Below are 112,943 nucleotides of genomic sequence, written 5' to 3'. Positions count from 1 at the left end.
TTGAGGAACGCCATCTGCTGGAAGCGCGCCCGCAGCGTCTCAAAATCGAACTCGGTGGTCTCGAAGATGGTGCCGTCCGGGTAGAACGTCTGCGACGTGCCTGTTTCCTCGGTGGCCTCACCCTTGACCAGTTCGCCCTGGGGCTTGCCGCCGTCGGCGAAGGACATACGCCAGACGTGGCCTTGGCGGCGCACTTCCGTCTCCACGCGCCGGGACAGCGCGTTGACCACGGAAATACCCACGCCGTGAAGGCCGCCGGAAACGGCGTACCCGCCACCACCGAACTTGCCGCCGGCGTGCAGGATGGTCATGACCACCTCAACCGTGGGCTTGCCTTCCGTGGGGTGGATGTCCACGGGGATGCCACGGCCATCATCCACAACCTTGACGCCGCCATCGGCTTGGAGGGTAACTTCAATGTGGCTGCAGAAGCCGGCCAGGGCCTCATCGACAGAGTTGTCCACAACTTCATAGACCAAGTGGTGCAAGCCCCTCGGTCCCGTGGAGCCGATGTACATGCCGGGGCGCTTGCGTACGGCTTCGAGCCCTTCCAGCACGGTGATGTCGCTGGCGCCATATTCCCTGGGTGCTTCCGCCGCGGCTGGCGTGGAAGCTGCCTCCCCCGCGGGCTCTACTGCCAAGGTCTCTGCATTGTCGTTAGCCACAGGCGCTTTCGACTCCTCTGTGATAGATGACGGCCGCGCCGCATCAGGCCCCGGCATGCGCGGAACCTTCAAAGGCACGTGACTGATTGCGCCGATTACTCCAACGAAGGGGGTCCTGGATCCACCACAGTGGATCCCGAACCCCTGACGGTGTTTCACCGGCGCTCAGTATCTAGGTCAATTCTATCGTGGAAAAGCCCGAATCCCTGCAAATACGAGGGCAGCCGAGAGCTGAATATGCCGATGGGAGGCCACTGGCCCCCTCTGGAACGGCCCTGTGGAGGTCCCGATGGGGGCCTATACGGCCCGGGGGCGTTGAATCGCCCTGCACGCCGTTCAGCCGTATGTGTCCCGTGGGCCCCGACCGTTCACGCTGCGCCCGCCTTTTCGCCAGTTGGGCGCCGACGGACCGAGGACCTGGATGCTCGTGACAACGCCGTCGCCCAGCTCTTTCCGGAACATCTCCAGCAAGCTGGTGCTCAGCAAACGGAGCTGGGTGGCCCATGCCGTCGAATCGCAACGGACCTGGAGGGTAGTGTCGGTGAAGCTCTCCGGTGTGCAGTGGGCCGCGATGTCCGGTCCTACCAGTGCATCCCATTCGGCCATGACGGATCCCACGGCAACCGGCGACGTCCAGCCGCGTTCGGCAACCAGGCGGCCCACCACTTTTCCCAGGCCCAACGGATCGCGGCCGCTTCCGTGGAACTGCGAAAATCCCTTGGTGTCGCGCAGGCCGGTCCGTTTGGGAGTGGATCCGGGGCGGGGAGCGCGTTGACGCACTTCACCGCGCGCGGCCGCGGCTTCGCGCATGCGGTTCAAAGCGGCCTGGGCTGCGTCGATTTCGTCAGGATCCCGGCCGGGTTGACGTCCGTCGGCGCTATCCCTCGCCATCGATGCCTCCCGGAACAACGGTTATGCGCCGTCCGGCCAGCTCCTCCGGGATGTCGGCGTCGACGGCGGCGGTCACCAGCACCTGTTCGGCACCGGCCACGATTGCTGCCAGTTTACGCCGCCGCTGGACGTCGAGTTCAGCGAAGACATCGTCCAGGATCAGGATCGGTGCCGTGCCACCGGTTTGGGCGTCGTCGAGCATCACGTAATACGACGCCAACCGCAGGGAGAGGCACATGGACCACGTTTCGCCGTGCGAGGCGTAGCCTTTGGCGGGTGCCTGGCCCAGGACCAGTTCGAGTTCGTCCCGGTGCGGACCCACCAAGGAAATTCCGCGTTCCAGTTCCTTTTTCCTGCTTGCCGCAAAGGCCTGGATGTACCGCTCGGTGAGCTCGTCCACGGACAGCAGCCGGAGGTCCTCGGCCGACGCCGGAGGTTCCGTTGACGGGGCGCCTGCACCGCCGTCGTCGTCAAGGATGCCCTGGATGGTTGAGCGGTAAACCGCACCGGCGTCCTTGGAACCGTCCGTCAATTGTGCATAGGCGCTGTTCAAGTGCGGACGCAGACGTTCCACCAGCTCGAGCCGGGCGTGCAGGAGTTGGGCGCCGGCGCGTGCCATGTGCTGGTCCCAGACATCCAGGGTTGCCTCGTGCCCTGCGGTGAACTTTCCGGTTCGGGCGGATTTCAGGAGCGCGTTCCGCTGCTTCAAGACACGGTCATAGTCGCTGCGGGTCGCCGCGTGCCGAGGAACCAGGCTCACCAGCAGTTCGTCCAGGAAGCGCCGGCGGTTGGATGGATCCCCCTTGACCAAGGCGAGGTCCTCCGGAGCGAACAACACGGTTTGGCAAATGCCCAGGATGTCCCTGGCCCGCACCGGGTTTCTGCGGTTGATGCGTCCACGGTTGGCACGGCCGGCGTTGATCTCCAGCTCGATGATGCTGGACTGTTCGCCACGCACCAGCCGTGCGCGGATCAGGGCACGTTCGGTTCCGAACCGGAGCAGCGGGGCATCTGAACTGACGCGGTGTGAGCTCAGCGTCGCCAGATAGCCGATGGCTTCCATCAGGTTCGTCTTGCCGATCCCGTTGGAACCCACCAGGACAGTCACGCCCGGGCCAAGCTTCAGGTCAACCTGGGCATAGCTCCGGAAGTCGGTCAGCGAGAGATGTTCGAGGTACACGCCGTTTGCTGGACTCCTGCGGCCTTAGTTGGCCGGGCGGGTAGCGTGTCCGCCGAACTGGTGGCGCAACGCGGAAACCATCTTCATTGCGGGTGAAGTGTCCTCGCGAGAAGCGAAGCGGGCGAACAGCGCAGCCGTGATGGCTGGAGCGGGCACGGCATTGGCGATTGCTTCCTCAACCGTCCAGCGGCCCTCACCGGAGTCTTCCACGTAGTCGTCGATCGAGGCCAGGCCCGGATCTTCGTCGAGTGCCTTGACCATGAGGTCCAGGAGCCAAGAACGGACTACGGTTCCCTTCTGCCACGCCCGGAACGTCCCCGGCAAATCCTTCACGATGTCCTTGGCAGCCAGCAGTTCGTAGCCTTCGGCGTACGCCTGCATCAGGCCGTATTCGATTCCGTTATGGACCATCTTGGCGTAGTGGCCGGCGCCGACTCCGCCAACGTGGACGAAGCTGTCGGCGCGGTCGCCTTCCGGACGGAGGGCATCGAACACCGGCATGGCCAGCTCAATGTCTTCCTCGGAGCCGCCGGCCATGAGTCCGTAACCGTTCTGCAGGCCCCACACACCGCCGGAAACGCCGCAGTCGGCGAAGCGAATGCCCTTCTCGGCCAAGGCTGCGGCGTGCTTTTGGTCTTCGGTGAAGCGTGAGTTTCCGCCGTCGATCACCATGTCACCGGGGCTCAGTTTCCCGCCAAGCTCCGTGACTACGGCATCGGTGATGGCGCCAGAAGGAACCATGACCCAGACCAGCCTCGGAGTGGGCAGTGCGGCAATAAGGTCATCGACCGTTGCTACGTCGGTGACCTCCGGATTCCGGTCGAAACCAGTTACCTCAATGCCACCGTTCCGCATGCGCTCACGCATGTTGAAACCCATTTTTCCAAGACCGATCAGTCCAATGTGCACAGTGCGACTCTTTTCTGCGGAGGGTGGCGTGAAGTTCCAGGCCGTGTCATGTGGTGATGATCCGGGCAGCGGACCATCAACGATTGGCGGCTAGTTGGGCAGGCGGACCGGCATCACCAGGTATCGGTAGTCGTCCTGGTCTTCGCCGTCAGCTTCGGCCTGGGCCGTGATCATGGCCGGCTTGGGAGCTGTCGTGAACGAGAACCGGACAAACTTGGTTTCAATGACGCTCAAGCCTTCAACCAGGTAATGCGGGTTGAAGGCAACGGTGATGTCATCGCCGGAAAGCTGGGCTTCGAGTTCTTCCGAAGCCTGGGCATCTTCGCCGGTGCCTGCGTCGAGGTTGAGCAGCCCCTGGCTGAAGGCGAGGCGAACAGGAGTGTTGCGCTCAGCCACGAGTGACACACGCCGAACGGCTTCAACCAGTTCCTGGGTTTGGACGGTTGCGTGGATGGGCGTGGAATCCGGGAAAAGTGACCGGATCTTCGGGTAGTCGCCATCCACCAGCAGCGAAGTGGTGGTGCGTCCGCCGCTTTCGAAGCCAATGAGGCGGCTGTCGTCATCGGCAAGGGCAACGTTGATGTCACCACTTCCGCCGAGGGTCTTTGCAACCTCGTTGAGGGTCTTGGATTTGACCAGAGCGCTGGTGGAAATGCCCGGAGTGACGGGCTTCCACGGAACTTCCCGCATGGCCAGGCGGTACCTGTCCGTGGCGAGGAGGGTGATCATGTCATCCTCGATCTCCATGCGGACACCGGTGAGGATGGGCAGGGTGTCGTCCTTGCTGGCAGCAATGATCACCTGGGAAACGGCCTGGGCGAACGAATCGCCCGGCAGCGTGCCGCTGATGGCTGGAAGGGCAGGCAAAGCCGGGTACTCGGATTCGGGCATAGTTGCCAGATGGAAGCTGCTTCGGCGGCACGTGAGGGTGACTTTGCTTCCATCGGTTTCAACTTCCACGGGAGCGGAAGGCAAGCTTCGGCAGATATCGGCCAGGAGTCGCCCGGAGACCAGGATGGTGCCCTCGGTGGTGATGTCTGCGGGGATTTCCAGACGTGCCGAGGTCTCGTAGTCAAAGCTCGAAAGGCTAACGGTTCCAGCCTCGGCTTTGAGGAGGAGGCCGGAAAGCACAGGTACGGGCGGCCGCGGAGACAACGACCGCGCGGTCCACGTGACGGCTTCTGCCAGGACGTCGCGGTCGACTCTGAACTTCACGGAGGGGTGCCGCCTTTCATTGCTGCTGCCAGGTAGTAGCTGCGGATTCCTGCCTGGAACCCACCAAAAATCCGCGTTCCGGCACCGGGAGCTGCATGGTCCGCGCTTAACGAACTACAAAACATACCCAGGGATGGGAGCGCTGCTGACAGCTTAGCCGGAACATCTGGGATTAACCCATCCCCGTTTGCCCGGACTCGCCCTATGTGGACAGCCTCGGCTGTCCGTTGGTCCGTTCCCCTGGGGCAGGCGGTGTGTGGGAGAGGGTGATTGTTATTTGAGGGATTTCGATTTTTTGGGATTCGTAGTGTTAATAACTGTTGTGGAAACTGTGGATAAGTGCTTCCTGCCGCGCGGATCCGCGGTTAAGCCCTGTTCACGGAGTGTGCGTTAACTGGGTTTTAAACAGGGTGTGGATGGGGACAACTCGAGAGGCACTTTTTAACGATCCACAGATGGCTTAAGGGTTTTAAGCCCATTAACCGCGCTTGTCCCCTTAACAATCCACAGGGTTATCCACATGCACCTGTTAATAAGGTATGTAGTGCGCGGTGCGATGTGGATTCAGGAGTCCCGCTGCTGTTGCTTGATGCGGTTGGTGAGTTCGGTGACCTGGTTGTAAATCACACGACGCTCAGCCATCAGCTCCCGGATCTTCCGGTCGGCGTGGATGACAGTGGTGTGGTCGCGGCCGCCCAGCTCCTGCCCGATCTTCGGCAGGGACATGTCCGTCAGCTCCCGGCAGAGGTACATCGCGATTTGCCGGGCAGTCACCAGGGTGCGCGTACGCGACTTGCTGCAGAGTTCTTCCATGCTGAGCTTGAAGTAGTCCGCGGTCTGGTCGAGGATCTGCTTTGCCGTGATCTCCTGCGCACCGTCGTCGGTGATCAGGTCCTTGAGGACCATCTCCGCAAGGGCCACGTCCACGGGCTGGCGGTTGAGGCTGGCGAACGCCGTGACCCGGATGAGGGCGCCCTCAAGTTCGCGGATGTTGCTGGAAATCTTCGAGGCGATGTACTCCAAAGCATCGTCCGGGGCGGACAGGCCTTCGCTGAGGCCCTTCTTGCGGAGGATGGCGATGCGGGTTTCAAGTTCGGGCGGCTGGATGTCCGTCAGGAGTCCCCACTCGAATCGCGAAGTCATGCGGTCCTCGAAGCCGGCAAGCATCTTGGGCGGCTGGTCGGACGTGATGACAACCTGCTTGTTGGCGTTGTGCAGGGCGTTGAACGTGTGGAAGAACTCCTCCTGTGTCCGGTCCTTGCCTGCCAGGAACTGGATGTCGTCGATCAGGAGCACGTCCACGTTGCGGTACGTGGTTTTGAAGCTGGTGCCCTCGTCGTCGCGGATGGAGTTGATGAAGTCGTTGGTGAATTCTTCGGAGTTCACGTAGCGGACGCGGATACCGCTGTAGAGGCGCCGGGCGTAATGGCCAATGGCGTGCAGGAGGTGGGTTTTGCCCAGTCCGGAGTCGCCATAGATGAACAACGGGTTGTACGCCTTGGCCGGCGCCTCGGCCACGGCCACTGCCGCAGCGTGGGCGAAGCGGTTGGAGGAACCGATCACGAAGGTATCGAAGATGTACTTCGGGTTCAGCCGGCCAAATTCGTGCGAAGTGCTGGGTGGCGTGGGCTGCGGCTTCGGTTCCATTGCGAGGTCCGGGGCAGCGGAAAGCTCGACGACGGGTTCCGGCTCCGCGTGGACGGGAACCAGTTCGGTGTCCACGTCGATGGCGCAACGGATGTCATCGGAGAAGACGCTGCGAAGGGCATCGTCCAAGGCATCTTTGACCTGCGTTTGCAGGACTTCCCTGGTGAGCTCATTGGGCACGGCAACCAAGAGGGTGGAACCGATGAGGCCCTGTGCCTGGGCGAGGATGACGAAACCGCGCTGACGGGGTGAAACCCGGTCGTCTTGTTCCAGGAGGCTCAGCACCCTGCGCCAGGAACTTCCGACAGTATTGGCGTGGTTGGCTTCGTCTACTGTCATCAATGTGTTCCTAAATACTTGCTTGCCGGCGTTGCTGGCAGCCGAAAAGCCTCCGGCAGGCAGTGGTTCCGGGGATTAATCCACAGACTTATGCACAGCGGGTGGACAATGGGCTACTGAGCCACTCTAGGGGATGATTTCCCCAGAAGATAGCTGGGAAGTTGCTTGTGGATAATTACACCGTTGTTGTTCTTGATCGAGCCCTGTGAGCCAGTTCATCCACAGGCTGTATCCCCTGGTTTGCCACAGTTGTGGACAGTTTCCCGGGTGGCTCCCGGTTTGACTGGGGGTCCCTTTTTGCCCTAACGTTGTGAAGTCCTTTGTGTCCGCTTTTGCGATCAGTTGCACCCCGGTACGTTCACCGTGCTGGAGGCAACGGCGGCAGGCACATACAAAACTTAGCGTCGGCCAGTTCTTCCCCTTTTGATCGGGTGGGCGCACCTTTGATCCACTGGAGTAACTAACGTGAGCAAGCGGACTTTTCAGCCGAATAACCGCCGTCGGGCCAAGAAGCACGGCTTCCGCCTTCGTATGCGTACCCGTGCCGGCCGCGCCATCCTGGCTGCCCGTCGCGGCAAGGGCCGCGTCGAGCTGTCGGCCTAAATAACTGACTTGTCGGTCAGGGTCCTTTCGGGGGTTCGTCGGTGCTAGCCACCCCAAACCGTCTCCGGACGTCTACCGACTTTTCAACAACTGTACGTTCCGGCGTCCGCAATGGACGCCGGAACTTAGTGTTATATACGGCTCCTATCGGGGCCGCGGAGCCGAGTCGAATCGGCTTCATTGTCTCCAAAGCCGTCGGGAACGCCGTGACCAGGAACCTCGTTAAGAGGAGACTGAGAGAAGCAGGCGCGTTGTCTTTGCAACAGCATGGAACGGGCCTGGCGGTGGTAGTCCGAGCATTGCCTGCAGCTGCATCAGCCAGTTGGGATCAATTGCTCGCGGACTACAACGCCGCATTGGCAGTGACGACGAAGCGACTGGGTGGCTCAGCTCCACGCAACACTTCGCCGGGCAGCAACGGCACCACAACGGAAGGGACACCGCGTGCATAACCATAGTGCCGCCGTCGTTCCTTCCTTTGGTGACCCCGCTGACGAGGTTCCTTCCCAAAGCTGGCCCGCCGTGATCGGCAGGTTCGTCTGGGACCTGCCCAGGAACGTGTTGATCCTCCTGTTGAAGGCCTACCGCAAAGTGGTCTCGCCCCTGTACGGCCAGGTTTGCCGATTCTTTCCGTCCTGCTCGGCGTATGCGCTCGAGGCTGTCACGGTGCATGGCGCCGTCAAGGGCACTTGGCTCGCAGCCAGAAGGCTCGCCAAATGCCACCCCTGGAATGCCGGCGGTGTGGACCACGTCCCCGCAGGGCATCGTCATTGGCCTGAAGGCCGGACGCCCACAATTGTTGTACTGAACAACCCGGACCTGTTCCTGGCTGCTCAGGCTGATGAAGAAGGCCGCCCTGCGGCCTGACGAATAGGGATATCGTATGGACTTCTTTGAAACAATCATGTTTCCGTTCAAGTGGTTGGTGTCAATCATCATGGTTGGCTTCCACGAGGGGCTGAGCTTCATTGGGCTCCCTGCCGCCAACGGCTGGACCTGGACGCTGTCCATCATTGGCCTGGTGCTGGTGATCCGTGCTGCCCTCATTCCTGTCTTCGTCAAGCAGATCAAGGCCCAGCGAGGCATGCAGCTGCTGCAGCCTGACCTGAAGAAGCTGCAGACCAAGTACAAGGGCAAGACCGATCAGCTCTCCCGCCAGGCCATGGCGCAGGAGCAGATGGCTCTGTACAAGAAGCACGGCACCAACCCGTTCTCGGCCTGCTTGCCGATGCTGATCCAGATGCCGTTCTTCTTTGCGCTGTTCCAGGTGCTGTCGGGTATCTCGAACGCCAAGAATGCCGGCAACGGTATTGGTGCCATGAGCGCCCAGCAGGTAGTCCAGTTCGATGAGTCAAGCATCTTCGGTGCGCCCTTGTCGGCTTCGCTGCTGCACGGTGGTGCCGGTGGTAACGAGGTAGCTGTCTGGGTGCTCTCGATCATCATGATCCTCGCCATGACTGCCTCGCAGTTCATCACGCAGAAGCAGATCATGGCCAAGAACATGTCCGAGGAAGCCCTCGCCAGCCCGTTCATGCGCCAGCAGAAGATGATGCTCTACATCCTGCCGCTCGTGTTCGGTATTGGTGGCATCAACTTCCCGATCGGTGTCCTCATCTACTGGACCACAACCAACCTCTGGACCATGGGTCAGCAGTTCTTCGTTATCCGCCGTATGCCCACTCCGGGTTCCCCTGCCGCCAAGGCGCTCGAGGAGCGTCGGGCCGCCAAGGGTTTGCCGCCGCTGCTGGGTGGCAAGAAGAATGACGACGCCGAGGCTGCCGCTGCCGCCGCTGCTGCTGAAGTCAGGGCGCAGCGCGTCCAGCCGCAACGTAAGAACAGGAAGAAGAAGTAATGTCTGCTGAGAGCACCGAGGAAGTAACCGCCGCCGTGACTGAAGACCAGGACGACGCCCAGGAAGAGACGCTGTCCAAGACGGCAAGCCGCCTGGAAGAGGAAGGCGACATTGCCGCCGATTACCTCGAAGAGCTCCTTGATATCGCAGACATCGACGGCGACATCGACATCGAGGTCCGCAACGGTCGGACCTACATTTCCATTGCAGCCGAAGAAGAGTCAGCCGCCCTGGAGAGCCTGGTGGGCCGTGACGGCGAAGTCCTGGAAGCACTGCAGGAACTGGCCCGGCTTTCCGTTCTTTCCGCAACGGAGAACCGCTCCCGCCTGGTGCTGGACATCAATGGCTACCGCAAGGACCGTGCCGGTGTTCTCCAGCAGATCGCTGAAGATGCCGTGGCCAAGGTCAAAGCCAACAGCGGGACGGTTGCCCTGGAACCCATGAGCGCCTACGAACGCAAGATTGTTCACGATGCCGTGGCCGATCTTGGTTTTGTCTCTGAATCCGAGGGTGAAGGCGCAGGCCGGCACATCGTGGTTTCGGCTGACTAGCGGCTCATGGTTGAGATTTCCGCTACTGAACTGCAGGCAGCTGAGAAAATTTTTGGGGCACGCTTGGACCTTGCCAAGCGCTACGTTGAGCACCTGGCAACGTCCGGTATTGAACGCGGACTTATTGGTCCCCGCGAGGTTCCCCGCTTGTGGGGCCGGCATGTCCTGAACTGTGCCGTCATCGAATCCGCCATTGCCAAGGACAAGCATGTGGCCGACGTTGGATCCGGAGCCGGATTGCCGGGCCTGTGCCTGGCGATTGCCCGTCCCGACCTGGAACTGACACTTATCGAGCCGCTGGAGCGCCGCGTGATCTGGCTTCAGGAAGTGGTGGACGACCTTGGGCTGGACAACGTGACCGTCATGCGGACGCGTGCAGAACTGGCCGTAGGCCTCGTGGATGCCGACGTTGTGACCGCCCGCGCGGTCTCCGCGCTGACCAACTTGGCCGGACTGACCATTCCGCTGCTTAACGGCAAGGGTGAGGTAGTTGCCATCAAGGGTCGGAGCGCAGCGGAGGAAATCGAGAAAGCAAAGAAGGTCATCCGTAAGCTCGGCGGCGTCGAAACGTCCGTTGTGGTTTGCGGACAGGAGCTTTTGGAGGAACCCACCACCGTGGTGAGGATCATCGTCAACAAGCCCGGAAAGACGGCTTAGGCAGGGCTTGGTTTCCCGCGTGTCGGCGGCGGAGCGGTTAGGCTAGAGAACGGCAGCAAGCGCCGAATGAGAGTGAGAGTGTGACCAGTGGGCAGTAGCGAAACCTCCACGCAGCGGATCCCCCCATTTATGTCTTTGGGGTCTGCGCGGTCCATGGCCACACCCTCAGCATCTCTGCAGTCCGCGATTGTGCGTACCGAATCGGTTGAAAATGCCGTTTCACGTGAAACCCTCACCGACGATGGGCCTAACCTCATGGACTCCATGGACGATTCAAGCCCCATTGCCCGCGAACTCGCGCACGAGACCCGGCGTCGCGAGCGGCTGATCGGCCGCCAGCTCCCGAAGCCTGAGAAGACACGAATCTTCACAGTGTCCAACCAGAAGGGTGGCGTCGGTAAGACCACCACCACGGTCAACATCGCGGCCGCGCTGGCATCCGCGGGGCTCAATGTTCTCGTCATAGACATTGATCCGCAGGGCAACGCCTCCACCGCGCTCGGCATCGAGCATCACGCAGACGTAGACAGCATCTACGACGTCCTCATTAACGACCTTCCTTTGAACGACGTTGTTGCGCCGTGCCCGGATATCCCCAACCTTTTCTGCGCGCCGGCAACCATTCACCTGGCCGGCGCCGAGATTGAGCTCGTTTCCCTCGTTGCCCGCGAGCAGCGGCTACGACGAGCGATCGACGTCTACGCCAAGGAGCGTGAGAAGGCGGGTGAGGGCCGGCTCGACTACATCTTCATCGATTGCCCGCCGAGCCTCGGCCTCCTGACAGTCAATGCTTTCTGCGCTGCCAGTGAGGTGCTGATCCCCATCCAGTGCGAGTACTACGCGCTGGAGGGGCTCAGCCAACTCCTTAAGAACATCGAGATGATCCAGAAGCACCTCAATGCGGATCTGGAGGTTTCGACCATTCTCCTGACGATGTACGACGGCCGGACGAACCTGGCGGCCCAGGTGGCTTCGGAAGTTCGTCAACACTTCCCCCAGCAAGTTCTCAGTGCCGTGGTGCCGCGTTCGGTGCGTATCTCCGAAGCGCCCAGCTACCAGCAAACGGTCATGACGTATGATCCCTCATCGAGCGGCGCGTTGTCCTACATGGAAGCCGCCGCTGAAATCGCTGAACGCTAGAATTCTTGAAACACTGCAACAGCCTGAGTCGCTCCGCGCTCGGCTATCCATCGGAGGGATGAATCAATGAGCGAAAAGCGAAGAGGCCTTGGCAGGGGTCTTGGGGCTCTCATCCCCAGCTCCGCCGCCGTAGGGTCCGCAGGGAATGGCGCGTCGCCTTCGCGTCCGGTGGACTTGTTCTTCCCCGACGCACGCAAAGCGACCGAACCGGTTACTGAGGCACCCACCGCGGATGCTGCCGTTGTAGAGTCACCTTCCGAGTCCAAGGGCTCTGGTTCCAAGACCGCGAGTGGTGCACGTTCCACTTCCACGGAAAAGGCTCCTGCAAAGACCGCGGCGAAGACGCCGGCAGCCAAGGCTCCGGCTGCCAAGCGTTCCGCTGCCACCTCTGTGAAGGCCCCTTCTGAAGACCGTACGACGTCGGCCTCCTCACCTGCTGCGGCTGCACCTGTACCTGCAGCATCGGATGTTGAGCTGGTGGAGGTACCCGGCGCCAGGTTTGCCGAAATTCCCGTCACGGACATCCACCCCAACCGCAAGCAACCGCGTAGTGTCTTCGATGAAGACGATATGGCGGAGCTGGTGCACTCGGTCAGGGAAATCGGCGTTCTCCAGCCAATTGTTGTACGTACTTCAACTGAAAAGGGTGGAGAACCGTACGAGCTTGTTATGGGCGAGCGTCGCTGGAGGGCTGTACAGGCCGCTGGCCTCGACACCATCCCCGCGATCGTCCGCGACACCACGGATGACGACCTCCTCAGGGATGCACTGCTTGAGAACCTTCACCGCAGCCAACTGAACCCGTTGGAAGAGGCAGCCGCCTACCAGCAGCTCCTTGAGGACTTTGGCACCACGCATGAGCAGCTCGCCGATCGTATTGGGCGTTCCCGACCGCAGGTGTCCAACACGCTCCGGCTGCTGAAGCTCCCACCGCTGGTCCAGCGCCGTGTAGCCGCCAACGTTCTTTCGGCGGGACACGCTCGCGCTTTGCTGTCACTGCCCGACGCTGCCGCCATGGAGCGCCTGGCACAGAAGATCGTGGCTGAAGGCATGTCTGTACGGGCCACCGAGGAAGCTGTGGCCCTGTACCAGGATCCCACGACGCCGCCTAAGAACAGCATCCCCAAGCCCAATGCTCGCCACGAGCGCTTGGACTACTTGGCCTCTTCGCTGTCCGATCGTCTGGACACCAATGTGAAGATCACCCTGGGTGCCCGCAAGGGACGCGTCAGCATTGAGTTTGCCAGCGTCGAGGACCTCAACCGTATTATGGATGTCCTTAGTCCCGGTGCAGAGGGCTAGTTCTCCTTCATCAATTCAATGGGGTTCACTTCCAACGGAGTGGGCCCCATTATTGTTGGGAGACGTGTGTGCAGGCCGTCCTGCAGCGTCCACAAAATGTGCCCTCCCCGGACATGGGTAGGCCAGTGTTGCTGCGGTCATTCGTCGCTGCGTTTGTCTGGCTATTAGAAGGATGCCTGGGCGCCCGAACCGATAGGGCCACTCTGGCATTTCGTGTTCGCCGAGCGACCGCTGGGCAGGCCCTCCCCGCGTCTCCGAAGTCCCGCGATACGCAACCGGGTATCTACGGGTTCAGCTCCCTGTACCCCGCTCAGCAGGCATTCGGCCGCCCCGGACCTGATACGCGGCAGCAAAGGGTATTTGTGGGTTCGTTCCCGCAGATTCGTGCCTATCACCGCTGAGCAGGCAGAATGCCCCTCCTGAGCCAGCTATGCGGGCGAAAGAGTCTGTCCAGATAGTGCTGGCCTGCTCTGGATCCGTTCGATTTGTGCAACTTACGAGCTGTTGTGGGGCAGGCCTACCGTCTTACCAACACGTAACTGGCCGTAAACAGACCGGTGGGTTTGCACCGCCGACTCAGTGGTCCAAGGGCGGGTTGCTTTAGCAGCTTTGGTCTAGGGTGAGAAGCTCCCGCGGTTCCTGTATCGCCGAGGGCGGATGTTTCACGTGAAACAGAACTTCCTAGGTCAGATCGCCGGACATACGGCGATGCTCGCCTCTGAGGGCTGTCTATGCTTCATTTCTGCTCGTCTGCGCATGGAGTCGTGACGTTCTGATGGGGTTGTGGTCTCCTTTCGAGCCTGCTGAGCCAGTTGAGGAACTCACCGATGAATCTGGCTCTAACCGCGACCTAGAACGAGATTTCAGAAGCGGAAGCATTGGCATGAGCGTCGTGTATGACCGTTGTTCCTTGGTTTCACGTGAAACAGTGCATGTTGACGTTCAGCAACTCGACGAAGTGCAGTGTTGCATGGGACGCAAAGGATCCCTCTGACCTGCAGGGGCCGAACCCAGGATGGGGGGTTAACGGACAGTTCTCGCCATTCTGAGTGAATAGGTGCGAAATGAATAGGCCCAACGATCCTCTGATTCGTTCGGAGGTTGCGGCGAACGGTGTGAATCTCGACTTTCTGTGGCTCTGGAAGCGGAGAAGGAGGTAGCTGGACTGGCGCGCGCGGCTTCGGATCTGGTGTTTCACGTGAAACATTGTGTTTCGTTGCCGGAACAGATGGGTCGTACCACAGTGCGATCAGGCGGTGTCAAAGTCCATGGAAGGGTGGAAATCCCCTAGGCCGTGGGTCTTCGGGATGTCCGTGCGACCGAACTTCGGTTGAAGGTAAGGGGCGACAGTGCGCTGGCGTGGACACTCGCCGCTCGGCTGCGGCACTGTTTCACGTGAAACACCGCTTGCTCAACTGGGTTTGAGTAGAAGAGGAACGTCTCCCCAAACCTCAGCAATCAAACCAAACTCGTCCCATTCTGGTTGGTGATGCGGCATTGGTGATCACTCAGAGGGGTGGCAACGGGACTCTTGTCCCAGACTCTATGCGGTACGGTGCCCCATGAGCCTTGATATCAGCGGCGCGGTGCGGACTACGGATGTGGAGCTGACTGGCTGGCTGAGCCTTGGGAATGAGGACTCCCAATGGTGTCTGTCGGCCGAGTAACATCTTTGCTGGTAGCTGGTAGCTGGTAGCTGGTAGCTGGTAGCTGGTAGCTGGTAGCTGGTAGCTGGTAGCTGGTAGAGCTGGTAGCTGGTAGAGCTGGTAGCTGGTGCCTGGTCCTAACCTGGATGCTGAGTACTCGTCTGCCGCGCGTCTTGTTCCCTAATGCATTGACGTTGCATGACGATTCGAAGGCCCTACGACTGCACTGTTGGTATCGACTACAGTCTTCGTGCGCTGGCGACCCCTGAGTGACTGAGTACGGGATGTCATCTGTCTGGCATGGCTGACGAAGCTATTTAGACGAAGCAGTCTCAGCCGGGAGAGTCGGCTGACGCGCACCAGAGATGATGCACACTCCCCTGCGACCCGCTACCCCCCGGGTCTCGATGGCGCCGGCTTTGGTCGACGGCAAAGCGGAGCATGTGCCGTCGTGGTTCTCCATCCTAGACTGAGGCAACTTAGGGTACTTATCACTGGGAACACCAAGTCCAGCTGTGATGGCGACTAATCAGCGGGCACAGTGTATGTCTTCTCCTGCGGCCAGTAGGTGCACTCTTGCACGCCAACGCACCAGAAGAGTCAAGGAGCGACAGGGAGAGAACTCGCGTCTGGTCAGATGCGCCTCACATCCTTCTGGCAGATGCCACGTGGTTCGTCGGAGATGCTCTTCCGCGAAGTCCTGCGCGCAGCGTAAGGCGGTCTGAACCACCCATCCATTGCGGAGCGTAAGCCGGTCTGAACCACCCATCCACCATCCATGCGTCCGTCAGTACTCGACTGTTCTTCGATGCACGACATTCCACTGACCCCGTTCTCCTTGTCACATGGCGGGCCGCCCTCTCCTCCTCTCTGTGGCCAGCCTTGCTGTAGAAGTCGGGTGCCGTCTCGCTGACTTGATTGTGGGTACGAAGTGCCGAGTGCCAAGCCTCGGCAGGGCGCCGTGGATCCATGAGCAGCGAGTGTTCTTGTCCACTGTGTGCTTGGGGCCGTCGGTGAACTCTGGAGACCGCAAGTCATGAGCCTTGGTCGATCATGGGCTTCCTCCGAGCCTCCATGTGCCTCGCTGGCCTGGTGAAACTAAGCATGGAATAGCAGCCTTACGTGCCGGGCTACAGGGGGTTAGGTGTGGACGACAAGTAAATAGCTGAGCCGCCAGGACACGATCACTGTCGCTGCATATCGTGGGTGCAGTTGGGCCGGAAGCTTGCATCCCCGCAGCTACGCTGGGAGATGGGTCACAAGAGATCTGATGTTGTACGTATCAAAGCTCATCCGCTCGAGACAGCCAATTGAACTACCACGCTCTTCGAGTCGCTTGACCTGCTGCGAGATTGCCCAGTTCAAGGCCTGCGATCCGGAGGGCACCTTTGTGCGGACTAGCAGACGCAGATTCTGCATCTCGTGTTTCACGTGAAACAAGGACTCGACGGCCGGCACGAGCAAGTCTCCGACGACGAGTTCCCGCATGTGACCCCAGATGTGGACAGTAGAAAGTCCGGTGGATATCCCTGTGGATAACTTTGGGGATAACGCTGGTCGTACTGAGTGTGTCGGCCACTCCTGAGTGACCGCACTTAAGCACCTCCTGTGCACGCCAGGGATTCGAACGAAAGAAACCAGGCATGGGCGCCAGCAGATCTACGCGGTGCAGTGAGATTATTGTCATATCTCCCGCAAATTCGTTGATTTGATGCCAATTCCGGTGAGTACACCGCCGTGGGACCGGAGCATGTCAGGCGTATGGACAACTTAGCGGGACTACTAAGCTTTCGAGCTCACGCTCCTCTGTCGGAAGATCGTCCGACGTGGGTGTGGAGGGCAGTGGAAAAGCCTGTGGATAACTTTGTGAATAAGTCTTGCGCTGTGTATTGTTTTCGCTCGTCGTCGCTCCGCCCTATCTGACCAATTGGCGGGCGGCCACTCATAGTCAATCCCGGATATCTATCGGACATGGACCAGTTGCGGCCAGGGCCTTGACCTCTAGCCTGGTCGCGCATCCAGCCACCCAAGGCTAATCCCAGGCTGTAACTGGGGTGCTGGATGGAATCGCGAAGGGCCTATGGGATGGCTTTCGGGCTGTAGCTAACGAACAGCGTCCGTGGCTGTCACGGAGGGTCGTTTCATCGGATGTCTCTTGCCGAATGAGCGGTCGCATGGAGGAAGCCCGATTGCCCGACGAGGCGCTTCCAGTGCATTGGCGCGACGGCCGCGGCGACCCCCCCGATTCCAACGCAAGACGTAGGTGGCTGAGTCTGACTGTCGAGTGCCGGCCTCCAGTGGACTATCGGCCGCCTTCTACCTCCGAGCCGGGAGTGACAGCACCCAAGTGCTCATGATCATCGTTGCTGTTTCACGTGAAACATTAATCCCTCCATCGTCCAGCGGGTGCGCGATCCGTTGCCTGCCGATGCTTGGTTTGCTCGTCAGGATGCCCGACATTCGAAATCCTCGATTGAGACAGAGCCGTGCAGATGGGAAGCCGACAACAAGCCCACGGCCAAAGAAGCGCGTGCAGTTTATGTTTCACGTGAAACGAGCCCTACCTTGACTGCGAACTCCCCCGAAGAGCTGCCGGGCTATTCAGGCGGAAAGGCTGCACTCTGCGGTGTCGAAGCGGAGCACCCCACTCTGGGCCAGTTCGCAGCAAGGACCAGCCATGAGCTGCACGGGCATGGAGAATACGGGAGCGGAGCGGTTAACGGACTGCAGCGTGATTATTAGGCACGGTAGGAGCGTGCGCGTGCCGCAGGGTAGCAGTGGGCGTAGCGGTGGTTGGGGTCGCAGATGTATAGGCTCCCGTGGATACGGTCGGGCGTAGATTGGGCCTGCCAATTGACCTGCAATCATCATCAATCGACTGGATTCCGCATGGAAACCCCTGATCAGCAGACGTAGTTTGCCTGGCATTGGATAACGCGAAGGGCCAACGAGTACGACTGATGGTGTGTGTCGACGGCCGCGGAACGCCCCTTCCGGCCCCGTCTAGGCGGGGTCCGCTCTAGCTTGGCTAGAGAGCCAAGGACTTGGTCTACGTACCTATGTGCGTCTTCCTGTTGCAACGTTGCCTATTCACCGTGGCATTACGGGTTATATCGGCGGCTAATTGGACTGATCAGTTCTGAGTGTTGCCGTAGCCTAGGCTAGAAGCCGTGTGTGTTTGCGCGTGATGTCGTCTAGGCTCCATGGTGTCATTTGACGGGCTTTCCAGACATTTCGGGGTTGCGATGTCGCCTGCCAGAATGTGCCGGGTGTTCGATTTGCAGTTCGCCAGCGAGTAGCGTGAAGAGCCTGCGGAGCCGCGAACTTTCCCTTTAAGTGGGACAGTGCGCCCCAGGCCGCGAGGGCGGCCCTTGGCGGCCGGACGCGCGTCCAGGGCCGCGAGGTGGGTTGTTGATCGCCGGATACGACGCCAGGGCCACGAGGTGGGTTGTTGATGGCCGGACGCGCGTTCAGGGCCGCGAGGTAGGCCATTAGTACTCCGGCGCCACGTGCGCTGTAACGGCGGGAGGATCGCTTTGTGGTCCGAGGTGTCCATAGTGCAGCGGAATCGGCTCTCCCCCAGCTGCGCTCCTAGGGCCACGAGATTGGGTGGTAGGCAGCGGTGGTCTGGCTATAGCTGGCGGGTCGACCGGGCTCCTTTCTGTCACGGATCGATGGGTTCGGGTGGCGCGAGTGCTCCCCCGGGGCTTGCCATTCGGGAGGTACTCGGCAGTGTGGATGATCCTTGTTTCACGTGAAACGTTGATCTCCCAGTAGCTCGGAGTCAGCGGTGCCCTGAGCAAGTACGTGAATAAGTTGCAGTAAGGAGCGGAAGATCTAGTGGCTGGGAGCAGACCAGACGCCAAAGCGGAGTAAGTGAACTGAGTAGGTGGAGCGTAAGCTGGATCGGTTCAGCGTCCTTACATCGCGACTGCAATTGGGTGGTTCAAGCACAGCAGAAAGGTGGCGAACGCACGCTCCCCCTTGTTCTGGAGCCCATGCTATTCGAGCGTGGTCACAGCGGAAAGTTCACGGTCGCGCCAGGATGTCCGGGCCTATGCGCGACAAGGCTTCACGCCTTGCTGTGATGGTCGGCTGAAACTATGGCCCACCCTCACACAGCAGGAGTTCGCCGTTGTGGGTGTTTCACGTGAAACGTCCAGCACGTCAGGGGGTTGGTTCAGCTAGCCTCCATCCCAGACGGCCCAGCTCTCGAAGAGTTGGGTTCAGTCCGCGGCCCGCTTCTCTCCTGAGGCCTGTTTCCAAAGGGCAGATGATTCAGGAGGTCACCCCACGCCGCGGGGCGTTATCCTACGTGCCGCCGCAGGGAGTGTACCTCAGAGCCGCCTCTGGGAGGCTACTCCAGCCTCTGGGAGCCTACTCCGGGTAAGCCAGGCCGAGTCTCCCCAACTGGCGCAATGCAGGGTCCTCTGGTCAAGATTCCTCCAAAACGAAACCGTTGGAGATCTATTTCCAAAAAAAAGCCGGCGGTTCCTTGTCCCAAAGGGACATTGTCCCCAGGGGGCAGGAGCCGCCGGCTTCCGTCGATGGATCAGGAACTAGGACAGGACGTCCGAGAATTCCTTTTCAAAGAACTGCTTGGGCTTGGCGCCGATGACGGTGCTCTTCACTTCTCCCCCGCTGAAGAGGTACACAGCCGGGATGGAAGTGATGCCGTACTGGGCTGCGATGGCGGGGTTGTCATCGACGTTCAGCTTAACGACGTCCACCTTTTCGCTGTACTCGACCGAGATTTCGTCGAGGATGGGACCGAGCTTGCGGCAAGGACCGCACCACTCTGCCCAGAAGTCCACGATGACCGGCTTCTCGGAAGCCAGGACATCCGTGCTGAAGCTTGCGTCAGTTACGTCTTTGGCGTTGCTCATAACTTTTCCCTTCGTATGGTTGCTGGATGCAGCTTAGGAGTGCAGGTCTGCCAGGTAGTGCTCTACGTCAAGGGCCGCCACACAACCGGAGCCCGAGGCCGTGATGGCCTGGCGGTACGTGGGGTCGATGACGTCGCCAGCGGCGAACACGCCCTTGATGTTGGTACGCGAGCTGCGGCCCTCGACGGCGATGGTTCCTTCGACGGTGAGGTCCACCTTGCCCTTGACCAGATCGGTCCGGGGATCGTTGCCAATGGCCACGAAGACGCCGGTCACGTCGATTTCGGACGCAGTGCCGTCCACGAGGTTCTTGAGCTTCAAGCCCGTGACCTTGTCGCCACCCAAAACGTCCTCAACGGCCGTGTTCCAGACAAAGTTGATCTTCTCGTGGGCCTGGGCACGGTCACCCATGATCTTGGAAGCCTTCAGGGTGTCGCGGCGGTGCACCACGGTAACGGACTTGGCGAACTTGGTGAGGAACAGCGCCTCTTCCATGGCAGAGTCGCCACCGCCGATCACGGCAATGTCCTGGTCCTTGAAGAAGAAACCATCACAGGTTGCACACCAGCTGACGCCGTGGCCTGAGAGGCGCTTCTCGTTCTCCAACCCAAGCTCGCGGTAGGCGGAACCGGTGGAAAGGATAATGGCCTTGGCCTGGAACTTCTCCCCCGTGCCGATGGTGACCGTCTTGATGTCGCCGTCGAGCTCCAGTTCGGTGACATCCTCGAAGAGGATTTCGGTGCCGAAACGGGCAGCCTGCTTCTCGAAGTTCTCCATGAGGTCAGGTCCCATGATGCCTTCGGGGAACCCGGGGTAGTTTTCTACGTCCGTGGTGTTCATGAGTTCGCCACCAGCGGTGACGGAACCAGCAATGAGCAGCGGCTTCATGTTGGCGCGAGCGGTGTAAACGGCGGCAGTGTAGCCGGCCGGGCCGGAGCCGACGATGATGACGTCACGCACCTGCGATGCGCTGTTTTCTGCAATGCTCACGTGGCGTGAACCTCTTCCTTGATCGATGCTGCGGCTTTCGGGGCAGCCACCTGACTCAACCCCCGTACGGCTCCAAATATTCCGTTGGAGTTTGGGGACAGGGAAGCACCCTGAAATCCACCACTATTCAGGGTACCGGGTGCAGGCGTGCCGAATCGAAGCGGTGACGCCAAGGTAAGTAGCAGTAAGGGCCGTTCTGACGAGTCAAAACGGCCCCTACTGCTACTTAGTTGGGTGGACTACTGGATGGTGACCTCGGCCAGGCGGAGTCCGTAACCGAACCGGGTCTTCGGCGCTGCCAGCTTGGGCAGGGACTTGATCACCACAATGACGTACTGGGTCTGCGCAGGAGCGGCCAGCGGCATGGTCAGCTCCGGCGAGGTGAAGCTGTTGGTGCCCACCAGCTTGGCTCCGTCCATGGCAGGACGATCGTTCGTGTAGACGCTGATGCTGCCGCCGGAACCACCAAGCTGGTTCAAGACCACGGACTTAACCTCTGCAGGTTCCTTGAGCTTGACCACCAGAGGCATCTCACCCGAGAGTCCGCCCCAGTCGGGAGTTGCGAACTCCATGTCCGACCAATAGCTGGCTGCGTTGCCGTCGAATGCCTTTACAAGGTCCTTGTCGAACGACGCGGCGAATTCGAAGTTACCCAACCGGGTGATTTCCTGGATGGCCGGCGGAGCAGCCGGGGGCGCAGTTTCGGACGGGGTGGGTTCGGCGGATTCCGAGCCGGACGCCTGCGGTGCAGTGGTGTTCTGGGTAGCTGCCGGCTTGGAACTGGGCAACAGGCTGCCGAGGTTGGTGACAGCGAGGACCAAGCCCACAACCAGTACCGCGGCGAGCAATCCGCCAACCAACCAGCGCAGGGAACGAGGTTCGCGCTGGGGCGCCTCGTCCTCGTAAACCTCGTCGTCGTCATAGTCATCGACTGCGGCCGCCGATGCCGGGAAGCTGCTGGCCGCACGGTCGTAACCAGAACCGGAACCACCGGAAGCTGCTTCTCCGCTAAAGCCGTAGTCCTCCTGGGACCAAAGCGAAACCTTGGGTTCCGTGGATGGCTGTGGCGAAGGAGTCGGAGCCGCCGGTTGGGCGGATACCGCCTGCGTGGGCGGCTGTGGCGAAGAAGCCGGAGCGGCCGGCGGGGCGGATACCGCCTGGGTGGGCGGTTGTGCCGGTGCGCTCGGAAGGTCCGACCCTGAGGAGCCAGCGGCAGCACCGGCGTCGTTCGTCTTGGAACCGGCGTTTTTCAGTGCTGCTGCGGCAGCGGCACCAGCCGCACCGGCGCCTGCAGCTGCGGCAGCGATCTTGGCGCCGAACCCCTTGCCCGCGGCGGGTGTCGCTTCGGGCTTGGGGGGCACGTTGCCCGCGGGCGTAGCAGGGGCCTCGGCTGCAGTCTCGTTATGGATGGGGTAGCCGTCGTTGTCGTACTGGATGTACTCGGCCTCGTGCTCGTCGTCCTCGTACAGGCCGTCGTACGTTTCGGGCTCGTAGGTACGTGACTGGCCGAAGATCTCGGTGCCGAGGGCCTCCGTGAAGAACGGCTCCACATACGGCGGGTTGGTGGCGACCACCAGGTCCAGCAGGTCCGGCGCGGTGCTGTGATTGGTAATCAGGTACGTGGTATTGTCGCTGACTCCGAGATCCAGGATCTGGACGTGGCCCGGGCGCTCCCCCGTGGCGACTTCGCGGGCGCTCTGGGCTACCTGCTCGGCATTACCGGGCCCGGCAACGAGGATGCTCACGGGACGGTTGAGGACTTGGTCCACGCCGTCGAGCACCAGATCTTGGTCATGCGAGGTCAATACGGTGGCCGTGACCTTGTAGCGGCCGCCAAGTACTGATCCGACGTCGATCGGGTGGGACACGTGTTCCTCCTAGGCTGTCCGGGAGCTGCGGGTCCTGCAGGCGGGCACCCGCTGAGCCGGGAAAACCGCTTTTGCAACTACCTATATTCGTTTCTAGCCTAGCCGATAGCGGCCCTGCGCCCACGTTGGCGCCGCCGCTTTACCTCTTCCTGTTGTCCTCCACAGGGAAGTAGGGATTCCGTCCGGCCTCGCCCTGGTAGGTCCGGCGTCCGGGCAGTGGCACCTGGGGACGGAACTTCCCGCCCATGGCCGTGCTGGGCACATCTTCGTCTGGAATGTACTCGGCGGCGCCAACCACATCAGGGTGGCGTTCGACGGCGGGTTCCGGCTCGAGTGCCGGGCCGGCCCTGAAGGAGGCGGCGTCGAATTCGCCCGAGATGCGCGGAATCAGGCCGGTGTCGTCCGAAACCGTGGCGCGTGCCGCCGTCGTGGGTTCTGCAGCGGCGCCCGCGCCGGCGGGGACCGGTACGCCCCGGCCCAGGCGGCCCAGCAACGGTCGCAGCAGGTCGCGCAGTTCGGTGACGCGGAAAACCCGCAGCAACAGCAGGTAGGCGACCAACATGACAGGCCCGACGACGATCACGGTCACCAGGGCGGCGGGCCGGCTGCTCCAGGCGAATCCGTCGGCGCGATAGCTGCCGAGCAACCACAGGGCCAGGGCCCCGGCAATGGCCGAGCCAAGGCCCGCGTAGCCCATGCGGATATAAGAGTTGGCGATGCGTGGACCGTCGAGGTGGCCCAGCAAGCGGCGAAGGAACACCACGCTGATCACCACGGAAAGGATGTTGCCCAAGGTGTACAGGACTGCGATCGCATAAATGATCTGTCCCACGGGCAGGAACTGGATGATGAACGCGCCCACCACATAAACAACGGCCAGCAGCAGCTGAACGTAGAGGGGCGTGCGGGCGTCCTCGTTGGCATAGAAGACGCGGGACATCATGAAGTTGGCGCTCATGAACGGGGTGCTGAGGGCAAGGATGGTCAAAGTCTGCGCCAGCATGACGCCATCCTGTGGCTGGCCGCCGGAGAAGAACATGCCCAAGGGGCCGGCGAGGGCGAACAGTGCCAAGGCACCGAACACGGTGGCGACGGCCATGGTCCGGAGGCCGTGCGACAGGGCATCGCGAAGTTCTGCCTTGTTGCCGTCCTGCGACGCGCGGGTCATGCGGTTAAAGAGGACGGTGGCCAAGGACAGGGCAATGATCGAGTGGGGCAGGAGATACAACTGGCTCGCGACCTCGAGGACCGCGTTGCCGGGAAGCGTCAAGGCCGCGGTGGTCTCCCCCGCGTTGCTCAGCCGAAGCCGCTCGGCGCCCGGAATCGTAGCGATCCTCATGACATAAAGGAACGCCAACTGCCCGACGGCGGCAGTCGCCAGCGTCCATACGCTCAGCTTCGCTGCCTGGCCCAGTCCAACGCCCCGCCAACCGAAGCGCGGACGGAGGCCGAGCTTCAGCCTCAGGACGGGTATGAGCAGGATTGCCGTCTGGGCCACGACGCCGATGGTGGAGAACCCGGCCACGAAGAAGGTCTGTACCGGTCCCCAGTTATCCAGCGTGTGCGGATTGGTGATGTTGGCGCCAAGGATCCAGATGAACATCCCCAGGCCCGCAATGGCCACGAGGTTGTTCAGGATGGGAGCCCACATGGCAGGCCCGAACGCGCCGTGGGCGTTGAGGACCTGGGTTAGAAGGGCATATAGACCGTAGAAGAAGATCTGTGGGAGGCACCAGAACGCGAAAGTGACCGCGAGGGCCTTCTGTTGTTCAGAGTAGTCCTGCGTTGTGAGGTCGATGACGAGCGGCGCAGCCAACGTTACGATCGCGGTCAGGGCCAGGAGCACCAGGACTGCGAGGGTCAGGAGCCGGCTGAGGTAATCCGCCCCGCGGTCCTCTGCCTTGCTAGCCTTAATGATCTGGGGCACCAGGACGGCGTTAAACACGCCGCCGGCAACCAGGAGGAAGATCAGGTTGGGCAGGTTATTCGCGTTAATAAAGGTGTCAGTGACCGTGGAACCCAGGCCCAGGGCGGCACCGAGCATCCACGTTTTAGCGAAGCCAAGGAACCGGGAAACCAACGTTCCCGCGGCCATGATGGCGCTGGAACGTGCTTCTCCGGATTGAACGGACTGGGTTGTTTTGGCTTCAGACATCGCCTTTATCGTCCCATGTACCCGGCTCAGAGGTGTTCCGGCAGCACTTCCCGTGCCAAATCGGCGATGCGGCGTTCATTCGGGAAGGAGAGCTTCCGGGCCAATTCCTGGATGGGAACCCACGCAGCGTCCACGGCTTCCTGGTCCGGATCGTTCTCGATGGTCAGTTCGCCGCCGGTGGCCTGCAGCAGGAAATGGTGGACCGTCTTGTGCACCCGGTGGCCGCTGACGGTGAACCAATAATCGATGCTGCCCAACGGGGCCAGGATGCTTCCCTCGATGCCAGTTTCTTCCGCGATCTCGCGAACGGCAGCTTCCTCGTTGTTTTCGCGGCCTTCCGGGTGTCCCTTGGGCAGGCACCACTCAAGCCGGCCACCCCTGTTAAGGCGGGCGATGATCGCAACCCGGAGTTCGCCGTCGGACGTGTCCACCACGACGCCCCCCGCCGAAACTTCCTCGACAGTGGGAAGCGAGGCCTGGACCGGGTGCTGCGGGGCAGGCGCGACGTGCGCACCGATTGCCGACGGCAACGGTGCGTTTGTCCTCCTGCCGGGAGCGCTCGGTACGGGATTGGCCATGAAGTCCACTCTAACGACTCTTGCCCTCGAGTGATGACCGGGACATGGCCGCAAGGTGGACTGCAAAAGACAGCCGTTCCGCAACGCTGCGTATTTGCTGCCTTCCGTGGCCCAACGCTGCCCAAAAATCTGCCAAGCTTAAGGGACTATGGCGCACGTATTGGACAGCTCTTCTGTTAACTTCACCATCGACCCGGTGGTGCTCGACCTCGGGCAGCGCTTTGTCGATGCCGGATTCGAGCTGTCGCTGGTTGGCGGTCCCGTACGCGATCTTTTCCTTGGCCGGACCTCCCCGGACCTCGATTTCACCACCGACGCCACACCGGACCAGACCATCTCCGTTATCAAGAAATGGGCGGACAACTTCTGGGAGATCGGTCGCGCCTTCGGCACCATAGGGATGCGCAAAGACGGCTTCCAGATTGAAATCACCACGTACCGCGCCGAAGCCTACGATGCCGACTCGCGCAAACCGGTAGTGGCGTTCGGAAACTCCCTCACGGACGACCTCCTGCGCCGCGATTTCACCATCAACGCCATGGCACTCAAGCTGCCCAGCCTGGAACTGGTTGATCCCTTCGGTGGCGTCCGCGATCTGCACGCGTCCGAACTCGCCACGCCGGGAGCACCCGAGGCCTCTTTCTCCGACGATCCGCTGCGCATGATGCGGGCAGCCCGTTTCGCCTCGCAGCTTGGTGTCTCCGTCCATGACGACGTCCGGCTGGCCATGTCCCAAATGGCCGATCGCATCAAGATCATCTCCGCGGAGCGTGTCCGCGACGAACTCATCAAACTCATCAACGGAGCGCACCCCCGCGTTGGGATCGACCTGCTGGTGGACACGGGGTTGGCCGAGTACGTCCTCCCTGAAGTTTCCGCGCTCCGCCTCGAATCCGATGAGCACCACCGGCACAAGGACGTGTACCAGCACTCGCTGCAGGTCCTGGAACAGGCCGCGGACCTGGAAACGGGTCTGGACGGTGCGGTCCCGGGTCCCGACTTTGTGCTGCGGTTTGCAGCCTTGATGCACGACGTCGGCAAGCCGGCTACGCGCCGGTTCGAACCGGGCGGCGCGGTCAGCTTCCGGCACCACGACGTGGTGGGTGCGAAGCTGACGGCGAAACGCATGAAAGCCCTGCGCTTCGACAACGACACCATCAAGGCTGTGGCACGCCTGGTTGAGCTGCACATGCGTTTCTACGGTTACGGCGATGCCGGCTGGACGGATTCCGCGGTTCGCCGCTACGTGACCGATGCCGGGCCCCTCCTGGAACGGCTGCACCGGCTCACCCGCTCGGACGTCACCACACGCAACCAGCGCAAGGCCGACCGCCTGTCCTTCGCCTACGATGACCTTGAACAACGCATTGCCACCTTGCTGGAACAGGAATCGCTGGCAGCCGTTCGGCCGGACCTGGATGGCGCGCAGATCATGGCGCTGCTGGGACTTAAGCCGGGACCCGTCGTCGGACGCGCTTACAAGTTCCTCCTGGAAGAGCGTATGGAACACGGACCGCTCTCCCCTGAGGAAGCCGAGTCCAAACTCCTGGCGTGGTGGGAAGACCAACCCGAGTCCGCCGTCGTCGATCCTGAAACCGAAACAGAGGAGCCTTAATTGAACGCCGCGACCTCCCCGCGCCCGCAACTCTGGATCCTTCGCCACGGCGAGACGGAGTGGTCCAAGAGCGGCCAGTACACGGGACTTACCGACCTTCCGCTGACCGTGGAGGGTGAACAGCAAGCCGTTGAGGCGCGGAAGGTGCTGGAAGGCATCGACTTCGACCTCGTGCTGACTTCCCCGCTGCGCCGCGCCCGCCGCACTGCCGAACTGGCAGGCTTCCCGGACGCCGTGCATGAGCCGCTCGCCGTGGAATGGAATTACGGGGACTACGAGGGCATCAGCTCGGACCTCATCCGCAAGGACAACCCGGACTACCTCATCTGGACCGACGGTGTGCCCAACGGCGAAACCCTGGACGAAGTTGCGGCACGGGCAGACAAGATCATCGGCCGCGTCCTGGAGTCCGGAATGGACAACGTCCTGGTAGTGGCACACGGGCATTTCTCCCGGATCCTCACTGCCCGGTGGCTTGAAATGGATGCCACGCAAGGCCGTCATTTCCTGTTGGGCACAGCAAAGGTATGCACCCTCGGCTGGGACAAACGAACCCCCACGATTATCCGCTGGGGACTCTGAAACAAGACTTTTCACATTATTTTGGCGAATTTGCGATTTTCGCTGGCCAAATACGCTAATTGTGCTGTACCTTAAATCTTGTTCCCAGAGCGTCTTGCCGGGAACGAAGCGTGCATTCCCCGGTTAGTCTGCCGGGTTGATTGCCTTGGCGGGCTGTTACGGCCAGAGAAGGAGGTTGGGAAAATGATTACTTTGACTAGCGGACGGAAGATGACTTTCACTGCTGCCCCGGCCTCTGCTGCTGACGCGCGCCATTTTTGGAGCCACTGACCACTCGGGTTTCACCGGCCGGGCCTTGACGCCCGGGGTGTTCCAGATCCAGGGGTGGACCCTGATCTGTATGAGTGCTCAGTTGTGCAAGCGGACCGCAGTACGTCGCGGGTACGCAGTTTCCCCATAGTTCGGAACCAGCTTCTTGTTGGGTTAATTGCCCGTATTCTTCTTGCGGACAATTCGTGTTCCACTGTTCCGGTCTGCTCACTCGTCCATTAATTCCGGCTATTTGTGTCTTTTGGCCCTTGCATTTATGGGGTCTATTTATTGTGCCCAAATTCCGGCCACTCACCCAGGAAAGGAGGTGAACCGTGCCCAGGAACCTCAAGGAACTGCGCTTCTTCAAGAGCACCGATGCTCCCAAGGACCGCACCCTGTTCAACGGCCAGCTGCTCGACCAGCGCCGTGAAGACGTTTACGTCGTCCTGCACCAGATGGGACTCATCCGCTGATGCCTCCCCCACTCAAAGGAGTCACCGGTGCCGCATGGACACGCTGAACCCTTGGAAGCCCGCGCGGCTACGCGTGGGCTTCCCCCTTTTAAAGCGAACCACCATGGCTCGGGGGACCGCCTGCCGGAATGTAAGCTCGACTCATGCAGGAGACGAAGCCGCACCGGCAGCGAGAACGGGCCCGCTTTGTGGTTCCCAGCCGCAGCGACTCCTTGCTCCGTAACTTCACCGAACTGGTAGGTGGTCCGCTCGGCCGCCATTCCTCGCCCGGCAAGATCTCCCCCGGACCGTTCACTGTGGAACGGGTCCTCATCATCCTGACCGTCCTTGCTGCATTGTTGGCAGTGCTGGCCAAGGACTACTGCCGGACCAACGGCTGGGAAACCCCCTCACAGTTCTATGCCACCTGCTATTCCGACTTCCCCGAGTTGTTCAAGAACCGGGGGCTTGGAGACGGCGCCTTCCCCTTTTTCACCCAAGGAAGCCTCTTTGAGTATCCGGTCCTCATGGGCATCATCGCGGGCCTGACGGCGCTGTTGGTTCCGGGCAAAGGCGTGGGCAACGAACGGATCCTCGGGTACTTCGACGTCAACGCAACGCTCATTGTTGCAGCATGGATTGTCACGGTCCTCCTGACAGCCCGCATCAACCGGCGCCGTCCGTGGGATGCAGCGATGGTGGCCCTTGCGCCTGGGATCATCCTTGCCGGCTTCATCAACTGGGACATGTGGGCAGTGGTACTCCTGGCCCTGGGCATGTACTTCTTTTCGCGCGAAAAGTTGGTGTGGGCCGGCATCTTCATCGGACTGGGGACAGCGACCAAGCTTTACCCCCTCTTGATCCTGGGAGCCGTGCTGGTTCTGGCGCTCCGGACAGGCCGGCTCCGTGCCTTCTTCATCACGGCCGGTGCCACGGTGGCGTCCTGGCTGGCGGTCAACCTGCCCTTCGCTGCGCTTGACCCGGCCGGCTGGCGCTACTTCTTTGAGTTCACCCAGAACAGGCCTGCTGGATACAGCTCACCGTGGTTCGCTTTCAATCTGGCTGCCGACAGGCTCCACTGGACGCAGCTCAACGCGGCAACCATCAACTCGCTGGCCCTTTACCTCTTCGTCATTGCGTGCGCCCTGATCGGAGTCCTCGCACTGACAGCTCCCAGGCGCCCTCGCCTGGCCCAGCTCGCTTTCCTGATAGTTGCCGCGTTCATCCTGACCAACAAGGTGTACTCGCCCCAGTTCGTCATCTGGCTCATTCCACTGCTGGCCCTGGCCCGCCCGCGCTGGCGTGACTTCCTCATTTGGCAGGCAGCCGAGGGGCTGCACTGGGCGGCCATCTGGATGTACCTGGGACAGGCGACCAGCGGCGGCGCACCCCAGCACAACATTGACATGTCTGCGTACGTGCTGGCGGTGGTCTTGCACATGGTTGCCACGGCTTACCTGATGGCCCGCGTGGTGGTGGACATCTGGGATCCTTCGCAGGATCCTGTGCGGGTATCGGGTGAGGATGACCCGCATGGCGGCCCCTTTGCTGGCGCAAAGGATTGGCTGAGGATCGACCTTGCCCGTCCTTCCGCATCCGCCCTGCCATGGCGGCCTCAAGCAGCTCGGAGCCAAGAGGTCGGCAGCGATGGCTGACGTAGCCGTCGTCGGGTCAGGACCGAATGGCCTGGCAGCAGCCGTGGTCATGGCGCGAGCCGGCCTGGACGTACACCTCTACGAGGCCGGTGCGACGATCGGCGGCGGAACCCGGACATCCGAGCTCATCCAGCCGGGCTACTGGCACGATGTCTGCTCGGCGGTCCATCCGATGGCCGTGGCCTCGCCGTTCTTCAAGGCGTTCGAGTTGTCCAAGCGCATCGAGCTGCGTGTACCCGAGGTGCAGCACGGCACTCCCTTGGACGTGGGCGGTGCGGCCGTGGCGTACCAGTCGCTGGAACGTACCGCCTTGGAGCTCGGCAACGATGGGCCGGCTTACCGGCGTTTGCTGGAGCCCCTGCTGGAGAGCGCTGCGGGCATTGTGGACATCTCTTCCTACCAGTTGCTGCGGGCTCCCAGGGATCCGATCGCCGCCTTGCGACTGGGACTGGCCACCCTGGACCAAGGCACACCGTTCTGGAATCGGCGTTTCACGGAGGAAGCGGCACCCGCCCTGCTGACGGGCGTCATGGCACACGCGGTATCCGCGCTTCCATCGCTGACCGCTACGGGTGCCGGGCTGATGCTTTCCTTGCTGGCCCACGCCGGCGGCTGGGTCATACCGATTGGAGGTTCGCAGTCCATCGCGAAGGCAATGGCGGACGACCTTGTTGAGCACGGCGGCACCATCCACACAGGGCAAGCCGTTGAATCACTCGACCAAGTGAGGCCAGCCAAGGCGATACTGCTTGATGTGGCTGCTCCGGCACTGCTCCGGCTGGCTGGATCCGAGGTGCCGGACGGGTACCGGAGGGCCTTGGAAGCATTCCGGTTCGGGAATGCGGCATGCAAGGTGGACTACATACTTTCTGAACCCGTGCCATGGCGCGATCCTGCCTTGGCCAAGTCCGGCACCGTGCACGTTGGAGGTTCCAGGACCGCAATGGCCGAGGCGGAGAACCTTGTAGCCATGGGTAAGCATCCCAGGGAGCCGTACGTCCTCGCGTCACAGCCATCCTTGGTGGACTCCACCCGCGCACCAGCCGGGCGGCACATTCTGTGGACCTACTGCCACGTTCCGGCTGGTTCGGACGTGGACATGGCAGAAGCCGTCACTGCCCGACTGGAGCGGTATGCGCCGGGCTTCCGCGACGTGGTGGTGGCTTCAAAAACCACGACGGCGGCAGGGCTGGCAGCCTACAACCGCAACTACGTGGGTGGAGACTTCAGCGCTGGAATGATGAACCTGCGGGGCCTGCTTCGCCGGCCGGTGTTCTCAACGGTTCCTTGGCGGACGCCGATTCTCGGCGTTTACCTCTGTTCATCCTCCGCCTCGCCGGGGCCTGGAGTGACAGGTATGCCCGGATACAACGCGGCGAAATATGCCTTGAAAGATATATTCCAGAAGCGTGTACCCGGGCTGGGCCTGGCTTAGTTCTGCCTGCGCTAGTTGGCCGCGGTGAAGCGGGAGCGGCGGTGGGCAGGGCTCTCGATTTCGTCCAGCATGGCTACGGCGTAGTCCTGGGAGGAGATGGAGTTGCCAGCCGGGGTGTCCTTTGCCACCTTGTACTCGCCTGTGCGCTCACCCGACTGGATGAGGGGTGCGGGCGCGAAGACGGTCCAGTCAAGGGACTCGGGGCTCTGCTTCACGGCTTCGAAGGCCTTGGCTGCCGTGGTGGCTTCGGCTTTGTAGGCTTCCGGGAAGTCCGGGGAGTCGAGCAGTCGGACGCCGTCGATTTCCAAGGTGCCTGCGCCGCCGACGATCAGGAGGCGGGTTCCCTCAGCGTTGCTGTAAGCCGTAGCCATGGCGTCGAGCCATTCCGCATGGTCGCCGCCGGTGCGGCTGGGACCCGTTGCCAGCACAACGACGTCGTGGTCTTTTGCGATGGAAGCGAACGCCTGGCTGTCGGCCTGATCGGCTGCCTGCGCGGTGGCACCGGCTACCTCGGTTCCCTTGCGGGAGATGGCCGTGACGCTGTGGCCGCGGGTCAGGGATTCTTTGACGATCTGGCTGCCGACCATGCCCGTTGCGCCGTAGACTGCGATTTTCATTGCTCTCCTTGGGGTTGGTATCCTTGCAATGACACAACGGTATCTATTGGATACTGATAGCTTCAAAGGAACCTAGTTACCTCATGGATACTAAAAGCCTCCCCGGCAATATTCTCGACCCCAACTGCCCCTCCCGCGTGATCTTCCAGCGCATCGGCGACAAGTGGGCTTCGCTGGTGATCCAAGTCCTGGGTGATGGTCCCGTGCGGTTCTCCGAACTCCGCAAGATGGTCAGCGTGGTCACGCCGAAGGTCCTGACGCAGACCCTGCGGGCACTGGAGCGCGATGGACTGATCACCCGGACCATCCATGCACAGGTACCTCCCCGGGTGGACTACGAGCTCACCCCCATGGGACGTTCCCTGCTGCAACCACTGGGGATGCTGCGCGAATGGGCCGAGAGCCACGTGCCCAGCATCCTGGAGGCCCGGGACGCGTATGACGACGCCCAGGACGAAGCCGTGCTCGGCGCCCCCATCTAGGGGACAGCTCCTGCTCTACCCAAGCCCCGTAGCGACATTTGCTGTCCCCTAGTTGGGAAGGGGCGCTGGGATTGCGGCGCGGCTGATGCGGCCGTCGCGCATGGTCGCGACTGAGTCGGTCAAGGGGAGGAACTCGGTGTCGTGCGTGACCATGACGGTTGCCGTGGAGAACTGGTCCGTCACACGGCGCAAGAGGCGAACAATGGCCTCGCTCCGCTCGTGATCGAGGGCCGCCGTGGGCTCGTCCACCAGCAGGACAGTTGGCTCCCCCATGAGCGCCCTTGCGATATTGACCCGTTGGCGCTGGCCGCCGGAGAGCTGGTGCGGACGCTTGTTCGCGGCCGCGCCCAGCCCCACCACGTCCAGCAGTTCCCCAGCCCTTCGACGATCGTCCCTTGCTGCCTTCCCCCGCAAGTGCTCGCCGAGCAGCAACTGCTCGACGGCGGTCAGTGACGGCAGGAGGTTGGGCTGCTGGAAGATGATGCCCACCTTTTCGCGGCGCAGCGTGGTGCGTTCGGCCTCCGTCAATGCGGTGACGTCTTCGCCGTCAATGACAACAACGCCCGAGGTGGGCTTGATCAGTGTTGCGGCTACGGCCAGAAGCGAGGATTTTCCGGATCCCGAGGGACCCACCAGGGACAGGAACTCGCCGCGACCCACCCGGAGATCAACGGAGTCCAGGGCTTTCAGGGTGGACGAACCGTCCGGATATTCGAGTGAGACGTTGACAAGGCTGAGAACAGACACGTGTATTCCTTTCCGGGAATGGGTTAGTTGCCGCCGAGGGCAATGAGGGGATCAACCTTGGTGACGCGTCGAACGGCGAGGGCAGCACCCAAAAGGCCAAGCACCAGGACGCCCGCGACGGGAAGCAACGTGGTCATGGGTGTGACCAGGAAGGGCGCAGCTTTCGAGGCCGCCCATCCCCCTGCAAGTCCCACCGCGCCGCCTGTGGCGGTTCCGGCCACCAGAACCAAAGCTGCCTGGGCCAAGGCGTCGCGGAGAACGTAGCCGGTAGACCCACCCATGGCCCGGAGTACGGCGATGTCGCGGGTGCGTTGCACGGTCCATACGGTCAGGAACGCCACAATCACCAATGCGGAGATGCCATAAAGGAAGGCCTGCATGAGCATCAACGAGCCGTTCTCGCTTTTGTACGACCCCAAAGCCTGGAAGGATCCCACAACGTCAGAGCTGACCGTCCCGGCCGCCGCGTTGGCGGCGTCGGCACTCACAGAGGTGCCGGCGTCGTACGTGACTCCCAGGACAGTTGCCGTGTTCGGTGCGGCGTGCGCAATGCTTCGCCAGTCCGGCAAGGTGGTCCAGACGACACCCGTGTGTGAGTACCACTGATCCTCCACCACGCCCGCCACGGTCAGGTCGGTACCGCCGATACGGACGCGGCTGCCGGGTTGGAGTGCCAGGTCCTTTGCCACGGTCTGGCCGATCACCACTGTGCCCTCCCCAACGGCCGACGGAGCCAGTGAACCTCCGAAGACCGCCACGTTGGCCGTGCCGCTGGCCGATCCATCGCCGGCCAGGGACTGGAAGCGGGTCTGGCTGATGCCGAGGGCTTGGACTGACGAGACGCCCGGTTGGTCGCGCCAGGCCTGGAGCTGTTGCGTTGATACTTCGGATTCCGTGTAGGAGGCCTTGGGCTCGCTGCCGGCGGGCGCGCCGAAAACAATCTGCTGGACCGGCAGGTTCTTGATGGCCGACGTCGACTGGTCGCCAAGCCCGGCCGTCAACCCGGAGAGCATGACGAGCAACAGGGTGATGAGGGCCACCACACTGCCCATGAGAGCGAAGCGGCCCTTCGCGAAACGAATGTCGCGGATGGCAAGAAACATCGGATTCCTTCGGTTGGGTGCGGGCTTTGTCCCGGCACGTTCCACTTTTCCGTCCGACGTGCGCGGGTACATCGGAAGTGGGGTGGATTGCCCGCGGACGTAGGGTTGAGGGGTCCATCAACCGAATGGTTGATTCAGGCGTGATTCCGCGGTTTTCCACCTCATTCGCTCCGGGGCGCAGATACGCTGGGAAGCGTGAATGCACACCCCGGGAACGGCCGACTGGAGACGCCCACAGGCGCCATCCTCCGCGTCCTCCGGGTGAGCCTCCATGTGGGATTCGCGGTGCTGTTGCTCGTGGCGGTGGTCCGGTTGTTGGCCGGGGCCAGCGCGGCGCCGTCGGCTGTGGCCATTGCAGCGGGCCTGGGACTTTCCGGCGCCCTGGCACTTGTCTACTTGGCCGGAACGGTGTTGGAAAAGCGGCACGCGAGCGGGGCCTCACCGTTCGATCCCACCCCCTACGCCCGCTGGTGGCTGGCCGCCGTGATGCTGCTGTGGCTGCTGCTCCTGCTGGTCAGCGGCGATTTCGCCTGGGTGGCCTTCCCGCTCTTCTTCCTCCAACTGCACGTCCTGCCGCGCCGGGTGGCGCTTCCGGCCATCGTGGTGAGCACGGCGCTGTTGGTGGGTGCCCTGTGGTTCCACGGACGGGGAACGCCCGACGGCGGATTGCAGCTGGCGATGATTCTGGGGCCACTGTTCGGGGCCGGGTTCGCCGTGGTTACCGGCATGGCCTACCGCGCCTTGTTCCGGGAAGCCGAAAACCAACGGCTCGTTGCCGACGAGCTTCGACGGACCCGTGCCGAACTCGCGCGGACCCAGCATGAGGCCGGCATGGTTTCCGAACGTGAACGTTTGGCCCGCGAAATCCACGACACGCTGGCCCAGGGGTTCTCCAGCATCATCCTGATGGGAAGGTCGGCGGAAAAAGCCCTGGCTGCCGGGGATTCCGCGACCGCCATGGACCGTTTGAGGACTGTCCAGGACACGGCTTCGGCAAACCTGGCCGAGGCGCGCAGCTTTGTGCGTGGCCTGCGTTCTCCCGATTTAGCGCAGTCGGGGCTGGTGGATACCCTCTCCAGGCTCTGCTCGAAGACGGAGACGGAGGCCGCTGCGAGGGGGACGGATCTGCGATGCCGGTTCGAGTTGGTGGGCGCCCCGGTGGAACTTCCCGGTTCCTACCAGACCACCCTGCTTCGGGCCGCCCAGGCTTCCCTCGCGAACGTGTGGGCGCACGCCCACGCCCATGCCGCCGTCGTGACGCTGTCCTTTCCAGGAACCGAGGTGACCATGGACGTTTTCGACGACGGCGTCGGTTTTGATCCCACGTTGGCTGCCGGCGCAGCGCGGGGCGACGGAACCGGCGTCGGGCTTTCCGGGCTGCGCGAACGGCTGGCCGCTCTGGACGGGAGCCTGGAAATCGAGTCCGCCCCAGGAGAGGGCACGGTGGTGGCCATCAGCCTGCCGCTTCCCGCGGAGGGCATGGCATGAGCGGGATCCGTGTGCTCCTGGTGGATGACCATCCCGTGGTCCGTGCAGGGCTACGCGCCATGCTGGCCGATTTTCCGGGCGTCAGCGTTGTTGCGGAGGCCTCGGATGGTGCTGCGGCGCTGACGGAGCTCCGACGATTGGCTGCCTTGGAAGAGCCGGTAGACCTGGTGCTCATGGACCTGCAAATGGGCGCCGGCATGGACGGGGTCACCGCCACGAGGAAGATCAAGGCCGGGGAGGGCGGGACTCCCCCGCCGCCGGTACTGATCCTCACCACGTACGACACGGACGCCGACATCCTTGCCGCCGTTGAGGCAGGAGCGAGTGGCTACATGCTCAAGGATGCCCCGCCGGAGCAGATCCTGCAGGCAGTTTCGCAGGCTGCTGCGGGGCAAACCGCGCTGGCTCCGGAGGTTGCGGCGCGGCTCATGGGACGGATCCGCAACCCGTCGCCGGCGCTGAGTGCCAGGGAGGTCCAACTCCTGGAATTGCTGGCAACCGGGATGGGTAACCGTGCAATCGCCAAGCAACTTTTTATTTCAGAGGCCACCGTGAAGACGCACCTGGTGCACATCTACGGCAAGCTCGGCGTGGACAACAGGACGGCCGCGATTGCCGTGGCCACGCAGCAAAGGATCATCCGCGGACGGTGACCGTCCGGGGTGTGGGCGCAACAAGAAACTGTCAGGGGAACCCGGCATAATGGCGCAAATGGGGAAACTTCGGAACCTGGTCCTTGGTCTCGTTGCGCTGGTGATGGCCGGTTCGCTGGCCGCTTGCGATGACGGCCGCTCTGGAGCGGAGAGTGCCGCAAAGCAGCTTGCCTCCGCCTTGGAAGCGCTCGACGTCGGGCAACTCGCCTTCGACGGGAAGGACGCAGCGGCGGCCAACGATGAACTGAAAGCCGTGGTGGGAGGCCTGGACGCCAAGCCTTCCGTCCAATCGGGGGACCTCAAACTCGACGGCGACAAGGCCACCTTCCCCCTCAATTACAGCTGGAACATCGGCTCGGCCAAATGGGAATACAGCCTGGACGCGACGCTCAAGAAGTCCGGCGACAAATGGGCAGTCCAGTGGTCCCCGTCCCTCCTTGCCCCGGAGCTTGCTGATGGCCAAACGCTCTCGGCCAAGACCGTAACTGCCCAGCGTGGCCAGATTCTGGGCTCCGGAGACGCTCCGATCGTCGAGGATCGGCCTGTCTTCCGGGTAGGCATCGACAAAACCAAAACCTCCGAAGACAAGTGGGCAGCCTCGGCGCGGGCCATGGCTGCACTGCTCGGCTTGGATGCAGAGGATTATGCCAAGCAAGTGGCAGGTTCCGGACCGCAGGCCTTCGTGGAGGGCATCGTCCTGCGCGCCTACACAGCGGACATCACTGAAGCCAAGATTAAAGCGATTCCCGGTGGCGTGAGCATCCTGGATTCCATGCCCCTTGCCCCAACGCGCACTTTCGCCCGCGCACTCCTGGGCAGTGTTGGCCAGGCCAGCGCGGAGCAGATCGAAAAGTCCAACGGCGCCCTGCGCGCCGGAGACACCACCGGTACGGGCGGGCTGCAACAGAAGTACGACTCCTTGCTTCGCGGCAAGGATGGGGTTGAGGTTGTTGCCACGGCGAAGGCTGTGTCGGAAGGCGCAACTCCGGAAACAAAGGTCCTCTTCTCTACTCCTGCGGAAGCGGGGACCACGCTGAAGACCACACTGGACCTTAAGCTGCAGCAACTGGCCGAAGAGACGCTGGCCGGCGTTGGACCAGCGTCGGCCATCGTCGCCCTCAAACCTTCAACGGGCGCGGTGCTCGCTGCGGCTTCCGGACCTGGCAGCAACGGCTACAACACGGCACTCCTGGGCCAGTACGCTCCCGGTTCCACGTTCAAGATTGTTGATTCCCTGGCGATGTTCCGGAACGGTGCCACGCCGGATTCCAAAGTTGACTGCCCCTCCACGGTGACCGTGGATGGCAGGACCTTCAAGAACTCCGAGGGATATCCCGAAAGTTCGCTGGGCAACGTCACACTGACGGATGCCTTCGCCCATTCCTGCAACACGGCGTTCATCAACGCGCGCGACACCGTCAGCCAGGATCAACTCGAGTCGGCTGCAACGGCGCTGGGCGTTGCCGTTGAGGCCCCCAAACTGGGTGCCGATGCTTTCCTCGGTTCCGTCCCGGGCGAGGCCGCCGGTACCGAGCACGCGGCGTCCATGATCGGGCAGGGCAAGGTCCTGTTCTCCCCGCTGTCTGCGGCTGTCATGGCTGCCTCCGTCGCCAACGGAGCGCCCGTTTCGCCCCAGCTGGTGCTCAACGCCGAGGCCGCGGAAACGCAGCAGAACCCCGACGCCGGTACGGCCACCACGGAAGGCGGCACCGCATCGCCGTCGTCCGCTGCAGCAACGGCGCCGGCGTCACCTGCATCCACCAAACCGATCACCAAGGAAGAAGCCGCGTCCCTTGCGGAAATGATGCGTGCCGTGGTGACCTCCGGGCACGCCGGGTTTCTGGCCCAGGTTCCGGGAGCACCCGTGGGCGCCAAGACGGGAACGGCCGAATTCGGAAACGACGATCCGCCCAAGACCCACGCGTGGATTGTGGCAGTGCATGGCGACCTCGCGGTGGCCGTGTTCGTCGAGGACGGCGGACTCGGCGCCACCACCAGTGGCCCCTTGCTGAAGACCTTCCTGACGGCTGCCGGATGATGAGGGAGTAACCATGCAAACCAGCAATACCCAGTGCCTGGTGGTCGGCGGAGGGCCGGCCGGGATCGTCCTGGGATTATTGCTGGCGCGTGCCGGAGTCCACGTCACGGTACTGGAGAAGCATGCCGATTTCCTGCGTGATTTTCGCGGGGACACCGTGCATGCTTCCACTGTGCGGCTTCTCGACGAACTGGGCCTGGGTGAAGGGTTCCGGCGGCTGCCCCAAAGCCAACTGAACAACTTCAGGCTTCCCACCGAAGACGGCGACTCCGTGGTCTTGGCAGATTTCGGCCTCCTCAAGGAGCCATACAACTATGTGGCGATGGTGCCGCAATGGGATCTGTTGGACTTCCTGGTGGAAGCAGCCCGGCAAGAGCCGACATTCACGCTGCTTATGAACACCGAGGCCACGGACTTGCTGAGGGATGCCGCAGGCGCCGTGGAAGGAGTCAGGTTCCGTACACGGGATGCCCAATCCGGCGAAACCATGGATACCGGGGAACTGCGGGCCGGACTCACGGTGGCCTGTGACGGGCGGGGTTCCATCCTCCGCAAGCGTGCGGGAATGGTGCCCCGGGAGTTCTCCGTACCGTTCGATACGTGGTGGTTCCGGCTTCCGCGGACGGTTAATGAGCACGATCCCGTGGCGTCCATCTCTCCGCGGTTTGGACGCGGGGACGTGCTGCTCAGCCTCACCCGCAAGGACTACCACCAGATTGCCTACTTGGCAGCGAAGGGGTTGGACGCGGATCTGAGGCGCGAGGGTGTGCAGGCATTCCGCGACCGCATTTCACGGCTACGCCCGGACCTCGCGGATCGCGTGGACACCATCCGCTCCATGGATGACGTCCACCTGCTGGACGTCAAGCTCAACAGGCTCAGCCGATGGCATCGGCCAGGCTTGTTGCTGATTGGAGACGCAGCCCATGCCATGTCGCCGGCCGGAGGGGTAGGCATTAACCTGGCCGTCCAGGACGCGGTGGCCGCCGCCCGGATCCTGGCACCCGCCCTGCTCAGCTCAACGCTGGATGAAAGCCACCTCGCTGCCGTCCAAAAACGACGCTGGCTTCCAACAGTGCTCATCCAGACGTTCCAGCGGGTGCTGCATCGGGGAGTGTTCGCCCGGGTCATGGCAGGGCATGAGCCCAAGCCACCCAAGCCGCTGCTGTTCGTTGTCCGGCATTTCCCGGGTTTCCGCAAGCTGCCCGCGCGGATGATCGCGTTTGGTCCTCGTCCGGAGCACGCACCCGGGTTTGCCCGGCGGAAGCCGGACGCCTGACCCGCTAATGGTCCATGCCCGCCGATGGTTCCCTGGCGGCGGTGGCAAGTGCCGCCAGTGGTTCCGTGCCCGCAGTGGCAGGTGCCGCCGTCGAGCATTAAGCCCTGCCGTGGGAAGATTGGGCAGTGGCCCATATTGACGTTTCCGGCATCGACTACTTCCTCTCCGACGGCACCCAGCTGCTCAACGGTGTGACTTTCAAGGTTCCTGACGGCACCAAGACGGCGCTGATCGGCCCGAACGGTACCGGCAAAACCACGCTGTTCAAGATCATCGCGGGCGATCTCACGCCGGATGAGGGCGTGGTGGGACGCTCGGGGAACATGGGCATCATGCGCCAGTTCGTGGGCCAGGTCCGCGACGAATCCACTGTTCGGGACCTGTTGGTCTCCACCGCCCAGCCGGGCCTCGCCAAGGCGGCGAAAGCCGTTGAGGAAGCCGAACTGGCCATGATGGAGCACGACGACGAGCCCACGCAGATGCGCTACGCCCAGGCAATCGTGGACTGGGGTGACGCCGGCGGGTATGACGTGGAAACCGTGTGGGATGAGGTCTGCATGGCCGCACTGGGGATTTCCTTTGACAAGGCACAGTTCCGCCGCGCGTCCACCCTGTCCGGCGGTGAGCAGAAGCGGCTCGTGCTGGAAGCACTCTTTGCCGGGCCGGACGAGCTCCTGCTGTTGGACGAACCGGACAACTACCTCGATGTGCCCGGCAAGCGCTGGCTGGAATCCAAGCTCAACGAATCCAAGAAGACGGTGCTGTTCATCAGCCACGACCGCGAGTTGCTGAACAATGCGGCCGGTCGGATCGTGACGCTGGAACCGGGCATCAACGGTGCCGGTGCATGGATCCACGGCGGCGGTTTTGGCTCCTACGTGGAGGCGCGCGCCGACCGCAATGCCCGCTTCGAGGAACTCCGCAAGCGTTGGGACGAGGAGCACGTGAAGCTCAAGGAACTCGTCAACATGTACAAGAACAAGGCTGCGTTCCGCTCGGACATGGCCAACCGGTACCAGGCTGCCCAGACGCGGCTTGCCAAGTTCCTGGAAGCGGGACCGCCCGAGGCCCTGCCCATCGAACAGAACGTCCGCATGCGCCTCAAGGGTGGACGGACCGCCAAGCGGGCCGTCGTTGCCGAGAAACTGGAACTGACCGGACTCATGAAGCCGTTCTCCACGGAGATCTGGTTCGGGGACCGGGTGGGGGTTCTGGGGTCCAACGGCTCGGGCAAGAGCCACTTCCTGCGCTTGCTCGCTACGGGTGGAACCGATCCCGAGCGTGAGCACTTGCCGGTGTCCGACGTCGTGATTGCGGAAGTTCCGCACGAAGGCACCGTCAAGCTTGGTGCCCGCATCCGTCCCGGGTTCTTTGCACAAACGCATGTGCGGCCCGACCTTCTGGGGCGGACCCTGCTGGAGATCCTTCACCGGGGTGACGAACACCGGTCCGGTCTGCCCCGCGAAGCGGCCGCGGGTGCGCTGGATTCGTACGGATTGGCCGGCCAGTCGGAGCAGAAGTACGAGTCATTGTCCGGTGGCCAGCAGGCACGTTTCCAGATCCTGCTGCTGCAGCTTTCCGGTGCCACCCTGCTGCTCCTCGACGAGCCTACGGACAACCTGGACCTGCATTCGGGCGAGGCTCTTGAACGGGCGATTGATGCCTTTGAGGGCACTGTCCTTGCCGTGACGCACGACCGTTGGTTCGCCAAGTCCTTCGACCGCTTCCTGGTGTTCGGCTCTGACGGCAAAGTGTACGAATCCGAAGAGCCGGTGTGGGACGAGAAGCGGGTAGAGCGCGCCCGCTAACCCGACGCTCTCTCACCGAATCGCCCTTAAACGGGGACCCTCTCTCACCGAATCGCCCTTAAACGGGAACGCTCTCTCACCCAATCGCCCTTAATCGGGAACGCTCTCGCACCCACTGCGAGAGCGTTCGCGTTCAAGGGGTGTTAGGTGAGAGAGGGTCCGAGGTGAGCAAATGATCACAAAAAGTGATTAAGTGCGCGTCTGCTTGTTAGGCTGGAGGCATGAAGACCGCTGACCGCCACCGATACATCGGGGAGCTCCTGCGCACCCGCGAGGCGGTGACGGTTGACGAGTTGGTGGCCGAATGCGGCGCCTCCGGAGCCACCATCCGGCGGGACCTGGAGATCCTTGCGGCCAACGGAGTGCTGAAGAGGGTCCACGGTGGTGCCCGCAGCCTGTTGGCGCGCGGCGATAATCCCGGCTACGGCCAGCGTGAACTTGAAGAGCACGAGGCCAAACTACGGATCGCAGCAGTTGTTGACGGCCTCCTCCGGGACCGTGAGCACGTGTGGCTGGACAGCGGATCCACGGCCACGGAAATCGCACGCAGGCTCTCCAACCGCGAACTGACCGTGATGCCCATGTCCCTTCACAGCGTGGACGCGCTGGCCGGCGGGCGTGCCGAACTCATCCTGCCCGGCGGTCGGCTCATCCCGGGCGAACAATCATTCCGCGGACCCATGGCCGAAGCCAACATCCGCTCATTGCGCTTCGACACTGCCGTCGTCACTCCCTGCGCATTCAACCTCAAAGACGGACTCCTGGCGCACGACCTCGACGATGCCGCCGTGAAGCGCTCCGGACTCGAGTCAGCCGCACGGGTGATCGCTGCCGGATCCGGAAGTAAATGGAATGCCAGCGCTGTGGCGTTGGTTGCCGCTATGGAGGCCGTGGACGTGATCGTGACAGACCTCAAACCCTCCCCAGAAGACCTTGCCCGGCTCGACAAACTCTCCGTGGAAGTTGTGATTGCATGACCACCAGCACCCGAACCTTACCGAACGTGAACGCCGCGGCCATCGCTACCTTCCTGGTCTTCGGCATGAACGGTTTGGTCTTCGCCAGTTGGGCGGCCCGGATTCCCGCCGTGACCGAGGCGCTCAGCCTCACCTCAGGACAGATGGGCACGCTGCTGTTGTGCACCGCCGTCGGTTCCCTCCTCGCGCTCCCTTCGGCGGGATGGGTGGTGGGCCGCATTGGTACCGCCAACACGGTGAGGCTTGCTGGCATTGTGGCCGGAGGCGCCGGGACGGCAATCGCCTTCTCGCTCATGGCAGCTTCGGTTCCGGCGACCGCCATTGCGTTGTTCTTCTTCGGCATTGGCATTGGCTTGTGGGACGTGGCGCAGAACATTGAGGGCGCCGACGTCGAGCACCGGCTCAAGCGCACCATCATGCCGCAATTCCACGCAGCCTTCAGTGGTGGCGCTTTCGTTGGCGCACTGATCGGTGCCGGGCTCTCGCAAATCGGCGTGGGCCTGCCGGTGCACTTGCTGGTCATCGCGGCCATCGCCGTGACCCTCTCACTGACGGCCCCGCGATTCTTCCTTCCGCATCAGGCTGCGGTTGCTGAAACGCACGACGGCGGTCCGGCGGCTTCCAAGGGCCCCTCGGCTTGGCGGGATGGCAGGACGCTGCTCATCGGCGTGGTTGTCCTGGGTGCCACGCTGACCGAAGGCGCGGGCAACGACTGGATAGCCAAGGCCGCTGTGGATGGACTTGGCTCCTCCGAGGCGACGGGTGCGCTGCTCTTCGCGCTCTTCGTGGCAGCAATGACTGCCATGCGGTTCATGGGCGGAAAGGCGATCGACAAGTTCGGCCGCGTAGCCGTGCTCCGTGCCAGCATGGCCGCCGCGGCGGTTGGCTTGGCGCTCTTTGTCTTCGCGGACAACGTAGTCCTGGCGGCGGTTGGTGCTGCCCTGTGGGGTATCGGTGCAGCCTTGGCATTCCCTATGGGTATGTCCGCTGCAGCCGACGATCCACGGCATGCCGCAGCGCGCGTCTCGGTGGTCTCCACCATTGGCTACGTCGCGTTCCTGGCCGGGCCCCCACTGCTGGGCTACCTGGGTGACCACACGGGTATCCACAACGCCCTGCTGGCTATTGGTGCGCCTATTCTCGTGGCCCTGCTGCTTGCCGGTGTTGCGAAGCCTTTGCCCGCCAAATAGGACCGGTCCCGCTACTTTCATTCTCGGCGATGCATATGCTGCGAAATGGCACCCAAAGAAGCAAGACCAGACCCGTCCCCAGGCAGGCTGCGCCCACGACATCGCTGAGCCAGTGCGCTGACAGATAGGTCCGGCTGATCATCATGGCCAGGATCCCCAGCGCGGCCAGTGCCTTGATCCAGAACCGGTCGATAAGCACCACCATGACAACCAAAAAGGTGGTGGTGGCCGATACATGCCCTGAAGGGTATGAGCCCGTGTCTGTCAGGACCTTGGCTCCCTCGGGACGCTGCCGGCCCACCACCACCTTGGCCAACTGGGTGAGGGCAAGCGCCGACACACCCGCGACAATCACGAACAGGGCCGTCCTGGGCCGCTGCCACAGCAGGAGCATCGCGCCGAGAAGAAGCTGCAGGACAAGCATCCCCACGTAGCCCACTGCGTTCAACACCAGATTCACCTGGTCCCAAAGGGGCGTGTGCAGGGTGAAGACGTAAGCCTGCCAGAACGTGTCCACGCCGTTGAACGCCGGCTCGCCGTTTCCCGCGAGGATGAACAGGCCGGGAACAACAAAAGCGATCAGCAACAGCACGGCCGGTGTGGCAATCTGCCAGGTGGGCCGTTGACGCGGTTGCAGGAGGCGGGCCATCCACTCATGGTAGCCACTGGGGCTGGAACCGCCGGGGAGGCGCCGGGCAACCGTCGGCATCGGCGTTACGCTGGTCTGATGCGAGGCTTCCTGCGTAAAGGTCCAAAGCACGTTGCCAGGTTTGACCAGTTCCTGGTGCGGGCTGTCTCGCGCCAGCCTCAAGGTGACCACGACGACTTCTTCCGGCGGCTCTCAGCAGCGGCCACCAAGGGCAAACTGTGGTTCGGAATCGCCGGAATCATGGCCACGGTTCCGGGAAAGCCCCGCCGCGCTGCCTTGCACGGCCTGCTTGCCCTCGGCGCGGCCTCGGCGGTGACCAATGTAGTTTTCAAGACGGCACTCCCCCGCAGGCGGCCTCTGCCCGAACACCTGCCTGTTTTCCGTTTCGTGAATCCGCAGCCCGTCAGTTCATCCATGCCGTCCGGCCATTCCGCTTCTGCTGTTGCGTTTGCTGTTGGAGCCGGGCTGGTTTCGCCGACCATCGGCCTGGCCCTGGCTCCGGTTGCGGTCGGCGTTGCCTACTCAAGGGTCCATACGGGTGCGCATTGGCCGTCTGATGTGGTGCTGGGTTCGGCCTTGGGAGTGGGCTCTGCCTTGGTGACGCGCAAATGGTGGCCGGCCAAGCCACCGGAGCCCACTCCGCGTCGGACGCCCGTGGAACTCCCGAAGATATCCGACGGCGATGGGCTGAGTATTGCGGTCAATGCCATGGGCGGCTCCTACTCGCCGGAGACAGGCGACCTTCTCCGAAAGATATTCCCTAAAGCGCATATACATGAAATCGCCGAAGGCGAAGACATTGGGCAGGAAATTGAGGCCACGGCCACGCGGGCCGGCATTGTTGCCCTGGGCGTGTGGGGAGGTGACGGGACCGTCGGCACGGCAGCAGCTGCCGCCGTCGAACATTCCCTTCCTCTTTTGGTGCTGCCGGGCGGAACACTGAATCACTTTGCCCGCGATCTCGGCATCGGATCCATGGACGATGTCCTGAAAGCGGCAGGCGATGGGTCCGGGGCGTTGGTGGATCTGGGCAATGTTGTTATGCAGCGGGGCCTGCCGGAGCTGCCGGAAACCAGTGAATTGGCGATGCTCAACACGGCCAGCGTGGGGGTTTACCCGAACCTTGTCCGCCGCCGTGAACGGTTGCAGCCGGCATTGGGCAAGCCCCTTGCCGGGCTGGTGGCATCGCTAAGGACGTTTGCGGTCAATTCCCCCACCACCCTCCTGGTGAATGGCGTCAGGCACAAGCTGTGGATTCTGTACATGGGTCGAGGCAGGTATTACCCCAGGGACCATGCGCCACTCCGACGTCCGGTGCTGGATGACGGCGTGTTCGACCTGCGAATGATCACTGCGGATGAGCCCTTTGCGCGGGCCCGCCTGCTGTGGGCCACCGTGACGGGAACGGTGAGCGCGTCCAAGGTAACGCACCTGGCCGAGGGGACCGAAGTAAGCATCGAGGCCATAGGACAGCCGTTGGTTCTGGCCGTCGACGGGGAGCCGAAAGCCGGCGTCCGCAGCGCCGAATTCGTGGTCAAGCCGCGGAACCTGAGGGTCTATTCACCCCTCGACGCGGCTGACTGAGCTTTTTCGATCATCCGCGAGGATTACCCTGACTGAACCCTGAATCATCCCTGAGACAGGCGAATTCCTTCCTTCGTGTGACTAGCGTTTAAGTACATTCACTACTCATCCGCATTCACTACTCATCTGCACGGACACGTGCCCAGGGAGGGGAACGCTTCCATGATCGAAGCAAAAGGCCTGACGAAGGTCTACGGCGAAAAGACCGCCGTTGGCGGTGTCAGTTTCACGGTCCAGGCCGGCCGGGTAACGGGCTTCCTTGGCCCGAACGGCGCCGGTAAGTCCACAACGATGCGCATGATCATGGGGCTGGACAGGCCGACATCAGGCGATGTCACGGTCAACGGCCTCCACTACGCCCAGCACAAGGCTCCGCTGCACCAGGTGGGCGCCTTGCTCGACGCCAAGGCCGTGCACACCAGCCGCAGTGCATACAACCACTTGTTGGCGATGGCTGCCACCCACCACATCCCCACGTCGCGGGTCCACGAGGTCATCGAAATGACCGGCCTTGGCGCGGTGGCCAAAAAGAAGGCCGGTGGGTTCTCCTTGGGCATGGGCCAGCGGCTCGGAATCGCGGCTGCGTTGCTCGGTGACCCGCAAACGCTGATCCTCGACGAACCGGTGAATGGTTTGGATCCCGAAGGCGTTCTGTGGGTCCGCAATTTGGTCCGCTACCTCGCCAGCCAAGGCAAGACTGTCTTCCTGTCGAGCCACCTCATGAGTGAAATGTCACAGACGGCGGACCACCTGATTGTGATTGGCCGGGGCAGGATCATTGCTGACGCTCCCATGCAGGACATCATCGCCGGCGCCCAACAAGCCAAGACCCTGGTGCGTACCTCTGCGGCAAGCCGTCTGTCCACGTTGTTGGTGGGCGACGGTGTCCGTGTGGACCAGAACGAGAACGAAACCCTGGAAGTGGTTGGTTTGCAGCCTCGCGAGATCGCCCAGGTGGCCTTGGACAACCAGGTTCTGATCTACGAACTGACTCCGCAGGTTTCCTCCCTCGAAGAGGCCTATTTCAACCTCACCAAGGACGAGGTGGAGTATCACTCCCATCTCACTGGCGAGCCCGTCGCCGCTGCAGCGGAAGGAAAGTAAGGACGATGAGCACCATGACTGAAAGCCGAACGAACGCACCTGCACATGCCTCCGCAGCCGGACGGGGCGTGACCTTTGCCGGTGTTGTGAAGTCCGAATGGATCAAGCTGCGTTCCCTCACCTCCACGGTGATCCTGCTTGCCCTGACGCTCATTGCCACCGTTGGTGTAGGTGCGTTGGCTGTCCTCATCCGCTTTACGTTCATCGACCAGATGATCAAGGAAGCGAAGGACGCCGGGCAGCCAGTGACTGCGGAGATGATCACCCAGCAGTTCCCGGCGGGCTCCGGGTTCGACCTCTACAACCTGCCGAACGCCGGGATCCAAATCGGCACCCTGGTCCTCGGCGCACTGGCCGTGCTTTTCATCTCCTCGGAGTACGCCACAGGGATGATCCGGTCCACCATGAACGCCGTCCCCAAGCGCATTCCGGCTTTTGCGGCCAAGGCTTTGCTCCTGGTGGTCATTTCCTACGTGATCACCACCATCGCCGCAGTCCTTACCTTCCTGATCGCCATGCCGGTGTTCCAGGGCCTGGACATCAAGCTCGACTGGTCCACCGATGGCGTCATGTACAGCATCTTCACCGGTGGCCTCTACGTTGCCGGCGTGGCCCTCATTGGTCTTTCGCTGGGTACGCTGCTCCGCAACTCCGCAGGCGGCGTCACTGTGCTGGTGGCCCTCTTCTTTGTCCTTTCCATTGCTTCCGGGTTCCTGAGCCTCGTTCCCGGCGACTTCTGGAAGTACGTCCCCCAGTACATCCCCAGTGAGGCAGGCGGTCGCTTCCTGGCCATCGGGCACACGGACGGCGTCCTGGATCCGTGGCAGGGCGGCCTGGTTTTCCTCGGCTATATCCTGCTCTTCCTCATCCCCGCCGTGTTCGCCATCAAGAAGCGGGACGTTTAGGCGGTCTAGGCTCGATCCATGACTGAAGCTCCACAGGCGAGGGACGCGTTGGCCACAGCGGCCGACGCGTCCTTCGCCGAAATCGCCCAGCGGCGGCGCGGCCGTGTCCGGCGGTACTTCTACGAGCGTCCGCGTGCCATGGACGCTGTGGTGGTCCTTTGCTACGTGATCCTTGCCCTGCCCACCATCATTGCGTCAGGCAGCGAGGGCAAGTGGCTGGCGATGTCTCTGTTGCTGCTGATTGCGACCGTCCTGGCTTTCAGGCGACGCTATCCGCTCCAGGTGGTCACCGCCGTCGTGCTTTTCGAAGTGGCGGCCACCATCCTCAACCCGTGGGGCTCGAACGTTTCTGCTGGTTTGTGGTTCGCCCTCTATGCGGTGGCGACAGCGAAGAAGCGGCCTCTCGCGCTGCTGGTTTTCGTGGCCGCGAGCCTGCCGTTGAGCCTTCTTTACCTGTTCATGTGGACCAGTCCCAACAATCTGGACACGCTTCAGGACGTGCCGGAGAACTTCCATCTCATCAACAACATCGCCACGGCCGTCACCATCATGTTGTCCAACCTCCTGGCTACTGGAATCGGCATATCGGTGCGGCAGCGGCGTGAACACGAGGCTGAGATTGCTGCGTGGGTGGCGCGGACAACGCAGCTGGGCAAGGTGACGGAGCGCAACAGGATAGCCCGCGAGATGCACGATGTTGTGGCGCATTCGCTGACGGTGATGATCAGCCTCTCCGATGGGGCCGCTGTGGTGGTCAAGAAGGATCCGGAACGCGCAGGCGACGTGCTGAACGAACTGTCCAGGACCGGAAGGGCCGCGCTGGCTGACATGCGGCGCGTCCTTGGCGTTCTCCGTGACGATTCCGGGCGACCCGCGCCTTTGGCGCCCCTCGAGTCGGGCCACAACCTGGGGAAGCTCCTGGACGGCTTCCGCACCGCCGGCTTGCCCCTGCACTACGCGCATACGGGGCCAGCGCTGCCCGCCGATCCTGCGTTCGAATTGACGGTGTACAGGATCGTCCAGGAATCGCTGACCAACGTTCTCCGCTACGGCCGGTCGCTGAGCCGGGTGGACGTGCAGATAACCCGCGACGGCGACTTGGTCACCATTGACGTGCTCGACGACGGCCGTGGAACCCGGGAGGGTGGCGGGGCCCTCGCGAGCAGCATTGGATCAGGCCAAGGCATCGCAGGGATGAGCGAGCGTGCGGGAATCTATGCTGGAATCGTGACTGCCGGTCCTGGAAAACGCGGCGGCTGGGCGGTGCATGCCGAGCTGCGCTGGAACGGCGATAAGGGGGAAGAATGACTGGGGACAGCATCATCAAGGTCTTGTTGGTGGACGATCAACCACTGCTTCGGATGGGTTTCCGGCTCATCCTGGAGGGTGAGGACGATTTCACCGTTGTTGGGGAAGCCTCGGATGGGGCGGAGGCCGTGCGGTTGGTCGCGGAGCTGCACCCTGACGTGGTGCTGATGGACGTCCGCATGCCCGCCATGGACGGTATTGAGGCCACCAGGCGGATCTCGGACTCGGGCTCGGATTCCCGGGTGATTATCCTGACCACCTTCGATCTCGACGAGTACGCCTTTTCGGGTTTGCAGGCCGGCGCCTCGGCGTTCCTGCTCAAGGACGTGGCGCCCGCCGAATTAGTGCATGCCGTGCGCCTGGTAGCCAGTGGGGATGCTGTTGTGGCGCCGCGGGTCACGCAACGGCTGCTGGAAACGTACGTCCGTGGCGGGCACGCGCCGGGGCTGGCTCCGGCACCGCACCGCGATCCCCTCCTGGACGAGCTCACGCCGCGTGAAACCGAAATCCTGACCACCATCGCCGAGGGCTTGTCCAACGCCGAGATTGCGCACAAGTTCTTCTTGTCCGAGGCTACGGTGAAGACCCACGTCCGGCGGATCCTCAGCAAGCTCCAGCTGCGGGACCGCGTGCAAGTGGTGGTTTACGCCTATGAGACTGGCCTGGTGGTCCCGAGCAACCCGGATTACTGACCCACCGACTGCTGCGTCGCTTTGTCTGAGGACAGCAGTTGGATGAGGTCGTGGGGCTGGCACGCGACGGCAGCCGCCCCGGCCTGTTCTTCCTGGGTGCCGTAGCCCCACTGGGCGAAAACGGTCGGGATGCCGAAGGCTGCTGCTCCTTGGACATCGTAAATTCGGTCTCCCACCATGACGGGGCTGTCCACGTTTACTTCCTTTGTCCGGAGGCGTTGCAGGGATTCTTCGATGACGTCCCGCTTGGTGGCGCGTCCGTTGGCGTCTGACGCGCCGCAGATATCCACGAAGTGCTGATCGATGCCCAGAAATTCGGCCACCCTCAGTGCCTGGTCTTCCACCTTGGACGTAGCGATGGCCAGGGGCAAACGGTGGCCGAGTTGGTTGAGCACTTCAGTGACGCCATGAAACAACTGCGCTTGTTTGGCGCCGGAGTCGGCGTACGCCTTCCGGTAGTGTTTCAGGGCCAGTTGGGCACGTTCTTCTGTCATGCCGGGGAGGGACCGGAAGGATTCAATCATCGGCGGACCAACGAACGTCAGCAGAGTCTCCGGATCGGGTACCTCAGCTCCGACCATGTCAAGGGCCGTCGCAGCGCTTTCGGTGACTCCTTTCGCGGAATCCACCAACGTGCCATCCATATCAAAGAGGACGCAAGTAAACTCCGTCTGCAGTGGTTCGTGGAGCTGTGGACGTATCATTTCTTCCTGGGCCTTTCGGTCAAGGCAGGCGGTATGGGCCTGCGCGGTTATTTGTGGGAAGGGACCCATGGAGCGAGCGGGCCTGGACGTCATCGATCAAAGTATCCTTGCGGAACTCACAAGGAATGCCCGGGTTCCCCATGCGGTGTTGGCCAGCAAAGTGATGCTGTCGAGGAACGCTGTGCGTCAACGCATTGAGCGCATGGAACGGCAGGGTTATATCCAGGGCTATACCGTTATGGCTGGTGGCGAGGACTTAGATTCGGTCTCGGCGTTCCTCATGGTCTACCGCAAGGACCGCATGCGCGGCGCTGACGTCTTGAGTGCCCTTCGTGCGATCCCGGAGGTTGTCCTGTGCGATGTCCTCAGCGGCGACTTTGACCTGATTGTCCGGGTGGAGGCGCGCACGCTGGGCAGGGTCCAGGAGATCTGGGAGGAAATAGCCGCGCTCCCAGGCGTAGCAGACACCGTGACCGCCATGACGTTGTCCAATGTGATCCGGCGGCGTTCGGCTTAGTCAGTTTTCCCAACGCCTCGCACTTGGGATAGCCCGACTGCGTCCTCCACGATGCTCCGGGCCACGTCGGGCTTCAAGAACCCCATGGATGTCACCGCCTGAAGGACGGGGGTGTTGTCGCGGAGGGCAAGCTTTGCAACGGAAGCCGCGGCGTTGTAACCGATGGCCGGGATGAGCGCTGTGGCGAGGCCGGCTGAACGTGCTGCCCGCATACTCAGCAGGTCTTCGTCTGCCTCGATGCCTTCAATGCAGTGTGTCCTGAGAATACGGGTTCCATTGCTGAGCCAGGAAAGCCCTTGCAACAGTACGTGTCCGATGACCGGCTCAAAAGCGTTGAGTTGGAGTTGCCCATTGTCCGCGGCCATGGTGACTGTAGTGTCTGCACCCGCTACGGCGAAGGCGATCTGGTTCATGGCTTCGGGAATGACGGGATTTACTTTGCCGGGCATGATCGAGGAACCTGCCTGGCGTGGCGGCAACCTAAGCTCTCCGAAGCCGTTCTGCGGTCCGCTTGAGAGCAGGCGAAGATCGCTGCTGATCTTTGAGATCTTGATGGCAGAGCGCTTAAGCATGGCGGAGAGGTGCATGAAGGCCCCCACGTCCGAGGTTGCCTCAACCAGATTCTCTGCGGGCACGAGCTTTCGACCGGTGATGCCGGCCAGCACGTCCAGCACGTGCTCCTTGTAGCCCGGCTCTGCCGTGATGCCCGTACCCACGGCGGTAGCGCCCAGGCTGCATTCCAGCAGAAGGACGGCCGATTCGGCGAGGCGCTGCCGGTCTTCCGAGATCGTGGCGGCGAAAGCGTGGAACTCCTGCCCAAGGGACATGGGTACGGCATCCTGAAGCTGGGTGCGCCCCATTTTCAGGATGTGTCCAAAGGCTGCGCCCTTGTCTTGGAAAGCTGCTGCCAGACGGTCGAGTTCATGGCAGAGTTCCTCGACAGCTCCCACCAAAGCCAGCTTGAGGGCGGTGGGGTAGACATCGTTGGTGGACTGGCATCGATTGACGTGGTCGATGGGATGAAGGTATTCGTAGCTGCCCAGTGGATGTCCCAGGAACTCCAACCCAATGTTGGCGATCACCTCGTTGGCGTTCATGTTGGTGCTGGTCCCGGCGCCTCCCTGGATGACGTCAACGCAAAACTGCTCCCGGAAACCGCCAGCTTCCACTGCCTCGCATGCCCAGGTGATGGCACGGACTGCGTCTGCGTCAATGACGCCCAGGTGCCCGTTAGTAACGGCTGCGGCCCGCTTCACCGTTGCCAAAGCCGCGATGAGCCGGGGGTGTTGTGCCAAGGTGATCCCGCTGATGGGAAAGTTGTCCAGGGCCCTGGCGGTGTGTGCTCCCCAATACGCCTTGGCTGGAACGTTGATACGTCCCAGGGAGTCTTCTTCCACGCGGTAGTCCATTGGCAGGGTTCCTTTCAAATTGATGTGTGGGCGCGCCTGCCCGGGCCGTGAGGGTGCGCAACAGTAAGGCGCACCCTCACGCGCAGGCAGTTCAGTTCTTGATGCAAATGACCTTGGGCTGGGTCATGTCCTCGTAGGCGAAGCGGACTCCTTCCCTGCCGAGGCTTCCGTACTTGAAGCCGCCGAAAGGCATGCCGTCGAAGCGGTAGTCGGAGGAGTCGTTGATCATCACGCCGCCGGCCTGGATCTGTTTGGCGGCATCCATGGCACTGCCAAGAGAAGACGTGAAGATACCGGCGTGAAGGCTGAAGCTGATGGAGTTCGCTACCTCAAGGGCTTCGGCCAAGGAATCGATCGGCCGCAGCATAACCACCGGCCCGAAAGCCTCCTCCTGCCATAGGCGGCTGTCGTCGGGGACGTTTTCCATGACGGTTGGGTGGACCAGATTGCCGCTGTTCCTGTTGCCGGCCAGCACCACCGCCCCTTGCTCTGCGGCCTGCTTGATTTTGCCGAGGAGCTCCGCGGCGGCTCCGCTGGTAATCATGGGACCGACGTCGGTCTTCTCGTCACCTGGGTCACCCACCACCAGACGGGCCGTTTCGGCCAGGAACCGCTCCTTGAACTCCTGGTAGACGCGGCTGTGCACCAGAATGCGCTGAACGCCGACGCAGTTCTGCCCCGCAGCCCAGAACGCACCGGAGACGCAGGACTCCACGGCTTTCTGCAGCTCGGCATCGTCCATGACAATGACGGGCGCATTACCGCCGAGGTCCATGGCCAGCTTCTTAAGTCCTGCGGTCCTTGCGATGTCCTCTCCCGTGGAAAAACCGCCGGTAAAGGACACCATGCGTACGTCCGGCGCAGACAGGATTTTCCGGGCAACCTCGCGCCCTCCGTGGACAAGGGTCAGGACGGTGTCCGGAAGCCCCGCTTCCTGCAGGGTGGTGGCCAGCATTTGAGCCGAGAGCGGCGTCAATGCCGACGGTTTAAGTACGACGGCGTTGCCTCCTGCGATTGCGGGCCCCACTTTGTGGGCCACCAGGTTGAGGGGATCGTTGAAGGGCGTGATGGCGAAAATGATGCCCAGCGGTTCGCGGGAGAACCACCCGTGACGGTCCTCGGATCCTTCGTATGCGTCGAAGGGGATGACTTCGCCGGCGTTGCGCCGGGCCTCCGCTGCGGACAGCCGTAGGGTGTTGACGGCCCTCAAGACCTCCTTGCGTGCCTGGCGAATGGTCTTGCCTGCTTCGTCGACGATTGTCCGGGCGAAGACTTCGCTGCGTTCCTCGATGGACTTCGCCGCACGTTCTAGGATCCTGCCGCGGGCATCCCGGGAAAGCGCAGAGGATGCCCGGGTACCGGCGCGGGCCGCGGCAAGTACATTCTCCACGTCGTTCGGATCGGAGAGTTGGATGGTGCCCACTGTCCGGTTGTCGTAGGGGCTGGTGACGTCCTGGAAGGAATCCACCGTGGACAGGTCTGCAATCAGAGTCTCAGACATGGGAGACGACCTTCTTGGCTGCGTGCATGGCGATGATGTCCGAGAGCAGGGCGTAGGCGGTCTCTACGCGCCCGGCGCCCGGTCCTGAAATTGTCACCGGCCCCAACAGGTCTGTGCTGAACGAAACGGCGTTGGTGGCCCCAGAGATGCCAGCCAGTCCGTGGTCCAGGGGCAGTGCCATCGGTTTGACCGAGGCGGACACGGTGCCGTCGGAGTTCCTTCGCGCAGCTCCGATCAGTTTCCAGCGCCGCCCCTCGGAGGCTGCTTTGGCGATGTCTGCGGGCGTTACGGAGGAGATGCCTTCACGGCTGACATCCTGGAGCGTGATTCCTGCGCCCAGCAATTCGTTGGCGAGGATCAGTACTTTGAGTTGGACGTCGTACCCTTCGATGTCTGCGGTGGGGTTGGCTTCCGCGTAGCCCAGCTCCTGAGCCTCACGAACAGCTGACGGCAGGTCAAGGCCTGCTTCCATGCGGCCCAGCACGTAGTTGCTGGTGCCGTTCAGGATGCCTTCGAACCCGTCTATGGCGAGCCCCGTGAACATCTGCTTGGCGAGCCGGATGACCGGGGTGCCGCTCATGACGGCGCCTTCGAATTCGAACCTGGCTCCGTTTGCTTCGGCCAGGCGGGTCAGTTCCGGACCCTGGAGTGCTACGGGACCTTTGTTGGTGGTGCAGACGCTCTTGCCGGATTCCAGTGCCCAGCGGACGTGGGACACGGCCGGTTCCCCGTCCTCCGGATTGGTGAAGGTCGCTTCGCAGATGATGTCCGCCGTGCAGTTGCGGATAACGGCTTCGTTGTTGGTGTCCCGGGAGCCGCCTTGGTCGGCGAACGTTTCATCCTGGGGCAGGTGGAGTGCCATCCCCAGGTCGATTCCGTCGGGGGCCACCAGCGAGCCGAGTCGAAGGTCCGTGATGGCAACGATCCTCAGTCTGAAACCCAGTTCTGCGCGAAGCTCTTCTCCGCGTTCGTGAACGATTTCGGCGAGTGTGCGGTTGACTCCGCCGAAGCCAATGAGGGCGAGATCGTAGGTGGTCATGATGCTCCTTTGGGATGGGGCGGCTTGATGACTCCATCCTGCTGTCGCCCAGTGTCAGTGAGGCCATGTCGATTGGGTGGATTACATGGTCATTCTGACCATTCGGGAGCCACCTTGGCACTTGGACCCAGCCAGATTATGTGCGTTATAGACATTCATAATTGTTTTTAATGATTATGTGACGGCAATCTGTGTTACCTTCATCACTACGGACTCCTGCTGGTCGTAATCAGCCCGGCCGACTCTTCCCCTTCGCATCCGTCACACACCGGAGAATCACATGGAATCTTCAACACCCCTGCAGTTGGACCCTCGGTCTGAGGCGCCCGGCACCGAAACTGCCCAGAGCGGACTTCGCCGATCCATGGGCACCAGGCACCTGATCATGATCGCCATGGGAGGCGTCATCGGATCCGGACTGTTCCTGAGCTCCGGCTACACGATCTCCCAGGCAGGCCCGCTGGGCGCCGTGATCGCCTATTTGGTTGGCGCATTCGTCGTGTATCTGGTGATGGCCTGCCTTGGTGAACTGGCCATCGCTTATCCGGTTTCCGGGGCCTTCCACATCTACGCCGCCCGATCGATCGGACCTGCAACAGGATTTACCACCGCCTGGTTGTACTGGCTCTGCTGGGCCGTTGCCATTGGTTCTGAATTCACGGCCTCAGGACTGTTGATGCAGCGCTGGTTCCCGGACGTCGAGGTTTGGGCTTGGTGCCTTGTCTTCGCAGCAATCCTGTTCGGTTTCAACGCAATCTCATCGCGGTTCTTCGGTGAATCCGAATTCTGGTTTGCCATCATCAAAGTGGGCGCGATCATTGGCCTCATCATCCTCGGCGGTGCCGCCCTTTTCGGTTTCCACCCGTTGTCGGCGTCAGGCAGCCACCCCTTCCTGTTTGAGAACTTCAATACCTCGGCTGGGCTGTTCCCCAACGGATTCGCTGGAGTCCTGGTAACTGCCCTCGCTGTCTTCTATGCGTTCTCGGGATCGGAACTCATCGGCGTCGCGGCCGGCGAAACTGCTGATCCTGCGCGCAACATTCCCAAGGGCATGCGGAGTACGGTCATTCGACTGCTGATCTTCTTCGTCGGAGCAATCGCGGTCATCGCAGCAACAGTCCCCTATGACCAGGTGGGCCTGGACGAGAGCCCTTTCGTCACGGTGTTCTCCTCCGTGGGCATTCCGTTCGCGGCCGACATCATGAACTTCGTCATCATCACCGCACTGCTGTCCGCCGGCAACAGCGGCTTGTTCTCCTGCGCCCGGATGCTCTATTCGCTGGCCGACGAGGGCCACGCTCCCCAGGCCTTCAAAAAGCTGACCCGGCGCGGCATTCCATTGGTAGCTCTGTCCGTGAGCATGCTGGGTGGGCTGGCATCGCTCATCAGCAGCGTCGCGGCACCCGAGACCGTGTACCTGGCGTTGGTGTCCGTGGCAGGCTTTGCCGTAGTTGGCGTGTGGATGTCCATTGTGGCCTCCCACTTCTTCCATCGCCGCGCATTCGTCCGCAACGGTGGAAAGGTAGCCGACCTCGCCTACAAGGCCCCGCTCTACCCGCTGGTCCCGATCCTCGCCTTCGTTCTCTGCCTTGTTTCCCTGGTGGGCATCGCAATGGACCCGTCCCAGATAGCAGCCCTGTACTTCGGAGTTCCGTTTGTGGCCGCTTGCTACCTGTTCTTCCGGTTCAGGTACGGCAACCGGTCCCGTAAAGGCCAGTCCGCCTGACTTTTCCACACAATCCTCCACGGCCGTGCAGCGCTTGCGCGGCCGTGGAGTTGTTTGCCAAGGAGGCCATCACAGTGCATCCGCTTCCGCTTGCGCCAGGTACCCACCAGCTCTCCAGCTGGGTGGAGGTAGACGGTGCGGCTTTCGAATCCAACGTCCGGGAAATCCAGGAGCTGGTGCGGAACCGTGCCAAGCTCTGCGCCGTCATCAAATCCGACGCGTATGGGCATGGGGCCGGCCTGCTCATGCCCTTCCTCGCGCGTTCCGGAGTTCCATATATAGGCGTCGGATCCAACCTGGAGGCCCATATTGCGCGGCGCCATGGATACACCGGCAAACTGATGCGGGTCCGCGCTGCCGCACCGCAGGAGATCGCGGCCGCCGTCGTATATGGTGTCGAGGAACTCGTCGCCGATCCGCAAAGCGCCTGGGAAATCAGCCGGATCGCAGCCGCCGCCGGACAGACGATCCGCATCCACCTAGACATCAACTCTTCGGGCATAAGCCGCCACAGCCTGGACGTATCCACCGCACTGGGACGTGCCAGCGCGGTTGGAATGCTGAGCCATCGGCATCTGGAACTTGCCGGGATCATGACGCATTTCCCGCTGGATGACGTGGAAGACATCGAGGCAGGCCTGGCCCGTTTCCTGGAACAGGCACTGTCCATCCTCCTCGCGGCTAATGTGCCGCGTGAGCTTGTGTTGCTGCACGCAGCCAACTCGTTCGCAACGCTCAATGTCCCGGCCACGTGGCTGGACATGGTGCGCACCGGTGCGCTGCTCTACGGCGATTCCGATCCACGTCACTCCAACTACCTGCGTTGCCTCGCCTTCAAAGCAAGGATCGGCTCGGTGAACAGTTATCCCGCAGGAAGCAAGGTGGGCTACGGGCACCTGCATACGTTGCAGTCCGAGTCACGCCTTGCCACTGTCACGGCGGGCTACGGCGACGGTTACAGGCGCGCATTGGCCAAGGGTGGCAGTGTGCTGGTCCGGGGACAACGGGTTCCTGTGGTGGATGCGGTATCCATGAACTCCATGGTGGTGGACGTTTCCAATGTAGCGGACGTCTGCCCGGGTGACGAGGTGGTCCTCTTCGGCCGCCAGGGCAGCGAGGAGATCACCGTGGATCAGCTGGAGTCCGCCACTGGCAGCATCCTGGCCGACCTTTATACAGTGTGGGCGGCCGGTTCGCGCGTCCTCGCCGCGGAGGGTGCCGTGTGAGAATGGCTTGAGCTTGCTGAAAGGAGCCCGATCCGTGGATGTGCCATCGGAAGCCTCGTCTTTGGCCCAGGGCCTTCGCTTGGTGCGGTTGGTGGCGGACCGGGAAAAGCAAGGCAGGCAACTGCTGGGCGTCTCGCAACTCGCCGCGGAGTTGGATATGGAACAGAGCCGGGTGTCGCGGCTCGCCCAGGAGCTTTGCGACCTTGGGTTGCTGGAGCGGGAAGACCGCGGACCCTTCAGGGTGGGCCGGCGCTTCTTCACGCTGGCCAGCTCACTCAATCGGGACTGGGTGCAGAGATCCAGGGCTGAGCTGGAAGAGCTCGTCGCTGGTTTTGGCCTTCGTTCCCGCCTTTCCGTGCGGGACGGGGCTCGGGTGCAGCTCCTGCGCTCCTCAAGCAATAACGCCGCCTTGGGTGGTTTCGCCAAGCCTGGAATGGTGACGCCGGTTTGGTGCACAGGAGCCGGCCGGGCGCTGCTGTGGGACCACGACGCCGGTGCCCTGGAGTGGCTGCTCAAGGACGTCAATTTCATCGGAGTGGGCGGCCCGGCTGCCGCGCACTCCACAGCCGAGGTCCAGGAGCTGATGGAAAGGGACAGGCCGGCCGGTTATGTCTTTGCCAATGAGGAATACGAACACGATGTCTGGGAGCTCGCTGTCCCCGTACGCTCGCCCAAGGGTGAAATCCTTGCTGCCCTCAGCGTCCTGGGCAGCCGGTCCGGGACTGAAGTGGACGTCGCCGTCATGGCTGATGCCCTGGAGTCGGCGTCCCGGCGTTTGGGTTCAGCGTTCCGTGAGCCCGCTTAGGCATCGACGCGCGTGGATTCACTGAATTCCGCCCACCCGGGTTTCGAGCCAGTCGCGCCACGAGGCAAGTGCCAAAGCGTGGTGTTCGCGCTGAGGTTCAAGCCGGGCCTTCGGGCCAACGATCTGCAGTGCTGCGGCGACGTCTCCCTTGAAGTCCCGGATCGGCGCAGAGAGCGAGTAAAGGCCCGGTTCGGCTTCCTCATCGATGATTGAGTAACTCCTGCTCCTGGCGCCGTCAAGCCGGCGAAGAAAGTCGTCCACGGATCGCGGCGTGTTGGGCCCGTGCCGGATGAACTCCACGTTCTGGAAGATCCTCCGTACCTCTTCTTCGGGTGCATCCCAGAGGAGGGCCTGGCCCGCGTCGCTGCAGTAGGCCGGGTACGGGCGACCCAACCAGGAACCCACCAGGTTGGCGCTGGCAGGCACGTGCTCGGCAATGGTGACCGTGCTGTTTCCACTGAGGACACCCAGGAAGCAGGCTTCGGTGGTTTCGGCCGCCAATCCCTCCAGGGCGGCCAGCCCGTCAGTCCTGAGCCGCTGTTCCGTCACAAGTTGGGCGTCGGTAAGGATCGACCAGTCCAGGCAGTAGGCCCGGTCAGTTGTGCGGGCCAGGAAACCTTCCTGCAGTGCCCCCTTGAGGCTGCGGGAGACCTGGCTGCGATCCTTGTCCAGCCGCGTCGCGACTTCGGCCACTGTTCCGCCGTCGTATCCTTCGGCGTGGCGCTCGCCGACGGCGAGGATGGCCATCATCCCGCGTCCCATGCTGGAGGTCTTTGACATTTCTCGATTCTAGCCAGCCGTCAGGGCAGATCGCCGTGGAATGCCCGACGGCGACCTGCCGCCTTAGTGGATTGCGAAGACGCGGGCTGGGAATCCGCTGCCGCCCAGTGGCTTGGCCCAGGTAGCTATCAGCGCAGCTCCCGCCTCCGGCAGTCCGTCCAGGTTTGCCAGCAGTTCGATCTGCCATTTGTCGCTGGCCAGGATGTACGTCTCGAGGCTGAAATCCTGGCGGGATGTTGCCAGACCGGGGTCGGTATCGGTCTGTTCATGCCCCACCGCGGCCACGTCCCGTTCTTCAACCAGGAACTCGAGCACCTCCCGGGACCAACCAGGCGTATGGCTGGTGCCCTCAGAATCCCGGTTGGCCATTGCCCGGGCGTCGGGCCACCGATGGCTCCATCCTGTGCGCAGCGCTACGAAGGACCCCGGGGGGATCCTGCCGTTTCGGTCTTCCCAGGCGCTGACGTCGGCCAAGGTCGGAGTGGCATCGTCGTCGACCGCGGCGCGTCTGCTGATGTCCAGGACAACCAGCGGTAGCACCATCTCCTGCACAGGCAACAGATCCAAGGTCCGGCCGCCGTTGATGAAGTGCGACGGCGGGTCGACGTGGGTCCCCCACTGGCCGACGATTGTGTACCTGTGGGCGGTGAAACCGTCACCCTTGTCCATATCGAAGAGGGCCTCGCGCTCCTCATCGGGAAATGCCGCGAAGTGCGGTTGGCCCGGGTGAAACGCGTGGGTCAGATCGGTGAAGGTCCTGTTGGCGAGAAGGGGAGCCAGTTCCTGCCAGAGTGGTGCGTTCACGAAGCAATCCTTTCCTGCGTGGGCTCCGGGGCTGAGATGGCCTGGGCAGCACTGCTGGAGACATTGAGCGGCCCAGACACTTCAATGACGGGAACCTCCCAGGGGTGGATCTCCACGATCCGTTGGACCAGCTGATGGACGGCTGGTTCTTCCAGGGCGGCGTCGAAGTAGGACGTGAAGACGAACGTGGGAGAGATGGTTCGCTGGCCGACGCTGCCCAGCGTTGGATTTGCTCCCTCGGCTACGGTGAATCCTTCAAAACCGGCCGAGGATTCGAAGACGTGGTGGTAGTTGCCGAAGCCGCCGAGTTCGGGGGAGGCCTGGAGGGTCTCAAGGAGACGTGCAATTCCGGCATCCGCTTCCAAGGCACTGAGCTCGCCGCGGCTAAGACGGGTCATCGTCTCCATGGGGATCGGCCAATGGATGCGGAGCTTCCGGACGGATTTGAGTTCGATGTGCATTGTTGGGTTCCTTGCTCGTTGGGGAATGCCGAACATCATCGTGACATAATGTGATGAGCATTACAAGCATAATTATTTGTCAATAATGCACGCTTGCATGGAGTTCTGAGCTCCTGTCAGGATGCCCCCGAGCCCGGGACTAGACTCGGGGTCATGCCTTCGAACGCCTCCGCAGTAGACCACATCCAGGACCTCGGCTCTTTCGTTTCGGCGTCTCCGTCGAGTTTCCACGCAGTGCACGAGGCGGCCCGACGCTTGGATGCTGCGGGTTTCACCGGGCTTGATGAGCTTCAACCGTGGGAGGGTGGCCCGGGCAACTACTACGTGATCCGTGATGGTGCCCTGATTGCCTGGGTTACGCCAGCCAACGCGGGTGCGACCACCGGCTTCAATATCCTCGGGGCGCACACGGATTCGCCGTCGTTCAAGCTCAAGCCCAAGCCCACCACCGGGAAGTTCGGTTGGCTGCAGGCGGGTGTTGAGGTCTATGGTGGCCCGCTGCTCAACTCGTGGCTGGACCGGGAACTGCAGCTTGCGGGCCGTTTGGTGATGCGTGACGGTACCCAGCACCTGACCAACACCGGGCCCCTGCTGCGCTTCCCGCAGTTGGCCATCCACTTGGACCGCGCCGTCAACGAGGGCCTCACCCTTTCGAAGCAGCAACACATGAACCCGATCTTTGGCCTGGGAGACCCTGCGGGTGAGGACCTGCTGGGTTTGCTGGCCTCGCGCGTGGACGGCGCCGGGGTGGACGCAGCTGACATCGGCGGGTACGACGTCGTGGTGGCAGACACGCAGGCGCCGGCAGTTTTCGGGGCCAAGGGTGAGTTCTTCGCGTCTGGCCGTTTGGACAACCTTTCCTCAACCCACGCAGGGTTGGTGGCGCTGATAGCCCATGCCGCAACCGTCCCGGCCGAGGGGCCGATCGCCGTCCTGGCTGCCTTCGACCATGAGGAGATCGGATCCAATTCCCGCTCCGGCGCCTGTGGCCCGTTCCTGGAGGACATCCTGACCCGGATTTCCGATGGTTTCGGCGCTTCGGTGAGCCAGCGGCGGCAGGCCCTCTCGGCGTCGTTCTGTGTTTCTGCGGATGCGGGCCACGCCGTCCACCCGAACTACGCGGAGCGCCATGATCCCACCAACCGGCCACTGCTGAACGGTGGCCCGCTGCTGAAGATCAACGCCAACCAGCGCTATGCCACGGATGCCACGGGCGCCGCCTTCTGGGCACGCCTCTGCGAGGAGTCGGGCGTGCGCTACCAGGAATTCGTTTCCAACAACGACATTCCGTGCGGCTCGACCATCGGTCCGCTCACTGCGACGCGGCTGGGCATCCGGACCGTTGATGTGGGCGTTCCGCTGCTGTCCATGCACTCCGCGAGGGAGTTGTGTGGCGTGGAGGACCCGCACTTGCTGGCGACTGTAGTTGAAAGGTTCTTCGCAACCGCGGTGTGACCCGACCCACTGGGTAAAGCATCAAGGAGTCGTTTCAGGGTCGTTTCAATAGTGCTTGCTGCGAAACATTTGCTGCCTGAAGCTATACATTTTGTGCATCCTCATGTTTCGTGTGGCTCCAAAATGTACGTTCGCACAGCAAGGGCCGGAACCTCGCTGGCTAGTGTGGAAAAGCCAAGTGGCCCAGTGCACATCTGCCGGGGGCCTTTCCAAGAACACTAAGGACGGCGCCCATCCATGCACGCTGACCAACAACTTTCCAAGTCGCTGAAACCCCGTCACCTGTCCATGATCGCCATCGCCGGCGTCATCGGTGCAGGCCTCTTTGTGGGCTCCGGCGCCGCGATCCAGCAGGCAGGTCCGGGCATTCTGGTGGCGTACCTTGCCGCGGGCCTGGTGGTGATCCTTGTGATGCGCATGCTCGGCGAAATGGCTGCCGCCAACCCCGAGACCGGCTCCTTCTCCACCTATGCGGACAAGGCCCTGGGCCGCTGGGCCGGCTTCAGCATCGGTTGGCTCTATGCCTGGTTCTGGATCATCGTCCTCGGCATCGAGGCGACCGCCGGTGCGGCCATCATGCATCGCTGGGTTCCAGGCGTCGACCAGTGGGTGTGGGCCCTCGTCCTGATGGTCCTGCTGACATTGACCAACCTTGGCTCGGTGAAGTCGTATGGTGAGTTCGAGTTCTGGTTCGCGTCCATCAAGGTGGCAGCAATCGTGATCTTCCTCCTCGCCGGCATCGCCGCGATTCTCGGCCTGTTCCCGGGTGTTTCCGCCCCGGGAGTAACGAACCTGCTGGACCAGGGCGGCTTCATGCCGAACGGTCCGGGTGCGGTCCTGGCGGGAATCCTCGTGGTGGTGTTCTCCTTCTTCGGCGCCGAAATCGCGACCATTGCTGCCGGCGAATCAGCGAACCCCGTAGACGCGGTGAAGAAAGCCGTGAAGTCCACGGTATGGCGGATCCTCATCTTCTACATCGGGTCCATCGCGATCGTGGTTACCCTCCTGCCCTGGAACAGCGCTTCCGTGGCCAAGAGCCCGTACGTCGCCGTCATTGAGCTGTACGGCATCCCCGGCGCGGGCACCATCATGGACATCGTGGTCCTGACCTCGGTGCTCTCCTGCCTGAACTCGGGCCTCTACACGGCGAGCCGCATGCTGTTCTCCCTTTCGCAGCGCGGAGATGCACCCAAGTCCTGGACGAAGATCTCCAAGCGCGGCGTCCCGGCAGCAGCTGTCCTCGCATCAACGGTGGTCGGCTTCATCACCGTGGGCCTGAACTACATTGCGCCTGACACGGTGTTCCTCTTCCTGGTGAACACCTCCGGCGCAATCGCCCTGTTCGTCTGGCTGGTCATCGCCACATCCCAGCTGATCCTCCGCAGGCGCATGGGCGACGCCGCAAAGAGCCTCGAACTCAAGATGTGGTTCTTCCCGTACCTCACGTGGATCGCGATCGCCAGCATCGTGGCACTCATTGTGGGCATGGTGATCCTCGAATCCACTCGCGAATCGCTGTTCTTGTCGCTGGCCCTGGCTGCCGTCGTGGTCGGCATCGGCGTGTGGCGTTACCGCAAGGGCGGTCAGCCGAATCAGGCGACCCCCGCGGAAGCCAAGCCTGCAGAAGTAGGTTCCGGACCGGCGTCGTAAGCGTCTGTTCGCTGCGGGGCAGCTGCCGTCAACGTACGACGGCGGCTGCCCTGTTCGCGTTTAAGCCGCCTTCGGAGGGGCTACCAAAGGTACGCGACCGGTCTGGAGCCGTCGGATGCCGCGGAGGCCTACGCCGCTGTCACGGCTACTGAGCCAGGCCGATCACCAGATTGATGGTCACGGCCAGGACGACGGTTCCGAACAGGTACGAAAGCAGGCTGTGCTTCAACGCCTCGGCCCGGATCCGGTGGTTTTGAAGATTGGTGTCCGAAACCTGGTAGGTCATGCCCAGGCTGGTGGCAAGGTAGGCGAAATCGGTGTACTGGGGCGGCCGGTCCTGATTGAAACTGATGCCCCCAACGGCACCACCGGCCTCTGGCCCGGGGCTGTAGTACAACTCGGCGTAGCGAAGCGTGAACAGCGTCTGAACCAGCATCCACGAAAGTGCCACGCAGACCATCGCCAGCGCGGCGGAATTCAGCCTGGCAGAGGTATCGTCCGCGTGTGAATTGACGATGACAGCCGCAACGGCGGCGAGGCTCCCCAGGTTGGCGATGAGAATCAGCAGGTCCGTGACGCCGCGGGAGGGGTCTTCGGACGTCGCGTGTCGCTGGGTTCCCTCCGGGTCCAAGCGTGCAATCACCAGCCACACCCAGGCCACGTAGATGAACGCCGCCACAGCCCAAGCTACGGCAGGTGCATCCACCCAGTTGCCGGTGGAACCCGTGACAGCAGTGGCGATTCCTCCGGCGATCACCATCACCACAAAGCGCAGCCGGCTGCGCCTGACCCGCGGGGCGTTCATGCGGTCCACCCTAGCGCTGGCTGCCCTGGTGTTCCTGGTGATCCCTGGCGGCCCGCCGCTGGTCGGCTTGGAGAATGCCATCCCTGACGCCGGAGCGGACCACGAAATAAAGGAGGTAGAGGAAGATCGCGCCGAACACGGCAGTGAGGACAAGCGAGGTCAGTGCATCCATGGACCCACCCTAGCGGCCTACTGTCCGGCGATTTCCCGTAAGGCCTGGAGGTGGATGCCCCAGTCCTTGCGGCCGTTCGTGCTGAGTTTGAGGGAGGTCCGCGGCATTTTTCCCACGAAGCTCTTCTTGACTTCAACGAAGCCTGCCGCCTCGAGGATGGAGATCTGCTTGCTGAGGGTGGAGTCGTTGACCTGGACGGCTTCCTTGAGGTCCTTGAAATCGAGTGAATCGGCCGCAGCCAAACCTGCCACGATGGAGAAGCGGACCGGATGGTTGAGCGTGTCCGCCAGCCGGTGCCTTGGGTGTTCGGCCGTCACGACCTGGCCTCCCGCCAGGCGCAGGCGATGGTGGTCAGGAGGATGAGGGCGGAGCCGATGCATGTTCCCATGATGTTCTCCCCTTTGGACGTTGACGCGATGACAATCGCCACAGCGTAGCTGGCAGTCCACAATCCGATGTAGAGCCCCCAACGCCGTTTGAATCCGGCCTTCGTGGACCGGGCGAACGTAGTGAGGAAGACCATCAGGGTGATGATCCACACCATCATCCCCATCATGGCCACGAAGTAGGGCAGCCCGGTGGTCAGGCCCATGGCAAGCGTGCCCAGGGATGTCGATGCGCCGAAGGCAACCAGAAAGGCCGTGTGCGGCCAGCTCACGGATGCCGTGGCGGCGGAGCCTACGGCCTGTGCCCGGGCGAGGAGATCGCTGGCTTCTTCGGGCGTCGGATTGGAAGTCGGTGTGCTGGTCATGATGTTTCCCCAATGTTTGGTGTTGATGACTACAGCCTAGAAACTACTTTCCAATTTGGCAAGTAGTTTCCTCACCTTGACATGCAGGTGTCGGAATCCACAGAATGGCCAACTTCGTGCTAGTGTCTTTGACGCTGTTACGGAGAAAAAGGAAACCGGCTCTCCGAATCACCCTGCGCGGGTGGCGGAATGGCAGACGCGCTAGCTTGAGGTGCTAGTCCTCGAAAGGGGGTGGGGGTTCAAGTCCCCCTCCGCGCACACAGGAAACCCCTGGAAGGTCCATGATCTTCCAGGGGTTTTTTCGTCTGACTGCGCGGGTTCACCCGCCGGGGCGCGGAGCGAACATGATGACTCCAACGCCGACAATGCAGATAGTGGCGCCAATGATGTCCCAGCGATCCGGCCTGAAGCCGTCCATGAGCATCCCCCACGCGAGCGAGCCGGCGATGAACACTCCCCCGTAGGCGGCGAGCACCCGCCCGAAGTGCGCATCGGGTTGGAACGCTGCGAAGAATCCGTAGATGCCCAGCGCCACGACGCCGAGTCCTGCCCACCACCACGCCTTGCCCTCCCGGACGGCCTGCCAGATCAGCCAGGCGCCGCCAATCTCGGCGACTGCCGCGAGGATGAAGAGAATCGTCGACTTGAGGATGGTCATGGTCCAAGTATTCGCTGCGGCCGGGCGTTATCCACATACGAGCGATGGCTGGTTTCGGTGACGTACTCCGCCGAATAGCTTTGAGTGCAGGAGATGCACTAAGATATTGAAGTCTGTGCTGCGCCCTCCTTCCGAAACTTCGGCGGGGGAGCGATGCACAGCATCGCAAATGAACCTCCTGTTACGGAAATACCGTAACCGCTTAGCCCAAAGGAGGTGGGTTCACATATGCGTCCTTACGAATTGATGGTAATCATCGACCCCGAGGTCGAAGAGCGTACCGTAGAGCCGTCGCTTCAGAAGTTCCTGAACGTCATCACTACCGATGGTGGAACCATCGAAAAGGTTGACATCTGGGGCCGTCGCCGTCTGGCATACGACATCAAGAAGAAGTCCGAAGGTATCTACGCCGTGGTGAACTTCACCGCTGAGCCGGCTACCGCCAAGGAACTTGACCGCCAGCTGTCTCTCAACGAGACGATCATGCGTACCAAGATCATCCGCCCCGAAGACCAGAAGGTTGCTGCTGAGTAATCAGCCCCTTCAAATCTTTACCCCGCAGGAACGAACAAGGAGGCAGTAGATGGCAGGCGAAACCACTATTACGGTCATCGGTAATCTCACCAATGACCCCGAGCTGCGGTTCACCCCGTCTGGCTCAGCAGTAGCGAACTTCACCATCGCTTCTACTCCCCGGACCTTCGACCGCCAGTCCAATGAGTGGAAGGACGGGGAAACCCTGTTCCTCCGCGCATCGGTATGGCGCGAAGCTGCCGAGAACGTGGCCGAATCCCTCACAAAGGGTACGCGGGTCATCGTTTCCGGCCGTTTGAAGAGCCGTTCCTACGAAACCAAGGAAGGCGAGAAGCGCACCGTTATTGAGCTCGAGGTCGATGAAATCGGCCCGAGCCTGCGTTACGCGAATGCCAAAGTCAACCGTACCCAGCGCTCCGGCGGCGGGTTTGGTGCCGGTAACGGTAACCAGCAGGGTGGCTTCGGCGGCGGCAACGCCGGTGGCTTTGGAGGCGGCGCACCTGGTGGAAACCAGGGCGGCAACTCCGGTGGAAACTGGGGCAACAACCAGCCCGCACAGCAGGATGACCCTTGGGCCACGCCCGGTGTCAGCAACGCTGGCGGGTGGGGCAACGGCCCGGATTCCGAACCTCCCTTCTAAACACAAAAACACCACCATCCCGTGGATCAACATCCACGGGCTCCATAGAAAAGGAGCTCCACGATGGCTAAGGCTGAACTCCGTAAGCCCAAACCAAAGTCCAACCCCTTGAAGGCCGCTGACATCACTGTCATCGACTACAAGGACGTAGCATTGCTGCGCAAGTTCATCTCCGACCGCGGCAAGATCCGCGCTCGTCGCGTCACTGGCGTTACCGTTCAGGAACAGCGCAAGATCGCCCAGGCAATCAAGAACGCCCGCGAAGTTGCTCTGCTGCCTTACTCCGGCGCTGGCCGCGGCTAAGGGAAGGGATTAACTAACATGGCAAAGCTCATTCTGACCCACGAAGTAACCGGTCTCGGTGCTGCTGGCGACGTTGTCGAGGTCAAGAACGGTTACGCACGTAACTACCTCCTGCCCCGCGGCTTCGCTCTGACCTGGACCCGCGGTGGCGAGAAGCAGGTTGAGTCCATCAAGGCTGCACGTGCTGCCCGCGCCCACGCTTCGGTTGAAGCTGCACAGGCACAGGCCCAGGCTCTGTCCTCCAAGAAGGTCAAGCTCGAGGTGAAGGCCGGCGAGTCCGGTCGTCTCTTCGGCACGGTCAAGCCGGCTGATGTCGCTGCTGCTGTTGAGGCCGCTGGCCTCGGCGCCATCGACAAGCGCAACGTTGAACTGCCGAACCACATCAAGTCCGTGGGTTCGTACCAGGCAAACGTTCGCCTGCACGAGGATGTTTCTGCTGTCATCGACCTCGAGGTCGTTGCAAGCAAGTAGTCTCTGACTGCATCTGAAGGACCCCCGTTACCGGTTTTCCGGTGGCGGGGGTTTTTCATTTCCCTGGGAGCCACGCGGAGTCACTTGGGGCCCGTGTTCGGCGACTAATGGGCTGTAAGTGACTGCGTTGCTTTACGCAGGGCTGTGGATCTCCGTCATGGTGTGGTGGTACCCGCTGCGGATCAACTCGGACAGCACTCCCCGGTCCACATCGTCCAATTTGTTGATGTACAGGCAGGCCGTGCTGGTCTTGTGCTTGCCCAGTTCGGGAAGCAGCCGATCGGCGTCGGGTCCTTCAGTCAGCCCGTACAGGACCAAGTTGGCCTTTCTGGGCGAGAAGCCGACGGCCGGCGAATCCCCTTCGCGGCCGGTGGCGTATTTGTAGTGGTAGCTGCCGAAACCAACAATCGTAGGCCCGTACATGTACGCCTCTTCGCCGGTGATGGCGCCCATCATCTCCATCAGCTCCATCCCATCCGCGCGGCGGGTGGGATGCTCCACGGCTGCCAGGAATTCTTCCACGGGTACGTCCGTCGGCTGGGTCTTGTTTTCTGCCATGTGCGTAGTCTCCCAGACGCCGGAAAGTCATGCCAGAACCCAGTGATAGCCTGCACCGGTGAACAATGAATCCTTGCGAGTCCGCCCGTTCAACCAAGTGGACGTCTTCTCCGACCGGCCCTATTTCGGCAACCCGCTCGCCGTCGTGGTTGACGCCGAAGGGCTCAGCACTGAAACCATGCAGCATTACGCGAACTGGACCAATTTGTCCGAGACGACCTTCCTGTTGCCGCCGACGGACCCTCGCGCTGATTACCGTGTCCGCATTTTTACGGCCAGCGAGGAGTTCCCGTTTGCCGGGCATCCGACGCTGGGTTCGGCACATGCCTGGCTGCAGGCCGGGGGAGTGCCCAAGTCCCAGGGCGTAGTGGTTCAGGAATGTGGGGCGGGCCTGGTCCAGGTGAAGCACGACGGCGGGCAGCTGGCTTTCGCGGCGCCGCCGCTGACGCGCTTCGGTCCCGTCGAGCCGGAAATCCGTGGGCAGTTGGCGGCGGCGCTTCGGTTGCCCGACGAGGTTATCCTCGATGCTTCGTGGCTGGTCAACGGGCCGGAATGGATCGGCGTGCTCCTCGAATCGGCGGAGCAGGTGCTCGCCATCGAGCCGGATGTGGCGGCCATGGGTGACCTGAAGGTGGGCGTGATCGGTCCGCACACGGAAGGTTCAGCAACGGATTTTGAGGTCCGCACGTTCATTCCGGGTGACGCCATGGTGGAAGATCCCGTGACCGGCAGCTTCAACGCCGGTGCGGCACAGTGGCTTATTGGTTCTGGCCGCGCGCCGCAGGAGTACGTTGCCGCGCAGGGGACGGTCCTGGGCCGGGCAGGGCGCATCCATGTGACAGCCCAGGACGGGGAGATCTGGGTGGGCGGGGCTTCGGTCACGTGCATCGAGGGAACAGTGCTGCTGTAGGGCGCGTCAGGGGGCCGTGGGCATCTCGGCGTGTGCCCTGGCTTCACCGTGGTCCGCTGCCGTGAAACACTCATGGAACTGGACAAAATGATGAGGGCAGGTAATCCTTTCATCGCTCACTCCACGCCATGTGATTGACGCGCAGCGCTGACGGATTGATCCCCGTTGGATGCATATAGAGGAGAAATATGGATTCCGCACGGACCTTTGAATCGATCGTCATCATTTTCAACCCGAACAGCACGGGAAACGCGCCGGATCTGGCGGAGGAACTGCAGGGAAAGCTCAAGGAACGGCTCCGTTATGAGGCGAACATCGTTCTTCGCCCTACCGAGCACGCCGGCCACGCGGTGGAACTTGCCCGTGAGGCGGCAGCCGGGGGAGGGGACGTCCTGGTGGTGTCCGTGAGCGGCGATGGTGGCTACAACGAGGTGGTCAACGGGGTGATGCAGGCAGAGAATCCCAAGGCAGTGTGCGCCGTCATGGCAGCGGGCAACGCGAACGACCACCGCCGCACCGTCGGAACCAAGCCGTTGGATGAGGCCATCGCCGAGGGCCACGTCAAGAACATCGATCTGCTGCGGATTCATACCGGAGAGGACGGCCCGGCCGAATTCGCACACTCGTATATTGGATTCGGCCTCACACCCGTGGTTGCCACGGAGCTGGAAAAGGGCAGCAAGGGCGCTCTCACCGAGATGCTGTCCGTGGTCAAGACCTTCTCTGAGTTCGAGCCTTTCGAGATGCGGCTGCCCGACGGAAAGCAGCACAAAGTAGACAGCCTGGTTTTCGCCAACATTCCCGAAATGGCCAAGTACGCCACTCTGAGCGAGGCAGAGGCCGTTCCCGCCGACGGCAAGTTCGAGGTGGTTCTTTTCCCCCACATGCCCAAGTGGCGCGTGGTCCTGAATGCTTTGCGCGCCACGACGCAGGGCCTGGGCGACCAGCCGAGCGTCAGCAGCTACGAATTCACCACCCTCAAGCCGCTGCCATTCCAGATGGATGGAGAGGTCAAGCACGTCGAAGCAGGAGCCACCATCAAGGTGGAAAGCGCTCACGAGGCCTTGCCCACCATCGCTTGAGTTCAGCCGGTGCCGCAGGCCGCGCCGACGAAGTCGTAGATCCGTCCCCGAAGCTCCGTTGAGGCCGGCACCTTCAGCAGGCCCTTCCTGTCCCCCACGGCTACCCTCAGGGGCAGCAGGGTTCCTACTTTATCCTCGGCGACCGCGTGCGGATCACAGCGCGCAGGCCTGATCCGCAACGGCACCAGTTGTGGTGCGCTGTTGGTGGCGACTGTGACGTTGCGGGGCCAGGGATCGGTTGGCACTTCGGCCAGCAGCGTGGTCCCGTCGATCGACTCGATGGTGAGGCTTGGAGCGGTGCCATTGGACGTGCCCAGCGGGGTGATGACAAGGCGTACGACGGCGGTAGCCCCGTCCGGAGCCACCTCCAGGCCGGGGCCCAAGACGATGGTCGCTATCGCGGCCGCCTCCGCTGAAAGGCAGAGCTCGTCAGAATTCCGCGGGAGGACGTTGAAAGGGTCGCTCGCGTCCGTGCTGGTTGTCTTTGGTTCCCGCTCCGGGTCCGTGTAGTGAATGGTGGCTGTGACGGGTGCATTGGATGCAGTTGAGCAGGCGGCTGCCGGAAGGGTGGCGGGGAGGCTCTTGGGTTGCTTCGGTGGCAATTCCAAGGTGCCGCCCTCCGGGCGCCAAGTGATGTCGCCTCGGAACAAGTTCGAACGCAGCACAGCATCACTGACAGTGAGGTTTGCCTCCGTGTTGTTGGTGAGTTGGATGAGGATTGCTTGCTTGCCGTACTGGTCCCGCGACTGGTTGACCTCCACGGAGATGGGCTGTTCCACGGGCGAGCTGGCGGGACCAGGGGTGGGTTCCTGGCCGGCGGATTCACAGGCCGGCAGGAAGCAAACGGCCGCCAAGGCAACCACGAACCGCCACGATCGGCTCACCATCCCAAAAGTCTAGGACCGCGCGAACGCCTGGAACATTCCCCGTTGTCCTACCCTTCCCGTAGAGTCACGCCTACGCGCAACGAATCACGGACGAAAGGCGAACCCATGTCCTTCCAGGCTTATCTCGACGCGATCGAGGACAAGACCGGCCTCACACCGCGCCAACTTGTGGAGATTGCGGAGGGCAAAGGATTCAACGATCCGGCGGTCAAGGCCGGAACCATTCTTGAGTGGCTGAAGGCGGACTACGACCTTGGGCGGGGCCATGGCATGGCTCTTGTCCATGTCATCAAGAAGGGCCCCCAGATCGACAGCAAACACGTGGGGACCGACGGTGTGCACCGCGACGAGTCGGAGATGCTGTGGTTGGACGGCAAAGCCAGCAAACCTGCCGCTCCATAGTGGATCAGTGGCGGCTTAGGAAACTGGATCTCGCCATCGTTGTGGTGCTCATTGTGCTGCTTGCCCTTTCAGCTACTCCGTGGCCGTCGGCGATGGTGATTCGCAGTGTTTTTGAACGGGGCGCCAAGGACACTGTTGATGAGATGCTTCCCTACGTTCCGGATACGCCACTGCAGACAAACCAGGGAGTGGAGTACAAGCCCGGCCTCTCGTTCGACACCTTCAGTCCGCAAGGCACCACGGAAGCGCTCCCTGCCATCGTGTGGATCCACGGTGGTGCCTGGATTTCAGGTGCACAGTCCAACGTTGAGCCATACCTCAGGATCCTTGCTGCTGAGGGCTACACAACCATCGGTGTGGGTTACACGATCGCGCCCGAGGCGACGTACCCCACGGCTGTCCGGGAACTCAACGATGCCTTGGCCTATATCAAGGCCCACGCCGCCGAGCTGAGGGTGGATCCTGGCAGGATCGTCCTCGCGGGTGACTCTGCGGGGGCGCAACTCGCCAGCCAGATGGCCACGTTGACGGTAAATCCGGCCTATGCAAACCTCCTGGGAATCGAGCCGGCGCTGCGCAAGGAAGATCTTGCCGCCACCATCCTGCATTGCGGGGTCTATGACCTCCGCGCCATGGCTGATCTGAATGGTCTGGTCGCTTGGGGGTTCAAGACCTCCCTGTGGGCCTACACGGGCACCAAGGACTGGTCCTCCACTTATGCCGGCGGAACCATGTCCACCCTTGAGTTCGTCACCAATGACTTACCTCCTACATTCATCAGCGGAGGCAACGGGGATGGCCTGACGTGGCTGCAGTCCGTTCCCTACAGCAACCGCCTGAAGGCCGCCGGCGTTCCGGTGACTGAGCTCTTCTGGCCCGCTGACCATCAACCCGAGTTGCCGCACGAGTACCAGTTCCACTTGAATTTCGCCGAGGCACGCGAAGCCAGGCAGCGCACGCTCGACTTCCTGGAGACCCACGTCGCACGGAAATGACCGCTCCCAGTAAAATTTATCTCCATCATGGAACTATTATTGGACCATGACTGCCACTAAAGCGTCGACCAGCCGTGCCCCGCTGCTCGCATGGATCTCCATTCTTTGCGCCTCGGCGCTGATCGTCGTCCCGGCTGCCATGCTGCTCGGCAACCCGGCCGTCCTGCGCGGCCACCCGGCGCTTACGGCACTGTTACTGGCCGCCGCTATTGGAGGCCTCCTGTGGGGTTTCCTGCTGTGGCGGGGCCGTGGGTCGCGGCCCAAGCGCTCCACGCTGCGGTCCATTGGCGCGTGGGCGGGCCGATTGCTTGCGTTGTCTGCCGTGGCGGCACTTGCCTGGCTGAACCCCTTTGCGTATCAGCCTGCTGGTCCCCAGCCTGCGCGGAACCTTACGACCATCGAGTCTCCGACGGACATTGCCATGGCTCCAGCGAACTCCACCCCAAGCAAAGGCCTGGTCTTCTACCCGGGAGCCCGCGTCGAGGCCAAGGCGTATGTAGATGTCCTTGGCCCCGTAGCCAACGCAGTTTATCTGGTGGTCATCCTCAAGGAACCCCTTGGGCTCAGCCTCCTCGACGGCAGCCAGGCGCGAGCAGCCATGGCCGCCCACCCTGAAGTCCAGTCGTGGGCTGTGGGTGGCCATTCCCTGGGCGGGGTGAGCGCAAGTTCCTTCGCTTCGGACAACTCCGACGTGAATGGACTCGTCCTTTTCGCGTCCTATCCGCTGGACTCGCTGCGAAACCGGGCGGATTTGTCGGTCTTGTCGGTTTCCGGGTCCGCGGACGGCCTGAGCACGCCGGCCAAGATTGACCTATCCCGTGAATTGCTTCCGCTGGACACCACCTTCGTCACCGTCCAGGGCGGCAATCACGCCTACTTCGGCAGCTACGGTGCCCAGCCAGGCGATGGGGGGGCTTCCATCGATCGCACCGCAGCCCAGGAGCAGATTTAGACGGCGACCGTCACCTACATGGGTCAACTCGCCGGAGGCTAGGCGCCGGGAATACATTCCCTCACCGCCCCGTTCATCCATTTAGATGCATATGCATGTATGCTGGGATAGATCGAGCAACAGGAGAATGCCATGGAAACCCGCCGCATCACCGTCCTTTCCGCCGGGCTCGGCGTGCCGTCGTCGAGCCGCCTGCTGGCCGATCAACTGGCCGCCTCAGCCGAGCGGCAGTTGCGGTCGGCCGGCTATGAGGTGAGGATCGACGTCGTCGAACTGCGCGACCTCGCGGTGGACATCGCCAACAACTTCGTCACCGGCTATGCCGCGCCCCGGCTCGCCGAGGTGATTGCCGGCGTCGAGAACTCGGACGGCATCATCGCCGTCAGTCCGGTCTTCAGTGCCTCGTACAGCGGCCTGTTCAAGTCCTTCATCGACGTCCTGGACCCCAAATCCCTGGACGGCAAGGCTGTGCTGCTGGGCGCCACCGGTGGCACCGACCGTCACCAGATGGTTCTGGACCACGCCATGCGCCCGCTCTTCAGCTACCTGCGCACCAGGATGACTGCCACCGGCGTCTTCGCCGGACCCCAGGACTGGGGAACAGACGACGGCGGTTCGCCCCTTTCGGTGCGGGTGGGCAGGGCCGCCGGTGAACTCGTGCAACTGCTGAGCGGCCCCCAGCCGGGGCATAAGGCACCGGTTCTGGAGTCGTTGCCGTTCGAGCAGTTGCTCGCGGGCATTTCGGCGGGTCACTAGGGCGAACCATTTGGGCTCCCGGGTCGTTGAGGCAGGCATGAAGTGTCCTGTTGATTTTGTTGACCTGGTGATGAGCGAACGCAGCGGCGTGGAGATCGACTACTGCCCCACATGCCGGGGAGTGTGGCTGGATCGCGGCGAATTGGACAAGATCATTGATCGTGTCAACGGTGAAACCGGATCGCTGCCGCCGCGGTCGGCTGCAGCGCCCGCCCAACCTCCCATCGCGCCGCCTCCCATCTACAACCCCTTTGAGTCACGGCCCCGGTATGACGATCGGGAACGACGTGACTACGACAGGCGCGATGACGACAGGCGCTATGGATCCAACCGCGACCAGCACGGGCGGAAGCGCAAGAAAAAGGAAGGGTTCCTGGGCGATCTCTTCGACTTCTAGTCGTCCAGGAGTTCAATGAACTCCCGGGCCTGCTTGATGGTGATGTCCGAGTGGCGGGTCAGCGCCAACGCTGCGCCTTCCACATCGCCGCTCTTGGCCAGAGTGCGGATGCGTCCGTAGATTTCGTCGTTGAGCATGTTGCTGCTGACCTCGCGGGTCACATCGCCTTTGCTGACGATTGCGCGGTACCTGTAGGGGAAGCGTTCCGGTTCATCGTCGTCGTCCGCCAGCAGGTCCTTTGCGGGTGCCTCCGGACGGAACGGCTGGGGGTGCGCGGCCAGGGCGCCCACGGCGTCCCGCGATGCCCGGAGGCCTTCGCCCGTGGCCTGCAGGTAAAGCTTGATGGCGGCCATACCCTGGCCTTGCGCGATCAGTGAGTACAGGCGGCGGTGCTGCTCTTCATTCAGCTTTGCTGCCGACTCCCTGGCAAGCTGTACCGGATCCTTGGGTGCCTTGGCGGCAGTCGTGTTGCCCTTGTTCTCGGCAGAACGCTTGGTGAAAGAGCGAATCAGGAGCAGTACGCCCACGATGACCAGGATGAGGATCACGAGGGGGATAAGGAGCGAATCCATGGCGTTTTGTCAGAGCCGATCTACGTAGTTCTTGGCGGTCATGAGGTCTGAGTGGGTCGCTTGTCGCAGCACCTTGATGGCTTGGATCTTTTGCCCGCTGCGGACCAGGTTTTGGATTTCGAAGGCCAACTGCGGGTTCAGCTGGCCGTTGGGAAGGACAGCAGCCTGGCTGCGGTTGGCGGGGCTGCCCGCTCCGTGCTGGGTGGTCTGTGCCCGGTTCTGGCTCGGTTGCGTGGAGGCTTCGATCCGCGCCCGCGACGCTAGTGCCGCCTGGACTTGGGACGCCTGGTGCGCGGCCGAGCGGGCCGCCAGCTCGCGTTGGTACCGCTCGGCGTCGGAGATGCCTGTGTCGCGGGGTCTGAGGGCTGCCGAGACGGCCCAGAGGAGACCGACCAGGACTACCAAAGGAAGGGCTGTCAGCAGCAGGTCGCCAAGGTTATTCCCCATGCCTAGAGCTTATGCCAGATCGCTGGTTATCCACAGCACATTCCGCACTTGGCATAGGCTTCCGAGAGGAAAGTGTCAAATTAAGGTGGGCCATGTAAGGCGCATCACATTTGAGGTATGTTTTTCGCCGTATTGCACCCTGTGGGGGCGGGCTAGGGCTGGGCGGCTGTGGATGGTTATCCACTAAAAGTTTCTTTCTTCCACAGCTTGTGATGAGTGTTTTCGCAGGTCAGATGCCATTTACTGCGAAAAGAATTTCTCTATCCACAGGGTAACGCACAGACTGTGCACAACGAGCGCGGCTTATTCCACAGGTTATCCACAACCACGCTGGATAACCGGCTTTGTGCTTACGCGGAGCACCGCTAACGTGGCTGGGGTACCTCTTTCAGGATGGAATCGGTCCTCCCGGCAGCCCCCAGGCAGCGGCGCGCAAAACCGCTTGGGGATACTTCTGTGGATAAGTTGTGGAATTGCTGTGGGCCAAAAATGTCGGCCCCAGCCGATACAACAGGAGCACTCGGCTGGTCCGCAAGGCTCGGGCAAAACCATCCCAGGTCCACTTGCGCTTTACGCACCACTGAGGGACCCACATCTCTACAGCGGTACACATATGGAGGACGGCTTTGTCAGTAACGCATTTGGACTCAATCGAGGGCTCCCGCTCTTCCGAAGCGAGCCGCAAACCTCCCCAGGACATCGCAGCCGAACAGTCTGTTCTTGGCGGCATGATGCTGTCCAAGGATGCCATCGCCGATGTGGTGGAAATCGTTCGGGGGCACGACTTCTACCGTCCTGCACACGAGACCATCTATGAGTCGATCATCGACCTTTACGGCCGCGGCGAGCCTGCCGACGCCGTCACTGTCTCGGATGAGTTGACCAAGCGTGGCGAGATCAACCGGATCGGTGGTCCCGCCTACCTGCACGAGCTCATCCAAACGGTCCCCACCGCCGCCAACGCCGGGTACTACGCCGAAATTGTGGCCGAGCGCGCTGTGCTGCGCCGCTTGGTCAACGCCGGCACCAAGATCGTGCAGATGGGCTACGGCCAGGACGGCGAGGTTGAGGACCTGGTCAACCAGGCCCAGGCCGAGGTCTACGCCGTTGCCGAAAAGCGTACGGCTGAAGACTACGTGGCTTTGAAGGACGTTCTGGAGTCCACGGTGGACGAGATTGAGGCGTCCGGGCACCGCGGCGAAGGCATGGTGGGCGTACCCACTGGTTTCTACGAGCTCGACGAACTCACCCACGGCCTCCACCCTGGCCAGATGATCGTTATCGCGGCACGTCCGGCCGTTGGTAAGTCCACCTTCGCTTTGGACTTCGCCCGCTCGGCCGCAATCAAGAACAACATGGCCACAGTCATGTTCTCCTTGGAAATGGGCCGGAACGAGATCGCCATGCGTCTCCTGTCTGCCGAAGCCACCATCAGCCTCCAGGATCTCCGCAAGGGAACCATCAAGGACGAGCAGTGGTCCAAGATCGCCACCACCATGGGCCGCATGAACGACGCCCCGCTGTTCATTGACGACAGCCCCAACATGTCTCTCATGGAGATCCGCGCCAAGTGCCGCCGGCTCAAGCAGCAGCACGACCTTAAGCTGGTTGTCCTTGACTACCTGCAGCTCATGAGCTCGGGCAAGAAAGTGGAGTCCCGGCAGCAGGAAGTCTCGGAGTTCTCCCGTGCGCTCAAGCTGCTGGCCAAGGAACTCCAGGTGCCGGTCATTGCACTGTCGCAGCTGAACCGTGGCTCCGAGCAACGCCAGGACAAGCGGCCCATGGTGTCCGACCTCCGTGAATCCGGCTCGATCGAGCAGGACGCAGACATGGTCATCCTGCTGCATCGCGAGGACGTCTATGACAAGGAGTCTCCCCGTGCTGGTGAAGCGGACATCCTTATCGCCAAGCACCGTAACGGTCCCACCAAGGACATCGTCGTAGCGTTCCAGGGCCACTACTCACGCTTCGCCAACATGGCCGGCGATTCGGGCGGTGGAGGCGGGTTCTAAGGCGCGGAGAGCCGCACAGATGGCAACGGCCCGAAATACCGTCCCCGCCCAGAGGGGCGCCCATGTCTTCGTCGACGAATCCAAATCGAAGGCGTATTACGTTGCCGCGACCGTGGTTGCCCCGGCAGACCTTGGGTCGGCGCGACGCGCGATTAGCGCCTTGCGGCGCCCCGGCCAGCGTCGTGTTCATTTCAAGAGCGAAAGCGATGCGTCACGGAATGCGTTCCTGAGCGGCGCTGCCGATGCCGGCCTGTCAACGTACCTGTACGTTGCTCGAGGTGTGCCGGATAAATTGGCCCGGCCGCAGTGCTTGGGTCAATTGCTGGATGACTTGGTTCCGCTTGGAGTGGCAAGACTCGTTTTGGAAAGCGATGAATCCCTTGAGCGATCAGACCGACGCTTCATCGCCCATCACTTGAGGTCACTTCACTCCGGGAGTGCCCTGCAATATACGCACAACCGAGCCTATGAGGAACCCTTGTTGTGGGTCAGCGACGCCGTGGCTTGGTGTCAGCAGAAGGGGGGAGACTGGATCAGGAAGTCGGCCCCTTTGGTACAGCGCGTTGTCGACTGCACGCCTTAAACAACGCGGGTCCGGCTCGTCATACCATCCGGAAGACTGCCAGACCCACTTCTCAGGGCTAATGCCCGTTGCAAGCTCTATCCTACCCCAGCTGCCTCCGCAGCAGGCAGAACTCGTTGCCCTCGGGGTCCTGCAGCACATGCCAGTGTTCGTCGCCGGTCTGCCCGACGTCGGCGGGCCGGGCTCCGAGGGCCAGCAGACGTTCCAGCTCGGCTGCTTGGTCCCGGTCCACAGGGTTGACGTCGATGTGGAGGGGCAGTCTCCCCGTGCGCGGGTTATTGCTCGGGCTCAGGATGATGGTTGGCTGAAGTCCACCGAAGCCCGCCTCCGGTGGGCCGATTTCGATGGCACCGTCCTCCCGGTCGAGTTCGACGTAGCCAAGGACGTCGCTCCAGAACCTGGCAAGGAGTTCGGGGTCGTGGCAGTTCAGGACCAGTTCACTGATTCGGCAGGACATGGAAGCCAGTGTAGCCAGGCGGACTCCATGTCTGATGAGGTTGTTCCCACATTCTCAGCGAAGCAGCAGGTAAAACACGATTGCGAGCCCGGGAATCAGCGCCTGTCCAATGGCGCTTGTGAGCAAACTCTTCTCCGTGACCCAAAGCCAGAAACCGAGGAACACGTGGCTTGCGCAGCAGAACAGGACGATTGACGTTCCACCGGCTGTGCTGCCCGAGTTCACCATCCACAAGCCGACAGCCAAACCGACTCCGAACACGATGTTGTAGGCACCCACGTTCATGGCCCACATCCGAACGGCCCGGACATCCTCCGGTTTGATCAGGAAGATCCGGTGGAAGCGTTGATCGCCGTGAAAGAAGACCTCAAGTACTCCGACGCCAATCAGCGTCAGGGCGGTAACTCCGGCAAGAATCTGACTCACGAGGTTCATGAGCGTCCTCCAGGCCATGTCCGATCCGGCTGTTTCCGTGAAGGATACGCCCGCAGGGAATGGCCCTCAAGAACCCGGGAAAAGAGAAGGCCAGGCCCCACGCATCGCGCGGGGCCTGGCCTTCGGAACGGGGAACTAGCAGCCCTCGAAGTCGCTCAGCACTTTCACCTTGGCGGCGGACCCGGAAGCGGGGTCGAACGCGTACCCGATCCATTCCTTGGCCAGGCGGCGTGCCAGTTCGACGCCCACAACGCGCTGGCCCATGGTGAGCACCTGGCAGTCGTTGGACAGGATGGAGCGTTCCACGGAGAACGAGTCGTGCGCCGCGGTGGCGCGGATGCCCGGGACCTTGTTGGCGGCGATGGCCACGCCGATTCCGGTGCCGCAGAAGAGGATGGCGCGGTCCGCCTTGCCGTCGCGGATCATTTCACCTGCCGCGATGCCCACGTAGGGGTAGGGCTTGGTGAAGTCTTCATCGTCACGGTGGACTCCGATGTCGATCACTTCGGTGATCCGTGAATCGGCCTGGAGGTCCGCGAGGATCCGGTCCTTGTAGTCAACGCCGGCTTCGTCGGCGCCCACGATGATGCGCATGGTCATACTCCTAGTTGATGGCGGCAGTTGCGTGAACTGCGGTGAAGAGGGGTCCGACGGCGGCAAACACCATGGCGAGCGATGTCGCCCCGGGGTCCGGAGTGCCGATGCTCTTCTCGGCGAGGGGACGGGCGCGGCCCTTGAGCGGCCGGAGGTCGGCGGTTGCGGCGGCCGCGTCGGCTGAGGCGGCCGCAGCTGTTGCCCAGGCTTCGGAAACAGGTGATCCCGAGGCCACGGCGGATGTCAGGGAGGAAGTGAAGGGCAGCAATGAGTCCACCATGGTCTTGTCCCCGATCTCCGCCTTTCCGAGTCCCGTGATCCGGTCTGCGAAGGCCTGAACCGCTTGGGCGAGGTCGTCCGGCGTCGGGCTTTGCTCATTGCCCAGCCGCTCGCCAAAGGCGCGCAGCCCGGCACCCCAGAGGACACCCGACGTTCCGCCGGCCTTGTCGGCCCACGCGTCGCCGCCGGCGATCAGCACGGAACCAGCACCGGCGCCTGCAGCAAAGGCCGCGGCTGCGGCCTCAAGGGCGGCGGCCGATCCGCGGACCATGCCACGTCCGTGGTCACCGTCGCCCGCGATGGCGTCCATGTCGCCCAGCATCGACTCGGAGTCGCGGAGCAAGCCCGCGGTGGTCTCCAGCGCCGCGAGGCATTGGCCTGCGTAGGCGCGTGATTCCTCTGTGGAGGAGTAGTCGGCCGTGTCCACAGCAGCAGCTTCGTCCACAGCGTCTTCGGCAGCAGTGACGGCAAACCCGACGGAGCCGCGGCGGTACGCCGGGGTCAGGGCCGGAGCCGTCCAGTACTCTTCAAGCTCTTCGTCCAGCCAGGTCAGCGTCAGCGAAACCCCGGCCATGTCCAAAGACGTCACCAGTTCGCCAACTTCGGGCATCACCAGCGTGTACCCGGCTTCGCGAAGCAGCGGAGCCACCGTGCGCCACAGGACAAAGAGTTCCTCGTTCTTGGTGGAGCCGAGTCCATTGAGGATCACGGCGACGCGGCCCGGCGCGCCAGCGGGGGCTTCGGCCAGTACGCGGCGGACCAGTTCGTTGCCGAGTTCGACGGCGGTGGGCAGCTCGGTGTCGAACAGTCCCGGTTCGCCGTGGATGCCCAGGCCCAGGCCCATGTGTCCCTCGGGAAGACTGAAGAGCGGCTGGTCAGCACCCGGGAAGGTGCAGCCACTGAAGGCGGTCCCGATGGTGCGGGTGTGATCGTTGGCTTTCCGTCCCAGCCGGACCACTGATTCCAGGTCCTGCCCGGCTTCGGCAGCGGCACCCATGACCTTGAAGACCACGAAGTCACCGGCAATTCCGCGGCGCTTCTCGATCTCGGACAAGGGAGCGCTGGCAATGTCGTCCGTGACCAGCACGTTCTCCGCACGGATTCCCTCGGCATTCAACCTTTCGCTGGCCATGCCGAAGTTCAGGACATCTCCGGCGTAGTTGCCGTAAGTGAAGACGACGCCTGCGCCGGAGTTGGCTGCCTTGGCCACGGAGTACGCCTGCTGGGTAGAGGGGGAGGTGAAGATGTTTCCCACCACGGCACCGTCAGCGAAGCCCGGGCCGATGATTCCGGCGAATGCGGGGTAGTGGCCGGAACCGCCGCCGGTGATGACGGCGACCTTCGGCGTGGAGGGCCTGTTGCGGCGGACCGCGCCGCCCTCGACCTGGCGGACAAGGTCCGAGTGGGCGTCGCAGAAACCAGCGAGGGCTTCGTCGGCGAAGTCGGCGGGATCGTTGAAGATTCTGGTCATGGTGGGTCCTGGTTCTGGAGTCCGGGTGAGGGGAGTGCGGACTAGTGGATGTGGCTGCCGCCGTTGATGTCAATGGTGGTGCCCGTGAGGTACGCGGAGTCCTCGGAGGAGAGGAAGGTGATGACTGCGGCAACTTCTTCGGTGGTGGCGTTGCGGCCCAGCGGGATGCCTGCGTTGATGGCGTCTTCCTGCTCCTGCGTGCTGCCGACCCGGATGTTGGTGTCCACGGCGCCGGGGGTGATGGCGTTGACGGTCACGCCGGTTTCGCCGATTTCACGGGCCAGGGCCTTGGTGAAGCCGAGGATCGCGGCCTTGGCTGCGGAGTAGGGAACCTTGCCGAAGACGCCGCCGCCACGCTGGGCCGAGACGGAGGACATGTTGACGATGCGGCCCCAGCCGTTGGCGATCATGTCCGGCAGGAAGGCCTTGGTGACCAGGTACGTGCCGGTGGCGTTGACGTCCATGACCTTGTGCCACAGCTCAAGCGTGGTTTCCAGGAACGGGACGGGGGAGGTGATGCCGGCGATGTTCGCCAGGGCGCCCACAACCGGCAGGTTTCCGGCGGCAACTTCAGCGGCAACGGCAGCCTGTGCCTTGGTGACGGAAGCTTCGTCGGCCACGTTGATTTCGTAGCCGAAGGCGGGGACGTTGAACTCGTTGGCGATCTCGGCGGCAACCTTGGCGGACTTCTCGCCGTCGAGGTCCAGGATGGCGATGCCCCAGCCCTGGGCTGCGTAGCGGCGGGCGGTGGTGAGGCCGATGCCGCGCTCGGAGGTTGCTCCGGTGAGGACGGCGGTGCGCTGGATGGTGGACATGATGCTCCTTGGGTGGTTTGAAGGGGTACTAGATGAGGTCTGAGATGAAGCTGCCGGCCTTGGCGGTGGCGGCCGGGCGCTCGTCGTGCGTGACGTCGCGGGTTTCAAGTTCCAGCGAGAAGTGGCCGGTGTAGCCGGCATCCCGGAGCTTGGAGAGGCCGCCGGCGAAGTCCGCCTGGCCGTTGCCGATGCTGAGGTTGATGTTCCCGGGCCCGGTTTCGGTTGCGGGAACGGCGTCCCGCAGGTGGACGTGCTTGATGCGCCCGCCGAACCGGTCAACGAAGTCAACGGGGTCGCCGCCGGAGGCAACGATGTGGCTGAAGTCCATGACGATTCCGACGTCGGAACCGGCCAGGCGGTCTGCGAGCAGCTGAGCACGTTCCGTGTTCCAGCAAAGCCGGAAGTAGTGGAGGGACTCCGTCCACAACTCCACTCCAAATTCCGCAGCCCGTTCGGCCGCATGGATCAACTGCGCAGCGACGGTTTCGATGTCTTCCTCGAGGCTCTTGACGGGCTCGTGGTCGATCGCACCGCAGGGGAGAACCAACGCTTTCGCGCCGGTCTTTGCCGCGAGGCTGAGCAGCATCTCGAGGTGACGTTCGCGCTTTCGCCAGGCGTCGGCGTCGAGCGTTGCGTTCAGGTCCCCGATGTCGCCGTTGACCGAGCGGACACGCATTCCCGAGTCAATAACGACGGCGGCAACCGCCTCTACTGCCTCGGCGTCCAGGACGTAGGGCACATGGTCACAGACGCCGGGGAGTGCCCCGAGGTCAATTTCCTCGAAACCCAGGCCGCCCATGGTTTCCAAGGCTGTTGCCAAGTCCTGGTGGCGAAAGCTGATCGAAGAACAGCCAAGTCGGTGATGGAACATCGTCGTTGATCCTCAAGTCGTGCGGTCCTCGCCGGAGAGGGCCTGTAGTGATGCAAACCACGTTACAGTCGTTAACTGTCAACAGTCAACCTTTGGAGTTGACTGTTGACAATGCTGGTGGTGTCGGTCACAGTTGACGTATTATGTTGACTGTCGACAGTGAGGTTGCGGAGAAGCGCCCCACTCTTCGAAAGGGAAATAAGCAATGAGCAATGAAGCTCTGACCATGCGTGGTCCGGTTCATGGAACCAAAGAAGCTAAGCGCGTCGCCGTAGGATCCGGCGTTGGCGCAGTCATTGAAACCTACGACTTCATCGGTTTCGGCACCGCTGCCGCACTGTACTTCGGTACGGCGTTCTTCCCGGGCGCCGACCCGGTGACTGGTACGTTGGCCTCGTTCGCGACCCTCGGCGTCGGCTTCGCGGCCCGCCCGCTCGGCGGCATCATTGGCGGCCACCTTGGCGACAAGCTCGGCCGCAAGCCCGTCCTGGTTGCCTCCCTGATCCTCATGGGCCTGGCGACGTTCGCCATCGGCCTGCTTCCCACCTACCAGCAGGTGGGCCTCCTGGCGCCGGCACTCCTGGTGATCGTCCGCGTTATCCAGGGCCTGGCCTTCGGTGCGGAGTGGGGTGGCGCGATCCTCATGAGCTACGAACACGCACCGTGGCGCAAGAAGGGGCAATTCACTGGCATTGTGCAGGCCGGCTTCCCCGTGGGACTGCTGCTTGCCAACCTCGTCTTCCTGAGCAGCGTCGGCCTGGGCAGCGAGTGGGCGTGGCGCGTTCCGTTCTTGGCCAGCATTGTCCTGGTGGCCGTTGGCCTGATCATCCGCTCCAAGGTTCCTGAATCCCCGGTGTTCGAGGACGTCAAGACCAAGGGTGACATCGTCAAGTCCCCGATCGTCGAAGTCATCAAGACCGACTGGCGCAACATCGTCCGCGGCATCGGCCTCCGCATCGCCGAAACCGCCGGCTACGCAGTCTCCGTGACGTACATGATTTCCTACCTGCACAGCACCAAGCTCGCCGACAAGACCCAGACCCTGGTTGCCCTCTGCATCGCCGCCGCCATTGGTATCTTCGCCACCTACGCCTGGGGCAAGCTGACGGACAAGGTAGGCCGCCGTCCGGTCTACATCTGGTCCACCGCCTTCGCAGTGGTCTTCGGCATCCCGATGTTCCTCCTGGTCAACACCGGCCTGTTCATCTTCATCATCGCCACCATCGTGATCGCCTACGCTGTGTGCCAGAACTCCCTCGCCGGCGCCCAGGGTGCTTGGTTCCCAGAGCTGTTCCAGGCCAAGACCCGGTCCTCGGGAGCCTCGCTCGCCTACCAGATCTCCGCCATGGTTTCCGGCTTCACGCCGTTCATCACCACCCTGCTGTTCGTCAGCTTCGGATGGGTGGGCCCGGCCGCCCTGTTCAGCATCTACGGTGCGATTGGCCTCTGGGCTGCTGTCGTCACCAAGGAAACCTGGGGCAAGCGCGAGCGTCAGCTCGCCGAAGAAGCTGCCAACAACACGCCCCATTCGGTATCCGCCTAAGCACCCACACGACGTCGGGCGCGCTCTCCCCATCGGACCGCGCCCGTCTCCGGAAGGAAACCAGTGACTCTCACTCCAGTCGAAACGGCCGCCCCCGCTGCGGAACGCGTGGACCGCATCAGCGCCGCCGCCTACCGAATCCGCCACCACGCCTTGAACATGGGCGAGGTGCAGGGCCAGGGATACGTCGGCCAGGCCCTGGGCGCAGCGGACATGCTCGCTTCTGTCTACTCCGACCAACTCAGCTTCCGGGCCGAGGACCCGCATTGGGAAGGCCGGGACCGGTTCCTGCTCTCTACGGGCCACTACGCGATCGGCCACTACGCGGCGTTGGCCGAGGCCGGCATTGTGCCAGTGGCCGAGCTTGAGACCTACGGCTCGGATGATTCCCGCCTTCCGATGTCCGGCATGTCCACCTACACCCCGGGCATGGAAATTTCCGGCGGTTCGCTGGGCCACGGCCTGACGATCGCCGTGGGTATGGCCCTCGGGTTGCGGGCGCAGGGTTCTGCTTCCCGGGTCATCAATTTCCTCTCCGACGGTGAACTCGACGAAGGTTCCACGTGGGAGGCAGCCATGGGCGCGCACCACCACCAGCTCGGAAACCTGACGGCGATGGTGGACATCAACGCCCTCCAGGCCGACGGCGCCACGAACACGGTGCTGCGCACCGAACCTGTGACGGAGAAGTGGGAATCGTTCGGCTGGTACACCCAGCGGGTGGACGGGAACGACGTCGGTGCGCTGCTGGCTGCGTTCGACAACATCGCCGGGCGCCGGGCTGCTTCGGGCGCTTCCGGCCAGCCGTCGGTGATCCTGTGCGACACGAAAGTGGGGCGCGGGGTGCCGTTGCTGGAGGCCCGCGAGAAAGCGCACTTCATGCGCATCGAAGAACACGAATGGCAGATCTGCCGTGAGCAGCTGACCGCTGGATACGAAGGGACGGCCACGGCATGAGCTCAGTGACAACAACCACGACGGCGGCAGGCCCGGCCGCGGGCGCTTCGGCTTCGGCTGGGAAGCCAAAGCTGAAGACCTCTGCGATGATCGCCTCGTTCGCGGATCCCGGCCAGAAGACCACCTCCGCACCGTTCGGACACGCCTTGGTGGCCGCGGCCGAGGCCAATCCCAAGATCGTTGGCTTGACCGCGGACCTGGGTAAGTACACGGACATGCATATCTTTGCCAAGGCCTTTCCGGAACGATTCTTCCAGATGGGCATGGCCGAGCAACTGCTCTTCGGTGCTGCTGCCGGCATGGCCGAGACCGGCTTGGTCCCGTTCGCCTCCACCTACTCCGTGTTCGCCGCTCGACGTGCCTACGACTTCCTGTGCCTGGACATCGCCGAGCCGAACCTCAACGTCAACATCGTGGGCGGACTGCCCGGTCTCACCACCGGCTACGGCCCCAGCCACCAGGCCACCGAGGACATGGCGATCTTCCGCGGCATGCCTAACCTGACCATCGTGGACCCCTGTGACTCCGTGGACATTGAGCAGGCCGTTCCCCAACTGGCCGCGTCCGATGGACCCACGTACCTGCGCTTGCTGCGTGGGAACGTGCCCACCGTCCTGGACGAGTACGATTACACGTTCGAACTCGGCAAAGCCAAAGTCCTGCGCGGCGGCAACGACGTGGTGTTTGTCTCCTCCGGGCTGATGACCATGCGCGCCCTGCAGGCGGCAGACGCCTTGGCCAAGCACAACGTGGACGTGGCCGTGGTGCACACCCCCACCATCAAGCCCTTCGACTCCGCCACCGTGCTGGCCGAACTCAACACCGACCGGCTCGCCGTCACCCTGGAGAACCACACCGTAGTTGGCGGTCTGTTCGAAACTGTTGCCTCCGCCGTCGTAAGCGCGGGCCTCGGCAAACGCGTGGTACCCATCGCGCTCCCGGACCAGTTCCTCGACGCCGGTGCGCTGCCCACACTCCATGAACGTTACGGTCTCTCCGTGGACCGCATCGTCGCCAAGGTCCTGGCGGAACTCGCCTGACCGCGAAAGTCACAAGCACGGGGCGCGGAACCGGCGATACTGCCGGTACCGCGCCCCTGCCCGTAGTATCGACAGTTAACACCGGACTGTCGGCTGTTGCCCGAAGATATTGAGGAAAGATCATGGCCCTTGGCGCATCCCTCCTGGGACTGGAGAAGAAGAGCCTTCGCGAGCAGGCACTCATCGCTCTAAGGGGTGCCATTACCTGCGGCGAGCTGGAACCCGGGCGGCATCTTGTGGAGACCGAGCTGTCCGACATGCTCCAGATCAGCCGGGGAACACTTCGCGAAGCCCTCCGCCAGCTTGAACAGGAAGGCCTGGTTTCCGCCGGAGCACGCGGACGCCTTTCCGTCCGCCACCTGGACGTGAAGGAGATCCGGGACATCTTTTCCGTCCGGGGGGTCCTCGAATCGCTGGCCGCCCGCACGCTCAGCGACATGCCTGACAAGGAAGCGGCCCTCAGGGAACTGCGAGAGGCCGTGGAGGCCATGGGCAAGGCGAGTGAATCCTCCTTGGAAGAGCAGATCGAGGCTGACCTTGAATTCCACCGCACGCTGTGCCGCCTCTCCGGCAACGAGACCCTGCTGCACCAGTGGGAGTCTTTGGAAGGCTCCATCCGCATGTCCATCATGTTCGCCGGGGTGGAACGGGCCACGGGGAACATGAGTGTTGGCAGGCACTACGACATCGTTGCGGCGATCGAGACGGGCAACGCTGCGAAGGCACGCGAAACGATCATCTCGCACATGGACGGTGCTGCAGAAAACCTGGTGGGATAGCCTGGCCGAACTGTTGGCCCACCACTGAGAGAGTGCGCTAACCGCCACTGAGGAGCGTTGAGGCGAAGGCTAGTTTGTCCGGGTGCCAGTTCAACGCCCACCTTCCCCCATCGCCGAAAACCCGTCCTCTGACTCACCTTCACCGGGACCCGACGCAGAGCCGGCCGAGCGTCCCGACGTCGACTTCGTCCACAGAAATCCCATCCTGGCCAGCGCAGTCGCCTGGGAGTGGAAGAGGCGTGCCACCACCGTCACGTTGGGCGGAATCCACACGTCCTGGTCCTCGCTGCTCCTGCAGGATCCCCTCGAAGCCGCCTTGTGGGTGGTCCTGGACGCATATGCGGATGACCTCGTTCCGCTGCCGCTCAAAGTGCGGTCCCTGACTGCTGCCGGACGCCGCTGCTTGGTACTTGGCCAGGTGACCCCCTCCCAACGGGCAGCGCTGTCCGCTGAAGGAGCCGTCGCCATCCTCGACCCGGACAGCACGGCGGCGGAGATTCCCCGCCTGATTGAAGCCGTGGTCCTTGGATCAACCCGGCCCCTGGTTCCCCAGCCAAGCGTCGGCAAGGAACTGACGGACAGGGAAATCCAAGTACTGGAGCTCTATGCCCGCCGACGTGCGCTCACCGCATCGGCCTTGGCCCAAGCCTTGGGTCTCAGGACCACCACTGTGCGCGGACATCTGGCACGTGGACGGAAGAAGCTCACGGACGCCGGTCTGCGTTGCGTCACCAGGGGAGAGCTGGCCAAGGCCCTCCAAGACATTGGCTACAGCATCACGGACAACCAGTGGCACGCCGTTGGACGGTGGTAGCCGGCTGGGGCATGGCACCACTGAGGAGGCCGGCAGTAAACACTGAGCCGGGATGCCTTGGCCACGGAGATAACCGGTGCCGGTGCCGGGCAATTGCTTCAAGCCGCGTGCTCACCGCAGGGTGGCGCGGTACCGGCGGCTCACCGCTGCCCGGCTGGTCCGCGGGCCTATCCCCAACTTGCGTCGAACCGATGCGAGGTGGTTCCGCAGGGTGGCATCGGCGATGCCCAGCCGTCTTGCCACCTCCATGCGCGGGAGCTCCTGGGCGTCCAGAAGGTAGGCGTCCGCGGCAATTTCCTCAGCCGCCGTCAAAGCGATGCATTCACGACCGGAGTCGGGGTCGAACGGCAGGTGCGTGCCGTCGTCGGAAATGCTTTTGACCGCACTGAGCAGCACCTGGAGCGTTGCCGTCTCGGGCACGTAGCCGCGCACTCCCAGATTCATGAGGCCCAAGACGCGTGAACTGTGCAGGACGCCGCCGTAAACGAGCACCCGTTTGCCGGCCTGCACTAAATCGCTGACGCTTCCTTCCAGGTCCGGCATGGCGCCGTCTGCTACCACCACGCTTCCCGGCATCCTGGACTGCAGCGAGACCGTGGCCCAATGCACCAGCGACGTGAACTGACGGTTATTGCTGATGACCCGGAGGCGCGAGCCCTGGGTGGCCTTGCTCAGTTTCTGGGAACGGAAATTCGCCCAGTGGGATTCAACAGGGTTTGTCATGGCTGTCCTTAACCTTCCAGTACGGCGTTGAGCCGGTTTGTCTCTTGATCCGGGAAACCTCCCACAGCACCCACACGGGACTCCTCCGGCATCCCCTGCACCAGGTCTGCGAGTTGCTTCCGTGTTGTGGAGTCCGTTTTGCGTAAAGCATTGGAGATGTGGCTTTCCACCGTGCGGATGCTGATCCCCAAGTGCTCGGCGATGTCCTGGTTGCTTTGCTGGCCCGCGACCATCGCCACCTCGATCTCCCGCACTGTGAGGGAGGAACCGGGTGCTTCTGAGCAGAAGTCGAAGAGGGCACCGGTTGGTCGGAACCTGGCGCTGAAATCCTTGGCGGCCCGGGCGAGTTCACGTGATATGTCCGGTTCCCCGCTTAGTTGCCACCGTTGAGCGGCTCCTCGCAGAACCATGCAGATGTGGTACGTGTCTGCATCCGGCACGTAGGTGTCCAGAACGTGCCGGAGCCGCACCACGTCGCCTTCAATGGCAGCATCTGCGGCGGCAAGGAGTTGGTCATGGACGGCCAGTCCCCGTTCTCGCAGGATGCCCTTGAGCAGGTCCCGGACCCGGGGGCCGGGCAGCAGCCCTAAGGCGAAAATGCCGGTGTGCACGGCTTCGAAGACGAACCCGCGGGCCAAGGCCTTCGACACGAGACGACTGGCCAGCTGGTCGAAGGACTTTGCGCTGACGGGACGGCTGGCGGCCAGGTCCAGCAGGCCCGTACCCACTCCGGGGAGGGGGCCGACGTCGGGGGCTTTTGCCGGGGTGCCCTCGGTGCCGCCGCCATCCCCAGCGCGTAAGGAGGACAAACGCAGCATGGCGTCGTGCAAGGAATTCAGGAGGGGGCTGGGTGTGCCGAAGGAAAAGGACCGCCCCATCAGATACTCGGCTTCGTCGAACAAGCCGTAGTTCTGCAGGGACAGGGCAGCGAGGTAGCTCTGGCTCACCAGGGTGAATTGGTCGATCTCCTGCATCGCCTTCTGTCGCGAGGCAAGCGCCAGGATCAGGGACTCCTCGACACGTCCGCTCGCGAACAGGGCCAACCCGCGGATGAAGGTTTCGAAGCGTTGGAGTTCGTCCGGCATGTCGCCCGCAGCGATGCTGGTCAGGGCTGCCCCAGGTTTGAGGCTGTACAGCTCCAGGATTCCTTTGATGATGGCAAAGGCGCCCCCTGGCAGTCCTGGTTCCGGATCGGGGATGGTCACCTTGCCGTCTGCGGCGCACGATGCCTCAAGGAAGCTGATGAATGCTTCGGCTTCCGGGCGCAGGCGGGGCTCCCTGGACGCCGTGGTGCGGAGAAGTGCTACGCCTCCTTTGAGGTCGCCCCTAGCGGTGTACATCCACCAGGCCTGGGTCATGGTGAAGAAAAACAGCTCCCCCGCCGTGCCGGACTCCATGTCGGTCCGGCTGAAGACTTCCTGGACCCGTTCGGGATCCACCGGCGCTCCCCAGTAGCAGGCCAGAAGCGGCACCGCGTTGGCCAGGTTCCGTTGGTGCTCCCATGCCGAGAAGTGGTCTCTCTCCATGGCCTCGGAGCGCTGCTGGAAATAGCGGTTCGTGGCCGCATGGTTACCGTTCATTTCCGCGCGGATGGCGGCCACTGCGGCGGGCAGGCGGTTGGTGGGTGCCTCGGCAAGGGCGTGGCTGCCAACTCTTCCCGTCAGGGTGCTTTGAAGAACCCTCCTGGACCCAACGGCGCGTGCTGCGAGGTAGTCGTCCAGCAGGGGCGGGAAGACTGTGGCCACAGGAGTGCCGTCCGGGCCGCTGACCACCGAAATCAGTCCGCCAACCTCCAGATCGTCCAAGGCATCTTCGCCCACCGTTGCTACGAGTTGGCTGACGGGTGTGGGTCCGAGCAACGACATCTTGTGGAGTGCGCGGAGCTGGTGGGTCCGCAGGCCCTGAAGCAGGGCTTCGAGCGCGCCGTACAGGTGTTCATTCATCAAACCGGCACCGGGCATGGACCAGCGGCCGTTCTTGAGCAACAGGCCTCCACTGAGGACGGAGCTTTCTACGAGACGAACGGCCAGGCGCAAATTGCCGCCCGACTTGGTGAGGACATGGGCCGCGACATCCACCTCAGCCGGAGCCCCGAGAATCTTCGCGATGAGCTTGTTGATCTGTCCAAATCCGAGCGCGGGGAGAGCCACTGATGCTTCGGGAAGACAGGCCAACAGGCCGGCAGGTGCTGTGGGATGGAGAGGATTGTCATTCACGGTGATGACCAGAGGCACGTTGGCGCGGGACCGCAGAATGTTCACTACGGCCAGTGATTCCCGGTCAAGGTTGCCGACGTCGTCGATCACCATCACGCGGGCCCCGGTCCGGGCAAACTGGGCCGAAAGGTAGTCCGAGACACCGAGGATTCCGATGGTCCGGGAATTGAAGTCGAGTCCCAGGGACAAGACACCGGCGAAGGGCACGGCGGCCAGCGCGGGAGTGCCGAACATGGTGAAGACTTCAACACCGTCTTCCTCAAGCCGGGCAACCAGGGACCTTACGAGAGTGGACTTGCCGCTCCCGGGGGCGCCCACGATCCTGACACCCAAGCCCTTGGCCACGTATCCCAGAACACGATCAATTGTGTGGTTATGCAATGCCCGCTCTCCGACTGCATGGTGCTGCTTTCCTGCATAGTCAATGTGGAGCGCATGCGCGGATCGTGTTGGAGAACTGGGAAGATTTCCGGCAAAGCCGGCAGGATCAGTGGCCGGCGGCCTTCAACAGGTGGTCTGGCAGCCTGTTTCCAGGTGCGCGTCCGCGAATCTCAAGGAGCTCCCGGGCGTGCGCGTGAAGCTGCTTGTCCTCATCGGACACCGGCACCCAGGCAGGGATGGGAACCGCCGTCCCGGTCTCGTCACGGGCAACCATTACGGTGAGGCAGTAGGTGGTCAGGTTCATTTCACGCGTTTTCGGGTCGCCGGACCGGACATGTACGGCGATGTGCATACCTTTGGCACCCGTATAGACGAGGCGGGCTTCCACCTCCACCACGTGGCCGATCAGCAGAGGCCGGTAGAAGCGGACACCGCCGGAGAACACTGCCACTGTGTCCTTGCCGCAATAGCGGGAGGCGCAGACGTAGGCCGCTTCATCGATCCACTTCATCACGATGCCGCCGTGGACCTTGCCGCCCCAGTTGACGTCCGTGGGGGACGCCATGAAACGCAGCGTGACGCGCTCGGCGGTGCCGGCGTCGGTATATTCCTGAGCGTTCATGGCGTTGACGATCTGCTCGCGCACTTCAATGCGCGCGAGTGCATGTTCACGGGCCTCCACCTCTTCCGGAGTGGCGGGCTCGAATTGGGGAACAGGGATGGGCTTCCCGTCCGATCCGACAGCTACGAAGATCACCATGCATTGGCTGTGCATGGTCTCCGGCCCACCCTTGGGGTCGCGGGAACTCACCACTGTATGGATGTGCATCGATGAACGGCCCGTGTAGACGATGGTGGAGGTGACCTCAACCATGTCTCCGCTGTTCACGGGATCCGCGAAATGGATATTGCCCACGTATGCCGTGACGCAGTAGGACTTTGCCCAGCCCACAGCCGCGGCGTAAGCGGCTTTGTCCACCCATTCCAGTACCGTGCCGGCATCGACGGAGCCGCTGTGGCCCACGTCCATGGGGGCTGCGAGGAAGCGGAGGGTCACTGAATTCGCGGGGGACTCGCTCATGCTGGCAGTTTACTGGCGCCATGTTTCTGTTACGTGCGTAAGTCGCTGCCCTGTTGTCGCGTGGGCCAGACGCGCCAATCCGCCGATTCGCTGGATCACCTCTTGTGTCGGGCGTGTTCCACCGGTGAGTGGCAGCCGTCGACTGTGACAACTCAATTTGCCCTCATAATGAGAATCAATATCATTTAAGCCATGTCACAAAAAGCACCCTCACTCTCCCTGTCCCCGCGGAGCCCCAGCCGGCCCACCCGGGCGCTTGCCGCCGTCGGGCTTTCCGCCCTTTTGCTGAGCGCGTGTGCCGCGCCCGGAAACCAGGCCGCATCCAATCCGTCGCCGAGTACGGCTTCCACCAAGGAGGCAGGCGCACCAACGCCCCGCCTCGTGTACACGTACGACGGCGGCGTTGCGGTTCTGGACGCAAAGTCACTCGAAGCGGTGGGTGGCGATGTGCTGCTCGAGGGCTTCAACCGCGTAAATCCCGCCGGAGATGGCCGCCATGTGCTCATCTCCACGGGTGATGCCTTCCGGGTCTTCGACCTTGGTGCGTGGACCGAACCGCATGGAGACCATAGCCACTCATATACGGCCGATCCCCGGTTGACTGAGCTTGCCTTTGAGGCCAACAAGGCCGGCCACGTGGTCAGGCATGCGGGCAAGACGGTCCTCTTCAGCGACGGTTCCGGAAAGGTGGAGAGCTTCGCCTCCGCCGATCTTGCCAAGGCCACGACGCTCCCCGCGACCGACGTGTACACCACGCCGGAAGCCCATCATGGGGTGGCCGTGGAACTTGAGGACGGCAAGCTGCTGGTGACGCTTGGCACCGAGGAGAGCAGGACGGGCATCGCCGTGCTTTCTGCGGGGAAGGGCCAGGACCGGCAGGAAGTGCTCCGCAATGAAGAATGCCCCGGCGTGCATGGAGAGGCCGTGGCTGCCGACGAGGCGGTGGTGGTGGGTTGCACCAACGGAATGCTGATCTACAAGGATGGTGCCATCACCAAGGTTGCCAGCCCGGATGCCTATGGACGCATGGGAAACCAGGCGGGCTCGGAGAAGTCGCCCGTGATCCTCGGTGACTACAAGGTGGACAAGGCCGCCAAGCTGGAGCGTCCCACGCGGATCTCACTCGTCAACACGGAGACGGCCAAGCTGCAGTTGGTGGACCTTGGCACCAGCTACTCGTTCCGGTCCTTGGGCCGCGGTCCCTCGGGTGAAGCCTTGGTCTTGGGCACAGACGGCGGCCTCCGCATCATTGATCCGCTGACGGGCGTGGTGGAGAAGACCATTCCCGTGGTGTCCGCATGGGAGGAGTCGGAGACGTGGCAGGACCCGCGGCCCACGCTGTTCGTACAGGGTTCGACGGCGTTCGTCACCGAACCTGCAACCCGCACCATTCATGCGGTGGACCTGAAGACGGGTGAGGTGGGGAAGTCGGTGCAGCTTGAGCACGTGCCGAATGAACTGACGGGCGTCGAAGGCTAACCCCGACGCTCTCTCACCTACCGCCCCTTATTTCCCGACGCTCTCTCACCTACCGCCCGTTATTTCCCGATGCTCACTCACTCCTTTCAAGAAAGCGAGAGAGCGTTCGGGTTTATGGGGCGTTCGGTGAGAGAGCGTCCGGGATTTGGGGGCGTTTGGTGAGAGAGCGTCCGGGGGTGGGTTAGGCGAGGACGCGGAGCTTGGATCCCTGGCGGCCGAAGAGTGCGTTGTCCGCGGAGATCCGGCCGGCGCCGGCCAAGGCCAGGGCCAGTGCGGCGCCTGCGAAGAGGAGAACGAGCTCGTATCCGCCGTTGGCCGCGAATATGCCTGCCGGAGCATGTACCAGGAACAGGGCGCCGAGCATGTCGACGGCAAGGAGGGAGCCGAATACACGCGTCAGCAGGCCCAGGATGAGGGCGATTCCGCCCACGAGTTCGAGTGTGGCGACGATCGGGGCGACGACGGACGCGCCCGGGACTCCCATCTGGGCGAACGAGGCTTGCGTACCGGCAATGGTGAATTCGTTGAACTTCTGCCAACCGTGCGCGGCGAAGAGGAATCCTGCAATGACGCGCAGGATGGTCAGGGCTGTGGTGGTCAAGGTGGACTTGTTCATGCCTCAACCCTTCCGAAGATAAGTTGAAGAGTCAACTAATCGCGACGATTCGTGACGTTTCTCTCGGTTCCGCCAAAGCGCCCAGCGGTAGGTTCCGGTTACCGCCGTCGTGGTTTTGCCTGCAACCAAGGCTGCAGCAGCCGGGTGGTGATCGGCAGGAAGATGTACGTCATGAGTGGCGTGAGGATCACGATCGTGACGAGAACCTGCAGCACCAGCGGCCAATCCTGCGTTAAGGGATGGAGCAGGAAGTTGGCCAGGAGGCTCAGCGGAAAAAAGGGCAGGAAGATGCTCACGGCTTGCTTCCAGCGAGGCGGCACAACGGTTTCCGGAACGACAACCGAAACGTCGCCCGGCTGCGAAAACCAGCCTTCGATGCCGGTATGCCGTTCCACGCGGGTGGTTTCCATCATGTCCCTCGCGCTGTCGATCCACCACCGGCGCTCCTCCGATTGTTCCCAATCCTGCAGGCACGAGGCGTCCGCGAAACGGTACAGCATGTGCCATTCGTGGGAACCGGCGCCATTGCGGACCCATCCTGAGCCCAAGTAGCCCGGCCATTCGCGGGCGAGTTCCTGGCCGGCATGGGCCCAGGCATTGGCCTGCCGGATGTACCCGGGGAGGATGGTGCGGGCAACGGAAACTGTGATGGGTTGCTCGTGTGACACGGCCCCAAACATACCCCGCAAGTAGTCGGACTACCCTTGTTTAGTGCCTGAAACCACAACCGCCCCCGCCCGTTCGAACGCTCGCGAGATTCTGCGGCTCGCCGTGCCCGCCTTCGGTGCGCTCATTGCCGAACCACTGTTCCTGCTGGCCGACTCGGCGATCGTGGGGCACCTTGGCGTGGACCAGCTCGCCGGCGTGGGGCTCGCGTCAACCGTCCTGCACACCGCAGTTGGGTTGATGGTCTTCCTGGCATACTCGACGACGCCGGCAGTAGCCCGCGCGATCGGTGACGGCAAACTTGGCAAGGCTTTGGCAGCCGGGCGCGACGGCGTGTGGCTGGCTCTCCTGTTGGGCGTGGCCCTCGCCGTCCTTGGCTTTGTCTTCGCCGAGCCGCTGGTTGGCTTCATGGGCGCAAGCGGTGACGTGCAGGGCTTCGCCGTGGATTACCTCCGTTGGTCCATGCCCGGGTTGGCCGCGATGCTTTTGATCTTTGCCGGCACGGGAGTCCTCAGGGGCCTGCAGGATACCCGGACCCCGTTGCTGGTGGCCACCGCAGGATTTGCCCTCAACATCGCCCTGAACTGGTTCCTTGTGTACGGCTTGCACTTGTCCGTGGCCGGTTCAGGGATCGGTACCAGCATTGCGCAATGGGCCATGGCCGCCGTGTATCTGGTGATGGTCAGCCGCAATGCGCGGAGCCATGGCGTTTCGCTCAAGCCGGACTGGCACGGGATCCGGGCCATGACCAAGGTGGGTTCGTGGCTCATGCTCAGGACACTCAGCCTGCGGTTGGCCATCCTGGCGACCGTTGTGGTGGTCACCGCACAAGGCGCCGTGAACCTGGCCGCACACCAGTTGGCCATGACCATTTTCTCTTTCCTCGCCTTCGCCTTGGATGCGCTGGCCATTGCGGCCCAGGCTTTGATCGGTAAGGAGCTCGGTGCCAGGAATGCGGGGCGTGCCCGCGAACTGACCCGCACCATGGTCCGGTGGGGCCTCGGATTCGGCGTCATCACAGGAGTCCTGCTGGCCGTGGCGGCTCCGTGGGCCGGCTACATTTTCACGTCGGACGCCGGTGTGCATGCTGCGCTGACCGTTGCACTGTGGGTGTTGGCGGTAGGCCAGCCGCTGGCCGGTTACGTATTCGTCCTGGACGGAGTCCTCATCGGCGCCGGCGACGCACGCTACTTGGCGATCGCCGGCGTCGTAAATCTTGCTGTCTACCTGCCGCTTTTGGCGGCCGTGCACCTGGCCAGGCCCGACGGCGCGGCGGGGCTGGTGTGGTTGTGGCTCGCGTTTGCGCTGGGCTACATGCTGGCGCGCGGGGTGACGCTCGGGCTGCGCGCCCGGACCGATCGGTGGATGGTGCTGGGTTCGCACTAAACTGTATGCGTGACTCTCCCAGCTGATTCCGCCCAGACTCCTTCTGCCGCCGTGGCCGATCCCTGGAAACCCGTGCTGATCCGTGCTGCCGTGGCGCTCGTGTTTGGGGTGGTCACGGCATTCTGGAGCAGCCCCTCGGTTGAGGTTCTTGCCTGGGCCGCGGGCCTCTATCTCGTTGCGACCGCTGCGGCCGTGTGGATGTGGCGCGCGTTGCCTGTGTTTGTTCCGGTGGTGATCGCGCTGGCAGGAGTTGCCGCGCTGGTGACCCAATCGGACGCCGGAGTGGCGCTCTCGGCGATTGTGGCACTGCTGGTCCTGGGCGCTTCCGAGCTGACCCGCGGTGTGATGAAGCGGGACGGGCTCGCGCGGGATTGGCTCATTTCCGGGGTGATCGCTGTGGGTACGGCGATCGCGCTGCCGTTCTTCATTTCGCTTGGCGCGCACGCCCTGCTGGGCGTTGCCGGCGGCGGGGCCATCATTACCGGAGTGTTGTGGATACTGTCCGGCCTGACCTTGCGTCACGATGCCCGGACCGCTTCCCCGGCGTCTGTGCCGGGCGCTTCGCCCGAGGCCGTAAACTAGTAGTTGGACGTTCTACTCGTTGTAGAACTTTTGCAACCGGCGGGGAGCCGAACAGGCCCGCCATCATTGGAGGAATGACCGTGGCAGACCAGACACCAGGAGAACCGCGCAAGATGCGGACCTCGGTCAAGGGACCGCTCGTTTTCTCCGCATTCTTTGCTGTCCTGGCCTTTATTGCCGTGCTGATTTTCGCTTCCGGCGGCAGCGCGCACACGCCCCGCTTCGATCTCGCTTTTACCGGCGCGGGTATCGCGTTCATCGTGAGCCTCGTGGTCGCGGCCATGCTGTCCATGAGCTACAAGGAAAATGCCGAACACCTCGGAAAGGGCTCCGGCGTCAACCTCAGTTCCAAGCGTCCGCACGGAGGACACGCGTCGCCGGACTCGCCTGACGAGCCTGAAAAGCACGACGGCGGGCACTAGCTTCCAGCGCTTCTCCACTCGGGTGGGGGAGCGCTTTTTGTTTCCGCGGGCTACTCGCCTTCGGCGGCTTTCCTGGCCCGGTACGCTGCCACGTGCGCACGGTTGGCGCAGTTGCCGGTGTCGCAATAGAGCTTGGAGCGGTTGCGGCTGAGGTCCAGGACCACGGCGTCGCAGTCTTCCGCGGCACACACGCGCATCCGGTCCATTTCCTTGCTGCGGATCACGTCGATGATGGCCATGGCGGCTTCCGTGCCCATGCGGTCGGCCAGCGGAGCTTCGGGCGTGGTGGCGTGGAGGTGCCAATCCCATTGGTCGTGCTTGGCCAGTTGGGGGAGTGCCTTGGCGTCGGCGAGGAGCTTGTTCACGGACTTCGCAGCAGTGTCCGCATCGGCGGTCCACAAGGCGGCCAGTTCGCTGCGCAGCCGTTTGACGCTGCGCAGTTCTGTGGCGGTCTTGGTTCGCGAGCCTGAAAAACCTTCGGTGTCGAGGAAAGCGTCGAGCTCGTCCATGGTTGCCAACGATTCGTCGCCATTGGCCGCGGTGTTGATCAGATTGACGACGCTGCGGAGCGCCACCTCGGTGTCAGGCGCAAAAAGCACTTTGACTCCTTACATCATTCGGGGGTACTGTCATGACCATAAGCCCACTTTACTCCTGACAGGAGGCTGCTGTGTCAGCAACAAAGACGATGGCTGATGCAAAAGGATTCCTGGCATCGGGACTCGGCATCGCCGTGATTTCCTCGGCAGTCTTCGGTACTTCCGGCGCGTTTGCGAAGTCGATGCTCGAAACCGGGTGGTCACCGGGTGCAGCGGTTGCCGTGCGCCTGACTGGTGCCGCGCTCATCTTGGCGATTCCCGCCGTCGTGGTTCTTCGCGGGCGCTGGCACCAACTTAAGGACAACTGGCTCACTATCCTGCTCTTCGGCCTCATTGGCGTAGCTGGCTGCCAGCTCTTCTACTTCAATGCGGTGGCGCGGTTGTCCGTGGGTGTCGCGTTGCTGCTGGAGTACCTGGCGCCGGTGATGATCGTATTGTGGCTGTGGATCTCAAGCCGCCGCAGGCCGCGGGCACTGACTTCCCTTGGCGCTTTGCTGTCATTGGGCGGTCTGGTGCTGGTTCTGGACCTGACTGGCTCAGTCAAAGTGGACTTCATCGGCGTGCTCTGGGGAATGGCTGCGGCCGTGTGCTTGGTGATCTACTTTTTCATTACGGCCAAAGAGAACGACACCCTCCCGCCACTCGTCCTCGCCTCCGGTGGCTTGGTGGTTGGCGCAGCCGTCATGTGGTTGGTTGGCGCCATAGGCCTGTTGCCGATGACGTTCAGCACGGCCAACACGTCGCTGGGGCCCTGGACAACGCCATGGTGGGTTTCGGCTGCCGGACTGATCATCCTGGCGACGGTCCTCGCCTATGTCTCGGGAATCATGGCCGCGCGAAGCCTCGGGTCCAAGGTGGCCTCGTTCGTTTCGCTGACCGAAGTGTTGTTCGCCGTCCTGTGGGCCTGGCTGCTGCTCGGAGAGTTGCCCGGCCCGATCCAGTTGATGGGTGGCGTGCTGATCGTCGGGGGCGTGGTCCTGGTGCGCGTCGACGAACTGCGCGGCGACCGTCGAAGTGCGGATACCGCTGCCGCCCGGGTTTTGGATCACGCGAACGACGTCGAACCAGTCCCTTCGGGGCCGGTCGCTGAGGTGCCGGTCGCCGAGGTGCGCCGCAACTGACGCGTTGTGGGGCCCGCTCTGTGTTCCATTCTTGGGGGATGGGACGCAAAGCGGGCCCCACAGCGGAGTTAAAGGCGAAAGGCCCGGACGCCGTAGCGTCCGGGCCTTTTCCAACTGTCTTAGTTGGAAGCCTGCTGCTGCTGCTCAGCGTTCTTCGTAGCGCGTGAACCGGCGTCGCGAAGAGCGTCAGCAACCTTCTTGAGGCTGGAAGCGTGGTGGCTGTCCCACTCGCTGCGGAACTTGTCAGCGTCCGGGCCCTTCCAGTCGGTGCCGTCCAGGGCACCCTTCAGCTGAGAGCGCTGCTGCTCGATGGTCTCGGCACCGGCCTTCAGCTTGTTACCGAGCTGGCGAAGCTGATCAACGTCTGCACCCCAAATAGCCATGAGATATCTCCTTCTTTTTTCGGACCCGAGCTCTTCGGCATCCCCAGCGGCCTCCGGCTCATCCGGAAGATCCATGACTAAAACCTATCCCGGGAATCCAAGGACCGTCGATGGGCACCCCTCCCCATGGAGGACTGCCCATAGTTAGCATGGGGTTATGTGCCGCAATATCAGGACCCTTCATAACTTCGAACCCCGTGCCACGTCCGCCGAAGTGGAGGCCGCCGCGCTGCAGTACGTGCGCAAGATCAGCGGAGCCACCAAGCCATCCAAGGCCAATGAGGAAGCTTTCGCGGAGGCGGTGCACGAGATCGCCCACATCACGCAACACTTGCTCGATTCGCTGGTGAGCCATGCTCCCGCGAAGAACCGTGAAGAGGAAGCCGCCAAGGCCCGGGCAAGGTCGGCCGTGCGGTTCGGAACGGCCTAGTTCAAGCCTCGGTATCTCAAAGTAGCTGTCAGTTGGGGTTACTTGCCGAAGGACCGGAGCCTCAGCGAGTTGGCGACAACCAGCACCGAGCTCGCAGCCATCGCCGCGCCCGCGATCATCGGGTTCAGGAGTCCCAGTGCGGCCACCGGGATTCCGATCGCGTTGTAGAAGAAGGCCCAGAACAAGTTGGTCTTGATGGTGGACAGCGTCTTGCGGGACAGCTCGATCGCTTGGACCAATTGGTTCAAGTCGCTACCCATCACGGTCAGGTCCGAGGCTTCGATGGCTACGTCCGTGCCCGACCCCATGGCAATCCCGAGATCGGATTGCGCCAGGGCAGCTGCGTCATTGACGCCATCGCCCGCCATGGCAACAGTCGCACCCTTCTCCTGCAGCTTCCGTACCGCGTCAACCTTGCCTTCGGGCAAGACTCCGGCGAAGACGTCCTCAGGTGAAATTCCGACGGCGGCAGCCACCTGGGCGGCGACGGCGGCATTGTCTCCCGTCAGGAGCATGGGGCGAATGCCGAGTTCCTTCAGCTTCCTTATGGCTTCGGTCGAACCGGGCTTGATAGTGTCGCGCAAGCTGACGATTCCAGCAAGCCGTCCGTCAACGGCAACCCAGATGGCTGTCGCTCCGCCATTTTCCTGTTCCCTGAGGGTAGCCCTGTGCGAGGCCTCCAGGGTTACTCCGTTTTCCTCAAGCCAACCGGAACGACCCACCACGACGGTCATGGCTGTGCCGTGCAGCGCGACCGTACCCCGGACTCCGCCGCCCGGTGCCGAGCTGAAGTTGGCCACGGATGGCAGGTTGCCGACGTCGGGCAATGCATCCATCGCCGCCCCCGCAATGGCGTGGGCGATGGGGTGCTCAGACGCGGCCTCGACGGCGCCGGCAAGAGTGAGGACATCCTGTGAGTCATGTCCGTTGAGTGCCGCCGTGTGGTCCACGGCGAGTTTGCCGCTGGTGACCGTGCCGGTCTTGTCCAAGAGGATGGTATCGACGTGCCGTGTGTCCTCGAGGACCTGCGGACCCTTGATCAGGATGCCGAGCTGCGCGCCGCGACCGGTGCCCGTGAGCAGTCCTACGGGTGTGGCCAGGCCGAGCGCACAGGGGCAGGCGATCACCAGAACGGCCACTGCTGCCGTGAACGATGCATTGAGGTCGCCGGAGAAGAACAGCCACAGCACGAAGGTGATGAACGCGATGAGCAGGACTATTGGCACGAAGACCGCGCTGATCCGGTCAGCCAACCGGGCGATGGGTGCCTTGCCGGTCTGGGCTTGGCTGACCAAGCGACCCATCTGGGCAAGCGTGGTGTCCGCGCCGACACGGGTGGCGCGTACGAGCAGGCGGCCGGAGGTGTTGATGGTTGCGCCGGTTACTTGGCTGCCGGGGCCCACCTCCACAGGTACTGACTCCCCGGTGACAAGGGAAGCATCGACGGCGGAGGCGCCGTCCGTGACCATGCCGTCGGTGGCGATCTTCTCCCCCGGGCGGACGACAAAGACGTCGTCAACCAACAGCTGGTCGGCAGGTATCTTCTGCTCCCGTCCGTCCACCAGGACAGTGGCGTCCTTCGCGCCGAGGTTCAGCAGGGCCTTCAGGGCGTTCCCGGCCTTCGCCTTCGCATTTGCCTCGAGGTAGCGGCCCAAGAGAAGGAACGTGGTGACCACAGCGGCGACTTCGAAGTAGAGCCCGCCTGACATGCCTTCCATGCCGGGATGCTCGGTCATCCGTGGATCTGCCACCAACTGCCAGGCAGAGTAGGCGTAGGCCGCGATCACGCCGATGGAGACCAGCGTGTCCATGGTGGACGCGAAATGCCGTGCATTGATGGCTGCTGCTTTATGGAACGGCCACGCAGCCCAGCTCACCACCGGCAACGCCAGCGCGGCGGCCACCCAGCCCCAGTTGGGGAACTGGAGGGCGGGAATCATCGAGATGGCGAAAACGGGGACCGTAAGGACGGCTGCCAAGTACAGGCGCGGCCGCAGAATCGAGGCGGCAGGCCCATGGTCCATGTGGTTCTCGTGTTCGGCATGGGTTTCGTGTTCGGCGTGCGAGGACTCGCTGGCGCCGTCATCCGGGTGCCCGGTGTGGTGATGGGCATGCGGGGCAGGGGGTTGGCGGACGGTGGCCTTGTAGCCCGTGGCGTTGACCGTGTCTACGAGTTGTTGATCCGTGACGGTCGACGGGACGGTGACATGGGCTGATTCCAGGGGAAGGTTGACGGTGGCCTCGACGCCTTCAAGCTTGCCGAGTTTCCGTTCCACTCGATTGACACATGAGGCACAGGTCATGCCCTCGATGTCGAGTTCAACCACCCGGGTTTCGGGCTGGTTGAAGATCTCCTGGTTGGTCAAAGGAACTCCTAGGCTTCGTTGGCTACCACCACGTAGCCGGCTTCTGCGACAGCCTCGCCAATTTCGGACGGCGAGAGCTCGCTGGTGGAAGTGATGGTCACGGTGGACAAGCCGCCGGGGTTGAGGTCTACCGAGACCTCTTCGACGCCGCTGAGGGCCTCCAGCTCTTCACTCACGCTGGAGATGCAATGCCCGCACGTCATGCCCGAAACGTTGACGTTGGTGGTGATGGTTTGACTCATGATGCGCTCCTTGGTGGTGAGTTGAATGGCGTGGTGTGTGCTTGAGGGGTTACCGCAGCAGGCGCCCGATGGCATCGGTGGCCTCCTTCACTTTGGCGTCGATCTGTTCGGCGCGTGCATCCGGATCCGGCTCGGAGGCGGCACCGACGACGCAGTGGCCGATGTGCTCTTCGACGAGGCCCAGGCTCACGGCGTGCAGCGCCTTGGTGGCAGCGGCCACCTGCGTGAGGATGTCGATGCAGTACTTGTCCTCCTCGACCATCCGGGCAATGCCACGGACTTGGCCTTCAATCCGTTTGAGGCGGCGGAGGTAGGCGTCTTTGTTGCTGGTATAGCCGTGCGGAGTTGCCGTCTCCAGCTCAACCTCGACGGTCGGCAGGTTCGGGTTCCCGTGGTTCAGGTCTACCGTGCTCATGAACCCAAACTATACCCATAGGGGGTATATCGCAAGTACCCCCAGGGGGTATCACTGTAACGTGCCGCTTCTCCGGGAGGCCTGATGCTCGTCCGTCCCTTTTCAGGCGTGTGATGTACTCATTTGATGTCCACACTCGAGATTGAACGTCGTCGCGACCCTGACGCCGTGGATCGAATCTTGCGATCTTTACCCAGCTGGTTCGGTTTCGAAGACGCCATCCTCAACTACGTTGATTGCGCTTCGCGGCGGGACTCATATCTTGCCGTGCTTCATGCCGAAGTCGTTGGGGTTGCACTCGTGGATCGCCACTTTCCGGAGTCCGCAGAGCTGGCACTCATCGCCGTCCACGCCAATCATCGGGGTGTCGGCATTGGAGCGGCTCTCGTCTCGGCGGTCGAAAAGACACTCATAACTGATGGTTGTGAGCTACTTCAAGTCCACACCGTCGGGCCGTCTTCCGACGATGAAGCCTACGCCCAGACGAGAGCTTTTTATCGTCGCTCAGGCTTCTTGCCGCTGCAAGAGTTCAATCGCATCGACTGGGACGGGCCTACCCTGATTCTGGTGAAACCTCTCGCCAGCTGACGTGCAAGTGGAGGGCCTAAGTAGCTGGGAGTGTTCTCTAAAGCTATTTCCGATGCCGGGTTCCATGGCGGATTGCGCGCTACCTCCGAAGCTCGCCCCCCGCGGGCTTCGTGCTTCTTTGCCAGCCGGCTATGGCATCATTGAATGCTCATCGCCTACTTGGGCGGGTTCGGCCACAGCGGACCATGCGTTGCGGACTCCAATTCGAAGTTCAACACCCGGCCGCTGTTTGGATGCGCAGGCTTTGTGGTGCCGGCCGAGAACGTTCGTGAGTTCGGCGGCTACTTCGATTAGATCCAGGAAAACCTCCTTTGACGGACAAAACCATCACGGACCTTTCACTGTGGCGTGCCGTATTAGGGGCCATATGCCGGCGCCGGATCTCCGCCAAGCTGGGCTCGCGTCGGGCTTCGGCCAAGTTGGCGAGGCTGGCATGAGCGTTGATCCGGCAGCGTACTTCCGGGCCAAGTTGGAACTCGAAATCGATGTCATGGACGTGGTCGGCGCCGAGCCGGGGTCCCTGGTGGTGGTGGACACCCGCCGGCAGTCATCGTGGGACCACGGACATATTCCCGGAGCGGTACATCTTCCAACCGCACAGATTCCCGAGCTCGCAGGCCGCCTGGTCCCGCCCGGATCGCAGGTGGTGGTGTACTCCTGGGGCCCGGGGTGCAATGGCAGTACGTTTGCAGCGCTCGCCTTCGCGGAGTTGGGATATTCGGTGAAGGAAATGATCGGCGGCATCGAGTACTGGATCAGGAACGGACTCCCCGTGGAAACGGCGGCCGGCCTTCGCGCGGAGTACCCCGATCCCTTGGTGACGGCCCATGCCGGGTGAGTATCGCCGTCGTACGTCAATAGTGATGCACATCACATAAATCTGAGCGTGAGGATCCGGTCCCCAGTCTCGTCTTCCTTGTAACGGCGCAATCAGGCGCCCACGAACACGAGGAGTGAAGTGCCATGACCATCCAGACGCACACCCCGGCAGACGTCCCCGCCAAGAACGGCAAGGAGTCCGCTGCCAAAGCACCCCAGTTCAAAGGCAAGGACGGCCGCGGGCTCACCACCGTTGCTGACGGCGTAGTAGCCAAGATCGCAGGCATCGCCATCCAGGAGATCGACGGCGTCCACGCCCTGGGTGGCGGCGCAGCCCGTGCGATCGGCACTCTGCGCGAGAAGGTCGGCCAGAAGGACCTGACGCAGGGCGTCAGCGTAGAGGTCGGCCAAACGCAAGTGGCAGTAGACGTCACACTTGTTGTGGAATACCCGCATCCCCTCCAGGAAGTGGCGGACAACGCGCGGGACGCCGTATACACCGCAATCGAGGACCTGGTGGGCATGGAAGTCACCGAGGTCAACGTCACCATTACGGACATCCACGTGCCGAGCGACGACGACTCGGATGGCGCCGACCATGAGCCGAGGGTCGCGTGAGCCCCACGGTAACCGGCCTGGCGGTCGGCGCCGTCCTGGCAGTGGTGGCCTTGTCCTTCGGCTTCTGGGGTTTCCTGGTCACGGTCCTGTTCATGGCAGTGGGCGCTGCCGTGGGCCGGGCGGCGGAGGGAAGGCTTGACCTCGCCGGAGTACTGGACGCGCTGCGCGGCAAACGCTCCTCATCATGAGCGGCGGGACCGGGACTGTGACCGGCGTACGCGCAGGCCACACCAGGATCACCCACGCGGCGCTCCGCAAAACCCTGGAGGCCGTTACGGCACAGGCATTCCACGTCAGCCCCGGTGCTGTGGGCGCGGAACTGGAGGATGACCGCGGCCTCTTGGGCGTGAAAGTGACAGTGAAGTTGGCAGCGCCACCGCTTCGGGCCCTGCAGGGAGGTCCCACGGTCTTCGAGCAGGCCCAGCGCGCACGGACGGCCATCGCGGTTCGGGGCTTCGCCCTCACCGGGATGCGGCTGGGCAGGGTGGACATCAGGCTCACGGCCGCCAAGCGTGCCCCGAGGCCGGAAGGAAGGGTTCAATGAGTCACGTCCGAACCATCAAGAGGATGCTGCGCAGGGAAACCCATTCATCCAGGGCGCTGGTCTCCATCGTCGTGGCAACGCTGCTCGCGCTGGCGTTTCTCTGGGCCGTGGCAGAAACGGTCCTGTGGATTCTGAAGGACCGGCCCTTGCTGGCTGATCCTCCCCGGGTGGGGGACTGGTTGGTCCAGCTCCCCGCAACAACCATCCCGGGCGCCTTGGGGGCGTCCGGGGTTGGGGTTGCACTGCTGGGCGTGCTGGTCCTGGTTGCTGCTGCAGCCCCCGGGCGGAAAGCCCGGCGGTCCCTCGGCAGCGACCGCAGCGCCATCGTCGTCGACGACCAACTCATTGCGGCGGCTTTGTCCCGGCGGTGCCGGCTGGAAGCGGGACTCGCGCCCGGACAGGTGACCACCACCGTAGGCGCCCGTTCAGTGCGGGTGGTGGTGCGTCCGACGTCGGGCGTTCCACTCGAAGCGGAGGTACTGAAAGCAGCGGTCGACGGCGAACTGGCCGCCTTGGGACTGAAGCGGCGGGTTTCGTCATCGGTGTGCATAGTGGACGAAGGGGTGGTTGGCCAATGAGGAACACGAACAGGGCACTGAACAGGTTGGTCCTGGGCGTTCTGGGGCTGCTCCTGGTGATTCTGGGAGCGGTGGTTTTCGCGGCAGGCCAATTGCCCTCCGCTGCAACAACGTGGACCTCAACGGGCACCCGCGCCACCGAGCAGGCACGCCAGCTCCTGGAGTCCGCGCCGCTGGCCGGACCTCTCCGTAGTTGGTGGCTGGTGGCAGGGATCGCAGCGCTGCTCTTCTGCGCCGCTCTGTGCATGGCATGGATTTCGCGCCAAGGCGGTGGACATACCCCGGTGATGGGCAGGCAATCGGACGGTATTGACGGAACCACGGTCATTGACTCCGGCCTGGTTTCGCTCGCAGTCCAGGAAGCACTCGCGGACCACAGGCAAGTACTCGCCACGTCGGTAACGGCTTGGGAATCGCGGCGTGGAACCATGCTGCGGTTGGCGATCGAAGCCCGGCAAGGAGCATCTCCGCGGGAACTAGCGGACACAGCCGAGGAGTTGGTCAAGGAAATCGACGCCTGGATGGGCCATCCGATGCCGGTGCTGGTGCGAATCACCAACGGTAACAGGAGCAGCCTGGCCAAAAGCCGGCGGACCACATGACGTTTCAAAGGTTATCGGGAAGCCTCCCCGGGCTTCGCGGAAGCCAGGGAGGGAAGGAGTTGCGTGACAGATGCACAACGGGCCCAGCATCCGTTGGACCTGGTTCCGGACGCCATTCTTGCCGGTCGGGCCGCCGATGGTGACACGGCAGCTTTTGAGGCCTTGGCCCGCAGGCATGGACCACTGATGCGCGCCAGCGCCCGCCGACTGACCGGATCCTGGGCCGACGCTGACGACGTGGTCCAGGAATCGTTGGTCCAGGCATGGAAGCAACTGGAAAACCTGCGGGACCCGTCCACGGTGAGGAGTTGGCTGCTTAGGATCGTCGGCAGTCGAGGCGTGGACTACCTGCGCAAGCGCAGGAACCACGCACCCTTGGAAACGTCGGAGCCCCAGGCACCCCGGCTCAGCCCGCAGGATCCGGAGCCGGCAGCTCTCAACGGCTCCGGGGTGGAAGCCCTGAAAGCAGCCCTCGCCGCCTTGCCCGAGGAACAACGGCGATGTTGGGTGCTCAAGGAGTTCAACGACCAAAGCTACGAGGAGATCGCCGAGACCTTGAACATCAGCCCTGCCAGCGTCCGTGGCCGGCTCGCCCGGGCACGCGTCACCCTTGCACGCAGAATGGAGGAATGGCGATGAACACGTCCCCCGACACCCTGGAATGCGGCCATTCCCTGGCGGAGCTGAGCGCCTACCTGGACACCGGCGCTTTCAGCGATCCAGGACACCTGGAGACGTGCCCGGAATGCCAAGCAGGTTTGGCCACCCTCCGCCGCTTGTCCGGCTTCGCAGGAGAACTGGTGCATGCGGACATAGCCGAGGCAGGCTCCGGCACCGACGACTGGATGCAGTCCATCTTGTCCAACCTGCGCCTGGAGCTTCGGCCCGGCCGGACCATCCCCCTGCCTTCGGACAACCCGGCGGATGTCCTGTCGGAGACAGAAGGTGCGGTGACCGCACTCATCCGCTCTGTAGTGGACGCCATCCCGGGCACGGCCGCAGGGAAGTGCCACCTCCTGGGCGACGTCACGGATACGGGGGCCGGAATCACCGTCACCGTGGACATCGCGGTGGTGTACGGCCACCACCTGGAGGAACGGGCAACCCAGGTCCGCGAAGCCCTGGCAGAGACTCTGCGGACACAGACCGAAATGAACATCACCGGGATCGACGTGACCATCACGGACGTCCTGGACCCAGGCCCGGATTTCGGGAACCCGCGCGAGGAGCAGTCATGACGGAACCAGTGGCACGTGCGCTCGCCGAGGAACTGACGCAGGTTGTCCAGGCTGTGGATGGCGTCAGCGCGCTCTTCCCCGCACGGCCGTTGTGGCAATCACTTGCCGGTGCTGCCATCCAGGCAGTGACGGGGGAGGCCCAGCCGTTGGTGGGCCTTTCGGAGAATCCGGACGGGGTCTCCGTCAAAGTACGTATCGGTGTTGGGGCGAGCCACCCCGCTCCGGCCGTGGCCCGGAAAGTAGCCGAAGCAATCAGGAGCTGCCTCCAGGAGCCAGCTGCCGTCGTCGAGGTTTCCGTGGTGAAGATCGAGGGCTAGCCGAACAGCACCGCAGCCTCCTCATAGCGGTGCTGAGGCACCACCTTGAGTTTGCCGAGGGCCTCATCGAAGCCAACCTGGCGGATGTCCGTGCCCTTCAAGGCGACCATGGATCCCCAGCGGCCTTCCACTACGGAATGCACGGCGGCCATGCCCAAACGGGTGGCCAGGACGCGGTCGAACGCGGAGGGGACGCCGCCGCGCTGGATGTGGCCCAGGATGGTGGTCCTGGTTTCGATCCCGGTCAGGGCCTCGATCTCCGGGGCGAGCTGGTCCGCGATGCCGCCCATCCGGGGACGGCCGAACGTGTCCAGCCCGCGCTCGGAGTGCGGGGTTTCAAGATGGTCAGGAACGAAGCCTTCGGCCACCACCACCAGCGGTGCGCGGCCACGGGCGTGGGCCTCCTTGACCCATTGGCCGATCTGCTCCACGCTGACCTTCTGCTCGGGAATCAGGATGGCATGCGCGCCAGCGGCCATGCCTGCGTGCAGGGCGATCCAGCCGACGTGGCGGCCCATGACCTCCGCGATCATGCAGCGGTGGTGGGACTCGCCGGTGGTCCGCAGCCGGTCCATGGCTTCGGTGGCGATGTGCACGGCGGTATCGAAACCAAAGCTGTAATCGGTGGCGTCGAGATCGTTGTCCACGGTCTTGGGCACGCCAACGATCTTCAGTCCGGCGTCCGTGAGGCGCTTCGCTGCGGCGAGGGTGCCCTCGCCGCCGATCGCGATGATCGCGTCGATGCCCAGCCGCTCCATGTGGGCCTTGATGACATCCGGTCCGCCGCCGTTTTCGAACGGATTGGTGCGCGAGGTGCCCAGGATGGTGCCGCCTTGCTTGGCGATCCCCCGGACCATGGCACGGGGGATATCAATGACATCCCCCTCCACCACACCGCGCCAGCCGTCGCGGAATCCCACGAATTCGTGCCCTTGGATGGCGATGCCCTTGAGGACCGCGCCCCGGATCACTGCATTCAATCCGGGGCAGTCGCCACCGCTGGTCAGGATTCCAATCTTCATGAGCCCACAGCCGCCAGCACCGACATGGCTTCTTCCACCACATTCGCCGCAGGGAACGACGGCCGGTTCACGCCCGCCATCTCCTCCATGACACGGACCACCTGGCAGCTGTAGCCGAACTCGTTGTCGTACCAGACGTAGAGGACCAGGTTCTTGTCAGTGGAAATGGTGGCCAGGCCATCGACGATGCCCGTGTGGCGGGAGCCGACAAAATCGGTGGAGACCACTTCCGGCGAATCCATGTAATCGATCTGCTGCCGCAGGTCAGAATGGAGGGCCATCTCGCGCAGATACGTATTGACCTCGTCCTTGGTGGTGCCGCGTTCAAGGTTCAGGTTCAGGATGGCCATGGAAACGTCAGGCGTCGGAACCCGGATGGAGCTGCCCGTGAGCTTGCCCTGCAGTTCGGGGAGAGCCTTGGCCACGGCCTTGGCGGCGCCCGTCTCGGTGATCACCATGTTCAGGGCTGCAGACCGGCCACGACGGTCGCCCTTGTGGAAGTTGTCAATGAGGTTCTGGTCATTGGTGAACGAGTGCACGGTTTCCACGTGTCCGTGGATGACACCGTACTTGTCGTTGATCGCCTGCAGGATCGGGGTGATGGCATTCGTGGTGCAGGATGCGGCGGTGACAATCCGGTCCTGGTCAGTGATGTCACCGTGGTTGATGCCGTGCACGATGTTCTTAAGATCGCCCTTGCCCGGCGCGGTCAGCAGGACCCGGGCCGCGCCCTTGCTGAGCAGGTGCTGCGAGAGCCCTTCGGCATCCCGCCAGCGACCGGTGTTGTCCACGACCAGCGCGTCCTTGATGCCATACGCGGTGTAGTCGATGGTGGCCGGATCGTCCGAATAGATCACCTGGATCCGGACGCCGTTGGCGGTGATGGTGTTGGCCTCGCCGTCCACCTTGATGGATCCTTCGAAAGAGCCGTGGACGGAGTCGCGGCGAAGCAGGCTGGCGCGCTTGGTGAGATCGTTGTCCGCGCCCTTGCGGACAACGATCGCACGGAGCCGCAGGCCATGGCCGCCACCGGCCTGCTCCACGAGGATGCGCGTCAGCAGACGCCCAATGCGGCCAAAACCATAAAGTACGACGTCGGTGCTGGCGCCGGCGTTGGTGCCCCGCTTGCCGACCACTCCAGCCAGTTCGGTCCGAAGGAAGTCCCCAAGGGAGGCTCCGTTGCCCTTCTCCTTGTACTTCTGGTTCAGGCGGGCGATGTCTATGGCTGCCGAGCCGAGCTGCAATTCCGCAAGGGCATTGAGGAGGGGAGCAGTCTCTTCGAGGAGGAGCTCTTCCTTGCTGATCCGGCGGGCAAAGCGGTGGGCCTTGAGGATGCTCATGGTGGACTTGTTCACCAGGCTGCGGCCGTGGATGCTGGTCACCACGTTGTTTTCGCGGTAGAGCCGGCCAATCACCGGAATCATCGCTTCAGCAAGGGCCTCCCGGCCCATCCACGTTGCAAGACACGTATCTGAGGTTTGCATCGGACTGCCTTTCCAGAAGAGGGGTCGGTAGGTTTTGCTTCCAGCCTCCGGGATGCTTCAGGGGCTTAGCATCCATCGTCCGTCCCGGACCAGGTTCCGGAAACGCTAATTCGGGATGGTTTTAACCACTCTTTAGGGTGGGCGCTGCGTGGTGCCGGCCGGTGGTTTGGGTGGTGGTGGGTTTATGCGGTCATGGTGGCGAACATGAGGGCCATGGTGGTGGCGCCGGCGGCTTCGAGGCCGTGTTCGGTGCGGGTGTTTGTGGGGTGGTGGTGGGTGTGGGTGGTTTGGGTGCGGTGGCGTAGGAGGAGGATGAGGAAGGTGGTGGCTGCTGCGGCGAAGGCGATGGTGAGGAGGGTGGCCAGGGCGGGGGTGTTCTGGAAGACCGATGCGGTGCCGGTGCCGGTTCCTGTGGTGGTGGCGTGGTGGGTGTGGGCTGCTGTTGCGGGGGTGCTGCCCGTTGTTGCTTGGGTGTTGGTGGTGGTGTGGTTGGTCATCATGGCGATCATGATGGCTGCTGCTGCCATGGTGGCGGCGTGGTAGGTGCATTTGAGTCGGCCGGTGGTGCCTGAGCAGAAGGTGCGGTAGTGGGGGCGGGCGACGGCTTGGATGGTGAACCAGAGCGCGGCGGCGGCCAGGATGAGGATTTGGACGAGGGTGGTTGCGGGGGCGGCGTTCCAGAGCATGGCTGCCATGAGCAGGTGCATGAGGGCGTGCAGGCCCTGGTTGGTCCGGTCGGCCCAACTGGGTCGCAGTTGTGCGCGTTTTGAGTGCTGAAAACGCGCACTAATGCGACCCAGTTGGGTACCTTGGCCCGCTCGGCCCGCTCGGCCAGGGTGACCGGTGTGGGCGGGGCGGAGGGTTTGGATGGTGTGCCAGGTTCCGCTGGCCAGCAGCACCACGGTCAACGCCCAGGTCATGGCAGGGATAGCGAACACACTCATCACGCTCTCAATACGAAGTTAAGTGGATTCGGTCCCCGATGCGGCTAGCAACAGCACCGGGGACCGAAGTCTTTTTAGGGAAAGGTTCGGTTCCCGGTACTGCTGGAGGCCGCACCGGGAACCGGGGTGGAAGGCAGGTTTGCACCGGCCCGGGTTTTGGACCCTTGTGAGGCCGCGGGAGCACCGTTGTAGTGGTGCTCCCGCGGATCACAGTGGCTTCTTAGGGTTCCCTGGGGTTCCTCTATTTCCCGTTGTGGCAGCAGGTGTCGCTGTCACCTGTTTGGGTGGTGCTGGTGGTGGTGGGGAGGTTGAGGGTGGGGTTTTGGTTGAAGAAGCCGTGGGGTTCGAGCATGAAGCCGATGTTTTGGCGGGG

The 112,943-nt window shown here is 62.8% G+C and carries 116 protein-coding genes and 1 tRNA gene (1 of these 117 running past the window's edge); 67 read left to right on the top strand and 50 right to left on the bottom strand.

Translation table 11 applies throughout. The features are described from left to right. The 6 genes from gyrB to dnaA all read right to left on the bottom strand — a co-directional run. Positions 1-665 carry the 5' portion of a DNA topoisomerase (ATP-hydrolyzing) subunit B gene (gene gyrB / locus ACH488_RS11220; protein WP_397324226.1) on the bottom strand. 1,411 nt of this gene lie to the left of the window's left edge, so 665 of the gene's 2,076 nt are visible here — the first part of the coding sequence; the start codon lies at positions 663-665; its stop codon lies off the left edge, out of view. A 336-nt stretch (positions 666-1,001) separates the two neighbouring features. Further along, entirely contained in the window at positions 1,002-1,556 is a 555-nt protein-coding gene (locus ACH488_RS11215) for a DUF721 domain-containing protein (RefSeq protein ID WP_397324225.1), read from the bottom strand. Beyond that, entirely contained in the window at positions 1,543-2,736 is a 1,194-nt protein-coding gene (gene recF / locus ACH488_RS11210; RefSeq protein ID WP_397324224.1) for a DNA replication/repair protein RecF, read from the bottom strand. The genes ACH488_RS11215 and recF overlap by 14 nt, the downstream gene beginning before the upstream one ends. Before the next feature lie 24 nt (positions 2,737-2,760). After that, a complete protein-coding gene (gnd, locus tag ACH488_RS11205; RefSeq protein WP_397324223.1) occupies positions 2,761-3,645 on the bottom strand; it encodes a phosphogluconate dehydrogenase (NAD(+)-dependent, decarboxylating) in 885 nt (294 codons plus the stop codon). A 90-nt stretch (positions 3,646-3,735) separates the two neighbouring features. Continuing rightward, positions 3,736-4,860 carry a DNA polymerase III subunit beta gene (gene dnaN, locus ACH488_RS11200; protein WP_387437524.1) on the bottom strand — a complete coding sequence of 375 codons (1,125 nt, stop codon included), beginning with the start codon at positions 4,858-4,860 and terminating at the stop codon, positions 3,736-3,738. Between the two features lie 564 nt (positions 4,861-5,424). After that, positions 5,425-6,846, bottom strand: coding sequence for a chromosomal replication initiator protein DnaA (gene dnaA, locus ACH488_RS11195; protein WP_397324222.1), 1,422 nt, complete (start codon positions 6,844-6,846; stop codon positions 5,425-5,427). Positions 6,847-7,311: 465 nt separating this feature from the next. On the opposite strand from dnaA, the gene rpmH reads away from it, so the two are divergent. The 8 genes from rpmH (at position 7,312) to ACH488_RS11155 (ending at position 12,951) form a co-directional block, all read left to right on the top strand. Beyond that, on the top strand, positions 7,312-7,449 hold the full coding sequence (rpmH, locus tag ACH488_RS11190) for a 50S ribosomal protein L34 (protein ID WP_011776797.1): 138 nt from the start codon (positions 7,312-7,314) through the stop codon (positions 7,447-7,449). A 41-nt stretch (positions 7,450-7,490) separates the two neighbouring features. Beyond that, positions 7,491-7,901 (top strand): ribonuclease P protein component, encoded by a 411-nt coding sequence (gene rnpA, locus ACH488_RS11185; RefSeq protein ID WP_397324221.1) that lies wholly within the window; start codon positions 7,491-7,493, stop codon positions 7,899-7,901. Between the two features lie 70 nt (positions 7,902-7,971). Next, positions 7,972-8,316 carry a membrane protein insertion efficiency factor YidD gene (gene yidD, locus ACH488_RS11180; protein ID WP_397324265.1) on the top strand — a complete coding sequence of 115 codons (345 nt, stop codon included), beginning with the start codon at positions 7,972-7,974 and terminating at the stop codon, positions 8,314-8,316. A 16-nt stretch (positions 8,317-8,332) separates the two neighbouring features. Further along, positions 8,333-9,301, top strand: coding sequence for a membrane protein insertase YidC (gene yidC, locus ACH488_RS11175; protein ID WP_397324220.1), 969 nt, complete (start codon positions 8,333-8,335; stop codon positions 9,299-9,301). After that, on the top strand, positions 9,301-9,852 hold the full coding sequence (locus ACH488_RS11170; protein WP_397324219.1) for a protein jag: 552 nt from the start codon (positions 9,301-9,303) through the stop codon (positions 9,850-9,852). The genes yidC and ACH488_RS11170 overlap by 1 nt, the downstream gene beginning before the upstream one ends. Before the next feature lie 6 nt (positions 9,853-9,858). Next, positions 9,859-10,509, top strand: coding sequence for a 16S rRNA (guanine(527)-N(7))-methyltransferase RsmG (gene rsmG, locus ACH488_RS11165; protein WP_397324218.1), 651 nt, complete (start codon positions 9,859-9,861; stop codon positions 10,507-10,509). An 87-nt stretch (positions 10,510-10,596) separates the two neighbouring features. Next, on the top strand, positions 10,597-11,649 hold the full coding sequence (locus tag ACH488_RS11160; RefSeq protein ID WP_397324217.1) for an AAA family ATPase: 1,053 nt from the start codon (positions 10,597-10,599) through the stop codon (positions 11,647-11,649). Between the two features lie 66 nt (positions 11,650-11,715). After that, positions 11,716-12,951, top strand: a complete 1,236-nt coding sequence (locus ACH488_RS11155; RefSeq protein ID WP_397324216.1) for a ParB/RepB/Spo0J family partition protein — start codon at positions 11,716-11,718, stop codon at positions 12,949-12,951. Between the two features lie 6,205 nt (positions 12,952-19,156). On the opposite strand, the gene trxA is transcribed toward ACH488_RS11155, so the two are convergent. From trxA to ACH488_RS11130, 5 genes are all read right to left on the bottom strand, one after another. After that, positions 19,157-19,483, bottom strand: a complete 327-nt coding sequence (trxA, locus tag ACH488_RS11150; RefSeq protein WP_387437532.1) for a thioredoxin — start codon at positions 19,481-19,483, stop codon at positions 19,157-19,159. Positions 19,484-19,516: 33 nt separating this feature from the next. After that, positions 19,517-20,473 (bottom strand): thioredoxin-disulfide reductase, encoded by a 957-nt coding sequence (trxB, locus tag ACH488_RS11145; protein WP_397324215.1) that lies wholly within the window; start codon positions 20,471-20,473, stop codon positions 19,517-19,519. A gap of 239 nt (positions 20,474-20,712) precedes the next feature. After that, positions 20,713-22,341: an ABC transporter substrate-binding protein gene (locus ACH488_RS11140; RefSeq protein ID WP_397324214.1), complete on the bottom strand. Its 1,629-nt coding sequence runs from the start codon at positions 22,339-22,341 to the stop codon at positions 20,713-20,715. Positions 22,342-22,480: 139 nt separating this feature from the next. After that, positions 22,481-24,496 (bottom strand): murein biosynthesis integral membrane protein MurJ, encoded by a 2,016-nt coding sequence (murJ, locus tag ACH488_RS11135; protein WP_397324213.1) that lies wholly within the window; start codon positions 24,494-24,496, stop codon positions 22,481-22,483. 26 nt (positions 24,497-24,522) lie between these two features. Beyond that, positions 24,523-25,026, bottom strand: coding sequence for an NUDIX hydrolase (locus ACH488_RS11130; protein ID WP_090822121.1), 504 nt, complete (start codon positions 25,024-25,026; stop codon positions 24,523-24,525). Positions 25,027-25,222: 196 nt separating this feature from the next. On the opposite strand from ACH488_RS11130, the gene ACH488_RS11125 reads away from it, so the two are divergent. The 5 genes from ACH488_RS11125 to ACH488_RS11105 all read left to right on the top strand — a co-directional run bounded on the left by ACH488_RS11125 (position 25,223) and on the right by ACH488_RS11105 (position 31,065). Beyond that, entirely contained in the window at positions 25,223-26,689 is a 1,467-nt protein-coding gene (locus tag ACH488_RS11125; protein WP_397324212.1) for a CCA tRNA nucleotidyltransferase, read from the top strand. Further along, the gene (locus ACH488_RS11120; RefSeq protein WP_397324211.1) at positions 26,690-27,271 is read left to right on the top strand and encodes a histidine phosphatase family protein; all 582 of its coding nucleotides are present in this window, start codon (positions 26,690-26,692) and stop codon (positions 27,269-27,271) included. Positions 27,272-27,855: 584 nt separating this feature from the next. Then, on the top strand, positions 27,856-27,996 hold the full coding sequence (locus tag ACH488_RS11115; protein ID WP_397324210.1) for a hypothetical protein: 141 nt from the start codon (positions 27,856-27,858) through the stop codon (positions 27,994-27,996). Positions 27,997-28,139: 143 nt separating this feature from the next. Continuing rightward, positions 28,140-29,630: a glycosyltransferase family 87 protein gene (locus tag ACH488_RS11110; RefSeq protein ID WP_397324209.1), complete on the top strand. Its 1,491-nt coding sequence runs from the start codon at positions 28,140-28,142 to the stop codon at positions 29,628-29,630. Continuing rightward, entirely contained in the window at positions 29,623-31,065 is a 1,443-nt protein-coding gene (locus tag ACH488_RS11105; protein ID WP_397324208.1) for a phytoene desaturase family protein, read from the top strand. The genes ACH488_RS11110 and ACH488_RS11105 overlap by 8 nt, the downstream gene beginning before the upstream one ends. Before the next feature lie 11 nt (positions 31,066-31,076). On the opposite strand, the gene ACH488_RS11100 is transcribed toward ACH488_RS11105, so the two are convergent. Next, the gene (locus ACH488_RS11100; RefSeq protein WP_397324207.1) at positions 31,077-31,682 is read right to left on the bottom strand and encodes an NAD(P)-dependent oxidoreductase; all 606 of its coding nucleotides are present in this window, start codon (positions 31,680-31,682) and stop codon (positions 31,077-31,079) included. Between the two features lie 83 nt (positions 31,683-31,765). On the opposite strand from ACH488_RS11100, the gene ACH488_RS11095 reads away from it, so the two are divergent. After that, on the top strand, positions 31,766-32,164 hold the full coding sequence (locus ACH488_RS11095; RefSeq protein WP_397324206.1) for a winged helix-turn-helix transcriptional regulator: 399 nt from the start codon (positions 31,766-31,768) through the stop codon (positions 32,162-32,164). 48 nt (positions 32,165-32,212) lie between these two features. On the opposite strand, the gene ACH488_RS11090 is transcribed toward ACH488_RS11095, so the two are convergent. Both ACH488_RS11090 and ACH488_RS11085 read right to left on the bottom strand, forming a co-directional pair. Continuing rightward, entirely contained in the window at positions 32,213-32,911 is a 699-nt protein-coding gene (locus ACH488_RS11090; RefSeq protein WP_397324205.1) for an ABC transporter ATP-binding protein, read from the bottom strand. Between the two features lie 23 nt (positions 32,912-32,934). Then, entirely contained in the window at positions 32,935-34,014 is a 1,080-nt protein-coding gene (locus tag ACH488_RS11085) for an ABC transporter permease (protein ID WP_397324204.1), read from the bottom strand. 195 nt (positions 34,015-34,209) lie between these two features. On the opposite strand from ACH488_RS11085, the gene ACH488_RS11080 reads away from it, so the two are divergent. From ACH488_RS11080 to ACH488_RS11050, 7 genes are all read left to right on the top strand, one after another. Next, positions 34,210-35,502 (top strand): sensor histidine kinase, encoded by a 1,293-nt coding sequence (locus ACH488_RS11080; protein ID WP_397324203.1) that lies wholly within the window; start codon positions 34,210-34,212, stop codon positions 35,500-35,502. Continuing rightward, positions 35,499-36,155: a response regulator gene (locus ACH488_RS11075; RefSeq protein WP_397324201.1), complete on the top strand. Its 657-nt coding sequence runs from the start codon at positions 35,499-35,501 to the stop codon at positions 36,153-36,155. The genes ACH488_RS11080 and ACH488_RS11075 overlap by 4 nt, the downstream gene beginning before the upstream one ends. 58 nt (positions 36,156-36,213) lie before the next feature. Continuing rightward, positions 36,214-38,193, top strand: coding sequence for a penicillin-binding transpeptidase domain-containing protein (locus tag ACH488_RS11070; RefSeq protein WP_397324200.1), 1,980 nt, complete (start codon positions 36,214-36,216; stop codon positions 38,191-38,193). 13 nt (positions 38,194-38,206) lie between these two features. Beyond that, complete coding sequence (locus ACH488_RS11065; RefSeq protein ID WP_397324199.1) at positions 38,207-39,472, top strand: FAD-dependent oxidoreductase; 1,266 nt, start codon at positions 38,207-38,209, stop codon at positions 39,470-39,472. A 125-nt stretch (positions 39,473-39,597) separates the two neighbouring features. Beyond that, positions 39,598-41,280, top strand: a complete 1,683-nt coding sequence (locus ACH488_RS11060) for an ABC-F family ATP-binding cassette domain-containing protein (protein ID WP_397324198.1) — start codon at positions 39,598-39,600, stop codon at positions 41,278-41,280. 221 nt (positions 41,281-41,501) lie between these two features. Continuing rightward, positions 41,502-42,257 carry a DeoR/GlpR family DNA-binding transcription regulator gene (locus tag ACH488_RS11055; RefSeq protein ID WP_397324197.1) on the top strand — a complete coding sequence of 252 codons (756 nt, stop codon included), beginning with the start codon at positions 41,502-41,504 and terminating at the stop codon, positions 42,255-42,257. Beyond that, positions 42,254-43,447, top strand: a complete 1,194-nt coding sequence (locus ACH488_RS11050) for an MFS transporter (protein WP_397324196.1) — start codon at positions 42,254-42,256, stop codon at positions 43,445-43,447. The genes ACH488_RS11055 and ACH488_RS11050 overlap by 4 nt, the downstream gene beginning before the upstream one ends. On the opposite strand, the gene ACH488_RS11045 is transcribed toward ACH488_RS11050, so the two are convergent. After that, positions 43,392-44,207 (bottom strand): phosphatase PAP2 family protein, encoded by an 816-nt coding sequence (locus tag ACH488_RS11045; protein ID WP_397324194.1) that lies wholly within the window; start codon positions 44,205-44,207, stop codon positions 43,392-43,394. The genes ACH488_RS11050 and ACH488_RS11045 overlap by 56 nt on opposite strands. Here ACH488_RS11045 and ACH488_RS11040 point away from each other — a divergent pair. From ACH488_RS11040 to ACH488_RS11020, 5 genes are all read left to right on the top strand, one after another. Continuing rightward, entirely contained in the window at positions 44,175-45,680 is a 1,506-nt protein-coding gene (locus ACH488_RS11040; protein WP_397324193.1) for a bifunctional phosphatase PAP2/diacylglycerol kinase family protein, read from the top strand. The genes ACH488_RS11045 and ACH488_RS11040 overlap by 33 nt on opposite strands. 162 nt (positions 45,681-45,842) lie before the next feature. Continuing rightward, on the top strand, positions 45,843-46,784 hold the full coding sequence (locus tag ACH488_RS11035) for an ABC transporter ATP-binding protein (RefSeq protein ID WP_397324191.1): 942 nt from the start codon (positions 45,843-45,845) through the stop codon (positions 46,782-46,784). Positions 46,785-46,798: 14 nt separating this feature from the next. After that, a complete protein-coding gene (locus ACH488_RS11030) occupies positions 46,799-47,689 on the top strand; it encodes an ABC transporter permease (RefSeq protein ID WP_397324189.1) in 891 nt (296 codons plus the stop codon). Positions 47,690-47,707: 18 nt separating this feature from the next. Beyond that, positions 47,708-48,997, top strand: coding sequence for a sensor histidine kinase (locus ACH488_RS11025; RefSeq protein ID WP_397324187.1), 1,290 nt, complete (start codon positions 47,708-47,710; stop codon positions 48,995-48,997). After that, the gene (locus tag ACH488_RS11020) at positions 48,994-49,689 is read left to right on the top strand and encodes a response regulator (RefSeq protein WP_397324186.1); all 696 of its coding nucleotides are present in this window, start codon (positions 48,994-48,996) and stop codon (positions 49,687-49,689) included. Before ACH488_RS11025 ends, ACH488_RS11020 begins: the two co-directional genes overlap by 4 nt. Here the strand turns inward: ACH488_RS11020 and ACH488_RS11015 are convergent. Further along, positions 49,683-50,393, bottom strand: a complete 711-nt coding sequence (locus ACH488_RS11015; RefSeq protein WP_397324184.1) for an HAD hydrolase-like protein — start codon at positions 50,391-50,393, stop codon at positions 49,683-49,685. The two genes, ACH488_RS11020 and ACH488_RS11015, sit on opposite strands and share 7 nt — an antisense overlap. Positions 50,394-50,460: 67 nt before the next feature. Between ACH488_RS11015 and ACH488_RS11010 the strand changes: the two genes are divergently transcribed. Beyond that, positions 50,461-50,910 carry an Lrp/AsnC family transcriptional regulator gene (locus tag ACH488_RS11010; RefSeq protein WP_397324183.1) on the top strand — a complete coding sequence of 150 codons (450 nt, stop codon included), beginning with the start codon at positions 50,461-50,463 and terminating at the stop codon, positions 50,908-50,910. Here the strand turns inward: ACH488_RS11010 and ACH488_RS11005 are convergent. The 3 genes from ACH488_RS11005 to ACH488_RS10995 all read right to left on the bottom strand — a co-directional run bounded on the left by ACH488_RS11005 (position 50,907) and on the right by ACH488_RS10995 (position 54,859). Then, on the bottom strand, positions 50,907-52,319 hold the full coding sequence (locus tag ACH488_RS11005) for an aspartate ammonia-lyase (protein WP_397324182.1): 1,413 nt from the start codon (positions 52,317-52,319) through the stop codon (positions 50,907-50,909). The two genes, ACH488_RS11010 and ACH488_RS11005, sit on opposite strands and share 4 nt — an antisense overlap. Positions 52,320-52,410: 91 nt before the next feature. Further along, positions 52,411-53,820, bottom strand: a complete 1,410-nt coding sequence (locus ACH488_RS11000; protein ID WP_397324181.1) for an aldehyde dehydrogenase family protein — start codon at positions 53,818-53,820, stop codon at positions 52,411-52,413. Further along, on the bottom strand, positions 53,813-54,859 hold the full coding sequence (locus tag ACH488_RS10995; protein ID WP_397324179.1) for a homoserine dehydrogenase: 1,047 nt from the start codon (positions 54,857-54,859) through the stop codon (positions 53,813-53,815). Before ACH488_RS10995 ends, ACH488_RS11000 begins: the two co-directional genes overlap by 8 nt. Positions 54,860-55,139: 280 nt before the next feature. Here ACH488_RS10995 and ACH488_RS10990 point away from each other — a divergent pair, with 280 nt between their 5' ends. From ACH488_RS10990 to ACH488_RS10980, 3 genes are all read left to right on the top strand, one after another. Next, complete coding sequence (locus tag ACH488_RS10990; RefSeq protein ID WP_397324178.1) at positions 55,140-56,585, top strand: amino acid permease; 1,446 nt, start codon at positions 55,140-55,142, stop codon at positions 56,583-56,585. 74 nt (positions 56,586-56,659) lie between these two features. Further along, positions 56,660-57,811 (top strand): alanine racemase, encoded by a 1,152-nt coding sequence (gene alr / locus ACH488_RS10985; RefSeq protein WP_397324176.1) that lies wholly within the window; start codon positions 56,660-56,662, stop codon positions 57,809-57,811. Positions 57,812-57,845: 34 nt separating this feature from the next. Further along, positions 57,846-58,616, top strand: coding sequence for an IclR family transcriptional regulator (locus tag ACH488_RS10980; RefSeq protein WP_397324175.1), 771 nt, complete (start codon positions 57,846-57,848; stop codon positions 58,614-58,616). Positions 58,617-58,634: 18 nt separating this feature from the next. Here the strand turns inward: ACH488_RS10980 and ACH488_RS10975 are convergent, their stop codons facing one another. The 3 genes from ACH488_RS10975 to ACH488_RS10965 all read right to left on the bottom strand — a co-directional run bounded on the left by ACH488_RS10975 (position 58,635) and on the right by ACH488_RS10965 (position 60,661). Next, the gene (locus tag ACH488_RS10975) at positions 58,635-59,396 is read right to left on the bottom strand and encodes an IclR family transcriptional regulator (protein WP_397324173.1); all 762 of its coding nucleotides are present in this window, start codon (positions 59,394-59,396) and stop codon (positions 58,635-58,637) included. A 63-nt stretch (positions 59,397-59,459) separates the two neighbouring features. Continuing rightward, complete coding sequence (locus ACH488_RS10970; protein WP_397324171.1) at positions 59,460-60,200, bottom strand: cyclase family protein; 741 nt, start codon at positions 60,198-60,200, stop codon at positions 59,460-59,462. Then, positions 60,197-60,661: a hypothetical protein gene (locus tag ACH488_RS10965; RefSeq protein WP_397324170.1), complete on the bottom strand. Its 465-nt coding sequence runs from the start codon at positions 60,659-60,661 to the stop codon at positions 60,197-60,199. Before ACH488_RS10965 ends, ACH488_RS10970 begins: the two co-directional genes overlap by 4 nt. Before the next feature lie 153 nt (positions 60,662-60,814). On the opposite strand from ACH488_RS10965, the gene ACH488_RS10960 reads away from it, so the two are divergent. Next, the gene (locus ACH488_RS10960) at positions 60,815-62,116 is read left to right on the top strand and encodes a M18 family aminopeptidase (RefSeq protein ID WP_397324169.1); all 1,302 of its coding nucleotides are present in this window, start codon (positions 60,815-60,817) and stop codon (positions 62,114-62,116) included. Positions 62,117-62,353: 237 nt separating this feature from the next. Beyond that, positions 62,354-63,766 (top strand): amino acid permease, encoded by a 1,413-nt coding sequence (locus tag ACH488_RS10955; RefSeq protein ID WP_397324167.1) that lies wholly within the window; start codon positions 62,354-62,356, stop codon positions 63,764-63,766. 145 nt (positions 63,767-63,911) lie between these two features. Here the strand turns inward: ACH488_RS10955 and ACH488_RS10950 are convergent, their stop codons facing one another. Genes ACH488_RS10950 through ACH488_RS10935 form a run of 4 tightly spaced genes read right to left on the bottom strand, consistent with a single transcriptional unit; the run spans position 63,912 to position 65,494 of the window. Beyond that, complete coding sequence (locus ACH488_RS10950) at positions 63,912-64,571, bottom strand: DUF1345 domain-containing protein (RefSeq protein WP_397324166.1); 660 nt, start codon at positions 64,569-64,571, stop codon at positions 63,912-63,914. Between the two features lie 10 nt (positions 64,572-64,581). Then, positions 64,582-64,743, bottom strand: a complete 162-nt coding sequence (locus ACH488_RS10945; protein ID WP_397324164.1) for a hypothetical protein — start codon at positions 64,741-64,743, stop codon at positions 64,582-64,584. Between the two features lie 17 nt (positions 64,744-64,760). Further along, positions 64,761-65,060, bottom strand: coding sequence for a winged helix-turn-helix domain-containing protein (locus ACH488_RS10940; protein ID WP_397324162.1), 300 nt, complete (start codon positions 65,058-65,060; stop codon positions 64,761-64,763). Further along, a complete protein-coding gene (locus tag ACH488_RS10935; RefSeq protein WP_397324160.1) occupies positions 65,057-65,494 on the bottom strand; it encodes a chemotaxis protein CheY in 438 nt (145 codons plus the stop codon). The genes ACH488_RS10940 and ACH488_RS10935 overlap by 4 nt, the downstream gene beginning before the upstream one ends. A 175-nt stretch (positions 65,495-65,669) precedes the next feature. Between ACH488_RS10935 and ACH488_RS10930 the strand changes: the two genes are divergently transcribed. Next, positions 65,670-65,752, top strand: a tRNA-Leu gene (locus ACH488_RS10930). Between the two features lie 61 nt (positions 65,753-65,813). Here the strand turns inward: ACH488_RS10930 and ACH488_RS10925 are convergent. After that, positions 65,814-66,152, bottom strand: a complete 339-nt coding sequence (locus tag ACH488_RS10925; protein ID WP_397324158.1) for a YnfA family protein — start codon at positions 66,150-66,152, stop codon at positions 65,814-65,816. A 228-nt stretch (positions 66,153-66,380) separates the two neighbouring features. Here ACH488_RS10925 and rpsF point away from each other — a divergent pair, with 228 nt between their 5' ends. From rpsF to rplI, 4 genes are all read left to right on the top strand, one after another. Then, positions 66,381-66,686 (top strand): 30S ribosomal protein S6, encoded by a 306-nt coding sequence (gene rpsF / locus ACH488_RS10920; RefSeq protein ID WP_397324157.1) that lies wholly within the window; start codon positions 66,381-66,383, stop codon positions 66,684-66,686. Between the two features lie 49 nt (positions 66,687-66,735). After that, on the top strand, positions 66,736-67,326 hold the full coding sequence (locus ACH488_RS10915) for a single-stranded DNA-binding protein (RefSeq protein WP_397324155.1): 591 nt from the start codon (positions 66,736-66,738) through the stop codon (positions 67,324-67,326). Between the two features lie 63 nt (positions 67,327-67,389). Beyond that, positions 67,390-67,629, top strand: a complete 240-nt coding sequence (gene rpsR, locus ACH488_RS10910; RefSeq protein ID WP_003800144.1) for a 30S ribosomal protein S18 — start codon at positions 67,390-67,392, stop codon at positions 67,627-67,629. 18 nt (positions 67,630-67,647) lie between these two features. Beyond that, a complete protein-coding gene (gene rplI, locus ACH488_RS10905) occupies positions 67,648-68,100 on the top strand; it encodes a 50S ribosomal protein L9 (RefSeq protein ID WP_347109016.1) in 453 nt (150 codons plus the stop codon). Positions 68,101-68,232: 132 nt separating this feature from the next. Here rplI and ACH488_RS10900 read toward each other — a convergent pair whose 3' ends face one another. Continuing rightward, positions 68,233-68,658 carry a DUF1801 domain-containing protein gene (locus ACH488_RS10900; protein ID WP_397324153.1) on the bottom strand — a complete coding sequence of 142 codons (426 nt, stop codon included), beginning with the start codon at positions 68,656-68,658 and terminating at the stop codon, positions 68,233-68,235. Positions 68,659-68,716: 58 nt separating this feature from the next. Here ACH488_RS10900 and ACH488_RS10895 point away from each other — a divergent pair, with 58 nt between their 5' ends. Together ACH488_RS10895 and ACH488_RS10890 are read left to right on the top strand one after the other, a co-directional pair. Beyond that, entirely contained in the window at positions 68,717-69,568 is an 852-nt protein-coding gene (locus ACH488_RS10895) for a PhzF family phenazine biosynthesis protein (RefSeq protein ID WP_397324151.1), read from the top strand. Between the two features lie 188 nt (positions 69,569-69,756). Continuing rightward, entirely contained in the window at positions 69,757-70,650 is an 894-nt protein-coding gene (locus ACH488_RS10890) for a diacylglycerol/lipid kinase family protein (RefSeq protein WP_397324150.1), read from the top strand. 2 nt (positions 70,651-70,652) lie between these two features. On the opposite strand, the gene ACH488_RS10885 is transcribed toward ACH488_RS10890, so the two are convergent. Next, positions 70,653-71,537, bottom strand: coding sequence for a hypothetical protein (locus ACH488_RS10885; RefSeq protein ID WP_397324149.1), 885 nt, complete (start codon positions 71,535-71,537; stop codon positions 70,653-70,655). 105 nt (positions 71,538-71,642) lie between these two features. On the opposite strand from ACH488_RS10885, the gene ACH488_RS10880 reads away from it, so the two are divergent. From ACH488_RS10880 to ACH488_RS10860, 5 genes are all read left to right on the top strand, one after another. Further along, a complete protein-coding gene (locus tag ACH488_RS10880; RefSeq protein WP_397324147.1) occupies positions 71,643-71,939 on the top strand; it encodes a DUF4287 domain-containing protein in 297 nt (98 codons plus the stop codon). Continuing rightward, positions 71,900-72,934: an alpha/beta hydrolase gene (locus tag ACH488_RS10875; protein ID WP_397324146.1), complete on the top strand. Its 1,035-nt coding sequence runs from the start codon at positions 71,900-71,902 to the stop codon at positions 72,932-72,934. The genes ACH488_RS10880 and ACH488_RS10875 overlap by 40 nt, the downstream gene beginning before the upstream one ends. A 46-nt stretch (positions 72,935-72,980) precedes the next feature. Continuing rightward, positions 72,981-73,886 carry an alpha/beta hydrolase gene (locus ACH488_RS10870; protein WP_397324144.1) on the top strand — a complete coding sequence of 302 codons (906 nt, stop codon included), beginning with the start codon at positions 72,981-72,983 and terminating at the stop codon, positions 73,884-73,886. A gap of 132 nt (positions 73,887-74,018) precedes the next feature. Next, a complete protein-coding gene (locus ACH488_RS10865) occupies positions 74,019-74,642 on the top strand; it encodes an FMN reductase (protein ID WP_397324143.1) in 624 nt (207 codons plus the stop codon). Positions 74,643-74,679: 37 nt separating this feature from the next. Continuing rightward, on the top strand, positions 74,680-75,039 hold the full coding sequence (locus ACH488_RS10860; protein WP_397324142.1) for a zf-TFIIB domain-containing protein: 360 nt from the start codon (positions 74,680-74,682) through the stop codon (positions 75,037-75,039). Here the strand turns inward: ACH488_RS10860 and ACH488_RS10855 are convergent. Both ACH488_RS10855 and ACH488_RS10850 read right to left on the bottom strand, forming a co-directional pair. Then, positions 75,036-75,611 (bottom strand): hypothetical protein, encoded by a 576-nt coding sequence (locus tag ACH488_RS10855; protein WP_397324140.1) that lies wholly within the window; start codon positions 75,609-75,611, stop codon positions 75,036-75,038. The genes ACH488_RS10860 and ACH488_RS10855 overlap by 4 nt on opposite strands. 9 nt (positions 75,612-75,620) lie before the next feature. Then, on the bottom strand, positions 75,621-76,058 hold the full coding sequence (locus ACH488_RS10850; protein WP_397324138.1) for a hypothetical protein: 438 nt from the start codon (positions 76,056-76,058) through the stop codon (positions 75,621-75,623). 626 nt (positions 76,059-76,684) lie between these two features. Here ACH488_RS10850 and dnaB point away from each other — a divergent pair. Next, a complete protein-coding gene (gene dnaB, locus ACH488_RS10845; protein ID WP_397324136.1) occupies positions 76,685-78,070 on the top strand; it encodes a replicative DNA helicase in 1,386 nt (461 codons plus the stop codon). A gap of 665 nt (positions 78,071-78,735) precedes the next feature. Here the strand turns inward: dnaB and ACH488_RS10840 are convergent. The 6 genes from ACH488_RS10840 to ACH488_RS10815 all read right to left on the bottom strand — a co-directional run bounded on the left by ACH488_RS10840 (position 78,736) and on the right by ACH488_RS10815 (position 83,575). After that, a complete protein-coding gene (locus ACH488_RS10840; protein WP_397324134.1) occupies positions 78,736-79,110 on the bottom strand; it encodes a VOC family protein in 375 nt (124 codons plus the stop codon). 54 nt (positions 79,111-79,164) lie between these two features. Next, positions 79,165-79,545, bottom strand: coding sequence for a DUF1304 family protein (locus ACH488_RS10835; protein WP_397324133.1), 381 nt, complete (start codon positions 79,543-79,545; stop codon positions 79,165-79,167). A 135-nt stretch (positions 79,546-79,680) separates the two neighbouring features. Further along, entirely contained in the window at positions 79,681-80,139 is a 459-nt protein-coding gene (locus tag ACH488_RS10830) for a ribose-5-phosphate isomerase (RefSeq protein WP_397324132.1), read from the bottom strand. Positions 80,140-80,149: 10 nt separating this feature from the next. Then, entirely contained in the window at positions 80,150-81,889 is a 1,740-nt protein-coding gene (locus tag ACH488_RS10825; protein ID WP_397324131.1) for a dihydroxyacetone kinase family protein, read from the bottom strand. Positions 81,890-81,930: 41 nt separating this feature from the next. Then, on the bottom strand, positions 81,931-82,704 hold the full coding sequence (locus tag ACH488_RS10820; RefSeq protein ID WP_397324129.1) for an SDR family NAD(P)-dependent oxidoreductase: 774 nt from the start codon (positions 82,702-82,704) through the stop codon (positions 81,931-81,933). Between the two features lie 28 nt (positions 82,705-82,732). Beyond that, positions 82,733-83,575, bottom strand: a complete 843-nt coding sequence (locus ACH488_RS10815) for a sugar phosphate isomerase/epimerase family protein (RefSeq protein WP_397324128.1) — start codon at positions 83,573-83,575, stop codon at positions 82,733-82,735. 205 nt (positions 83,576-83,780) lie between these two features. Here ACH488_RS10815 and ACH488_RS10810 point away from each other — a divergent pair, with 205 nt between their 5' ends. The 5 genes from ACH488_RS10810 (at position 83,781) to ACH488_RS10790 (ending at position 88,708) form a co-directional block, all read left to right on the top strand. Further along, positions 83,781-85,118, top strand: coding sequence for an MFS transporter (locus ACH488_RS10810; protein WP_397324127.1), 1,338 nt, complete (start codon positions 83,781-83,783; stop codon positions 85,116-85,118). Between the two features lie 63 nt (positions 85,119-85,181). After that, positions 85,182-86,075, top strand: coding sequence for a transketolase (locus tag ACH488_RS10805; protein ID WP_397324126.1), 894 nt, complete (start codon positions 85,182-85,184; stop codon positions 86,073-86,075). Positions 86,076-86,080: 5 nt separating this feature from the next. Continuing rightward, entirely contained in the window at positions 86,081-87,115 is a 1,035-nt protein-coding gene (locus tag ACH488_RS10800) for a transketolase family protein (protein ID WP_397324263.1), read from the top strand. 122 nt (positions 87,116-87,237) lie between these two features. After that, on the top strand, positions 87,238-87,894 hold the full coding sequence (locus ACH488_RS10795; protein ID WP_397324124.1) for a GntR family transcriptional regulator: 657 nt from the start codon (positions 87,238-87,240) through the stop codon (positions 87,892-87,894). Between the two features lie 82 nt (positions 87,895-87,976). Continuing rightward, positions 87,977-88,708 carry a hypothetical protein gene (locus tag ACH488_RS10790; RefSeq protein ID WP_397324123.1) on the top strand — a complete coding sequence of 244 codons (732 nt, stop codon included), beginning with the start codon at positions 87,977-87,979 and terminating at the stop codon, positions 88,706-88,708. Positions 88,709-88,819: 111 nt separating this feature from the next. Here the strand turns inward: ACH488_RS10790 and ACH488_RS10785 are convergent, their stop codons facing one another. The 3 genes from ACH488_RS10785 to ACH488_RS10775 all read right to left on the bottom strand — a co-directional run bounded on the left by ACH488_RS10785 (position 88,820) and on the right by ACH488_RS10775 (position 93,109). Then, positions 88,820-89,431: a hypothetical protein gene (locus ACH488_RS10785; RefSeq protein WP_397324122.1), complete on the bottom strand. Its 612-nt coding sequence runs from the start codon at positions 89,429-89,431 to the stop codon at positions 88,820-88,822. Positions 89,432-89,439: 8 nt separating this feature from the next. Continuing rightward, on the bottom strand, positions 89,440-92,028 hold the full coding sequence (locus tag ACH488_RS10780; protein ID WP_397324121.1) for a LuxR C-terminal-related transcriptional regulator: 2,589 nt from the start codon (positions 92,026-92,028) through the stop codon (positions 89,440-89,442). A 106-nt stretch (positions 92,029-92,134) separates the two neighbouring features. Continuing rightward, positions 92,135-93,109, bottom strand: a complete 975-nt coding sequence (locus tag ACH488_RS10775; RefSeq protein ID WP_397324120.1) for an acyl-CoA thioesterase — start codon at positions 93,107-93,109, stop codon at positions 92,135-92,137. Positions 93,110-93,301: 192 nt separating this feature from the next. Between ACH488_RS10775 and aztD the strand changes: the two genes are divergently transcribed. After that, positions 93,302-94,588, top strand: coding sequence for a zinc metallochaperone AztD (gene aztD / locus ACH488_RS10770; RefSeq protein WP_397324118.1), 1,287 nt, complete (start codon positions 93,302-93,304; stop codon positions 94,586-94,588). A 181-nt stretch (positions 94,589-94,769) separates the two neighbouring features. Here aztD and ACH488_RS10765 read toward each other — a convergent pair whose 3' ends face one another. Next, the gene (locus ACH488_RS10765; RefSeq protein WP_397324117.1) at positions 94,770-95,204 is read right to left on the bottom strand and encodes a DoxX family protein; all 435 of its coding nucleotides are present in this window, start codon (positions 95,202-95,204) and stop codon (positions 94,770-94,772) included. Positions 95,205-95,302: 98 nt separating this feature from the next. Continuing rightward, entirely contained in the window at positions 95,303-95,872 is a 570-nt protein-coding gene (locus ACH488_RS10760; protein ID WP_397324116.1) for an antibiotic biosynthesis monooxygenase, read from the bottom strand. 43 nt (positions 95,873-95,915) lie between these two features. On the opposite strand from ACH488_RS10760, the gene ACH488_RS10755 reads away from it, so the two are divergent. From ACH488_RS10755 to ACH488_RS10745, 3 genes are all read left to right on the top strand, one after another. Further along, the gene (locus tag ACH488_RS10755) at positions 95,916-97,256 is read left to right on the top strand and encodes an MATE family efflux transporter (protein WP_397324115.1); all 1,341 of its coding nucleotides are present in this window, start codon (positions 95,916-95,918) and stop codon (positions 97,254-97,256) included. 9 nt (positions 97,257-97,265) lie between these two features. Next, positions 97,266-97,838 carry a hypothetical protein gene (locus ACH488_RS10750; RefSeq protein WP_397324114.1) on the top strand — a complete coding sequence of 191 codons (573 nt, stop codon included), beginning with the start codon at positions 97,266-97,268 and terminating at the stop codon, positions 97,836-97,838. Between the two features lie 74 nt (positions 97,839-97,912). Beyond that, entirely contained in the window at positions 97,913-98,260 is a 348-nt protein-coding gene (locus ACH488_RS10745) for a hypothetical protein (protein WP_397324113.1), read from the top strand. Positions 98,261-98,310: 50 nt separating this feature from the next. Here ACH488_RS10745 and ACH488_RS10740 read toward each other — a convergent pair whose 3' ends face one another. Beyond that, positions 98,311-98,859, bottom strand: a complete 549-nt coding sequence (locus ACH488_RS10740; RefSeq protein WP_397324111.1) for a CGNR zinc finger domain-containing protein — start codon at positions 98,857-98,859, stop codon at positions 98,311-98,313. A gap of 89 nt (positions 98,860-98,948) precedes the next feature. Between ACH488_RS10740 and ACH488_RS10735 the strand changes: the two genes are divergently transcribed. Continuing rightward, positions 98,949-99,980: an EamA family transporter gene (locus ACH488_RS10735; protein ID WP_397324110.1), complete on the top strand. Its 1,032-nt coding sequence runs from the start codon at positions 98,949-98,951 to the stop codon at positions 99,978-99,980. Between the two features lie 119 nt (positions 99,981-100,099). Here the strand turns inward: ACH488_RS10735 and ACH488_RS10730 are convergent, their stop codons facing one another. After that, positions 100,100-100,363, bottom strand: a complete 264-nt coding sequence (locus ACH488_RS10730) for a WXG100 family type VII secretion target (RefSeq protein ID WP_397324108.1) — start codon at positions 100,361-100,363, stop codon at positions 100,100-100,102. Positions 100,364-100,520: 157 nt separating this feature from the next. On the opposite strand from ACH488_RS10730, the gene ACH488_RS10725 reads away from it, so the two are divergent. Then, on the top strand, positions 100,521-100,793 hold the full coding sequence (locus tag ACH488_RS10725) for a DUF2277 domain-containing protein (RefSeq protein ID WP_397324107.1): 273 nt from the start codon (positions 100,521-100,523) through the stop codon (positions 100,791-100,793). Between the two features lie 38 nt (positions 100,794-100,831). Here ACH488_RS10725 and ACH488_RS10720 read toward each other — a convergent pair whose 3' ends face one another. Genes ACH488_RS10720 through ACH488_RS10710 form a run of 3 tightly spaced genes read right to left on the bottom strand, consistent with a single transcriptional unit; the run spans position 100,832 to position 103,816 of the window. Further along, a complete protein-coding gene (locus ACH488_RS10720) occupies positions 100,832-103,159 on the bottom strand; it encodes a heavy metal translocating P-type ATPase (RefSeq protein WP_397324106.1) in 2,328 nt (775 codons plus the stop codon). Between the two features lie 8 nt (positions 103,160-103,167). After that, entirely contained in the window at positions 103,168-103,401 is a 234-nt protein-coding gene (locus ACH488_RS10715) for a heavy-metal-associated domain-containing protein (RefSeq protein ID WP_397324105.1), read from the bottom strand. 49 nt (positions 103,402-103,450) lie between these two features. Then, positions 103,451-103,816 (bottom strand): metal-sensitive transcriptional regulator, encoded by a 366-nt coding sequence (locus ACH488_RS10710; RefSeq protein ID WP_397324104.1) that lies wholly within the window; start codon positions 103,814-103,816, stop codon positions 103,451-103,453. A 126-nt stretch (positions 103,817-103,942) separates the two neighbouring features. On the opposite strand from ACH488_RS10710, the gene ACH488_RS10705 reads away from it, so the two are divergent. The 11 genes from ACH488_RS10705 to ACH488_RS10655 all read left to right on the top strand — a co-directional run bounded on the left by ACH488_RS10705 (position 103,943) and on the right by ACH488_RS10655 (position 109,120). Further along, complete coding sequence (locus ACH488_RS10705) at positions 103,943-104,404, top strand: GNAT family N-acetyltransferase (RefSeq protein ID WP_397324102.1); 462 nt, start codon at positions 103,943-103,945, stop codon at positions 104,402-104,404. Positions 104,405-104,548: 144 nt separating this feature from the next. Further along, positions 104,549-104,698 (top strand): hypothetical protein, encoded by a 150-nt coding sequence (locus tag ACH488_RS10700; RefSeq protein ID WP_397324101.1) that lies wholly within the window; start codon positions 104,549-104,551, stop codon positions 104,696-104,698. A gap of 139 nt (positions 104,699-104,837) precedes the next feature. Further along, on the top strand, positions 104,838-105,242 hold the full coding sequence (locus ACH488_RS10695; protein WP_397324100.1) for a rhodanese-like domain-containing protein: 405 nt from the start codon (positions 104,838-104,840) through the stop codon (positions 105,240-105,242). A gap of 125 nt (positions 105,243-105,367) precedes the next feature. Beyond that, on the top strand, positions 105,368-105,841 hold the full coding sequence (locus ACH488_RS10690) for an Asp23/Gls24 family envelope stress response protein (protein WP_397324099.1): 474 nt from the start codon (positions 105,368-105,370) through the stop codon (positions 105,839-105,841). Further along, positions 105,838-106,029, top strand: coding sequence for a DUF2273 domain-containing protein (locus tag ACH488_RS10685; RefSeq protein ID WP_397324098.1), 192 nt, complete (start codon positions 105,838-105,840; stop codon positions 106,027-106,029). Before ACH488_RS10690 ends, ACH488_RS10685 begins: the two co-directional genes overlap by 4 nt. Next, the gene (locus ACH488_RS10680) at positions 106,026-106,385 is read left to right on the top strand and encodes a hypothetical protein (protein WP_397324097.1); all 360 of its coding nucleotides are present in this window, start codon (positions 106,026-106,028) and stop codon (positions 106,383-106,385) included. Before ACH488_RS10685 ends, ACH488_RS10680 begins: the two co-directional genes overlap by 4 nt. Further along, complete coding sequence (locus tag ACH488_RS10675) at positions 106,382-106,963, top strand: hypothetical protein (RefSeq protein WP_397324096.1); 582 nt, start codon at positions 106,382-106,384, stop codon at positions 106,961-106,963. The genes ACH488_RS10680 and ACH488_RS10675 overlap by 4 nt, the downstream gene beginning before the upstream one ends. Next, a complete protein-coding gene (locus ACH488_RS10670; protein WP_397324095.1) occupies positions 106,960-107,565 on the top strand; it encodes a hypothetical protein in 606 nt (201 codons plus the stop codon). The genes ACH488_RS10675 and ACH488_RS10670 overlap by 4 nt, the downstream gene beginning before the upstream one ends. 63 nt (positions 107,566-107,628) lie before the next feature. Further along, entirely contained in the window at positions 107,629-108,204 is a 576-nt protein-coding gene (locus tag ACH488_RS10665; RefSeq protein ID WP_397324094.1) for an RNA polymerase sigma factor, read from the top strand. After that, positions 108,195-108,803, top strand: coding sequence for an Asp23/Gls24 family envelope stress response protein (locus ACH488_RS10660; RefSeq protein WP_397324093.1), 609 nt, complete (start codon positions 108,195-108,197; stop codon positions 108,801-108,803). The genes ACH488_RS10665 and ACH488_RS10660 overlap by 10 nt, the downstream gene beginning before the upstream one ends. Next, entirely contained in the window at positions 108,800-109,120 is a 321-nt protein-coding gene (locus ACH488_RS10655) for a hypothetical protein (RefSeq protein ID WP_397324091.1), read from the top strand. The genes ACH488_RS10660 and ACH488_RS10655 overlap by 4 nt, the downstream gene beginning before the upstream one ends. Here the strand turns inward: ACH488_RS10655 and ACH488_RS10650 are convergent. From ACH488_RS10650 to ACH488_RS10640, 3 genes are all read right to left on the bottom strand, one after another. Further along, the gene (locus ACH488_RS10650; protein WP_397324090.1) at positions 109,117-110,142 is read right to left on the bottom strand and encodes an ATP-dependent 6-phosphofructokinase; all 1,026 of its coding nucleotides are present in this window, start codon (positions 110,140-110,142) and stop codon (positions 109,117-109,119) included. The two genes, ACH488_RS10655 and ACH488_RS10650, sit on opposite strands and share 4 nt — an antisense overlap. After that, complete coding sequence (locus tag ACH488_RS10645; RefSeq protein ID WP_397324089.1) at positions 110,139-111,626, bottom strand: glyceraldehyde-3-phosphate dehydrogenase; 1,488 nt, start codon at positions 111,624-111,626, stop codon at positions 110,139-110,141. The genes ACH488_RS10650 and ACH488_RS10645 overlap by 4 nt, the downstream gene beginning before the upstream one ends. A gap of 182 nt (positions 111,627-111,808) precedes the next feature. Beyond that, positions 111,809-112,570 (bottom strand): DUF5134 domain-containing protein, encoded by a 762-nt coding sequence (locus tag ACH488_RS10640; protein ID WP_397324088.1) that lies wholly within the window; start codon positions 112,568-112,570, stop codon positions 111,809-111,811. Between the last annotated feature and the right edge of the window lie 373 nt (positions 112,571-112,943).

The organism is Paenarthrobacter sp. NPDC018779, from assembly GCF_044391085.1.
Classification (GTDB): Bacteria; Actinomycetota; Actinomycetes; order Actinomycetales; family Micrococcaceae; genus Arthrobacter.
Note: the sequence above shows the minus strand (reverse complement) of the source record. Positions and strands in the feature narration are given on the sequence as shown.

Bases quoted from the DNA above. Each gene is read 5' to 3' on its own strand.
- dnaA (WP_397324222.1), bottom strand. From the start codon at position 6,846: ATGACAGTAGACGAAGCCAACCACGCCAATACTGTCGGAAGTTCCTGG.
- ACH488_RS10815 (WP_397324128.1), bottom strand. From the start codon at position 83,575: ATGTTCCATCACCGACTTGGCTGTTCTTCGATCAGCTTTCGCCACCAG.
- ACH488_RS10890 (WP_397324150.1), top strand. From the start codon at position 69,757: ATGGATTCCGCACGGACCTTTGAATCGATCGTCATCATTTTCAACCCG.
- ACH488_RS10960 (WP_397324169.1), top strand. From the start codon at position 60,815: ATGCCTTCGAACGCCTCCGCAGTAGACCACATCCAGGACCTCGGCTCT.
- ACH488_RS11015 (WP_397324184.1), bottom strand. From the start codon at position 50,393: ATGATACGTCCACAGCTCCACGAACCACTGCAGACGGAGTTTACTTGC.
- ACH488_RS10650 (WP_397324090.1), bottom strand. From the start codon at position 110,142: ATGAAGATTGGAATCCTGACCAGCGGTGGCGACTGCCCCGGATTGAAT.
- ACH488_RS10700 (WP_397324101.1), top strand. From the start codon at position 104,549: ATGCTCATCGCCTACTTGGGCGGGTTCGGCCACAGCGGACCATGCGTT.
- ACH488_RS10855 (WP_397324140.1), bottom strand. From the start codon at position 75,611: ATGGATTCGCTCCTTATCCCCCTCGTGATCCTCATCCTGGTCATCGTG.
- ACH488_RS11035 (WP_397324191.1), top strand. From the start codon at position 45,843: ATGATCGAAGCAAAAGGCCTGACGAAGGTCTACGGCGAAAAGACCGCC.
- ACH488_RS11100 (WP_397324207.1), bottom strand. From the start codon at position 31,682: ATGAAAATCGCAGTCTACGGCGCAACGGGCATGGTCGGCAGCCAGATC.
- yidC (WP_397324220.1), top strand. From the start codon at position 8,333: ATGGACTTCTTTGAAACAATCATGTTTCCGTTCAAGTGGTTGGTGTCA.
- ACH488_RS10710 (WP_397324104.1), bottom strand. From the start codon at position 103,816: ATGAGCACGGTAGACCTGAACCACGGGAACCCGAACCTGCCGACCGTC.
- ACH488_RS10795 (WP_397324124.1), top strand. From the start codon at position 87,238: ATGGCCCTTGGCGCATCCCTCCTGGGACTGGAGAAGAAGAGCCTTCGC.
- ACH488_RS10900 (WP_397324153.1), bottom strand. From the start codon at position 68,658: ATGGCAGAAAACAAGACCCAGCCGACGGACGTACCCGTGGAAGAATTC.
- ACH488_RS10850 (WP_397324138.1), bottom strand. From the start codon at position 76,058: ATGGGGAATAACCTTGGCGACCTGCTGCTGACAGCCCTTCCTTTGGTA.
- ACH488_RS10975 (WP_397324173.1), bottom strand. From the start codon at position 59,396: ATGTCAAAGACCTCCAGCATGGGACGCGGGATGATGGCCATCCTCGCC.
- ACH488_RS10820 (WP_397324129.1), bottom strand. From the start codon at position 82,704: ATGTCCACCATCCAGCGCACCGCCGTCCTCACCGGAGCAACCTCCGAG.
- ACH488_RS10775 (WP_397324120.1), bottom strand. From the start codon at position 93,109: ATGAGCGAGTCCCCCGCGAATTCAGTGACCCTCCGCTTCCTCGCAGCC.
- ACH488_RS10660 (WP_397324093.1), top strand. From the start codon at position 108,195: ATGGCGATGAACACGTCCCCCGACACCCTGGAATGCGGCCATTCCCTG.
- ACH488_RS10765 (WP_397324117.1), bottom strand. From the start codon at position 95,204: ATGAACAAGTCCACCTTGACCACCACAGCCCTGACCATCCTGCGCGTC.
- ACH488_RS10735 (WP_397324110.1), top strand. From the start codon at position 98,949: ATGGCTGATGCAAAAGGATTCCTGGCATCGGGACTCGGCATCGCCGTG.
- ACH488_RS11105 (WP_397324208.1), top strand. From the start codon at position 29,623: ATGGCTGACGTAGCCGTCGTCGGGTCAGGACCGAATGGCCTGGCAGCA.
- ACH488_RS11065 (WP_397324199.1), top strand. From the start codon at position 38,207: ATGCAAACCAGCAATACCCAGTGCCTGGTGGTCGGCGGAGGGCCGGCC.
- ACH488_RS10690 (WP_397324099.1), top strand. From the start codon at position 105,368: ATGACCATCCAGACGCACACCCCGGCAGACGTCCCCGCCAAGAACGGC.
- ACH488_RS11095 (WP_397324206.1), top strand. From the start codon at position 31,766: ATGGATACTAAAAGCCTCCCCGGCAATATTCTCGACCCCAACTGCCCC.
- ACH488_RS11040 (WP_397324193.1), top strand. From the start codon at position 44,175: ATGCGAGGCTTCCTGCGTAAAGGTCCAAAGCACGTTGCCAGGTTTGAC.
- trxA (WP_387437532.1), bottom strand. From the start codon at position 19,483: ATGAGCAACGCCAAAGACGTAACTGACGCAAGCTTCAGCACGGATGTC.
- ACH488_RS10950 (WP_397324166.1), bottom strand. From the start codon at position 64,571: ATGAACGCCCCGCGGGTCAGGCGCAGCCGGCTGCGCTTTGTGGTGATG.
- ACH488_RS10990 (WP_397324178.1), top strand. From the start codon at position 55,140: ATGGAATCTTCAACACCCCTGCAGTTGGACCCTCGGTCTGAGGCGCCC.
- ACH488_RS10810 (WP_397324127.1), top strand. From the start codon at position 83,781: ATGAGCAATGAAGCTCTGACCATGCGTGGTCCGGTTCATGGAACCAAA.
- ACH488_RS11110 (WP_397324209.1), top strand. From the start codon at position 28,140: ATGCAGGAGACGAAGCCGCACCGGCAGCGAGAACGGGCCCGCTTTGTG.
- ACH488_RS10835 (WP_397324133.1), bottom strand. From the start codon at position 79,545: ATGAACCTCGTGAGTCAGATTCTTGCCGGAGTTACCGCCCTGACGCTG.
- ACH488_RS11000 (WP_397324181.1), bottom strand. From the start codon at position 53,820: ATGTCTGAGACTCTGATTGCAGACCTGTCCACGGTGGATTCCTTCCAG.
- ACH488_RS10965 (WP_397324170.1), bottom strand. From the start codon at position 60,661: ATGCACATCGAACTCAAATCCGTCCGGAAGCTCCGCATCCATTGGCCG.
- ACH488_RS10935 (WP_397324160.1), bottom strand. From the start codon at position 65,494: ATGACCAGCACACCGACTTCCAATCCGACGCCCGAAGAAGCCAGCGAT.
- ACH488_RS10915 (WP_397324155.1), top strand. From the start codon at position 66,736: ATGGCAGGCGAAACCACTATTACGGTCATCGGTAATCTCACCAATGAC.
- ACH488_RS10830 (WP_397324132.1), bottom strand. From the start codon at position 80,139: ATGCGCATCATCGTGGGCGCCGACGAAGCCGGCGTTGACTACAAGGAC.
- ACH488_RS10825 (WP_397324131.1), bottom strand. From the start codon at position 81,889: ATGACCAGAATCTTCAACGATCCCGCCGACTTCGCCGACGAAGCCCTC.
- ACH488_RS11055 (WP_397324197.1), top strand. From the start codon at position 41,502: ATGAAGACCGCTGACCGCCACCGATACATCGGGGAGCTCCTGCGCACC.
- ACH488_RS10870 (WP_397324144.1), top strand. From the start codon at position 72,981: ATGACTGCCACTAAAGCGTCGACCAGCCGTGCCCCGCTGCTCGCATGG.
- ACH488_RS10640 (WP_397324088.1), bottom strand. From the start codon at position 112,570: ATGAGTGTGTTCGCTATCCCTGCCATGACCTGGGCGTTGACCGTGGTG.
- ACH488_RS11030 (WP_397324189.1), top strand. From the start codon at position 46,799: ATGACTGAAAGCCGAACGAACGCACCTGCACATGCCTCCGCAGCCGGA.
- ACH488_RS11125 (WP_397324212.1), top strand. From the start codon at position 25,223: ATGGCGCACGTATTGGACAGCTCTTCTGTTAACTTCACCATCGACCCG.
- ACH488_RS10730 (WP_397324108.1), bottom strand. From the start codon at position 100,363: ATGGCTATTTGGGGTGCAGACGTTGATCAGCTTCGCCAGCTCGGTAAC.
- ACH488_RS10725 (WP_397324107.1), top strand. From the start codon at position 100,521: ATGTGCCGCAATATCAGGACCCTTCATAACTTCGAACCCCGTGCCACG.
- ACH488_RS10675 (WP_397324096.1), top strand. From the start codon at position 106,382: ATGAGTCACGTCCGAACCATCAAGAGGATGCTGCGCAGGGAAACCCAT.
- ACH488_RS10955 (WP_397324167.1), top strand. From the start codon at position 62,354: ATGCACGCTGACCAACAACTTTCCAAGTCGCTGAAACCCCGTCACCTG.
- ACH488_RS10705 (WP_397324102.1), top strand. From the start codon at position 103,943: ATGTCCACACTCGAGATTGAACGTCGTCGCGACCCTGACGCCGTGGAT.
- ACH488_RS11070 (WP_397324200.1), top strand. From the start codon at position 36,214: ATGGGGAAACTTCGGAACCTGGTCCTTGGTCTCGTTGCGCTGGTGATG.
- ACH488_RS11215 (WP_397324225.1), bottom strand. From the start codon at position 1,556: ATGGCGAGGGATAGCGCCGACGGACGTCAACCCGGCCGGGATCCTGAC.
- ACH488_RS11050 (WP_397324196.1), top strand. From the start codon at position 42,254: ATGACCACCAGCACCCGAACCTTACCGAACGTGAACGCCGCGGCCATC.
- ACH488_RS11155 (WP_397324216.1), top strand. From the start codon at position 11,716: ATGAGCGAAAAGCGAAGAGGCCTTGGCAGGGGTCTTGGGGCTCTCATC.
- ACH488_RS11010 (WP_397324183.1), top strand. From the start codon at position 50,461: ATGGAGCGAGCGGGCCTGGACGTCATCGATCAAAGTATCCTTGCGGAA.
- ACH488_RS10655 (WP_397324091.1), top strand. From the start codon at position 108,800: ATGACGGAACCAGTGGCACGTGCGCTCGCCGAGGAACTGACGCAGGTT.
- ACH488_RS11170 (WP_397324219.1), top strand. From the start codon at position 9,301: ATGTCTGCTGAGAGCACCGAGGAAGTAACCGCCGCCGTGACTGAAGAC.
- ACH488_RS10645 (WP_397324089.1), bottom strand. From the start codon at position 111,626: ATGCAAACCTCAGATACGTGTCTTGCAACGTGGATGGGCCGGGAGGCC.
- ACH488_RS11075 (WP_397324201.1), top strand. From the start codon at position 35,499: ATGAGCGGGATCCGTGTGCTCCTGGTGGATGACCATCCCGTGGTCCGT.
- ACH488_RS10880 (WP_397324147.1), top strand. From the start codon at position 71,643: ATGTCCTTCCAGGCTTATCTCGACGCGATCGAGGACAAGACCGGCCTC.
- aztD (WP_397324118.1), top strand. From the start codon at position 93,302: ATGTCACAAAAAGCACCCTCACTCTCCCTGTCCCCGCGGAGCCCCAGC.
- ACH488_RS10865 (WP_397324143.1), top strand. From the start codon at position 74,019: ATGGAAACCCGCCGCATCACCGTCCTTTCCGCCGGGCTCGGCGTGCCG.
- ACH488_RS11005 (WP_397324182.1), bottom strand. From the start codon at position 52,319: ATGGACTACCGCGTGGAAGAAGACTCCCTGGGACGTATCAACGTTCCA.
- ACH488_RS10785 (WP_397324122.1), bottom strand. From the start codon at position 89,431: ATGACAAACCCTGTTGAATCCCACTGGGCGAATTTCCGTTCCCAGAAA.
- rplI (WP_347109016.1), top strand. From the start codon at position 67,648: ATGGCAAAGCTCATTCTGACCCACGAAGTAACCGGTCTCGGTGCTGCT.
- murJ (WP_397324213.1), bottom strand. From the start codon at position 24,496: ATGTCTGAAGCCAAAACAACCCAGTCCGTTCAATCCGGAGAAGCACGT.
- ACH488_RS10670 (WP_397324095.1), top strand. From the start codon at position 106,960: ATGAGGAACACGAACAGGGCACTGAACAGGTTGGTCCTGGGCGTTCTG.
- ACH488_RS10715 (WP_397324105.1), bottom strand. From the start codon at position 103,401: ATGAGTCAAACCATCACCACCAACGTCAACGTTTCGGGCATGACGTGC.
- ACH488_RS10680 (WP_397324097.1), top strand. From the start codon at position 106,026: ATGAGCGGCGGGACCGGGACTGTGACCGGCGTACGCGCAGGCCACACC.
- rpsR (WP_003800144.1), top strand. From the start codon at position 67,390: ATGGCTAAGGCTGAACTCCGTAAGCCCAAACCAAAGTCCAACCCCTTG.
- ACH488_RS10945 (WP_397324164.1), bottom strand. From the start codon at position 64,743: ATGGATGCACTGACCTCGCTTGTCCTCACTGCCGTGTTCGGCGCGATC.
- ACH488_RS10860 (WP_397324142.1), top strand. From the start codon at position 74,680: ATGAAGTGTCCTGTTGATTTTGTTGACCTGGTGATGAGCGAACGCAGC.
- rpsF (WP_397324157.1), top strand. From the start codon at position 66,381: ATGCGTCCTTACGAATTGATGGTAATCATCGACCCCGAGGTCGAAGAG.
- ACH488_RS10695 (WP_397324100.1), top strand. From the start codon at position 104,838: ATGAGCGTTGATCCGGCAGCGTACTTCCGGGCCAAGTTGGAACTCGAA.
- ACH488_RS10840 (WP_397324134.1), bottom strand. From the start codon at position 79,110: ATGTCCTGCCGAATCAGTGAACTGGTCCTGAACTGCCACGACCCCGAA.
- ACH488_RS10885 (WP_397324149.1), bottom strand. From the start codon at position 71,537: ATGGTGAGCCGATCGTGGCGGTTCGTGGTTGCCTTGGCGGCCGTTTGC.
- ACH488_RS10925 (WP_397324158.1), bottom strand. From the start codon at position 66,152: ATGACCATCCTCAAGTCGACGATTCTCTTCATCCTCGCGGCAGTCGCC.
- ACH488_RS11085 (WP_397324204.1), bottom strand. From the start codon at position 34,014: ATGTTTCTTGCCATCCGCGACATTCGTTTCGCGAAGGGCCGCTTCGCT.
- ACH488_RS11020 (WP_397324186.1), top strand. From the start codon at position 48,994: ATGACTGGGGACAGCATCATCAAGGTCTTGTTGGTGGACGATCAACCA.
- ACH488_RS10995 (WP_397324179.1), bottom strand. From the start codon at position 54,859: ATGACCACCTACGATCTCGCCCTCATTGGCTTCGGCGGAGTCAACCGC.
- ACH488_RS11025 (WP_397324187.1), top strand. From the start codon at position 47,708: ATGACTGAAGCTCCACAGGCGAGGGACGCGTTGGCCACAGCGGCCGAC.
- ACH488_RS10745 (WP_397324113.1), top strand. From the start codon at position 97,913: ATGACCGTGGCAGACCAGACACCAGGAGAACCGCGCAAGATGCGGACC.
- rsmG (WP_397324218.1), top strand. From the start codon at position 9,859: ATGGTTGAGATTTCCGCTACTGAACTGCAGGCAGCTGAGAAAATTTTT.